Here is an 81190-nt window from a genome sequence, read left to right on the forward strand (position 1 = left end):
TCCTTGTTGTATGAACTGCGTCGTTCCATAGAACGAGGCGCACAATTATTCGTATTCGTGCAGCGGATTGCGCAGGCAGAACCGATGGCAGCCTTGCTGCGCTCGCAGCTTCGACTGGCGGAGGTGGAGGCAACTTCTTCGCAAGACGAGGAACGGGCGATTAAAGTAAAGCAATTCCGTGAAGGGAAGATTCGCGTGCTTGTAACAACGACTATATTAGAGCGTGGAGTTACGATACCTCGAAGCGATGTATACATATTAGACGCAGACGGGCGTTTGTTTGATGAAGCATCGCATGTCCAAATGGCAGGTCGAGCCGGCCGTTCCGCTGATGATCCAGCTGGGCGAGTCTACTTCTGCAGCGGTGAGCATAGTCGTTCGCAGGCAAGGCGGTCAGCCATATTAAGGCGATGAATCGTATGGCGCGCAAGCAAGGTTATTTGCTCCCGAAAAACACCATAAGGGAGGCAGGCCGATGAGCATAACGTCAATGATAGAATGGATGCGAAGAATTCCCAATACAATTGCAGGACAATCAGAATGGTTATCTGTACGAACATATTCCTGCACATTCTGCAAGAAACCTATCCAGCCCAGCAAAGGTCATCTTCCCCCGGAGATGAAACTGCCGATTCAATTGAAACAGCAGCTATGCTACTCTTGCGTGAATGCCATTCCATGGTTGACTCGCTTTCGCATCGTTTGCCTAAGATGTGGCCGCGGCATTTCATGCGAGGATTGCATCCGTCAGCCGCGCAGATCGTTCATATGCAATCGAAGCGCCGTGCAATACGATTCTACGATGAAGAGCTGGCTAGCGCTTTATAAATATAGAGGCAACGAGGAGTTAGGACCACTGCTCGGCACCATGCTGCAGCCGGCTTTTGAGGAGCTAAGCCGCCAGCTCGGAGCGCCAACAAAGCGAGGCAGCTATAGAGCTTGCTGGGATGCCGTGACGTATGTGCCGGTGAGCCCGGTACGGGCTGAGGAACGCGGCTTCAATCAAGCGGAGCAGTTAGCAGCCCAGCTTGCTTCCCATTACAAATTGCCGCTGCTGCCGCTGCTCAGTCGCGAACGCCACACGGGGAAGCAAAGCTTCAAATCGCGTTCGGAACGCATAAGCGATATGAAGAAGCTTTTTCGAGCGGACGAAGCTTCTTTAAGCAAGCTGGAGCAAAGCTTTAATAGCGTTGGCCTTTCTCCCTCGAGATCACGTGCTAGAATTATTTTAATAGATGATATCTATACGACGGGCAGTACGGCAGACGCTTGCGCAGAGGAATTAATTGCGAATAGCGCCTTTCCATTAGAGGTTTTTGTCCTCACATGGGCACGCTCGTAAGCATTTTTTTGAATTTCTAATGAAAACGTTGCCTCTATCCGTTAAACTAGGTATATATAGATTGATAGAGAACGAAAAGGAGGGCTTGTGGCGATGAATTTGGATAACTGTCCTCGTTGCGGAAAGCTTTTTGCCAAAGGAATTAGAGAAGTATGTAATGTTTGCACACGGGACATTGATAAAGAGTACGAGCTATGCGCAAACTACTTGCGTGAATTTAAAGGAGCTATCATTACGGAGTTGTCGGATGAAACCGGCGTTTCCATAAAGCAAATTACGAAGTTCATTCGCGAAGGCCGTATTTCCATGGTCAATGCGCCGAATATGTCTTATCCTTGCGAATCTTGCGGAACGCTTATTAGAGAGGGACATCTTTGCGACAATTGCCGCAACAAGTTGACGAAAGCCGCGCAGGAGATGCAAGGTAATCTGTCCAAGAAAGAGGACCCTAAGGGCTTCTCGCCCACCCAAGGCGCTTATCGCGGACTGGATCGTTACAAGGACAAGGACAAGGACAGATAATTTTAAATATAGTTCAGACTATAAAATATCGTTAGACTGCGGCCGATAATACTTGTAAAGGTAATCGGCTTTTTTATTTTCATCATCACGGAACGACTGCGACAGCCGTTTGCGTTAGTACGGATAAATCAATGAGGTGAACAAATTGAAGATAAATGAACCTAATCGAATCGGCGCGCTTAACCCTTATCAGAAGCAGAACGAATCACGCATAAGCGAAACGAATAAGTCAAAGAAGAAGGACGAGGTCCAAATTTCCGCGGCTGCCAAAGAGCTGGCCACCAGCCAAGCAAGCAGCGCGGAGAGAGCAAAGCAGTTGGAAGAGCTGAAACAAGCTGTTTCAACGGGAACCTATCACGTGGAAGCCGGCAAGATTGCCGAGAAGCTTTTTCCATACTTGAATAATAACCAGTCGGAATAATGACGGAGGCGGACATCCATGTCTACAAGTGCAATTGTTCGTCTGCTGCAGCAGCAGCACGAGCTGTATGAGCGTCTTCTCGAGCTGGAACATAGTAAKAAACCTTTAATTATTGCCAATGATGTCGTTCAACTGAACGTCATCACGCAGAAAGAAAAGCTGCTGACCACGACAGCGGAAGAGCTTGAAACCAAGCGAGTGTTCGAAACAGCACGCTACTATAAGGACATGGGCTTCCGATTCCGCAGCGGCGTAATGACGGAGCTCATCAAGTCGGTCAGCAACGCCGATGAGAAGCAGGAACTTATTAAGCTGCAACAGAAGCTTAGCGAATTGCTTCAAGAGTTGAAACAGGTGAACGATCTGAATCAGCAACTGATTCACCAGTCGCTTACGTTCATTAACTTTTCTATAGATCTCATGCAGGAGAATCCGAACGAGGACGTCACCTATCAGCATCCGATGAGTCAACAATACAATAACAATAAACGCAACACCTGGTTCGATTCCAGAGCTTAACGAGGAGATGACACAATGAGATCAACCTTCCATTCGCTTGAAACGGCGAAGCGCGGCTTGTTCACGCAGCAGGCAGCGATTAATACGGTAGGCCATAACATTTCGAATGCGAATACGGAGGGGTATTCCCGGCAAAAGGTAAATATGGTTGCATCGCGACCGATTGAAGCCTATGGGATGAATCGATCCATTGCTCCAGGACAGCTTGGAACAGGTGTTGAATTTACTTCCATTACGCGTATACGAAATGCATTCTTAGATGAACAATACCGCGAGCAAAGCCAAGGCGTGGGAAGTTTATCGATTCAGACTGACACTTTAAGCAAGCTGGAAGGCTTCGTGAGCGAGCCGTCCGATACCGGAATTAGAACCGTTCTAGAAAATTTCTGGAGCTCATGGTCCGATCTTAGCAAAGACCCCGAGAATGTGACCGGCCGTGAAATATTGAAAGAAAATGCTCAAGCGCTGGCTGAAACCTTCAACGAACTCAGCCGTCAGTTAACCGATTTGGATGCCGACCTCACTTCGAATATCGATGTTAAAGTGAGCGAAGCCAATTCCTTGTCCACGACGATCGCGTCGCTGAATACGGAAATTAGACGGATTGAATCGCTAGGAGACGATGCGAACGATCTACGCGACCAAAGAGATTTGATGACAGACAAGCTGTCCAAGATAATTAATATAAATGTAACGGATTCCGAATTCGGATATCAGATATCGGTCGGCAATACGAATTTGGTGCAAGGCGGAACCGTTACGACGTTGACGTCTCAGGATGTAGAGACCGGCGTCGCGAACGGTACCGTTACCGGTGGCGAAGTGCACGGGATGATTTTTTCCCGCGATAACTATGTAGCGGAATTCCGGCAACAGCTCGATACGCTTGCGAATACGCTCGCGAACGGAGAATTCCAAGTAACCGTTCCGGCGGGCTGGGTGAAACCGGGAACGACGACGCCGACAACCGACCCCGAAGTCGTTACGGTGCGAGGAATTAACGGGCTGCATAAGCTTGGTTACTCGTTAGGATCTCCAGCAACCGCTGGGGAGGATTTCTTCACCTTCAAAGCCGGGGCAACGGGTATTACGGCAGCGAGCATCACGCTTAATCCGACTATTGCTGCTGATTCCAACAAAATCGCTACATCGCTACGCACGGCAACTGACGGCGCTGGCGTTACGACCGTCGTGAGCGGCAATAATGGATTAGCGTTGCTAATGTCTGAACTCAAGGACGTCAAAATCGCGTTTGACGAAACAGCGATTGGCGGTGGCGTTACGAATGCAACTATTAGTGATTTTTACGGCGCTATTATCGGAGCATTAGGCGTGCAAAGCCAGGAAGCGGACCGCATATATACAAATACGCAGACGCAGCTCGATCAAGTGGAGAGCAGCCGTCAGTCCGTCAGCGGCGTTTCGCTGGATGAAGAAATGTCTGACCTTATCAAATATCAATATGCCTATAGCGCTTCAGCGCGTTTTATGACGACATTCGATCAGATGCTCGAGAAACTTATTAACGGAACCGGCGTTGTCGGACGCTAATTAAACAAGGCCAAAGGAGGGTAACTCAATGTCACTTCGCGTTACACAAAGCATGATGCACCTGCAACTAACGAGAAACTTGAACCGCAACATGACTCAAATGGAGCAAATTCAACAGCAAACAACGACTGGCCGCAAGCTGAATAAGCCATCCGACGATCCTGTCGGAATGACCTACTCCTTGCGTTATCGTTCCGAAATAGCAGGCAACGGTCAGTACCAGAAAAACGTGGATGCTGCTTTGTCATGGCTTGATTTCAATGATACGGCTGTTGGTCAGGCGGGAGACGTTTTGCAACGGGCCAAGGAACTGATGACGAATGGTGCAACAGGTACGAATCCGCAAATCGCATTAGACAGTATTAAAAACGAAATTGAACAACTGAAAAGTCAACTAATCGACATCGGCAACAGCAAGTTTAACGGAAAGTACGTATTTAACKGCGAACAATTCGGAACAGCTCCTTACGACAAATCGATTACTGGGTTTGATGCCAAAGGCGCAGAGACAGATGCAGGGATCGTTCAATACGCGGTAGGCGTGAATGCTACTATCGACATTAATTTCACTGGCGAGCAAGTATTCGGAGCAGCCGACCCAGCCGGTACGACCAACAATATATTCTCTGTATTGGATCGTGTCATGAACGCACTTAGCACTGGCGATTACGCTGCGGTGTCAGACGAGCTTCCGAATGTCGAAGCCAACATGGACCGGTTGTTGAATGTACGGTCTGAGATAGGTGCACGTGTCAATCGCGTCGAGCTTATTCAGAACCGATTGGCCGATATGGAGATTAACTTGACCGATATGAAATCGAAAACCGAGGACGCGGATTATGAGAAGCTGTTGATAGACGCGCAAATCAACGAAAACATCTATCAGGCTTCGCTTTCCGTGGGTGCTAAAGTGGTTAGCAAATCGCTCGTCGATTTCTTGAGTTAGTCCGATGAGATTGCCGCAGATTCAAATTCAATCGACACCAGCTCGAATTGGCATACAGTCTGAACGAGGGCAATACGAGATCACGCAAGGTAAAGTGAAACTTAATTCCGAGACAGTGCCTACGGTGATTGACATCAAGACCGAACGTCCTGAATTGATTATTGATCAAACGGCAACTTGGGACGCACTGACAGGCGGCAAAGCGCAGGCGTTTTGGGACCGTATCTATGGATCTTATGGGCAGTACGCAGCTAGATATGTGGAAAATAAAGTGAATGAGTATGATCGGATCGGCGACCTTACGTCGGGAGGCAATCCGATTGCGGATCTTGCTCTGCAGAGCACTGCCCAAGACATGATTCCGCTCAACGTATTCGGACATGCTTCGCCTCGCAACGTCAAGTTCGATGCAATTGTAACAAAACCACAAATAAACGTACAGGTTGGCGGAGTAAACACGTCACCTGAATATATTCCGATAGATGTTAAGTACAATAGAGGCGTGACTAAGGTCTATATGGAACAGTACGCCTCAGTAAAGATAACGCCACCCGTCATTGACTTGGCGGTGTGACGGTGGGATAATGGGTCAGAGCTATAGAATCGTCTAACGATGCTATAGCTTTTTCTTTTACTAACACATAATATGGGGTGGTTTGCGTGAAAATTGAAACAGCTCGATTGGGAGCTATCGAATATGAGGAATCAAGAGTTATTACGTTCTCACAGGGTATTCCGGGATTTAAGGACTGCAAAAAATACATTCTTATCGAGATAGAAGACAGTCCATTCATGTACTTGCAATCGATTGAAGAAGGTAACGTGACCTTTGTTGTCGCTTCGCCATTCGAATTCTATCAGCAGTACGAATTTGAAATTCCATCACACGTGAAGTTGGAGCTGCAATTACTTGACCAGAAAAATGTAAAAGTGTTCAATATCGTAACCGTTAGAAATCAATTGTCAGAAGCAACGATTAATCTTGTTGCGCCAATAATAATCAACGACGATAACAAAGCAGGGGTCCAGCACATTTTAGCGGAAGGCGAATATTCGTTAAGACATCCTCTGTTTTCAGCGGAAGAAAGCGGCGAAGGGGGAAAGTGAATGCTTGTATTATCTAGGAAAAAGGGCGAGTCGTTATTAATCGGAGATCATATCGAATTAAGCATTTTGGAAGTGACGGGAGACGTCGTAAAGATCGGAATCAAAGCGCCTAAAGAAGTACCTATTCTTCGAAAAGAGCTGTTTACCGCAGTAGAGGAAATGAATCGATCAGCTGAGTTATCATCAATCGATAACGAAGCTCTAAAAAATCAATTAAAGATCAAAAAAAGATAGTACAAGCTATAAACAAATAACAAAAACAGCCGATATATATATTATGGCAAGAGTTTAGTGCAAACTACCTACTTGACCTGCCACAAGGATGTGGCAAAAAACCAATTTCAGGGAGGAAATATCAATGCGTATTAATCACAACATCACAGCTTTGAACACTCACCGTAACATGGGTCTTAACAACGMTAACGCTAGCAAATCCATGGAAAAATTGTCTTCCGGTCTTCGCATCAACCGTGCGGCTGACGACGCTGCAGGTCTTGCAGTTTCCGAAAAAATGCGCGGCCAAATTCGTGGTCTGGAAATGGCACAACGTAACGTTCAAGACGGTATCTCGTTCGTACAAACAGCTGAGGGCGCTATGAACGAAGTTAGCTCGATGCTTACTCGTATGAAAGAGCTTAACGTTCAAAAATTGAACGGCACTTACTCTTCGACGGATACAGCTAACATCGATGTAGAGCTTGACGAGTTGGGCAAACAAATCACGAACATCATGAACGATACAACGTTCAACAAAATGGCTATCACTGATGGCGCAACGATTCAATCCGATGATTCGGCTCAAACAATTGCAATCGGCAGCATCGTTACAACTGACTTTATCAGCTTGACTTCCAGCTCTTCGCTTGGCGAAATTGAAACAGCTATCGAGAGCGTTGCTACTGAGCGCGCTAAATTGGGTGCTGTTCAAAACCGTCTTGAGTACACTTCGAACAACTTGGGAACGACTGTAGAGAACCTGACTGCTTCCGAATCCCGTATTCGCGATACAGACATGGCTTCCGAGATGGTCAAACTTACAAAGGACAACATCTTGCTCCAAGCATCGCAAGCTATGCTGGCTCAAGCCAACTCGCAACCACAAGGCGTATTGTCCTTACTTCGTTAATCTACTGCAAAAGGGAAGAGGCCTTGGTTTTACCAAGCGCCTCTTTTTCTTTATTTATAAGGCCATATCTAAAGAATGGGGCTTAATTGTCCGATAATATATTTATAGTTTAATGACGAGGGTGGTTATACGATGAACATTTCATCTGTTAACACTACGGCGGGATATTCCTCAGAGACGAATTCAAGCAACGGGCCGAGAAAAGAAACGGTGAATGAACCGAATGCAAAACCAATAAGTGCTCAGATCGAGCCAGTAGTGACGGAAGAGTACGTAAAGAAGAACCTTGACCGGATCTTGCAAGCGATTCAATCGCCGGAGACGACCGTTGACCGGTCGATTCACGAAGTGACGAAGCAAGTAATTTATAAGGTCAGGGATAAAGCAAGCGGAGAGGTAATCAGACAGTTTCCTGAAGAGAAGCTGGTAGAAGCTGCTGCTAAGCTGATCGAGCTTACGGGGATGATGATCGACAAGAAAGTATAGAAGGAGGCGTTGCGAGCATGAGATTATCTGGTTTGGCTTCCGGCCTTGATGTCGACTCAATGGTTAAGGAATTGATGAAGGCACGTCGTACGTCCTACGACACGATGATCAAGAAGAAAACGCAAGTGGAATGGCAAAGGGACGATTACCGAAACATAAGCACCAAAATCGTTGATTTCAGGTACAATAAGCTCTCCTCATATAATCTTTCGAATGCCATTAACGCTAAAACAGGGGAAATATCGGGAGATAAAAACGCTATTCAATTGAATGCGACGAACTCCACAGCAGCCGGTACATTAAATGTAAACGTTACACAGGTTGCGACTGCCGAGACAAGGGTTTATAATTTCGGCTCAGGAACTGCTGCTGCATCTTTGCAGAGTTTGGGCTTTGCCGCAGATCCGGACAATGCTGCCAATGTTGCCGTAACGATTAACGGCGAGAAAATATCGCTCGCCAGTACGGCGACTTTGAAAGATTTGAGCACGGCTATTAACGCAAAATCGACCAAAGCAAAGGCAACTTCCCTGTATAATGAAACAACAGGCCAGTTATCTATCGCTTCGACGGTTACAGGCGCTAACAAACTGTCAGTGAACGTTCCTGCAATATCGGATACCAAAACGTATACGTTCGCAAGCGGGAAAAATTTAGATCAATTAGGTTTCGAAGAATTTGCATCTGACAACACAAAAGTTACTGTTAACGTCAATGGTAGTACCCTAGTGTTGGACAAAACAGCGACTCTAGCGGACTTAGCTGATGCTATTAATGCTGACCCTGCAATGTACAATGCAAAGGCCGAATACAATAATGCTACTGGTAAGTTTAGTATCCGCTCGTTAGATTCGAATCCGGTTGCTTTAGAGGGGGAGCCATTCGATTCCACTACAGCTGCAACAACATCTGGAGTAACGGTCAGTGCGGGTAAAGACGCCCAAGTAACGATCAACGGAGTTGCTTACGAGCAAGACTCCAATCGTTTCGTCGTCAATGGTGTCGATTTCACCGTCAAGGCAGAGACAACTTCTGCGACATCCATCTCTGTCGTTAAGGATACGAGCAAGATTGTAGATACCGTAAAGTCTTTTATTACTGAATATAATAACTTGATCGGTTTGATTAACGGAGAATTGTCGGAGGATAAAAACCGCAAGTATTTGCCTCTGACAAGCGACGAGAAAGCTGCTCTAACGGAGAAGGAAGTCGAGCTGCTGGAAACGAAAGCGCGCAGCGGTATGTTACGCAACGATACGACGCTATCGAAGTTTGTTTCCGATCTTAGGGTGATTGCCACTTCCTTGGTCGGCGGTGTTGATCTTGGCAACGATACTTATCTTTCCGTAGGAGTATCTACTGGCAGCTATTCGGAAAAAGGCAAGCTTGTCCTTGACGAAGAGAAGCTCCGCAACGCTCTGGATTCCAATCCGGATGAAGTGGTAGAACTGTTCTCGGGAAGCAACGGGATTTTTAAGAAAATGATGGACAGCTCTACGACCGCGTTAAAGGATCTTAATAAGTTGGCAGGTACGTCACTGACTAGCTCCGATTCGGCTTCGCCTTTCATGGCGAGCTCATTAATGGGCGAGCGACTTCGGGATATGGAGTCTAAAGAGGCAATGATGTTGACACGCTTAAACAGGATGGAAGTTCAATATTACAAGCAATTCACGGCAATGGAAACGGCGATTAACAAATTCAATAGTCAGTCTTCTTCCTTATCGAGTTTCTTATAGTCAGTTAAAGGAGTGATACAGTGTGATGAAGTCGCCATATCAAATCTATCAGCAGTCCTCCGTGCAAACCGCAGGTGGCGGACAGCTTATTATTATGCTGTACGAAGGTGCCATTCGTTTCACGAAGGCTGGTGCAGAGGGTATTCAAACTCGCAATTATGAGAAAGCTAACACGAATCTAAAGAAAGCCCAGGCGATTATTCACGAGCTGATTGCTGCTTTAAACTATGACTATGAAATTTCGAAGAGCTTGTTAAATCTCTATGAGTACATGCTGCATCAGTTAATCGACGCGAATGTTAAGAAGAATGTGCGGATGGCTGAGGAAGTCGTCGCGCATTTGACGGATCTCCGGGATGTGTGGAAGCAAGTTGTCAAAGGTCCTAGCGGTTCTTCGGATGTTCGCGTAGAGACCGGTTTGTAAGCAATGAGACCGATGATTAACGAGCTTTATGATAAAACGGAGGATGTCGTACAGCGTATCGGAGATTCGACTATGGACGACCTGCTCGAATTGGTGGCGCTTCGTGATACCGTAATCGAGTCGTTGCAACAGGAAGGCTTGCTTGAGGATGGACAAAAAACGTTGCTTGCTCAGATTGCGTCTAATGATGATATCATTATTGCAAGAATGATCATGCTTAGAGACGAAGCCAATCATGGTTTGGAGAAGATATCTAAATCACGAATGCAAAAACAAGTTTACGAATCCTCCTATTCAAACGAAAGTTATTTCTTTGACAAGCGAGAGTAGATGCCATGAACAACAAAAAACCGCCGATTCCGGCGGTTTTTTGTTGTTCATATTCATTTGAGCAGCTGCTGGAGAAAAGGCAACTTACGATATTGTGGGAAACGGTCAAGCAATTGCTTGCGATATTTCGATTTCGTTTCTTCGTTCGAGCAGTGTGTTAATAAATAGATATATAGTTTGTTATAGTTTGGGGATTCTTCGATTGCTCTCTCCAAGAACGGAATGGCGTCATCATAAAGGCCATCGTTAATATGGAGCATAGCCAGATTGAGATAACTTGGCAACGTCAATTGGTTCGCATCCAGTAGTACCGAATAGTAGGAGACGGCGTCATCATACTTATAGATAGAGTAGAAATAGTTAGCCAAAGCGTTGATAAGAACAGGGTGCGACAACTGCTCAATGTATCGATCGAATGTATCATATTGCCGAATTCGGAGCAGATCAGTTACTAGCCGAAAAATGAAATCATGATATTGTTCAATCCAATCTTCCGAGAATGATTGGGACTTCAAGCCTTTATAAAATTCATAAGCATGCTGCAGGGCTTGATCCTCCTCTTCGATTTGGAACGAATCGACAACATCGATGCCCCAAACCATATAGCTTAAGGACAGGACATGCAGAAGTTCCTTCGTAAGGGGATTGGATTTTTGCAGATTAATATGCTCCAATAAGCCGTTCTGATTATTTGTAATCAATGCGTATTTTACTAAATCTTGAAGGGATAGCTGCCGATTTCCGGAGAGCTGCTCATAATAGGCAGTGACAAGCTTCGAATCTCCAAGAACGTTAAATACTTTGAATAGCAAATACAGCTGGTCGTTATCCGGGTTAGGGAATAACATCGATATAAATTTATGGACTTGTTTATAATCTTTTTCGAAGTGAAGCATGAGCTCGAACAATTGCAAGAGCGATGCATAATCAGACGGATCGCTGTTCACTTTTTTTGTAAGGTAATAAATCGTATCCTTCGTATTGTGCTCGGCCATAGCGATGGCTACCAGCTTTGTTAATGGGGTATCCATTGCGAGCATTGGACTGACTAGCCAAAATATCGTATTAGTGGAGGCCAGTTCGTCGGATTTCCGAAGAGCAGTCTGAAAGGCTGATTTAGCTTGTCCATAAAGTCCAAGATGTTCATAAATAAGTCCTTGCATAGAATGATAGTCAGGGTAGTTTTTTTTGTCCTTGCACTCATGCTCTAGCAATGTCCAGGCTTCATATATGCGATCGTTCCTCATATGGTTCAGGATGAGCTCGAATACTAAGAGATAGTGCCAGGCTGTCGTCGGTTTGGATTTCTTATAAGCTTTCTCATAATAGTAGAGGGCTTGTTTGGAGTTGTTCTCCAATGTGTATTCGTTGCCCAAGGTGAAGTAATCGTATGGAGTGAAGTTACTTTGTTTTTTGTGTTCGCTGAACAACTGCAGGTTTCGCTCCGATTTGTTTTTTGAAGCGAGGACGGAGTCCAAATAGCCTGTGTGATAAATCGAGATAGGCGCTTTTAGGGAACGCAATTGTTGACCGTCTTTGGAAGCAAGTTGCTCGTGAATAGGGCGAACGAATTTGATGCCGAATCCATTAGCGAAAAGTCGGCCGATGGAGCCTTCAAGAAGATTAGCTTTCCGCATCGATTCGCCTTTAAAGCTAAATACCGAAACGGTAAATATATTGATTGCGGATGGTGTTAGATTTTCCAGATAAGTACGGATAGACGAGGTGTCATTCGCATCTATATATTCATCCGCATCCAGTACGAGCACCCACTTGGACGTCGCATGTTTAATGCTTTCATTTCGCGCAGCCGAGAAATCATTAACCCACTCGAAGTCATACACATGGTTCGTATGCTTATGGGCAATTTCTTTACTCTGATCGGTAGAACCCGTATCTACGACGATGATCTCATCGGCCAATTCGCTTATGCTGCTTAAACAACGGTCAAGAACATCCTGTTCGTTTTTTACGATCAAACAGACCGAAAGTAGTTTAGTCATGGTTGTTCCTTTCAATTATATATTATAACGATTTTAGATTGTATCGATAATTAGAGCATATCCATCGCGCATCGTGATTCCTCCAAAATAGCGCATAGAGTAACTATATTGAGGGAATGATTTCATAATAATTGCGGCTTCGCTTGCAAATCTGAAACCTTTCAGAATAATTATTGGCTTATGAGTTGCAATGATTTTAGCGGCACCCTGTAAAGCTTGTATATGCCCCATAGTCATATCTAATATAATAATAGTTGGTTGTAAATCATTTTCCATAAAATCAAGGTATATAGATTCTGCCTGAGATGGCTTATATTCTTCTTGGTCAATGAATCGAGTGAAGAAGATTTTCTCATCAAAGTTTACTACAGTATCATCGCATCCTAGAATATACGGAAAAATAAGTGTATGGTCAGACTTTCGCTCATGAAAATATTCTTTTGTTTTTATTCTTCCCACCCAAGTTGGTTCGAATAAATAGATCTCTTTTGCTCCTGATAGAGTGTTGAGGTAGGTGTCTTGATCATCATTAAATCCGCATCTACAGTGAACAATTATATCGTTAGTGCCAACCTTGATGAGATCATTGCCAACTATTTGACCATCTAGTGATCTATAACTTCCTAGTACATTAGAATAATCAAGTTTGCTAGAGAGGAATGAATAGATAAAATCTTCGAATCGCTGCTTCGATAGTTCATCAGACAACTTTTCATGCATTTCCAGTAACAATGATTTGTTTACTTGCACATCTTCAACCCAGGATTCAGGCAATAATCGGGGGCGAGAGTCACTATCTAAGAAATAAATATGTTTATATCCAATGGAAAGTAATCTGTCTACAAATGGTTTATAAAACGTTGATACAGACCAAATCGCAACAATGCAAACGGCGTTTGTTCCCGCTCTCAAAAGAGCTTCGTCAGGTGATAGTACAGGGATGTGCAGAATAGATGTGTTTGCTTTAGCTGGATCACTATCGGTAATACAACATGGTAAGATATCATTCTCAAACAACTCTTTAATTATGTCGCTACAAGAAGCGCCTGCACCATAAAGTATGATTTTCCCATTAAACTTAGTGAGTAATGCGGGTAATTGCTTTGTTTTGATGATTCGATTTTGAAATGGACTTTCTCCTAAATTGATAAAGTCCTCTAAAGAAGTTGTCATAATATTGGCTCCCTATTGGTAATTATGTTCGTAAGAGTAGCGCAATACTCGCGAATAAATGAACTCTCTTCATCAATGAATTTACTTATAATAGCATCTGAAATACGCTCACTGCTTTTTCCATCTATTGGCCCCAAACAATAGGTGTCAATTTTTGTGATGGGACGAACTAATGATGAATAGTTAGTGAGTAAATTCTCCACAAACGTATAAGTATCATTTATATTTGAAGTTAGATTCATTTGTGACCAGAAAATATAATTACAATCATAGTGTGATACATCAAATAACAATGCAGGACGTTTAGACGGCAAAAATTGAGAGTACAAGGACCCATAATCCCCTATATATGCATCAGCTATAAAAAGTGCCGGATAGCTGTCTGGGTTGCGATCTAATATAACTCGTTTATGTGATTTTCTGAATTTATCTTGCAGTTCACCTAAATAGGTTAATGGGTGGGGTCTAAGTATGATTGTAATTGAATGGTACTGGATACAAATATCATTTATTATCTTAAGTGTGTCTTCTACTTTTTTTCTTGTGTGAATGCTATTTATTGAGTTATCTGTATTGAGAATTGGATTTATGTTCCATAGTATTACCGTGGTATCTTGTACTACCGCTTCCCATTCCTCGGGGATTTTAACGGGCATATTACCTTCATACATTTCGTATGATAAGTCCATAAGAGGGTGCCCGGTAACAATATCTTGTTCTCCCCATTTAACACTATTGTACGAGAATTCTGATGTTCTGAATTGCAACCAAGTATAGGGATTAATAGTATAGTCGCTATTATACACCAAAATATCAGTTGGGGTCAGTGAATACTCAAGGAACATAGTACGATTAATAATAGGTGTAAGAGATGAGTGCTGTAATTGTAAAGGTTTCATATAAATATGATTGTGAAATGAATAAAAAATCAAATCAGGCATTTCCTCGAAAACATCATATTTCTCTTGAGATACATAATTTACATTCTTTGAACTCAAAAAGGTAACCAATTCATTATATTGTCCACTTGATTTATAAATAGTTGCTGGATAGTAGTCAATTGCAATAATACGTACATCAACAAAATCATGTTTGCTTAATTGGTTATAAATATGTAACAAGTATGTTGAAGAGACGGGCCTAGCAAACAAGAGATCAATGCGCAATTTAATTTGTTTACTTTGTTGAAGCAGAACCAATATATGTTGAATAGAATCTATAAGGTCTGAAGCAAGTACAAAAGTGAGATCACGTTTAACTCTCGATAAATAGTCGAGTATGTGCTCTTCCTTGACTCTTTGGATAAGATCAGAAATAATTCCGGATACCCAAAGTCTTCTTGTCAAACTTAATGGTTCGTTTTCAAGCATATTTATAATTGCCTTACAATCTTGAATTGCCATTTTATAAAATCGATAATGCATACCGTATCCCTCATTCATTGACAATTAGGCTTTGTCGTATCCACCGTCTACAGGAATGACAGTTCCGTTTAAGTAACTGTTAGTTAAAATGCTATAGCAGAAATCCGCAATTTCCTCCGGTTCGGCAAAACGCTGCAGTGCAATTTTGTTCTCAATACGACCACGATGCTCTGGCGTCTTGCTGCTTTGCATCGCCGTTTCCACGAAGCCTGGCGCAATGGCGTTAATGCGGATTTGTTTCGGAGCAAAATGCTTGACCATACTTTGACAGAGCATATGAAGCGCAGCCTTAGACACGCCGTAACTTACTGAAATGGCATGAGGCTGAATTCCCATCATAGAGCCGACACCTATAACCGAACCTCCAGCAGTCATATGTCCGTAAAGTTGCTGCATTAGGAAAAACGGTATATTAACATTAGCATTCATTACATGCTGCCATTGATCCGGTGTTACTTCGAGAAAATCTGTTTTGTCGGTAGCATAGCTGTTCAGAACGAGATAATCCAATTTCTCGCAATGTGTTTTGACGTCTTCGCATACTCTATATACACCTTCTAGAGTAGACATATCCGCTTTAATCAGGTTGAAGTTGGGGCTGATATTATTGAATTTATCTTCAGCTATACGAGCATTGTCTTCATTGAGGGCATAGTTAATGAAGACGTAGCAGCCTTCTTCAAGCAGCCGCTTCGCAATGGCAAAGCCGATACCTGAGGTAGATCCCGTCACCAGCGCGTATTTCATGATCCTAGCCCTTCTTCTCTATAATTTTAGTATAATACAGTTGCCATTCTAGCAATTGTTTCTCGCCTTGAGCGGCTGCTTCCGCAAATTTGCGGAAATTGCTTAAAGCGGATTCGTTCATATTGGCCTGTTTGGCGAAATCCTCAAGAACACCAGGTTTCTTCACTACATCTAAAAAAGGCTGCATGCCGAGCTTATCGGTTAGTAACGACGTGAACCGGCAAGCCTCTTCAAGGGATTGATTTCTGACTTTGAAGAAGAAGATCGCGTTGGCAATTAAACGAAGAGACGTAATGGCAAGTAAAGCGTCTCCATCTGGCAGTTCGCTTGCACATGATTTAAATACATCCCAGCGAAGCTGGAAGTCGCGTAGCGTCGTATTCGTGTCAATCGTATACATCATCGAGCCTGGTCGATTGAAATAGACGTAGTTGGCTTGCGTAATGGATCCTGCCGATTGGGCAAGTGAAAAATAGACGGCGTTAAAGACGCCGTCTTCGCTCATTCGGATCGACTCGTCGAAGCGAATCCCATGTTGCTCCAGCAAAGAACGGCGATACAGTTTGTTCCAAATCGAATTCGCTTGAGCGGCAAGAACCCATTTATACATAAAGTCGCGCCGTGTTGTATCCGGTACTCTTGTTATTTCTTCTGGGTATAACATGAACGTCTGTAACGACTCCGAGTCGACATTATCTCTAAGGATGCCGCTAACGACGATGTCGAGTGATTGCGCAGCGGCAAAATTATGCAAGTCTGCAAACATTGAAGGCCTAACATAGTCGTCTGAATCGACAAAACCGATGTACTCGCCTTGGGCTTCGCGTAGTCCTGTATTCCGGACTGCGCTTGCTCCTCGGGCCTCGCCAGTCAGCATCTTCATGCGGCTATCCCGTCGGCAATATTCCTCAACGATGCGATAGCTTTCCAGATTGCTATTCGCATCCATAATGAGTAAAAATTCAATCGACGACAACGTTTGTCCGATAAGGGAATCCAAGCAGCGTGGCAAGTAATCCTCCGTATTGTAAATCGGTACAATTACACTAACTAATGGATTCATGAGAACCATCCTTTATTGAGCGGTATTTGGTCTGTCGTTAGGCATACTTCGATCAGCTCGTGAAACAGCTGCTCTTGCAGCTCGGATATGTGGTGTATCTGACAGTATTTATGAAGATATCCATTGGTCACGCAAAGACTTAAATAGTGTTTGACGTATTCACCGTTCAGGAAGCTGCTTAGGGAGTCATGCAGCCTTGATTCGGGAAGATTGACGAGCTGACCGTAAAAGAAAATGCTTTTGATACGAGTAATAGTATAAATACTCGCAATTGGCTCGACGAATTCGCCATCCTTGACTTCCAAAAATTCACGAACCGAATTAAAAACGGAATAGTAAAGCTCACCATGATTCGACTTCTTTGCATTTTGTCGAACGGTGGAGTCTTCTCTTTGAATATACTGATATAAAGCTTTTCCTACATGGGAGATGCGTGGCATCGAGCAGCTCAACATTAAATTAAACATATGGTCTTCGCTGTATGTGGCATCTGTAAAACGAATGCCGGTTTTTTCGAGAAAAGAGGCCCGATATAATCTGGACCAAACGTAATTGTTAGGTTTAGGGGCTGCGCTATAACGAAAATAATAGTCAGCTAAATTATTGCCCGATAGCACAAAGCTTTCGTCGCTTAATCGCGAGAAAGCTGATATGGTTCGGTCTGGATAGACCATATTAAAATCGCAAACGACAATATCCGCTTCATTACGATTTGCCGCGGCGTGCATCGAAGCCAGCATATCCGGTTCCAAGGCGTCGTCCGCATCGGCGAAGGCAATAAAGGGCGAGCTCGCTTGGATCATGCCGTAGTTTCTGGCAATGCCGGGCAGCACGCGGTCATATTTGTAATAGAAGAAACGATTGTCATGCGCAACGTACGACTGAGCAATCTTAGAGGTATCGTCAGTCGATCCGACGTCGACGATGATGACCTCGTATGAGGCGAATGTTTGCTGCTGGATCGAATCCAGGCAACGCTTCAAGTAGGCTTCTGCATTGCATGCGGGTACAATGATGCTAATCTTCGATTTCGTCATAATACGAGTTGCCTCTCTCTGTATTCCAAAATCCGTTTATAGTCTTCGATAAAGTCGATTTCTGCCCAAAAATGCCCTGCAATATCAGTAGTCCATATATTGCGGCCAGGAATCATGTTATACAAGATTTGTTCCCACCATGCATTATGGCGCTGTGCTTCGACCATATAGATAAGTTCTTTTTTGCATTCTTTTATAAGCTGTCCTTGTATTTTTGCAAGTCCTACATATTCGCAATTCGCCTTATTTTTATCTAATCCTTTACCGAATTCGCGAACAGCGCCATCCTCGACCCGGAATAGGTAGTCTCCTTGTTCGACACGACTGGAGTCGCTTAACATGACGCAATCGCGTTCGTCCTCCAATAGAATGGGCAGTAAGTTCTCCTCCCAGAATACGTCTGCGTTTCCTAGAATAATGGTGTCCCCCTCCAATTGATCTTTCGCGAACCAAAGCGAGGAAAGGCTGTTCGTAACTGAATAAAAGACATTCTCATGAAATGTAACAGGGAGTCCGTGTAGAGCGTCGATAATGAGTTCTTTTTGGTAGCCAACGACGATATGTACTTCAATTTTGTGTTTTAGTAGCATTTGCACGGTGTGTCGAATAAGGGTCGTTCCGCCGATATCCAATGTACATTTACAGTTACCATTGATATCTCTGCTTATTCTAGTTCCTCGTCCGGCTGCCATAAGAATCGCTTTTGTCGTCATAATAGACTACCCCTTATACAAAGTATTCTACGTAATCAAGCAGCTCCGAGTATCCGTAGCTATTCAATTTACTAGTTACTTCATCAAAATGTTTATCCATTGAAATAATAATATAATATTTATTCGAATTATTATTTAGCTTTTCAATTGTTATGTAATGAGAATATTCCTGAATTAATCCTAAATCCTGCATCCGTTGGTCTACTATTCTATAGTTTAGAAATCCTTTTTCTCGAATCGTATATTCCAAGACCTGTCCGTTCCACCCGTATCCCCAAATAACAGGTATCCGATCCTTCAAGTACGTTTCAAACACATCATGTGATTTGCTAGTATCTGGAGGGAGTAGATCGGAAAGTTCATGCCGGCCTAGACGATGTTTGAAAATTTCTAAAGCGTCGCTGTAACTGAAAAGTTGCTCGGGCTTATGGTGAATACGCTTTAACTCATCCTTACTTAGCGATTGATAGAGATTGACTAAGTTTTGCTGTTCTAGTTTGATACTTTGATTGACTGCCAGGCTAAGATGGTTAGAGTCTTTCACTTTAAGATTTTGGTTTGAAAGATTATTTTCTTCACGTCGATACAAGAGGAGGGAGTCTGGTAAATTCGCCGTTTTTAGTTTGTATGCAATTCTTGCGAATAGATCAGTATCTTCCGCCAAAATATTCTCATTGTACCACAGGTTGTTACTAATTAGCTTTTCTCTTCGCCACATAACTGTTGGATGTAGGAAACTGCAGTACTTTAAAGACCGACATTGAATTTCCTCAGTAGTAATCGGATAAAATTTTTCACCCCAGTTGTTTGTTGTACCGAAAGAACGAAACTGTGTTCCGCAAAAATCAATTTCAGGATGCCTATTAAAGAAGTCTATTTGTTTTGAAAAGCGTTCAGGATGAGCAATATCATCTGCATCCATACGTGCGATGAATAAACCGCGTGCATTCTCTATGCCTAAATTAAGAGATCTGCCAAGGCGCGATTGTTCTTGCTTTTGTACGATATAGGTTCGTGGGTCACCGAATACGGAAACAATCTCTTCTAAAGGATCATCATTTTTATATTCATTAACAAGAATGACCTCGAAGTCCTGAAAAGTCTGTTCATAAACGGAACGCAGAGTCTCCCATATATATTGTTGAGCGCGGTAAACAGGAATGATTACACTAATTGAAGGCTTAACTGCAGTGTAACTTGGTAAACGTACCAATTGGTTTACATAAAAAAAACTGAGTTCAATCAAATCTTTAAGTCWTATGGAATCAACTGAAGTAGGAAAAAGATTATTTTCTATAAAATAATTATGCATATTATTTGTCGCACTAACCCACATTTCATGTAGTACTGAGTATGCTTCTGAACTAGACAGTGATTTTATTAAAATAAGAAATTTTTGTTTTAGTAAAAAATCGTAGCATCGATAGGTTTGCAGTACATCGAAGTAAGTAAAAGACTTCCAACGACCACGCATCGCATCAATTTGTGCTAAGATATGCTGCTCATCTTTGGATAAAGCGCACTCATATAAACTGAGCCGGTTCAAGCAAGCCCCTCCTCGTGTAGAAAACTTTGTTCTTATTCATTATATCGAAAAGATGCAAAGAAACTATTAGCTCGACAATGCAAATGTATAATATTAACACGCATAGCGAGTGGGCTTTCATAATCCGATGCATTGATCCGATATATAATATATAATGTGTGCAAAGGATTGAGAAATTTATCGGAATGAGGGTAAATACATGAGTTATTATAATAAACTTCGAAAATTATTCACAAGTGCTTCTATTGATAATGAATTATTTGCAGAGTTGGATGATTCGCAATATATAGTTAATCCTGTTGCTATTTATGGTGGAGGTCAGTTCGGGGAGCTATGGCTCAAATATTTTGTGGAAGATAAGGGGCTCTATCCAAAGTTTTTTATTGATCGTAATGCAGAGAAACAAGGAAAGGACTATTTGGGTATTCCTGTAGTTTCATTAGAAGATCTGGCCGCAATAACGAATGGCAAAGCAAATATCATCATTACACCTTACTCTTTAAATACTCAATCCGAATTGCGAATGGAATTAGAGGAGTATTGCAGTCAGTGGGCATTTAAGCTCTATTTTATACCAGCTCAATATTCTAAAGCATTAGAAATGAGATACGCTATCCATCAAGAAAACTGTCTTAATGTAATTGATATGTTGTATGATGATTTTTCAAAAGCATCATACTACGAATACATTCGTAGCAAAATGTCTGGGGAAACGTATCGCCCTCCATACTTTGATTACGATCAGCAGTATATAGCCAATGATTTATTCCTCCTATCAGATTCTGATTTTATAGCAGATTGTGGAGCGTATGAGGGGGATACTTTAGAAATATTTTGCGAACAATATCCCGATCTTCGGGGAATAGCTTCATTTGAACCGACTCCTGATACCTTTCAAAAGCTTGAGGCTGTGGCAGGGCGTCTAATGAAAGACAATATCCGACTTTTTAACATGGCAACGGGTGATCGTGACACAACTGTTTATTTTTCTCAATCGAATACGACATCCGAAAATCGGGTATCACAGAATGGTGATGTCGAAGTGAAAATGTGTACTTTAGACGAAGTTATTTTTAAAGATCAACCATCATTTATAAAGATGGATGTAGAAGGCAGTGAGTTGGCTACCTTACACGGTGCACGTCAAATCATTTCATCGTATACTCCTATACTTGCTATATGCATTTATCACAAAACAGAAGATTTATTCGAAATTCCGTATTTCATCAGAAAAGAATTTCCGGCATATCGCTTGTATGTGCGAAAGTATTCTAATGATCCTTACGAGTTGGTGTTATTTGCTGTTCCCCCTAGTCGATGCATTGATAATTTGGAGTAATCATAGAACTAGGACAGTCTTGATGTGAAAAATGAAAGGTTGGATATCTCGGTGAGAGTTGAACGCAAAAAGCAGACTTTGGAGCTCGTAGATACATTAAGAGAAGCTCTTCAATTTCTTAATAGTCCGGCAGCGAGCACAGCGCCATACTTGCATGATGATTGTGTAGCCTGTATTGGAGCGATTTGTTCCGTTTTGGATGAAGTCATCAACAAGAAGTACACGATCTATAGTTCGGCTTGCGAAGCAGACATCCAGGCAAGGAACTATGACGGTGCGTATAAATGGGCGGATGTATTATCGATATGGATTCACGAACATGTGCAAGTACATTATGAAATAGTATTTATGCCTTATAAGGCGGAAATGTGGGATGCATTTGACAGTGTATGGCGAGCTGCAAGCGCCGATCCGTCATGTATCGTACGAACAATACCGATACCATATTCAAGCTTAAATCCACAGCGAGGAACATCTATAGAAGTATACGAAGGAGATAAATTTCCTTCATATGTTGAAATAACACATTATAAAAACTATGATCTAAATAATCATCATCCCGATGTTATCTTTATTCATAATCCATATGACGATTTAAATACAGTCACGAAGGTGCACCCTACATACTTTAGCTCGAATCTAATGAAATATACGAATAAACTTGTATATATTCCATATTTCATTTCAATAGGCCAACACCCTCCTCACTTTAAATTGCCGTCCTTAAAAAATGCTTGGAGAACTTTTGTACAGTCCGAATCGACTCGAGATGAGTTTCTGGCATCCAAGCAAGTTAATCCAGATCAAATCGTCGCCATGGGATCGCCAAAGATTGACCATATGCTCGATCGTATGCAACAAAATGTATCAATACCAGCAGAGTGGGAACAGGCTTTACAAGGCAGAACCATATTCTTGTTTAACACCAGTCTAGGCAGATTGTTGTCTGAAAAAGAAGATATTATAAAAAGTATCCAAGAAGTTATTCGTCATTTCCAAATCAATAAAGATATCGCGATTATTTGGCGTCCGCATCCCCTTAGCATAGAAACAATCAAATCAATGAAACCTCAATTGCTCCATGCATACGACACTCTTGTAAAAAATTTTAAGAGGATGTCGAATGCTGTCTATGATGAGTCGGCGGAGATGCATACAGCTATTATCCATTCAGACGCTTATATTGGAGATTTTAGTTCTGTACTTGCTCCTTATGCTCTGACTGGAAAGCCCGTAATGAAATTGATGCCCAATATTAAAGCTAGTATTGATTTTTGGGGAGTAAGTCGCGCTTGGTTGGACTATAAGGATGAATCCATGATCCCACTTCGCTTGAGTTCGGGCTTTGTTTCTAATAATGAATTCATATTCGCGGCAGACAATCGAGGAGGAGTTTATTCGCTGGATTTATCATCGGGAGAGTCAAGACTATCCCATGTTTTCTCGCAAGACGGCTACAGTGAACCTCAACTTTATGCCAAAATAGTTAATTATCAAGATGATATTTGGTTTGTTCCGAAACGCGCCTCACAGGTGATAAGTTATAACCAAAAAACAGGTGTAATGAAATCTTTATCTCTCCCAGCAATTTTTCAATTTGAAGGATATCATCGTTTTTCGAATGCTGTTCAGCATGGTCAATATTTATGGATGCTACCTGCAGAATCTAAGATGGTTGTACAGCTTGACATGACATCAGGAGAAATGAAAAGCTATGAAGTTATCATGAGTGAAAGCTTTTTGACGGAAGAAATGTTATCTTACTCAAATGGCGTCATTACTAATGGTTCACTATGGATCACATGCCAGGGACAACGGTCACTTATCCAAATGGATCTTGTCACCGGGGAGATGAAACATCATGAGCTAAGCTTTCTTCAAGATTCAATTCAAGCAATTGCCTCAGATGGCATGGCATTGTGGATAGTTTCTCCTAATGGACCAACAGTTACAAAATGGAATCCAGTAACTGAAGAATTAAATGTGTATAATCAATGGCCTAAAGGCTTTATGGGTGGACCGCAACCGTTCTCTGAAGTAATTTTTGCAGGTGAGTATATATGGTTAGTGCCACATGATGCAAATTCTATTTTGAAAATCTCATCAGAGACTGGTGTTGTATCAGTCGTTTATTCAAACATAAAAAAATCCCTTTGGTCTAAGATAAACGGATCTTATCCTTTTGATTCTGTGGAGCGTAACCGTTCATTGAAAAACAACGATGCTTTGTATTCAGGAGCCGTTTTACACGAAAACTGGATTTGGTTTTGTCCGATAACTGCTCCATTTATGCTAGGTATTCATTTGAAGACTGGGGAAATGAAAAAAATAAATGTAGAAATGTCGAGAGAGCAGGACGAGAAAAATATTATAGTATATCGCTATCCTCAGCCTCCTAAAGTTGGTATTGATCTTAGGAGTACATTCAATGATCGCAGCTTACCGCTTAAGTCATTTATAGAAATGGTTTGTAGAGGTGAAAATGAGGCTTGGAGTAATAAGCAGAGCCAAGAAGTGTACTCAAGTATCTCAAATGCCGACGGAACAAGCGGCCAGAGAATATGGGATTATATTGTGGAGCGTTTGGCATACTAATAAGTTTAGGCACTTCAAATAGTAGTAGCTGAAGTGATGGGAAAATTTACGCTAACCGTCAGGTTGTTTTCCTGACGGTTTATATTACTTTATGGAGGCAATATACCGATGTAAAAGATATATGATTCAGGGTAAGAGGAGGCAACCATGAACGGATATTTTAAAGATAAAAAGGTGCTCATAGTTGGAGGAACCGGAACGATTGGGAGTTCGTTGTTGCAAACGATTCTTAAAGATGCACCAGAGGTCGTGCGTATATTTAGCAGGGACGAGCATAAACAGTACGATATGCAGCAGCAATATCGTACTGTAACGAATATTCGTTATTTGATTGGTGATGTGAGGGATATTGAACGCTTACGTCGTGCTATGCAGGATATTGATTTTGTGTTCCATGTTGCCGCAATGAAACATGTTCCATCCTGTGAATATAATCCTTTTGAGGCAGTTCAAACGAATATACTGGGCACACAAAATGTGATCCAAGCAGCCATCGACAGTAAGGTTGCAAAGGTTGTATTTACGAGCACGGATAAGGCGATAGCTCCGACAAATACCTATGGTGCCTCAAAGCTTATGGCTGAAAGGCTTGTATCTGCTGCACAATACTATGGCGGAGCCGGAAAAACGGTATTTTCCGCAGTACGTTTCGGTAATGTAATGGGTTCCCGTGGTTCGGTTATTCCTTTGTTTCAAAAGCAAATTAAAGAATGTTCACGCATTACTGTGACGCAAATGAATATGAGTCGGTTTATGATGACATTAAAGCAAGCGACCGAACTAACGGTTAAGTCGCTGCAGATGTCCCAAGGCGGTGAGGTATTTGTTCTCAAGATGCCTGTTATTAAACTTCAAGATCTAGCTGAATGCGTGGTGGAAGAGACCGGGAAACAGCTGTCGATTTATCCTTCGGATATCCAAATAGAAGAAATCGGACTTCGGATCGGTGAGAAGATGTACGAAGAATTGATGACGGAAGAGGAAGCTTCACATGCGTTTGAACTTGAGGATATGTTTATTATACCCAATGGCTTTGTAAGCGGAAAACAATATCCCGGTAGCAAGCCTGCTCAGGTGCGCAGCTACAGTTCGCATAATACGTCGTTTATTACCAAAGAAGAGGTTCGCCAAATACTACTTAATAACAACTTGTTGGACAATCCACAGAAAGATAGTAGTAGAAAGGTTACAGTATGAAGAATGTCGCCATTATTCAAGCAAGAATGGGATCTACTCGACTGCCGGGTAAAGTGATGCTGAAGCTAGGTGAGCACTCGGTTTTAGGTCATGTCATAACTAGATTGCAGCTGAGTAAAGGTATCGATGAGATTTGGGTCGCTACAAGTAACAAAGAGGCTGATCATGCTATTCATGATGAAGCTGCCAAATACGACGCCTTAGTCTATAGAGGAGATGAGAGTGACGTATTGGACCGCTATTATCAAACTGCTATTCTGGCTAAAGCGGACCGTATTATTCGTGTTACGTCCGATTGTCCTTTTATCGATAGTCAAATTGTAGACGAATTAATCGATTTATTTAATGAATCCAATTACGAATATGGAAGCAATACGCTTGAACGGTCATATCCAAGAGGATTAGATTGTGAAATATTTACATTTGAGTCGTTGGAGACGTCTTGGACTAAAGCAGATCAGTATTTTCAGAGAGAACATGTAACACCTTATATGTATCAAAATAGAGAAGTATTTAAAGTGATACAAATGATGAACTCCACAGATTGTTCTGCTCACAGATGGACGCTGGATACTAGGGAGGATTGGACGTTTATCCAGACGGTATATGAAAAGGGTAAGGCGCATAACCTCCAGCTGGACTTTCATAATATATTAAAACTATTGGAGCTATACCCGGAAATCGTGAACATTAATGCTCATATCGAACAGAAAAAGCTAGGGGAATGAGTGGCGGTCATTATGAAGATAGCAATTAGGGCAGATGCTTCCCATACGATCGGGTCAGGCCACTTCATGCGATGCCTAACACTTGCGTCGGAGCTCCAAGATATTGGTGCGGAAATCAAATGGCTGGCCTATGAGCTGGACAATATACATATGCGAATGTTAGATAGTAAACAGATTGAACTGATTCAATTACCAAGCGCAAGTTCCATTGGTTGTGCTAGCATACTACAAGATAAGGGTATTTTTTTTGATTGGTTAATCATTGACCACTATCAATGGGCCCTAGAAGACGAAATACGCATGCTAGCATGTGTATTCAAAATAATGGTAATTGATGATTTGGCGAACCGATCACATTATTGTCATTTGCTTTTGGATCAGAATGAATCCTTTGATATGCACACCCGTTACGATCGATTGTTGAATGCAGAAGCATCAAGACTACTGGGAAGTAAATACGCCTTACTGAGAGAGCAATTTGCATATGCGCGTTTAGAGCGAAAGCTGGCGTATGATGGCATGTTCAACATTCTAGTAAGCTACGGTGGAACTGATCCTACGAATGAGACTTGGAAAGCGTTAGATGCAATCGAAGGTTTACCTGCTTCCTCAAAAGTTAATATAATGGTCATTCTCGGCAATGGTAACAAAATGCAAGAAGAGATTGCGAATCGCTGTGAGACCCACGACAATTGGAATTTGTATATTCAGACAAATAATATGGCTGATTTCATGCAAAGTGCTGATGTTGCTCTATGTGCCGGCGGCACGACAACGTGGGAACGATACTGCTTAGGTCTGCCGGGTATTGTAACAATTGTCGCCGACAATCAAATAGAAATCGTTCAATTCGGCGAAAAAAGTGGTATTGATTATAATATGGGTTATTCTAATAACGTAACAGCAGCGGATATTCAACGTCAATTGCTGGTGCTGCTTCATGATAAACAACGACTGAATAGATCGGCCCATATTGCCATGGGTTTGGTAGATGGCAAAGGGGCAAAGCGTGTAGTGGAGTATATGCGATTTATTGACAATAAACGAGGTGCTGAAGCGTGAATGTACTTTGGCTTGGACCAGAAAGGCAGCATCTTTTTGAATATCTTCACGGATATGGGGATTGCGTGACTCAGACAGAGGAGTGCCTAGTTGGGGACGAAGAAATCCTACAGGGTAAGGATTTTTTGATTAGCTATGGCTATCGGCATAAATTGTCGACAGATGTCCTAGAATTGTTTAAATCGAATCGCGCCTTGAACATGCATATCTCGCTACTTCCATGGAATCGAGGATCAGATCCTAATCTTTGGAGCTTCTTGGAGGACACACCAAAGGGAGTTACCATTCATTTGTTAAATGAAGGATTGGATAAGGGGGATATCGTAATTCAAAAAAACGTTGAAATATTTAATGATGCTACTTTACGTTCATCCTACCAGCAGTTATGTCTTGAGATGGAACGGTTGTTTGTTGAAAACTGGCCGCTTATCAGAGACGAATTGCTGCAAAGCAAGCCTCAGGAGCCCGGCGGCAGCTATCATGCAAGTCGGGATAAAATCCAGTACGAGCATCTGTTGACTCAAGGATGGGATACGCCTGTCAGAGTATTAATTGCAAAAGCTTTTTTAATGAAGGAGAGGCTTATATGGAACAGTTCGAGATCACTATAGGCAATAGAAAGATTGGATCAAATCATCCACCGTTCATTATTGCGGAAATGTCGGGCAATCATAATCAGTCGCTAGAGAGAGCACTCGAAATCGTTGATGCTGCTGCCGAAGCGGGAGCGCATGCATTAAAGCTTCAGACTTATACTGCAGATACGATGACCTTGAATTTGCATAGCGGTGAATTTTATATTAATGATTCTAACAGCCTTTGGAAGGGGAAGTCGTTATACGAGCTTTATCAAGAGGCCTACACACCTTGGGAGTGGCATCAAACTATTTTCAATAGATGTCGTGAGCTTGGAATGTTGTGCTTTTCAACACCATTTGATGCGACGGCTATTGAATTTTTAGAAGGAATGGACGTACCAGCTTACAAAATCGCCTCATTTGAAAATACTGATATTCAATTAATTAAGAAGGCGGCTAGTACCGGTAAGCCTCTTATTATCTCGACCGGCATGGCTGAAATCTCAGAACTAGATGAGACCGTGCGTGCTGCTCGCGATGCGGGATGCACACAGCTCGTCCTACTAAAATGCACAAGTACTTATCCTGCAACGCCTGATAACACGAATATTATAACGATCCCTCATATGAAGCAGTTATTTAACTGCCAAGTTGGCCTCTCAGATCATACGATGGGGATCGGGGCGTCAGTTGCGAGCGTCGCTTTAGGCGCGACGGTGATTGAAAAGCATTTAACTCTGCGAAGATCAGACGGCGGAGTAGATTCCACCTTTTCCTTGGAGCCAAGTGAGTTGAAATCGCTTGTTGTTGAGACTGAAAGAGCTTGGCAATCTTTGGGGCAAGTGAGCTACGGGCCGTCCGAAAAAGAGAAAGCATCAATGATATTCCGAAGATCACTTTATATTGCCAAAGATATTAAGGCTGGAGAGACGATTACCTCGAAACATGTGAAAGCAATAAGACCAGGTTATGGATTGCCTCCTAAGTTCATTGAACTATTGATTGGCAAGAAAGCTAGAATTGATGTCAAGCAGGGTACTCCAATGAGCTGGGATATAATCGGATAACATATTTGGGAGGAAAGAATGTTGAACATTTTATTAACGGGCGGAGCAGGATTTATTGGACGTTGGGTAGCCAAGAGACTTCTGGATGACGGACATTCGGTATGGATTTTGGATAATTTGTCGAACGGCCGGGAAGAGAATATTAGAGAATTTATTGGGCATCCGGGCTTCAAGGCCTTAATTAAATGCTCGATCCTGGATGAGCAAATGCTAGAAKGGTTGTTTGACAACTCTGCGTTTGATATTTGCTACCATCTTGGGGCTTCTATTAACGTGCAAGATTCAATTGATGATCCTCGGACAACGTTTAATAATGATACTGTAGGCACCTTTTACGTTATGGAGCAATGCCGTAAGCATAATGTTAAAGTCGTATTTATGAGCACCTGTATGGTATATGACCGCTGTGCGGAAGATAGCGGTATAACAGAGAATCACCCAATTAAACCGGCTTCTCCGTATGCCGGATCAAAGATTGCAGCAGAGAACATGGTATTGTCCTATTTTTATGCCTACGGCCTGCCAACTGTAGTTATTCGGCCGTTCAACACGTACGGTCCTTTCCAAAAGACGGGCGGTGAAGGCGGTGTAGTTGCAATTTTCATTAAGAATAAGCTGGAGGGCAAAGACGTTAATATTTATKGGCAAGGTACACAGACACGCGATTTGCTCTATGTAGAAGATTGCGCTCGTTTTGTGGTGGAAGCGGGATATTCGGACAAAGTGAACGGTGAGATCGTTAATGCGGGGCTTGGGAGAGATATAACGATTAACGACCTAGCGAAATTAATCGTAGAGGATAGCAGCCGTATCCACCACGTTGAACATATTCACCCACAAAGCGAGATACAAAAGCTTTTGTGTAATTATACCAAGGCCAACGAACTGTTGGGATGGAGACCAATGATTACGTTGGAGGAAGGAATTCATCGTACAGAGCAATGGATTGCATCAACCGATTTAATCTAATATAGGAAGGCGGCAGTACTTATGATGAACAGTTCGCTCCCGATAAGAAGTACGACGTTGCCATACGGTAAGCAATCGATTGACGAGGCTGATATCGCTGCCGTTGTTGAGGTGCTGAAGAGCGACTTTATTACGCAGGGGCCTGCAGTTGTTCAATTTGAACATAAAGTGGCGGAATATGCCGGAGCCAAATACGCAGTAGCATTCAGCAATGGAACAGCTGCGTTGCACGCTGCTTGTTTTGCAGCAGGGATCGGCCCAGGTGATGAGGCAATTACGACTCCGATTACATTTTTGGCGAGCAGTAATTGCGTATTATACAGAGGGGGGGTTCCTATATTTGCGGATATAAAATCAGATACATACAATATTGATCCAGATGAAATTGTCAAAAAAATAACKAGTAAAACAAAGGCGATCATAGCAGTTGATTTTACTGGACAGCCGGTTGAGCTAGACCGCATAGAAGCAATAGCCCGAGAGCATGGGCTCATTTTGATTCATGACGCGGCGCATTCGCTGGGTGCTTCCTATAAAGGAAAGAAAATAGGAAGCTTCGGCAACATGACGATGTTTAGCTTTCATCCCGTTAAGCATGTAACGACAGGAGAGGGCGGAGTGATTGTGACTGATAGCGAGCACTTCTATCGTCAGTTGCTATTGTTTCGCAATCATGGAATGACAAGAGACGAGTCAATAATGTCAAAAAATGATGGTCCTTGGTATTATGAAATGATTGATCTGGGCTTAAACTATCGAATGACAGACATGCAGGCCGCACTAGGGGCTTCCCAAATGGACAAACTGGATCGTTTCGTGGAACGGCGTCGTTATATTGCTCACCGATACACGATGTCGCTAGACGGTATGAAAGGGCTTCAGTTGCCGTATCAGCATCCGGATTCGTTATCCAGTTGGCATATATTTGTAGTTCGGTGGCATAGTGATTTCTTCAAAACGGACCGCAAGCAAATCTTTAACGATTTAAGAGATGAAAATATCGGAGTCAACGTTCACTATATTCCAGTGTACAAGCAACCGTATTATAAAGGTCTAGGATACGAAGATAATCAATGTGAGTGCGCAGAGGAGTACTATAAAACAGCAATCACACTCCCCATCTTTCCGTCAATGACCGATCAAGATATAGAAGATGTAGTTACAGCTGTTAAGAAGATATATTTCAGTTACATAATATGAATTGTTTATAATAATAATATAGAGGCTTACTATATCTCATAATAAGAGGTGTCTTAAAGCATCAAAAATTTATGAAACACAGACTTCTTTTGGCTAAGCGTATGACTTGCTACATAATTTGAGCGATCAACATTAAGTTTCATAAATAGTTGCTGACAGATGGACTAAGGTTATTTATCCTTGTAGGTAATCTTATGACGGGCGGTTGCATATCGACAGCTGATTTATTTACATGATTGAATAAAATGTAAAGTCAATTAAAAGGAAATACTAATTCATAGATTACTTCAATACTTAAAAAAGGTGTAGCAAAGGTAATGAATCCGCTTACAACAAATTGTTTGACAATTCCATTAACGGGGTGTTATAGTCAAATTGTGGGCCAGACCTTAAGACGTCTCACAGTATTTTGAAGATGAAGGGAATGTTTGCGATGCAAGGTAAAGTTAAATGGTTTAATGCTGAGAAGGGTTATGGATTCATCGAAACGGAGCAAGGCGGCGACGTATTTGTTCATTTCTCCGCAATCCAATCCGAAGGCTTCAAAACACTCGAAGAAGGCCAATCGGTTGAATTCGACATTGTAGAAGGCGCACGCGGTCCACAAGCTGCAAACGTAGTCAAACTGTAATCATCCGGCTATCATTGGCCACCTTATAGATGGTTCGATTGACAAGTGCCTAACACGAGCTCCGGGTAACCGGGGCTCTTTTTTTGTTGCTGGCCGAGCTCTATTAATTTCGACACTTTTATCTGAAAATTCTAAATAAACTAAAAACAATTTTGTATTCGCTTCCCGCATATGATATAATAAAAGCATGTAAAGGAGGAGTTCCCCATGATGTACAACATTCGAGGTCAACGCTTTCAAGTTACAGATGCTTTGAGAGACTACGTCGAGAAGAAACTCAGCCGATTGGAAAGGTATTTTGAAACGCCAGTCGCCTCCGAAATCAACGTTACCTTATCGGTGACCAAAGGTCAGCACACGGTAGAGGTGACAATCCCGCTCGTCGGCGTTATGCTTAGAGCCGAAGAGAAGAGCGAGGATATGTATGCATCCATAGACGTTGTAGTGGATAAGCTGGAACGTCAAATTCGAAAACATAAAACAAAGGTGAATCGTAAATTCAGGCAAGGCAGCGGTGTACGTGCATTGTTCCGAGAGGAAGGATCGGCCGTATCCGTATTGGATGAGGAAGATGAACTGGAACTCGTGCGCACGAAGCGCTTTACTCTTAAGCCTATGGACGTGGAAGAAGCCATTTTACAAATGAATATGGTGGGCCATAATTTCTTCGTTTTCGCCAACTCAGATAGTAAGGAAGTTAACGTCGTGTATAAGCGCAGCGACGGCAAATATGGATTAATTGAACAAGGATAATGTAACCATATACGGAAGCGGAAAGCACCTCTTTTCCCTAGTGGGAAAGGGGTGTTTTTCGTTTCGAGGGCATCCGTTGCGGAGGTGTCTACAAACTGTTACAATTTAAGGCAAAGAGTCGTAATTCGAAAGGGGAACAATATGCTCGGATTAGTGAAAAAGATATTCGGCGATGCCAATGAGCGAGAAGTGAAACGGCTCATGCGCACGGTAGATGAAATAAATGCAATGGAATCCAAATTCACTGCGCTGAGCGATGATCAGCTACGCGGAAAGACGGATGAATTCAAGGCGCGTATCGCGAAAGGCGAGGAGCTTGAAGAGCTGCTGCCTGAAGTATTCGCGACAGTAAGGGAAGCGTCCAAGCGCGTGCTGGGCATGCGTCATTTCGACGTTCAGTTGCTAGGCGGCATGGTGCTTCACGAAGGCAAGATCTCGGAGATGAAGACGGGTGAAGGCAAGACGCTCGTCGGTACGCTTCCGGTGTACTTGAATGCGCTGCTCGGCAGAGGCGTTCATGTCGTTACGGTCAATAACTACTTGGCACAGCGCGACAGCGAACTGATGGGTCAGCTGTACAACTTCTTGGGCATGACTGTAGGCTGTAACCTTCACGGCTTGTCTCATGACGAGAAGCAGGAAGCTTATGCTTGCGACATTACGTACGGAACGAACAACGAGTTCGGTTTCGATTATTTGCGCGATAATATGGTGCTCTATAAAGAACAAATGGTTCAACGCCCGCTTTACTTCGCGATCATTGACGAAGTGGACTCCATCTTGGTCGACGAAGCGCGTACGCCGCTTATCATTTCGGGACAAGCTGCCAAGTCGACGGAGCTCTATTACGCGGCTGATCGCTTCGTAAGCCGTCTGAAGCCGGAGGAAGACTTTACGATCGACGTGAAGCTTCGCAACGTGACGCTCACGGAGTCAGGCGTAGAGAAGGCAGAGCGTGCGTTCAGCATTGAGAACTTGTTCGATCATGATAACATTCTTATTAATCATCACGTTCAGCAAGGTCTTAAAGCGAACTTTATTATGAAACGCGATGTTGACTATGTTGTCCAAGAGGACGAAGTCGTAATCGTCGACGAATTCACGGGCCGTCTGATGTCCGGACGCCGTTATAGCGATGGTTTGCACCAAGCGATTGAAGCGAAGGAGCAACTGAAGGTTCAGAACGAGAGTATGACGCTGGCAACGATTACGTTCCAGAACTACTTCCGTATGTATCGCAAGCTGGCAGGCATGACGGGTACGGCTAAGACGGAGGAAGAGGAGTTCAAGCGGATCTACGGCCTGGATGTTATTCAGATTCCAACGAACCGTACGATGGTCAGGAACGACCTTCCGGACGTCGTCTACAAAACCGAGAACGGCAAGTTCAAAGCCGTTGTCGAGCAGATCGTAGAGCGGCATGCGAAGAACCAGCCGGTGCTCGTAGGTACGATCTCGATCGAGAACTCCGAGAAGCTCTCCGAGATGCTCAAGCGCAGAGGCGTTCAGCACAAAGTGCTTAACGCGAAGTTCCATGCGGAGGAAGCAGAGATTATTTCCCGCGCTGGTCAAGCAGGTTCGGTTACGATCGCAACGAACATGGCCGGCCGCGGTACCGATATTTTGCTGGGCGAAACGGTTGGCGAGCTTGGCGGTCTGCACATCATCGGCACGGAGCGTCATGAGAGCCGCCGAATCGATAATCAGCTTCGCGGACGCGCAGGGCGTCAAGGCGACCCTGGCTCGTCGCAGTTCTACCTTTCGCTGCAGGATGAGCTCATGCGCCGCTTCGGTTCCGAGAACATCATGGGCATGATGGATCGTCTTGGTCTGGATGAGGATCAGCCGATCGAGAGCCGCATGATTACGAAGGCGGTTGAATCCGCTCAGAAGCGCGTAGAGGGCAATAACTTCGATACGCGGAAAGTCGTCTTGCAATATGACGATGTCATGAATCAGCAGCGTGAAGTTATCTACAAACAGCGTCGCGATATTCTTGGTTCGGAAGACATCCGCCAAGAGGTTATGGATATGATTAAGCCGGTTATCGATCGGATCGTTGAGGCGCACTGCTCGGAGGATATCCCGGAAGAGTGGGATTTGGAAGCAATCGTGGATTACGTGCAAGCAACTTTCCTGGAGGAAGGCTCGATTACTCGTGACCAGCTTTGGGGCAAGGAGAAGGAAGAGATTGTCGACTTCATCTACGGCAAAGTTGTTGCATACTACGACCAACGCGAGGAAGAGCTTGGTAAAGAGACGATGCGTGAATTCGAGAAAGTTGTCGTGCTACGCGCAGTAGACAGCAAGTGGATGGACCATATCGACGCGATGGATCAGCTTCGCCAAGGTATCCATCTTCGCGCTTACGGCGGTACGGATCCGCTTCGCGAATATCAATTCGAGGGCTTCGAGATGTTCAAGGAAATGATCGAGAACATTCAAGAGGAAGTATCGAAATATATTATGAAAGCTCGCGTCGAGAGCAACCTGGAGCGTCAAGAGGTTGTGAAAGGACAAACGACGAGCACGAGCGGCGGCGGAGAGGCTGCCGAGAAACGTCCGGCGAAGCGTGAAGAGCGCGTTGGACGGAACGATGCATGCCCATGCGGCAGCGGTAAGAAATATAAGCAGTGCCACKGGAAGTAATAGAAGATAGTACGCCAACACACGATATTCGCGACCTGCGAATATCGTGTTCTATTGGCAACAACCATATTATGAGGTGAAGCAGACGCTATGTTAGACATAACGGTGAAACAAGATCTGCGTGAAATGGCGAAACGACTCCAAGAACTTAGGGGGTCTCTTTGACTTAGATCTTAAGCAAGAGATGATCGCGAACTTCGAGGAGAAGATGTCGTCGCCGGATTTTTGGGATGACAATGACCGAGCGCAAGGCATCATATCTGAACTAAACGCGGTGAAGTCGGTGGTCGAGGAATATGACCGCATGAATGCCGATCAAGAAGATCTGCAGATGATGCTGGAGCTTGCAGAGGAAGAGAGCGATGAATCGCTGAAAGCCGATCTCGTTAGCGGCGTCAAGGCGCTGAATAGCAAGCTGAGCGACTTCGAGCTGCAGTTGCTGCTTAATCAGCCGTATGACCGTTTAAATGCAATCGTCGAGCTGCATCCGGGCGCTGGCGGCACCGAGTCGCAGGACTGGGGAATGATGCTGTACCGGATGTATACGCGATGGGCGGAGAAGCGGGGCTTCAAGGTCGAGCTGCTTGATTATTTGCCTGGGGATGAAGCCGGAATTAAGAGTGTAACGATTCTTGTCAAAGGCCACAATGCTTACGGCTATATGAAAGCGGAGAAGGGTGTCCACCGTCTCGTACGTATCTCGCCGTTCGATTCGGCCGGCAGACGGCATACCTCATTCGCATCCTGCGATGTAATGCCGGAAATCGATGACGATATCGAGATCGAGATTCGTTCTGAGGATCTGAAGGTCGACACGTACCGTGCCAGCGGCGCGGGCGGCCAGCACGTCAACAAGACGGAGTCGGCGATTCGGATCACGCATATTCCATCGGGAATCATCGTAGCTTGTCAGCAAGAACGTTCGCAGATAGCGAACCGTGACCGTGCGATGAAGATGCTTCGTTCCAAGCTCTACGAGCGTAAGATCGAGGAGCAGATGAAGCATTTAGCCGAGATTCGCGGCGAGCAATCGGATATTGCATGGGGCAGCCAAATTCGCTCATACGTATTCCATCCGTACAGCATGGTCAAAGATCATCGGACGGGTGTGGAGACAGGTAACATCGGAGCGGTGATGGACGGCGAATTGGACGCTTTTATCGATGGATACTTGCGCAATCAGATTCGCCACGAATAGCGGATGGCTCTTGAGCCAGAAGCTGCAAGCGAGCTTAATTGCATAGGATAGGAGAAGAGTTCCAACACTGATAAGGTGTGGAACTCTTCTTTTTGCCGCTTGCCGCTTACATAGAAAAAAACACGAAACGAACCTTACATACCGTTTGCCGAATAAAGGAGATGACATCATGGCGGAAGAAAGTAGGGTTAAACGAAGAAAAAGCAGGGAGCAGCTTAGTCCGAGATCAATGTTGGTCTGGCAGATCGCACAACTGCTAGTCGGCTCGGCGATCGTAGCCGTAAGCTTCAATATGTTCATGGTGCCTAACGGCATTGCCTCCGGAGGCGTTTCAGGATTGTCGATCTTGGTGCAGAGGTTGGCTGATATTACGCCGGCGATTACGCAATGGGCGATTAATATTCCGTTGTTCTTTGCCGGGTTATGGCTGCTTGGCAGGAAATTCGCCTTGAAGACAGCGCTCGGCTCGGTGCTGCTTCCGTTGTTCGTCCTGCTTACGGATGGCATACATACGCCTACGCATAATCCGCTGCTGGCGGCCATCTACGGCGGCATCGGCGTCGGATTAGGCCTCGGCCTCGTGTTTCGCGGTGGCGGTTCGACGGGCGGCGTCGACTTGGCGGCTCAAATTTTGCATAAGTACACGGGGCTTCCGCTTAGCCTTGCGGTCGTATGCTTCGACGGCTGCGTGATTGCGGCGGCGGGGCTCATCATTTCGCCGGAGATAGCGCTCTACGCGCTTATTGGTTTGTTTGTCACGAGCAAGACGATCGATTTTGTTCAGACGGGTCTCCAACTCTCTAAGGTAGCTTTCGTGATTAGCGATCAGTCGGAGCAAGTCGCGGACGCGATCTTGCATGATTTGGACCGCGGGCTTACGCGGCTGGACGGCCATGGCGGTTATACCGGCGCCGGTCGAACGGTGCTAATGGTTGTCGTGTCGCAGAATGAAGTGCCGAAGCTGAAGCAACTCGTGCGGGCCATTGATCCGAACGCTTTCGTTATCATAAGCAACACGGCCGAGGTGCTTGGCCAGGGCTTCAAGCTAGACGGCTAACAGCGCGATAAAGGTGAGTTTGATGGCATCAAATGTTCATTGTATTTTTATTAATCAAAATGTATAATAATACGAAACGCTGCATGTATTTTCATCAACTGTGGAATGATGTACAATTAAAAGTTGTGGAAGAGGACAACCTTCCGTTCATAAATACAAGAAAGAATAGGGATTCAATAATAGATAGAGCGGCTGTACGAAGCTTTGGCGCAGGTTGCCACGAGATAGCGGCCGGTAACGAGGAGATGTAGATAATGGAAACGAAGTTGAAAGTAGCAATTGTAGGCTCAACCGGCTACGGCGGGGTTGAATTGATTCGGTTGTTGGCCTCTCATCCGCGCGCGGAAGTGACATCGGTCACTTCGTCCTCCAGCGCTGGAACGCCTATCTCGCAAGGCTTTCCGCACCTGACGGGCATTCATGAAGAATTGCTCGACGATGTGACGCCTGAGACGATTAAAGCGAAAGCGGATGTCGTGTTCTTGGCCACGCCTGCTGGCGTAGCTTCGAAGCTTGCTCCGCAGCTGCTGGAGGTCGGGCTTAAAGTTATCGACCTGTCTGGCGACTATCGGTTGAAATCGCCTGAGCTGTATGAAGAGTGGTACAAGAAGCCTGCGGCAGACGCGCGTTACTTGGAGCAAGCCGTATTCGGTCTTGCGGAAGTATATGGCGACAATGTTCGCGATGCGGCATTTATCTCTAATCCGGGCTGTTACCCGACTGCGACGCTGCTTGGGCTAGTTCCTGCCGTTAAAGCAGGCTGGATCGACCCGACAACGATTATTATCGATGCGAAGTCCGGCGTCTCCGGTGCGGGCCGCGGTCTATCGCTTGGCAATCATTATGCCGAAATTAATGAAAACTTCAAAGCTTACAAGCTGAACAAGCATCAGCATATTCCGGAAATCGAGATGGTGCTTTCGGATGCGGCGGGCAAACCTGTCGTGACGACGTTTTCTACTCATTTAGTGCCAATGACGCGCGGCATTATGTCCACGATGTATGCGACGGTGCAAGGTGAGAGAAGCGCAAGCGACTTCATCGAGCTGTACCAACAGTATTATGAAGGACGCCGCTTCGTGCGCATTCGTCCAGAGGGAGAGCTGCCGTCGACGAAGGAAGTATGGGGCTCCAACTATTGCGATATTAGCTTCGCAGTCGATAAACGCACGGGCCGGATTACGATTGTATCGGTCATTGATAACTTGGTCAAGGGCGCTGCCGGTCAAGCGATCCAAAATATGAATATAATGATGGGCTGGGACGAGACGCTCGGTTTGCAATTCGTTCCTGTTTATCCGTAAGGTTATTTTTTGCATGCAATAATAAGAGAGCTGACAACGGACTCATACGCTTGTTACTTTATAATATTCGATCAGATGAAGGAGAAACGATCTTATTATGGGACAGGGTAATCATTCACTGTTCTCGGTCGTCGAAGACGGCTCGATAACGACGCCTATCGGTTTCACGGCAGGCGGATTGCATTGCGGACTGAAAAAATCGACGCGCCATGATCTTGGCGCGATCGTCTGCGAGGTGCCCGCAGCGGCAGCTGGCGTATATACAACGAATGTATTTCAAGCAGCTCCGCTGCAAGTGACGCGCGAGAGCATCGGCTCTGGCGGCACACTTCGCGCCGTGCTCGTGAACAGCGGCAACGCGAACGCGTGCACAGGTAAGCAAGGCGAAGCGGATGCTTATGAGATGCGCGCCCGTTTTGCCGAGGCGATCGGCGTGTCGGCCGATCATGTGGCCGTAGCTTCAACCGGCGTTATCGGCGAACTGCTCAAGATGGACAAAGTAAGAGCCGGTATCGATGGGCTGCCAGGCAAGCTTGCCGGAGACCGTACAGGAGCGGATCATTTCTGCCAAGCGATCTTAACGACTGATCTTGTGCAGAAGATGGTGTGCGTAGAGCTCGAGATTGACGGTAAGCGAGTTAGCGTTGCGGGAGCGGCAAAAGGATCTGGCATGATTCATCCGAACATGGCGACGATGCTTGGCTTCGTTACGACGGATGCGGCAATCGGCAGCGAGGCGCTTCAGCAGTTGCTGCGTCAGGCGACTGACCTTACGTTCAATATGATTACGGTTGATGGAGACACAAGCACGAATGACATGCTCGTAGCGATGGCAAGCGGACTTGCCGACAATAACGAGCTGACACCGCAGCATGAGAGCTGGGCAGCATACGCTGCTGCTGTTCGCTATGTATGCGAAGTGCTTGCTAAGGCGATCGCGCGCGACGGTGAAGGCGCGACGAAGCTCGTTGAGGTTCAAGTGCGAGGCGCGGTGAGCGACGATGCGGCGCAAGCCATTGCCAAGACGGTCATTGGCTCGTCGCTTGTGAAGTCTGCCGTATTCGGCGCTGACGCGAACTGGGGCCGTATTATAGCGGCTGTGGGCCGTGCGGGCCAGCCGGTTAATCCAGAGACGGTCGACATCCGACTAGGCGACATTATTACGCTGGAGCAGTCGCGTCCCGTCGTGTTCGACGAAGCGGCTGCCTTGGAATATTTGAAGGGCGACACGGTCGTTATCCTCGTCGATCTTCATATGGCGGATGGGCAAGCAACGGCTTGGGGCTGCGATCTGACCTATGATTATGTCCGCATTAACGCGGCATATCGGACATAGAGAGTCTAACGTTGGAGGGCATAATACATTGATAGAGCAACGGTTTGTTATGAAATGCGGAGGCAGCACGTTAGCGGCGCTTCCTGATGGTTTCTTCGACGAGCTGCGCGAGCTGCAGCAATCGGGCGTACGTCCGGTTATCGTGCACGGCGGCGGACCGGCTATATCCGAGACGCTGTCGAAGCTGGGCATTGAATCTGAATTCGTGAACGGCTTGCGCAAGACGAGCGACGAAGTGCTGGATGTCGTTGAGATGGTGCTGGCAGGCCGTATTAATAAAGAGATCGTCCGCAAGATTCAGACGCGAGGCGCACAAGCGCTTGGGCTGTCCGGCGTAGACGGCAAGCTGATTCAAGCAAAGCCTGTTGCGAATGCCAGCGAGATCGGCTTTGTGGGCGATGTGACGGACGTGAATGCAGCTGTTATTGAGGGCGTAATGGGAATGGGCTACATTCCGGTTATTGCTCCCGTTGGCATCGATGCGGCTGGACAACGCTATAACATCAATGCGGATACGGCAGCAGGAGCGGTTGCTTCCCATCTCGGGGTTGAACGGATGATCGTCGTAACGGACGTGCCGGGCATACTGAAGACGGTGGACGGCGAGAAGCAGGTATTGCCGACAGTGACGGTCGAAGAGATCGAAGCGATGATCGCAAGCGGAGAAATATACGGCGGCATGATTCCGAAGGTGCGTGCAGCTATTCAGTGCATACAGGGACGAGTGCGCGAGGTCGTCATCGTTAGCGGCGAGCAGCCGGGCGTATTGACGAAGGCTGTCCGCGAGGGCGGCGTAGGCACACGTATCGTACAAACAAGCGAAGGGCGGGTGTAATGACGATGAGCGAGACAAAGACGGTGGTCGATGCCGGCCAATCTTTATTGCCTACATATGCAAGGTATCCGCTGGCTCTGGTGAAGGGCGAAGGAAGCTGGCTGTGGGACGATCAAGGCAACCGCTACCTCGATTTTATGAGCGGCATTGCGGTTACGAATCTGGGTCATGCGCCTAAGCGAGTCAAGGAAGCGCTTGTGAAGCAGCTCGACGAGCTGTGGCATGTGTCCAATCTGTTCCGCATTCCTAACCAGGAGGAAGCGGCGAAGCTCATTACGGACAATAGCAGCGGCGATGCTGTGTTTTTCGGCAACTCGGGTGCTGAGGCCAACGAGGCGGCTATTAAGCTGGCGCGTCGTTACCAGCAGCTCGTACAGAAGAACGGACGTTATGAAATCATTACGTTCGAGCAGTCGTTCCACGGTCGGACGCTTGCGACGCTGACGGCTACCGGCCAAGCGAAAGTAAAAGAAGGTTTTGCGCCGCTGCCCGAAGGCTTCAAGACGATTCCGTTTAATGATCTTGCGGCGCTAGAAGCGGCTATATCGGATACGACTGCAGCGATTATGCTGGAGATGGTGCAGGCCGAAGGCGGCATTTATCCGGTCGATAAGGATTACATCAAGGCGGCTAAGGCGTTATGCGAGAAACATGGCATTCTGCTTATTGTCGATGAGATTCAGACGGGCATCGGACGTACGGGCAAGTTGTTCGCATACGAGCATTTTGGCATTGAGCCGGATATATTCACATTGGCCAAGGGTCTCGGAAGCGGCTTCCCGGTCGGCGCCATGGTCGCCAAGGAGAAGCTTCGCGAAGGGTTCACGGCGGGCAGCCACGGCTCGACGTTCGGCGGTACGCCGATTGCGACGGCTGTCGTGAAAGCGACGCTGGAGGAAATTGTAGGTGACGGTTTGCCGGCACGAGCTGCCGAGCAAGGCGAATACCTAATGGCACAGCTGCGCGAGAAGCTGCAAGGCAATGGATTTGTACGCGATGTGCGCGGACTCGGTCTGCTCGTCGGCATTGAATGCGCAGAGCCGATCGCACCAATCCTGGTAGAGGCGCAGCAGAAGGGCTTGCTCGTCATTTCCGCAGGGCCGAATGTCATCCGCTTGCTGCCGAATCTGCTCGTAACGACAGAGGAGATCGACAGCGCTGTAGCTATTCTGACAGAGCTGCTAGAGACGAAACGTCCGAACTAATTGGATATATAAGCAACCGTAACAACGACGCAGCGAAACGATAGGTTTCGCTTGAAGGAGGGCAAACGCATGCAAGGAACGGTTAACGAGGAGTTGGCGTTAAGCCTGAAAGGGCGCGACTTCCTTATGCTGGTCGACTACACGCCGGAGGAAATCCGGTACTTGATCGATCTCGCTATTGATTTGAAGAAGAAGCAGAAGGCGGGCGAAGCCCATCAACTGTTGAAAAACAAAACACTAGGCATGATTTTTGAGAAATCATCCACGCGTACGCGTGTTTCGTTCGAAGTAGGCATCTACCAATTGGGCGGCCAAGGGCTGTTCCTAAGCGGCAGTGACCTGCAAATCGGACGCGGCGAGCCGATCTGGGATACGGCGCAAGTGCTGTCCCGCTACCTCGACGGCATCATGATCCGCACATTCGAGCATCGTAAAGTGGTTGAGCTTGCTCGCGGAGCAACGGTACCGGTCATTAACGGACTGACAGATTTGTCGCACCCATGCCAAGCGCTTGCTGATTATCAGACTGTGCTTGAGCACAAGGGCCGCCTCGAAGGGCTGAAAGTGGCTTACGTCGGTGACGGTAACAATGTGGTTCATTCGCTGCTGATGGGCGCTGCCAAACTCGGCATGAACATGTCGGTCGCTACGCCTGAAGGCTATGAGCCGGATGCGGACATTATTAAGCAAACGATGAGCACGGCTGCTGAGACAGGTTCGATCATCCAGATCGGCCGTGATCCGAAGGAAGCGATTGCTGATGCCGATGTCATCTACACGGACGTATGGGCAAGCATGGGGCAAGAAGCCGAGCAGAAGGAACGCGAGCTTGCTTTTGCCGCTTTCCAAGTCAATGAAGCGTTGACCAAATATGCGAAAAAAGATTACCTGTTCATGCATTGCTTGCCTGCGCACCGCGGCGAAGAAGTGAGCGAAGGGGTTATTGACGGCGCGAATTCGGTTATTTTCGACCAAGCGGAGAATCGTCTGCACGCCCAGAAAGCCATCATGGCAGCTATTATGTCTTAATAGAAATTTCATTTGAAGGGGAGTAAATATTCATTATGGCAAAAGAAAAAATCGTGCTTGCCTACTCCGGCGGCCTGGACACATCGGTTATCCTAAAATGGTTGAAAGAAACGTACGACGCGGAAATTATCGCATTCACGGCTGATATCGGCCAAAAGGATGAGCTGGACGGCCTCGAAGCGAAAGCTCTTGCTACAGGCGCATCGAAAGTATACATCGACGACCTGCGCGATGAATTCGCGAAGGACTTTATTTACCCGATGTTCCAAGCGGGAACGCTGTACGAAGGCCAATACCTGCTCGGCACATCGATCGCACGTCCGCTTATCGCTAAGCGCATGGTTGACATCGCACGCGCTGAAGGCGCTACGGCGATTGCGCATGGCGCAACGGGCAAAGGCAATGACCAAGTCCGCTTCGAGCTGACGGCTGCAGCGCTTGCTCCTGAGATCGGCGTAATCGCGCCTTGGCGTCTGGAAGCGTTCCGCGAGCAGTTCCCTGGACGCGCCGAGATGATCGCTTATGCCGAGAAACACGGCATTCCGGTTACGGCATCGGCTGCTAAGCCTTATTCGACAGACCGCAACCTGCTGCATATCAGCTTCGAGAGCGGCATGCTCGAAGATCCATGGTTCGACCCAAGCTCGGAGGAGAACGAGAGCATGTACGTGCTGAGCGTATCCCCAGAGAGAGCGCCGGACAAAGCGGAATACGTTGAGCTTACATTCGAGCAAGGCAACTGTACAGCTATTAACGGCCAAGAGCTTAGCCCGCTTGAAGTGATGGAGACGCTGAACGAGCTTGGCGGCAAGCACGGCATCGGCCGTGTCGATATGGTGGAGAACCGCTTCGTCGGCATGAAGAGCCGCGGCGTGTACGAAACCCCGGGCGGCACGATCCTGTTCACGGCTCATCGCAAAATGGAATCACTTACGATGGACCGCGAAGTTATGCACCTTCGCGACTCCCTTATCGCTAAATACAGCCAACTCGTATACAACGGCTTCTGGTTCGCGCCTGAGCGTCTTGCCCTGCAAGCGCTAGTCGAAGAATCGCAGAAGAACGTGAGCGGTGTTGTTCGACTGAAGCTGTACAAAGGCAACGTAATCGGCGCTGGCGTGAAGAGCCCGGTCAGCTTGTACAACCCGGATATCGCGACGATGGAAGCAGACCCGTCCCAAGCATACGACCAAGGCGACGCAACAGGCTTCATCCGCCTGAACGCGCTTCGTCTGAAAGTATCTTCGGCAGTTAACAACAAATAAATCCGGAAGCTTGGCGGAAGCATGAGGCAGAGGACTCGGCGAAGCTGCAGTAACAGCAGCAGCGGCGTTGAGGGGTGCTGCGTCATGCTTTTCGTCCGTTTCTCCGGCAGGGAGTGTATGAGCGAGTGAGCAAACTATGGGGCGGTCGGTTTACGAAGAAGACAGACCAATTGGTAGAAGAATATACAGCATCGATCATGTTCGACAAAGAGCTTGCCGAAGAAGACATTCAAGGCAGCTTGGCGCATGTAACGATGCTTGGCAAGCAAGGCATCTTGCCTGCCGATGACGTGGAGAAAATCAAGGACGGCTTGCACCGCGTTCTTCAGCGCATTAAGCGCGACGATATTGAATTCTCCATCGGCGACGAAGACATTCATATGAATATCGAGAAAACGTTGATCGACGATGTTGGCACGGTAGGCGGTAAGCTGCACACCGGACGCAGCCGCAACGACCAAGTTGCAACGGATATGCATTTGTGGCTTCGCAAACGCGTAGTTGAATTCGTCGATATGCTGCATAAGCTGCAATCCGCGCTTATCGAGCAAGCAAAGGCGAATATCGATACAATCGTTCCGGGATACACACATTTGCAACGGGCTCAGCCGATCTTGTTCGCGCATCATCTGATGGCGTACGTGTCCATGTTCGGACGCGACATCGAGCGCTTGCAAGACAGCTACAAACGGATCAATGTGCTTCCGCTAGGAGCGGGCGCTTTGGCCGGCACGACGTTCCCGATCGACCGCCATTTCGTGGCGAGTCAATTGAAGTTCGACCGTGTGTACGAGAACAGTCTGGACGCGGTAAGCGACCGCGACTTCATTCTTGAGTTTCTGTCGGACGCCTCGATCATCATGATGCATTTGTCGCGCTTAAGCGAAGAGCTGATCCTGTGGTCGAGCACGGAGTTCCATTTCGTTGAACTGGATGACGCATTCTGCACAGGCAGCAGCATTATGCCGCAGAAGAAAAATCCGGACGTGCCGGAGCTTGTTCGCGGCAAAACTGGGCGCGTGTACGGCAATCTCGTTGGCTTGCTGACGGTGTTGAAGTCGCTTCCGCTTGCTTACAACAAGGATATGCAGGAAGACAAGGAAGGCATGTTCGATACCGTGAAGACGCTGCAAGGCGCGCTTCAATTGTTCGCGCCTATGATTGCGACGATGAAGGTCAACAAGGATCGGATGCGCCAAGCGGTCAATCAAGACTTCTCGAACGCAACAGACATCGCCGACTTCCTCGTTGGCAAGGGCTTGCCATTCCGCCAAGCGCATGAGGTCATCGGCAAGACGGTATTGTATTGCATCGAGCAAAACAAATACTTGCTCGACCTTACGCTTGATGAATTCAAGCAGTTCTCGCAATTGTTCGACGACCGCATCTACGCGGTGCTTCAACCGGAGCAAGTCGTCAATGCGCGCAATGTATACGGCGGCACAGCGAAGACGCAAGTCCAAGACGCGATCGGCCGCGCCGATGCCGCGCTTGCGGAGACGGCTGCATGGGTGACGGAGTACGTTGAGCGAAGCCGCTAAGCACTGACGTTATAGGAAGAAGAGGGATCTCCCTCTTCTCTTTTTTGTTTTCAATCCTTATTTTTCTAAAAACCTCGACTCGTTTATCCGATAAATAATATAGATTTTTTTATTTTTATATTTAAATCATCCAGAAGAGAGGTTTCAAGAATGAATAAGGCGTTAAGTTTATGGTTAAGTATTGCAATAATCGCGGTTATGATTCCATTATCAAGCGTACATGCCGCCAGATATTTACCATACATAACGGTCGGCGAATTAAGCGAAGGTTTGGCCTGGTACTTGGATTACGATGAAAGCACGGACGTTGAAACTTTTGGGTTTATTGATACAGCCGGTAAAGCGGTCATTCCTGCCAAGTATGACGGGGTAATGGATTTCCACGACGGTTTGGCGCCGGTCATGCTGAACGAGAAGTGGGGCATGATCGACAAGACAGGCAAAATCGTTATTCAGCCGAGCTATGACTCGATCGGCGAACAATTTGTAGATGGTCTGATGCTAGTCGCTAAGGGCGAGAAGTGGGGCTTTATTAATAAAAAGGGCGAGCTCGTTATTGAGGCGAAGTACGAATCGGCATCCAGCTTCGGCAGCGGCATTGCGCCTGTAGTATTAGACGGCAAGCCGTTCTATATCGATACGACAGGCAAGCAAGTTTTCGAAGCGAATTATGATACGATCTACAATTTCTTGGAAGGTTATGCGATCTATAACGAAGGCGACTATTGGGGTTATATCGACGCGACTGGCAAGGAAATAGTAGCGCCGAAGTATGATTTGGCTTACCCGTTCCAAAATGGACTCGCTCCGGTTCTCAAGGGTGATCTGTGGGGCTTTATCGATACGACGGGCAAGGAAGTCATTAAGCCGCAATACGAAGATGTGTATTCGTTTAATGGAGGATTGGCCGCGTTCATGCAGGACGGTCTATGGGGCTTCATCGATAAAAACGGCAAAGTGGTCGTAAAACCGAAATATGATGAAGTATATTCCGAATATATTGAGGGGCTTGCTTTAGTAGGCAGATACATCAACGAAGAAGACATGGTGCAAGGCTATATCGACGCGACCGGCAAGGAAGTCACGAAGTTCGTCCTCAACTTTTTTGGCGGCGAGTTCGAGAACGGTTATGCCATTGCATCCGACGGCGATTACCAAACCTATTACATTCTAAAGAGCCCTCTGCTTGCGCCCGTTTCCGCGAAGCCAACGGCATCCAAAGTGATGGTGAACGGCAAGGCGGTATCGTTCGAAGCGTACAATATCGGCGGCAGCAATTACTTTAAGCTCCGCGATCTGGCATTAGCGGTTAACGGTACGAACAAAAACTTCGAAGTCAGCTTTGACAAAGCTAAAAACGCGGTCAATCTGCTTGCGAACAAAGCCTATACGCCAGTAGGCGGCGAGCTAGCTGCTGGAACAAGCCAAGCCGTTAAGTCTGCTTCGCCTACCGCATCCACAATTTATGTTGACGGCGTGGAAGCACCGCTTAAAGCTTATAACATTGGCGGCAACAACTACTTTAAGCTAAGAGATATCGCTAAAGTGTTCAACATCGGCGTAACATGGGATGCTTCGACCAGCACGATCGGCATCGATACAAGTCTCGCTTACACCGAATAGAACAGTCGGCAAAGCCCCGCACAGCACAGCTGCGCGGGGCTTTCTCATGCCAAAAACTTTCGTTATCCTGTGAATGCCTGCACTTCCTCGTCCTAGATGCCGTCCTCCACGACCGAATCTTTCGGAGTCGGCGTAGGTGCAGGCGAGTTCTCGCCCTGCTGAGGCCCGCGCTCGATGATCGTCGGCTGCGCGCGATACGTATCATGCGAGACTTTCTCGCGGGACGTTTCTTTGCCGTCTTTATAGAGGATGCGKAACGTGTCAACGACATACCCTTGTTTGCCGCTGTCAACGACGACTTGCTTGCCGGCAGGCAACGAGGCGTTTACCGTCTCCACGATTTTTGGTGACAGGGTGTCCGTAGTAACCGATTCAACATCGTAACGAAGGCTTTCGTCCATTGTGCCGAACAGCTTGATCGTCACCGTGCGATCCTTTACCTCTGTCCGAATGATGAGATGTTTGCCGGTTGTGTTTTTGAAGCGGAAGTTGATGGCGCCGCCGGAGTATGTCGCATCCTGCCCAAGAGGTAGATACGCGACGGGAATCGAGTGATTGCGCCGTTCTACGATTTCAAGTCCTGCTCGCAAAATCGCATTATACAGTGTGCTCGATACTTGGCAGATGCCTCCGCCGATGCCGGGCACAAGCTTGCCGTTCAGAATGACGGGAGCTTCCCGATACGTGTGCTCCTTCTCCGTTGCCGTTATGAGCTTATCGTAATCGAACACTTCGCCAGGAGCGAGATGGGTGTCGTTCAACATTTCCGCCGTAATCGTTACATTATGGGCGCGTCCTTCCGCGCTCGTCTTGAAATCGGTCGAGAACTCGACGATTTTGCGATCAATGCCTTCCTCCTTCAATGCCGCCAGCGTCACCTTCGGGTGAATCGCCGTAATGGGAAGCTCATCGGCGAATGTTCGTTCAATCGGCTTCGCCAGCTCCTGCTCATCAATCCATACCCACCCATTGACTTTCTCGGATAACGATTCAAGCTGGATTCGATAGCCGTCGACATGCGGCACATAAAGCACCTCGTCTTTATCGGTAATCGTACGGGAGGCATCTTTTGGTTCGTTTTTTTCGATCCAGCCCCATTGCTTGCGAACGGCGGAATCGAACGTATCACGCTCCCAGCTCTGCGATAGCGAATAAGACTTCGGAAAGCGGTAACGGTATTCGGCCCGGTCCCATATGCGTCCATCACGCAGCTTAAGCAGCGCCTCTTTCACGCCTTTGAACTCCGCCTTGTATCCTAACTCGCTTACCGCCCATTGCTTGCTGTCGCCGGTCTCGGTATTCGCGTTTATCGTAATGGTCCGTTTTTGGAGGGACTGCTCGTAATCATCCAATAAGCCAAGCGCCTCATTAATCGTCATGCCGCCAATCGGAATGCCCCCCACGACAACGCCTTCGGGCACGGTATCCTGTGTAGCATAGTTCCACAGCAATACCCATCCGACCCCCGCCGCTGCAAGCAATATTACCAACGATATAACCAAGCCGAGATACAGTCGCTTCAAAATGAACAACACCCTTCCCGAATTTGAAAAATAATGAATACTAACCCGTTTACCAACTATATGCATCAGCGGCGCCGTTCTTGTCTTGAGCGGGCTGAAAGCCTTATTGCAGCGCGTCAAACTCTCTATTCGACATAGGACTCCATTATTAGAATTGTGAAAATATGAGGAAACAAAGCCCATTTTGAAGGATTTCGTGGCAACCTGTCGAATTACATAAAGCTGACTATTAACAGGATGTGATGAATGTGATTGAAATGCAGGACATTTGGAAGACGTATGCGGATGGCACACATGCGCTTCGCGGCGTTTCCGTTCGAATAGATCGTAATGAATTTGTATACCTCGTAGGGCCTTCCGGCGCAGGCAAATCGACCTTTATGAAGTTGATTTACCGTGAGGAAGTGCCGTCCAAAGGGCAAATATCGGTGAACGGCTTCAACATTGGCAAGCTTAAGCCTCGCAAGATTCCATACGTGAGACGCAACATCGGCGTTATTTTCCAGGATTTCAGATTGCTTCCGAAGCTTACCGTATTCGAAAATGTCGCTTTCGCCATGGAGGCGATCGAGGCGCCCCGCAGAGTCATTAAGAGACGCACGATGGAGGTGCTGGAGCTTGTCGGGCTTAAGCATAAGCACGCCTCCTTGCCGGCACAGCTATCAGGCGGCGAACAGCAGCGTGTCGCCATTGCCCGCGCAATCGTGAACAATCCGTCGGTTATTGTCGCGGACGAGCCGACAGGCAACCTGGATCCCGAGACGTCGCTGGGCATTATGAACCTGCTTGAAGAGATTAACTTCCGCGGTTCGACAATCGTCATGGCTACGCATAACAAGGACATCGTCAACTCCATGCGCAAGCGCGTCATTGCCATCGAGAACGGCAACATCGTTCGCGATGAAGCGAGAGGAGAGTACGGCTATGAAGCTTAGTACGATTCTCCGGCATATGCGAGAAGGCGCGAAGAACATTATCCGCAACGGCTGGATGTCGTTCGCTTCGATGAGCTCCATGTTCATCTCGCTGTTTATACTAGGAGTTTTCCTGCTGCTTGCATTGAACGTGAACGCAATGGCGGATCAGATAGAAAGCCAGGTTCAGATTCGGGTCTACTTGCAATTGAACGTCGATCAAACCAAGATGACAGAGCTGCAGAACAAGATCGGCAACATAACGGAAGTAAGCAAAGTGAAGTTCGTGTCGAAGGCAGAAGGGCTTGATATATTGCGCGAAAGCCTTGGCAAGGAGAATGAAGATTTGATTGAGGGCTACGAGAATGAGAAGAACCCTCTGCCAGATTCCTTTACCGTCGAGGTCTACGATCCGCTATCGATCGAAACGGCGGTTGCGCAGATCGAAGCCATCAACAAGGCGGACGAGTCGCTGCCGATTGCGAAGGTCAAGTACGGCCAAGGCACAGTCGAGAAGCTGTTCACTATAACGAACGTAGTGCGCAACATCGGTTTCGTAGTCGTTATCGGCCTAGGCATTACCGCGATGTTCCTCATCTCGAACACGATCAAGATGACGATTATCGCCAGACGCCGTGAGATTGGCATTATGAAGCTGGTAGGAGCGACGAACTCGTTCATCCGCTGGCCGTTCTTTATCGAAGGCGCCTTAATCGGATTGATCAGTTCCGTATTGACTACGGCTGTCATCTGGGTTGCATACTCGCAATTTGTTAGCTTTACGGAGACGGATTTGGCTCTAATGATGATTAAGCTCGTCACGTTTAAAGAAGTGGCTGGAATGGTCGCGCTGCTGTTGATCGGACTAGGAACATTGTTAGGCATTTGGGGCAGCACCATTTCGGTACGAAAGTATTTGAAAGTGTAGGTGATGATGGTAATGAGGAGAATAGCTGGTGTTATTGTAGTAACGCTGCTTACCGTATTTATGTTGCACCCGGCAAGCGGAGAAGCGGCATCGCTTAGTCAGATCAAGAAACAGATCGAGGAAGCAAAGAAGGAAATGCGGGACGCTGAGAGACGCGCAGCAGAAGCGCAGAAGCAGGCAGCTAATGCTAATTCTCAGAAGTCGGACATTGAAGTGAAGAAGTCCGACGCGCAAGCCTCGATTCAGAATATACTTGCGGAGATCGACAATGTAACGGTTAACAAAATGAATACGCAGGCAGAGGTTGATGCGAAGGAGGAGGAGTTGCTGCAGACAGGCACTCAGCTGGAGCAAGCCGAGCAACGTGTCGTAGAGCGCGACGAGCTGCTGCAATCGCGTATGCGTCTTATGTATACGAACGGATTCGTGTCGTATATGGATGTCTTGCTAAGCGCAACGAGCTTCACCGATTTCATCGATCGTTTCGATGCGCTGCAGTCGATCCTCAGTCAGGATCACGATATACTCGAAGAGCAGAAGCAAGAGAAGGAGCTTGTCGTTCAGAAAAAAGCCGAGGTCGAGAAGCAGTTCGCCGAGGTTAAGGCCATGTACGATAAGTTGGAGAAGTACGAGAACGCGCTCATCGCCAAGGAGCATGAGAAGGAGCAATTGATTGCCAGCTACAACAGCAATCTCCAAGCGCTCGACTCGGAACTGGAGCAGCTTGAGGATATTGGAGAAGAAGCAGAGAAAGAGTTGATGCAACTTGCATCGAAGGTGTCCAAGCTGAATGCCGAGAAAAACCGTATTTCCAATCCGTATAGCGGCGGCAGACTCGGTATGCCGATCAAGGACAACTACCGGATTAGCTCGAACTTTGGCACGCGGACGCATCCAATCACAGGCAAGAAGCATACGCATACAGGTATCGACTTCGCTGCGCCGCAGGGCACGGATATTTATGCGGCGGAGGGCGGCGTCGTTATTATCTCGCAAACCTGGAGCAGCTACGGCGAGTGTATCGTAATCGACCACGGCAACGGCTTGTGGACGCTGTATGGTCATATTCGCAAAGGCGGCCGATTGGTCAGCAAGGGCGATACGGTCAAGAAAGGCGACAAGATCGCTGAAGTCGGAAGCACAGGCAACTCGACCGGACCGCATCTTCACTTCGAGGTACGTAAGAATGAGGTTGCCGTCAACCCGGGCGGTTACTTGAAATAGTTCGATAGGCATTAGCGATAACTTATAGGTAGACAACCAAGAGGCAGCCATATGGCTGCCCTTGTTTTTAAACGATGCCTTGCAAATAATTGTAAGCCGCTTGTCATATACTAGGACGGTATTAGGAAGAGAGCCAAGCCTGCGACCAGGTTCGGCACAGGCAATACTGGGAAAATATGAAGGTGGTGTAGAAGGGTGCAATTCAAAGGACGCACAGTGTTCGCGTTCGTGATGCTGACGATGTTCGCTTCTGTGCTCGTAACGCTGACGATCGCGGACCAGCTTATTAATCCGAAGGTGGAAGCTGCGCTCACCTCTGCGTCGGCGGAAGGCGGTACAAGCCGCTACAGCTTGAAGGAAGATGAGCTAACGAAGCTGAATGCCGTGCTTGAGCTGATCGAGACGAAGTATTATGAGAAGGTCGATCGTCACGAACTGGTGGATGGTGCGGTAAGCGGCATGATGTCTTCGCTGGAGGATCCGTATTCCGTCTATATGGAGAAGGACGTAGCGCAGCATTTCTCCGAGTCGATCGAAGGCTCGTTCACCGGAATCGGTGCAGAAGTGACGATGGAGAACGGCAAGATTGTCGTTGTCGCGCCGATCAAAGGATCGCCAGCCGAACGTTCCGGCTTACTAGCCAAGGACGTGCTTATTTCTGTGAATGGCGAGAAGCTTGACGGTTTGAGCCTGCAGGATGCAGTTGCTAAGATTCGCGGTCCAAAAGGTACGAAGGCGAAGCTGCAAGTGCTTCGCAGCGGCTTTAACGAGCCGGTGCAGCTCGTACTGATTCGAGACGATATCGACGTCGAAACCGTCTATGCGAATTTGCGAACCGACGGTGTCGGAGTCATTGAGATACGGCAGTTCTCGCTTCATACGGCGGAGCGCTTCAAGGAAGAGCTCGCCAAGCTGGAGCAGCAGGGGATGAAGGGATTAGTTATCGATGTGCGCAACAATCCTGGCGGTATTCTCCCTGTTGTCGTTGACATTGCCGAGTCGTTCCTTGCCAAAGGTCAGACGGTCGTTCAAGTCGAGGACCGCAGCGGCGAACGCGAGAAGACGTTATCGGAAGGCCAAAGCAAGACATACCCGATCACCGTGCTCATGAACAAAGGCAGCGCAAGCGCATCGGAAATATTGGCCGGCGCACTCCAAGAGGGAGCTGGCGCGAAGCTGATCGGCGAGACGTCGTTTGGCAAAGGTACGGTGCAAGTCAGCTACAACAAAGCGCTTGGCGATGGCAGTCTCGTCAAGATGACGATTGCGAAGTGGCTGACGCCTAACGGCAACTGGATCCATGAGAAAGGCATTAAGCCGGATATTGAAGTACAGCCTCCGGATCTCTATACGGTAGCAAGACTAAGTATGTCCGAGACGCTGCAACAGGATATGCTCGGCGAGCAGGTCCGCAGCGTTCAAATTATGCTTCATGGCTTAGGCTACGAGCCGAAGCGCGAGGACGGATATTTCGGTCAGGAGACGACCGAGGCAGTCAAGCGATTCCAGTCGGAGCATAGCATGCCGGCAACAGGCAAGGTTGATGTGAAGACCGCAGAAGCGCTTGAACAAGCGGTAGTTAAGTGGATTCAAGATGAGAACAATGACGTTCAACTGCATGAAGCAATCAAGGTGTCAGGCAGGAAATAACTCATTGGCGTCGAATGAATAAGAGGTTGGCTCTATCGTGGAGCCGGCCTTTTATTTTTTTTGCTAAATCGCGCGTAAGCGGAGGAGTGTGGAGATTGGCAACGTTGATTGATTTGCTGGAAGCGTTCGGACAGGCAGCCATACAACTATTAGCGCAGCCTTTTTATTATATTTCGGTTTTATTTATTATTTTGCAATATACGAGACAGATCCGGATGGAAAGACAGCTGTTTGCGGTTAAGCTTCATAATTGGCCTGCTCTTGTGCTGCGGGCAATGGTGGCTGGCTTGGCGGTAGGGCTCGTCGTGTCGGCGGTCGGCGCCTTTATTGGAACGGCGTTAACGGGAGAAGCGGTGTTATGGCTTTGGGCAATAGCTGTCCTATTGATGCTCATACGCATTCGCTACTTGTGCTTCGCCTACAGTGCTGGTATTATCGCGTTGCTTCAGTGGGGGATTGGCTTCACAACGCTAGCCGAACGTTCCGACTGGGCCGGTTCGTTATCGGCTTCGCTTGCTGAGATTGATACTGCAGGATTGCTGGTAATCGTTGCTCTTCTTCATCTAGCAGAGGCCGCACTCGTCCGCTGGCAGGGAGACAAGCTATCCACTCCGCTGTTCGTGGAAGGGAAGCGGGGCAAGCTTGTTGGCGGTTATATGCTGCAAGGCTTCTGGCCTGTACCGCTGCTTATGATCGTCCCGGCCGCTGGTGGCGGAATGTCGCAGACGGCGCTGCCATGGACGCCGCTCTTCGGCGCCGATTGGACGCAAGGATGGTCAGTCATAGCGCTGCCGATGGTGATCGGCTTCACGGAAATGACGCGCTCGCTGCTGCCTAAGCAGAAGGCGAAGCATGCGGCTAAAGGGCTACTGCTGTACAGCGTTATCGTAACCGCGGCCGCGCTTGCAGCCTGGCAACTGCCGATGTTGCTTCCGCTAGCAGCTGTTGTAACGTTGCTGCTGCATGAGGCGCTTGTATGGCGCAGCACCGCATCGGAAGCGCGGAGATCGCCGCTGTATGTGAATGATGCGCGCGGCTTACGCATATTGGGGATTGTACCGGGTACGCCCGCTGCAACGATGGGGCTTCTGCCCGGTGAAGTAATTCATAAGGTGAACGGCATTCGGATCAAGAACAAGGAAGAGATGTATGAAGCGCTGCGGCATAATCCTGCGTTCTGCAAGCTCGAAGTATTGAACTTCGAAGGTGAGATCAAGTTTGCGCAGCGCGCGCGTTACGCGGGCGAGCATCATCAGCTTGGCGTCATCTTGGCGCCGGATGAGCAAGCCAATTATTATGCGGCTGCAGGTCCGGCATCGTTGCTCGAGCTTTTGCGTTCGAGAACGGCCAATAAGCGCGGCGGCGAAGCGGCGGCAGCCAGCGAAAGCCACGAAGCCTAATAGCAACAAAAAAAGCGGTTGAAAGGGAGTACTTCCCTTCAACCGCTTTTTCTTAATTCGTTTTTCTATTCAATCGGAGCGCAGCGCCGATTAGTACAAGAGATGCTCCGAGCGCCACGAAAGGCAGATTGCTTGAATCGCCCGTCTTAGGCAGCTCGTCGACATCAGGTGCTTGTGCTGTTCCTCCGCCTTGCGGTATTTCCTCCACATCAATTTCGAAGAACAGCTCTTCTTCCTCGCCATTCTCATTCATTACAATGATGGAAAATTTATCCTTGCCGATAAAACCTGGATTCGGCGTATATACCCACTTGCCATCCGGCGTAACGGTTACTTTGCCGTTCTCCGGCAGTTTGCCTGACTTCGCATTTCCTTTCTTCGGAACGTCAACTTTATCCTCGATCGGTTTCTTTTCCTTCGTCACTTCTTTCTCGATTGGAGGAGTAGGCGATGGTTTAATCGTTGGCGCAGGCGTTACGCTTGGCGCAGGAGTAACAGACGGCGTTGGCTCTGGCGTCACAACCGGCGTTGGTTCAGGCGATGTTGCAGGTGTTGGGCTAGGCGTAACTTCCGGATCCGGTTCCGGTGCGGTTACGCGTTTTACATTTTCAACCGTAATGGCTTCGTTGTCTTCGTTAATCGTGATTGGGTATTCGCCATCGCCGTCGATCCTATAACCCGAAGGAGCTCTGTATTCCTTCAAAATATAATCGCCGTAAGGGATGTTGACGAACACTGCTTTCCCTGACGCATCCGTTGTAACCCGTTGCAGCTTCGTTGTCAGCGTGCTGTCATACAGATCGAATATAGCATTCGCCAGCAGTTTGGCGGCGTCGGAGGCCGATACCTTCGTGACGGTCAAGTCACCTGTCAGCTTTGCGTTCGCAATCGTAATTTGCTGTTCACCCTTGGAGTTGATCGTAATTGTGTACTCGCCTGTGCTGACGATGGAATAGTCGGCAGGAGGTGTCACTTCTTTCAGCGTATATTGACCGTATTTCAAGTTGTCGAATAATGCAATGCCATCATTGCCGGTGTACTCGGTATCGCCGACCTTCTGGTTGTTCGAATTACGATAAAGCTCGAATGCCGCGCCTGCAAGGGTAAGCGTATTGTCGCTCGAATCAACCTTCGTGATTTTCAAGCTGCCCTTATATGCACTGCCTGTGCCTGAGCCGCCCGACAATTTGACTTCGACTTCGGAAGGCTCGTCAATGGTAACAAGATCGACGCCGTTACCGCGGAATGCGACGCTGTTCGTTAAGTTGTCGCCGTCCTCCGCGTCAATGATCGTTTTGTATTCCAGAATGTACGGTTTCTTAATGACGGAATGAAAGGTTAGAACGAAAAGGCTGTCTCCTTCGCCGGCAGCCGGATCTGGATTCGCTTCTACCTTAACCTCATATAGGCTGGTATCAGCCGGTCCGGCTTTCGTAACGTTGCCATCCTCGTCCACGGTCGTATCGTAGAGGACGAAGGAATCGTCCACGATAATCTGCTTGCTGCTTGGCGTGTCGATGATGCTCGCGTTCTCAACCGTAGATTGGCCGCGGTTAATGTAGACGGTCCAATCGATCACGTTCGGATCGCTGTCGTTCTGATCGCCGCTCTTCGCTACGTATTCTCCTGCTTTCGGGATTTCTACGGTTTCGGACAGCGTCTTCGGATCATAGCCGTCAGCCGTCAATATCGCGTTGTTGATGATGGATTCGTTCTCGATGAATTCGTCCTCAAGTTCGGTGCGGAACGAAATGAAATAAGGGCTCGTAATATCGCCGAACTCGATAACGAGCTTCTGCCCATCTGCTTCGTCCTCAACGGTGAGCGCGTAGTCAGCCGGATCAACGATCGCGCCGTTGGTAGTCGTTCCGTTAGCAGCTACGGCCATATGGCGAACCTCAATCGAATTGGCCACGTATTTTTGCTCAGACGAGAGCTTGTCCGTAATGACGGCATTTGGCAGCGTTTTACTGTTGTAGTTGATGCCAAGCTCCCATGCGATCTCTTTCGTATCAGCGTAGTAGCGCCCGTTCTTGAAGCCGTTGTCGATCGTTTCTTGATTTGGGCTAGGATTGGATGGAGCTGTCTTGCTGAGATCAGAGCCTGTATCTTCCTCTTTCCACTTCAGGCTGCCTATGTTGTTATAGCTTGTCTTGTTCGTGGCATACGAGCCGTCCGTATAATCGTACTTTGTCGTGTAAGTGATCGTATGCGGCTGGTCTCCATCCCCGAAATCGACGGAGAAGCCTTGAACCGTATCGATTGCCGAATTGTCTGGTTTATAATTTACGGTATAAGTGCTGCTAGCGGCTGCTGCTCCGTCAATCTTCAAGCTGACTGCGATTAGCTGCTGTCCGTCGACTCCGAAGGTGTCGTCGAACCGCAGATCGTACAGCTCATAGCCGTTGCCGTTAATGCGGATTGTCCAATCGATCGTTCTTGTCGCGTAATTGAAACCGGAATTGCTCTTCGAGAAAAAGGTTTGTTTGATGCCTTGCGTGCTGGTCGATGATCCGCCATCTGCCGTTACATCGTTTTTGATCGAAGCGTCCTCGTAGACGTTGGCCGAGGGTTCCGTTTGATACTCGATGATATATGCAGAGTTGATTGCATTGTTGAATGTTAGGATGAAGCCGTTCTTACCGGCGATAGCAGGAGAATCGTCTACGCTGTAATCAGCAGGAGACACTAGACTGCCGGCAATGCCTGTATTCGGGTCAGGTACCTCGAAGACCTTGATCGAGCCGGCAACGAGCTGATGCTTATCGTTGAACAGGTCGGTAATCGACGCGGAATCTATCGCGTTTTCGCCGAAATTGTACTTGATCTGCCAATCGATGAGTTGAGTTGTTTCGCTATATCCTGTCGATGATTTTTTCAAAAGCTCACCGCGCTTATTGTCTACCTTCTTCGTAGCAGAAGTTGGACTGACGTTATCGCCCGTAAAGTTTACAGTGTTCGTAAAGCTTTCCGTAAGAATATGCGTGCTGTCGATGGATGTCGAATAAGTAAGTCGATAAGCGGAAGCGATGTCTCCCAGCTCGATAACTAATTCGTTGTCCGGAGCCACGGGCAGCGTTACATCATAAGCCGCCGGATCAACGAGGACCGGATTGAATGCATTGCCGTCCGTATCGATATCCAACTTCTCCAGCTTCAGTGTGCCGTCGTTCGTGAACGTGAGACCCGAAGGAATGACGTCGCTGATTTTCGCATTCGCGACTTTTTTGAGCGCTTTGTTGACATCGATGCTCCACGAAATATTTTGAGCATTGATCGCCTTGTCGGTTGAACCGTCCTTGGTCGTTGATTTGCTTACATTCGGTTTAATATGAATAATGACCGCATCGCCGATGCCGAAATCTACCGGGACTTCCGTTTTGTTATTGACGCTTGCTTTGGAGAAGAAGGTCCAGAAACTAAGCGAGCCTTCTACGTCACTGCCAACGATATTTTCGTTAAATGTCATTGTGACCTTACCGGTCAAATCCGCGTCGAATGTACCTACAGTTCCACCATCGCCGTCATCCAGGGGTTTAGCGCTAAGCGGCGTGTACATCACTAGTTCAGGCGGAAGCTGAAACTCATAAGTGTCGCCGTCTTGGAATCCTTTTGAAGCATCCAGTTTATACGTATATTCAATGTTAAGCCTCTGTCCGAGCTCAACCTGGATGTCCTCGCTTGCATCGGATACGGCTTCGTCGATTTCTGCKATCACGTCCTGAGACGCGACGTCTGATAACTTAATACTCGTAATGATGTTATCTGCAATAGCTAAGGCGTTTGCTTGCTTCGTTATGCCTCCGACATTCGTATATTGGAAAATAATGAAAAAGGCGACGAGCATCGCTGCGACTTTTTTCTTCATGGTTATTAACCTCCCGTTAAGCTAAAAGTAAAATTTTTATTTGGGCTCTAGATAAAAGCTAGTTTTAACCTCCTTTTTCAATAGAATGCCTGTATGAAATAATGCACGGACCATCGAATTGTGGGCATATAATCAAGGTGTTGCGGTCTATTTATTTATACTGGCTTATTTTACCTTCAAATTATGAGTCTCTCATACTATATCGGCAGAAGTCAATAGGATATTAGATTTGCTGATCGAACGTTATTTGCCAAATAAAGTCTGAACAGCCTGCCCTGTCATTGCAACGGAGGGCATTAGAAGCTATAATAAATAAGAACACATATTCTCATGCGGATGCGAAACGATTGTTTGATGCCCTCATGCAAGGTGTCGGTCGTTTACGCTTGAAACGGATACAATTGACTATACTGATAAATATAGAAATGGACTGCCGGAGGTGGAGATAAGGCGTGAATGAGATCGCGAAGAATACGAAGCTTTTCGAGTTGAAATCGGATTATACGCCGCAGGGCGATCAGCCGAAGGCGATCGCGGAACTGCTCGAAGGGATTGAAGTAGGCAAGCGGCACCAGACATTGCTTGGCGCAACGGGAACGGGAAAGACGTATACGATTGCCAATACGATCGCGCAGCTCAACAGGCCGACGCTCGTTATAGCCCATAACAAGACGTTGGCTGCGCAATTGTGCAGCGAATTTAAGCAGTTTTTTCCCGATAATGCGGTCGAATATTTCGTAAGTTATTACGATTACTATCAGCCGGAGGCCTATATACCTTCAACGGATACGTTTATTGAGAAGGATTCGAGCATCAACGACGAGATCGATAAGCTGCGCCACTCGGCTACGAGCGCCTTGTTCGAACGCCGGGACGTCATTATAGTAGCGAGCGTATCGTGCATATACGGTCTCGGTTCTCCCTCGGAGTACGGCAGTCTCGTGCTGTCCCTCCGGGTGGGAATGGAGAAGCCGCGTGATGCGATTCTTCATAAACTGGTCGATATTCAATACCAGCGGAACGATATTAGCTTTACGCGCGGAACGTTCCGTGTGAGAGGCGATATCGTTGAAATATTCCCTGTTGCCAATAATGAGAGGGCCATTCGAGTAGAGCTGTTCGGCGACGAGATTGAACGTATCTCGGAGATTGACGTCCTCACGGGAGAGATTGTAGGCGAGCGTGAGCATATCTCGATCTTCCCGGCCTCTCACTTTGTTACCCATGAAGAGACAATGAAGCTGGCGATTGTTAATATTGAACGTGAGCTGGAGGAACGGCTTGCTGAGTTGCGGGAGGCAGGCAAGTTGCTGGAGGCGCAAAGGCTGGAGCAGCGAACGCGCTATGACCTTGAGATGATGGCGGAAATGGGCTTCTGCTCCGGCATCGAGAACTATTCCGGTCCGCTAACGTTCAGGGAACGCGGGTCAACGCCTTACACGCTGCTCGACTTCTTCCCGGACGATATGCTCGTCGTCATTGACGAGTCGCATGTATCGTTGCCTCAGATTCGAGCTATGTTCAACGGGGATAAAGCGAGGAAAGAAATGCTCGTCAATCACGGCTTCCGTCTGCCGTCGGCGATGGATAACCGGCCGCTGCGCTTCGAGGAGTTCGAGCAGAAGACGAAGCAGCTTATCTATGTATCTGCGACACCGGGACCATATGAGCTTGAGCATTGCGAGACGATGACGGAGCAGATCATTCGTCCGACCGGGCTTGTCGATCCCATTATCGATATTCGCCCAACGAAAGGCCAGATAGACGTTCTGTTAACGGAGATCAGAGACCGAATTGCCAAAGACGAACGCGTTCTTGTGACGACATTGACGAAGAAGATGTCGGAGGATCTGACCGATTACTTGAAAGAGGTCGGAATCAAGGTCCGTTATCTCCATTCGGATATAAAGACATTAGAGCGGTTGGCTATATTGCGTGACTTGCGGCTTGGTGTATTCCATGTGCTTGTAGGAATTAACTTGCTTCGGGAAGGTCTTGATCTTCCGGAGGTGTCGCTTGTCACAATCCTCGATGCCGACAAGGAAGGTTTCTTGCGTTCCGACCGTGCACTTATTCAGACGATAGGACGTGCGGCAAGGAATAGCGAGGGACGCGTCATTATGTTTGCCGACAAAATAACGGATTCGATGGACCGTGCGATTAAGGAAACGGAACGCCGCCGTGAGATCCAGCTGGCATTCAATGAAAAGCATGGCGTTACGCCGCAGACGATACGCAAGAAGGTGCACGACGTAATCGAAGCGACAAAGGTCGCCGAACAGAAGGCTGATTACTTGACCGGCGTTGGCGCGGAGAAGCTGACGAAGAAGGAACGCCAGGCGTTGCTGCAGAAGCTGGAGGCAGAGATGAAGGAAGCTGCGAAGAGCTTGCAGTTTGAGCGTGCAGCCGAGCTTCGCGATGCGCTTCTAGAGCTTCGGGCAGAATTGGAATAAGTAGGGGGAGAAACGATTGGCAAGCGACAAAATAGTAATTAAGGGAGCTCGTGCCCATAATCTCAAAGGAATTGACGTCACGATCCCGCGCGATAAATTTGTTGTTCTAACCGGGCTTAGCGGCTCGGGTAAATCATCCTTGGCGTTCGATACGATTTATGCCGAAGGGCAACGTCGTTATGTAGAGTCTTTGTCCGCCTATGCGCGCCAGTTTCTCGGCCAAATGGAGAAGCCGGACGTTGATTCCATAGAGGGACTGTCGCCGGCGATATCGATTGACCAGAAGACGACGAGCCGCAATCCGCGCTCGACCGTCGGTACGGTTACCGAAATATACGATTATTTGCGTCTGTTGTTCGCGCGGATCGGCAAGCCTCACTGCCCGGAGCATGGCATAGAAATTGCCTCCCAGACCGTCGAGCAGATGGTCGACAGAATCATGGAATATCCCGAGAGAACGAAGCTTCAGATTCTTGCTCCGATTATTTCGGGACGCAAGGGCGAGCATACGAAGCTGCTTGCTGACATTCAGAAGCAAGGCTTCGTGCGTGTGCGTGTTAATGGCGAGCTCCGTGAGCTTAGCGAGAAAATTGAGCTCGAGAAGAACAAGAAGCATAGCATAGAAGTCGTGGTCGACCGTATCGTCGTTAAGTCGGACGTACACAGCCGATTGGCGGATTCGTTGGAAACAGCTTTGAAGCTGTCTGAGGGACGCGTCCTGGTCGATATTATCGACCAGGAGGAGCTCTTGTTCAGCTCGAATCTGGCATGTCCGGAATGCGGATTCAGCATAGAGGAGCTTGCTCCGCGCATGTTCTCGTTCAACAGTCCCTTCGGCGCATGTCCGGAATGCGACGGTCTCGGAGCGAAGATGATTGTGGATCCCGACCTGCTAACGCCGGATGGCACCAAGTCGATTCGAGAAGGAGCATTCCTTGCTTGGGCAGGAAGCACGTCGAACTACTATCCGCAATTCCTGAGCGCGGTTTGCGAGCATTACCATATTCCGCAGGATGTACCTGTCGAAGAGCTGACGCCGGAGCAACTGAAGAAGCTGTTGTACGGAACGGGCGGCGAGAAGGTTCGCTTCTTATACGAGAACGACTTCGGCCATCGGAAGGAAGCTTATGTACCATTCGAGGGCATCGTCAACAATCTTGAACGGCGGTATCGCGACACGGCGTCGGATATGATGAGAGAACATATCGAAGGTTATATGAGCGCTAAGCCTTGCGGAAGCTGCAAGGGTCAACGTCTGCGCAAGGAAAGCTTAGCCGTTACGGTCGGTTCGCAGAACATTGCGTATGTAACCTCCCTCTCGATTGGCGAAGCGAATCGTTATTTCGACGGCCTATCGCTGTCAGAGAAGGAAATGACGATTGCCAATCTGATCTTGAAGGAAATTAACAGCAGACTGGGCTTCCTGGTTAACGTAGGACTCGAATATTTGTCGCTTAGCCGTGCAGCAGGCACGCTGTCGGGCGGCGAGGCGCAGCGAATTAGGCTTGCCACGCAGATCGGTTCAAGCCTTATGGGCGTCCTCTATATATTGGACGAGCCGAGTATCGGCTTGCATCAGCGCGATAACGACCGCTTAATTCAGACGCTTGAGCATATGCGCAATTTAGGTAATACATTGATCGTCGTCGAGCATGACGAGGATACAATGCTGGCTGCGGACTATATCATCGATATTGGACCGGGCGCCGGCATTCATGGCGGTAACGTAATTGCACAAGGCACGCCGCAGGAAGTCATGGAAGACGAGAACTCGCTTACGGGTCAATACTTGAGCGGACGCAAGTTCATACAAGTGCCGGGAGAGCGTCGTCCAACGAACGATAAGTGGCTTGAGGTTCGCGGTGCGAAGGAGAACAACCTCCGCAATGTGAATGTGAAGATTCCGCTAGGCGTATTCTCCGCTGTAACGGGTGTTTCGGGATCAGGCAAGTCGACCTTCGTCAATGAAATCTTGTATAAGACGCTTGCGCGCGACTTGAACAAAGCGAAGGTTCGCCCCGGACAATACAAGGAAATGCGCGGGCTGGAGCATTTGGAGAAGGTCATCGATATTGACCAATCTCCAATCGGGCGTACGCCACGCTCCAATCCGGCTACGTATACAGGCGTTTTTGATGATATTCGCGATTTGTACGCAAGCACCAACGAGGCTAAGGTGCGCGGCTATAAGAAAGGCCGCTTCAGCTTCAACGTGAAGGGCGGCAGATGTGAGGCTTGCAGAGGCGACGGCATCATCAAGATCGAGATGCACTTCCTGCCGGACGTGTATGTCCCGTGCGAGATTTGCAAAGGCAAGCGTTACAACCGCGAAACGCTTGAAGTGAAGTACAAGGGCAAGAACATTGCTGAAGTGCTGGAGATGACCATCGAAGACGGCTGCATCTTCTTCGAGAACATTCCGCGGATTCACCGCAAAGTACAGACGCTTCTCGATGTAGGCCTCGGATATATGAAGCTTGGCCAGCCGGCGACAACGCTGTCGGGCGGCGAAGCGCAGCGTGTGAAGCTCGCTGCCGAGTTGTATCGCCGGAGCACGGGCAAGACGCTCTATATTCTTGATGAGCCGACAACGGGTCTTCATGTGGATGATATCGATAGACTGTTGACCGTCCTTCACAGACTCGTTGATTCCGGTGAATCGGTACTCGTTATCGAACACAATCTTGACGTTATCAAGACAGCCGACTATTTGATTGATCTCGGCCCAGAAGGCGGCAATGGCGGCGGTACGATCGTAGCGACAGGCACGCCGGAGCAGGTCGTCAAAGTCGAACAGTCGTATACCGGTAAATACTTGAAGCCGATCATGGAACGTGACCGCGAGCGTACGATCGCTCTTCATAAGCGGCTAGAGAATGCCGTCGGCGCTGCAGCAGAGTGATTTTATGGGTGCGCAACGTTCCAAAGCCAACCCAGAAGTGAATTGCTGCATCCCTGTCAAAGATGTAAAGCGTGCGGCTAGCTGGTATGTAAAGTACATGGGCTGCGAGTATGGAGATATAGTCACGGATGGGCTCGCTCAGTTGAAGCTGACAGGCGGACCTGACATTACCCTTATTGGCGTCGATGAGTGCTTCCAGCTGAAGCAGGATGGAACCGTCATTCCGATGATGAACTTCTTGTGTGAAGATGTGCAAGAACTTCATGAATACTTCGAGCAAAGCGGTATTCGTGTCGGTGCAATAGTTGATCATGGGCGTTCCGGTAAGAGCTTTAAGTTGCTTGATCCTGATGGGAACCATTTGATAGTATGGCAGAATGAATAGCCTCTCGTTAGAGTGGTCGACATTGCCTGATGCTGTTAAACATTCAGGTTGTAAATAAACAAAAACAGAACCGTTTCGTGCTTCAGAGCTTGCGCTTTGGCGAAGCGGTTTTGTTTCTTATTTAAGGATGAGCACAATTTCTGTATGCAGTAGGTTATAGATAATGGCAGAGATGGACATTTTATATGTGCAGGGATCATAGAAAAATCGTGACAAACTTGTTACGAATCGCGTTTCAGGCTTGCATCAACGGCCACTTGAAGCTAACATAGAGTAATATTAGGCTACGTGCGAATAAAAGGAGGTCCCCTCATGTTTTTCTTGGCAGCAGAAGAAGCGGCAAAAGAAGCCAGCAAAATTAATACGTTCGACTGGTTCATGCTTGCATTCACCGTTATTATCCTCATCGGGTTTATTCGCTTGCTGAATACACGCCCGAAGAAAAACTATTTTGCAATCGGCTTTACCTTTGTGTCGCTTGCCTTATTCCTGGTAATCGACTACATAATGATTGTGAAAGTCTGGTTCGCCTAACAGGCCATCAGCACATGTGAGATCGTGGTTGCTCGATAAGCGTTAACGCTTACCGGACAACCTCTTTTTTTTATCTGCAATAAAAAACAAAAAGAGGCGCACAAGGACCCATATGATCCTGTGCGCCTCTTCTATTTTAAAGCGTCTAACGGATTAAACCCACCACATCTCGCCAAGCGGCTCGCGGATCAGTACTTGCTGCAGATTTTGGACAGCTTTCGTGAAACCTTCGTCAACCGACATCAAACCGTCCTCGTGCTCGATGCTTACGACATAGTCGTAGCCAACAAGGCGGAGGGCGCTAATAATATCAGCCCATGTTTTCAGATCATGACCGAAGCCGACCGTACGGAACTGCCATGCGCGATCAAGCATGAGGGAGTAAGATTGCATGTCCGTTACGCCGTGGTGATTGACGTTAATCGGATCGATCGTCGTATCCTTCGCATGGAAGTGGTGAATGGCGCCGGCGCGTCCAAGAATATGAACGGCTTGAACCGGATCAATACCTTGCCACCACATATGGCTCGGGTCAAGGTTAGCTCCAATCGCGTTGCCTGCCGCTTCACGAAGACGAAGCAGTGTGGACGGGCTATGTACGGAGAAGCCGCCGTGCAGCTCAAGACCGATTTTGATACCGGCATCTGTTGCCAGCTTGCCGATCTCCGACCAGTATGGAATAACTTTCGCTTCCCATTGCCATTTAAGAATATCTTGATAATCGTTCGGCCAAGGAGCTACCGGCCAGTTCGGATATTTAGCATCCTCATGGTCGCCAGGGCAGCCGGAGAACGTATTAACGACAGATACTTCAAGACGGTTGGCAAGCTCAATCGTTTTGCGGATCACTTCATCATGCTCAGTCGAAATCGCCTTTTGCGGGTGAAGCGGATTCGCGTGGCAGCTTAGTGCGCTGATCATCAGTCCGCGCGATTCTACCGCTTGTTTATACGCTTTCAATTTGCCGCTGTCAGCCAGTAGGCCGTCAAGATCGCAATGCGCGTTGCCTGGGTAGCCGCCGGTTCCGATTTCGATCGCTTGAAGTCCTTTGGAAGCGATATAGTCGAGCGCCTCTTCAAACGACTTCTGTGCAAACAGTACGCTGAATACACCTAATTTCATTTGGAAAATAACCTCCTGAATCCATCGAATGGATTGTATTCTAAGTCTCATTCATTATATCACTTCTAAGCGGACAACACATATGTCAAGGTGTATTTGACAAAATCGCATAACAACTAAGCAAAGGAGAGGAGTAATAACAACTAGGTCGATAGTCTTGTTTTTTTATTGTAAGATTATAGTAAACATGGTACATTTAAATTTGATTACTTATTTTCCCAAGCGGTAATAGATTTAGAGATTGCTAGTTTCATAATTGAATGCAGGAAGCAGAGGGGTGAAAGTATGAATCGCAGAATGCTGCGTATTTGCAGCCTGATTGTACTTGGGGCGCTAGCCGCAGCAGGAACAGTATGGGCAACGGGAAACGGCGCTTCATCGTCGATTGCGTTGAACGCCAAAACGATTAACGGAGAAATATATGTCAAGGCAAGCTCGTTGACGAGTCAACTCGGCGGTACGGGAAATTACGATGCCAAGACAGGTGTTTATTCCTACACGCCCGCGGCTGACGTATCATCGGTCATCAAGAAAGTATCCCCTTCGGTTGTCGCCATTATCGGCAAACCGAATGATATTGGAAACGCGGATCCCCGTTATGCGTTGGCACATGGAACGGGCGTTATAATCCGTGCCGACGGCTGGATCGTAACGAACGCGCATGTCGTGGACGATATGACTAATCTCGTCGTTGTAACGGCAGACGGAAAGCAATTCGATGCGGTGCGTACGCACTATGACGAAGCAAGCGATCTGGCGCTTGTGAAGATCAAAGCAACGAAGCTTCCGATTGCCAAGCTTTCGCCTTCGCCTCTGAAAGTAACGATTGGCGAGCCGGTAATTGCGATCGGAACGCCTGTCGATTTCTCCCTGCGCAACACAGCGACAAGCGGCATTCTTAGCGGCATGAATCGGAGCATATCGTCGGCGTACAATTTGCTGCAGACGGACGCAGCGATTAATCCCGGAAACAGCGGCGGACCGCTCGTTAACATGAAGGGCGAAATTATCGGCATCAATTCGCTGAAGTTTGTGGAATTAGGTATCGAGAGCCTTGGTTTCTCCATTCCCGCGGATACCGTTACTTATGTAACGAATCATTTCTTCAAATACGGTTACGTCAATCGCGCTTCACTGGGTCTGCAACTGGAGGAAAGCTGGTCGGCGATTATCGGCATCCCGAGCTCCGATCCGCTTACAGTCAAGACGGTTGATTCGGATTCGGCGAAAAAAGCGGGCATTCAGAGCGGACAATTGCTTTATAAGGTAGCAGGCAAGCAAGTATCTACTATTGTAGAGATCAACGAGCTATTGAAGTCGTATTTGCCGGGGCAGCAGGTTGAAGTCATGCTGCAAGAAGACGGCGATCTGGTGACGAAGAAGATCACGCTTGTAAAAGGCTAAACAGCCTCATCTGCTTTTTTCCGTCGTACAAATTCACGTTTAGAAGGAGCAATAATAACAATGAATCATTCCTTGACGAAAAAAATGGTCGCCTTGCTAATGGCCGTGCTGCTCGTAATCGCGCTGCTTCCTGCAGCGGCTTTTGCAGCGGATACGGCAAGCAGCGTAGAAGTAAAGCTGACGCCGGGCAAAGAAACCGTAAGCATTAACGGTAAAGCAACCGTTGTACAGGCTCCTTATGTGGCAAGCGGTACGACAATGGTGCCGCTAAAAATTATTACAAACGCCTTTGGCGCAGCGCTTAAGCTGGAGAACGGCAATGGCATTACTCTGACTTACAACGATCGCAAGGTTGAGCTTACGTTCGGAAGCAAGACGGTGAAGGTGAACGGCGTTTCGAAAACCGTCGCCGTGGCCCCTGTCGTTATTAAAGGCTCGACGATGGTGCCGCTTCGCGTAATCGTCGAAGCTTTTGGCGCGAAGATCAGCATCGACAAGAAGACGAGCGAAGTGACGATCAAGGGCGTACGCGCACAATCCACGGGCGGCGGAAGCACGACCATTGATTCCGATTACGGCAAGACGAAGGTCGGCGACAGCTACCAAGGCTGGTCGCTTAATTATCCGGCAGCGCTCGTGCAAGTCGAACAGAGCGACAGCGGAGATTATGTTAGATGGGCGGATGCGAAGGAAGACGCTCAGGTTATTATTTTGACAGAACCTATGGAAAATGAATTGTCATCCAGCGAGCAGCGCGAGGAGCTCTTTCTTTATTTCGATACGGATGAGTACTCGCTGGACGAAAGAACCGTTAAGGTCGGCAACTACAGCTTCGAGAAAATCGTAGCCCGCACGAAGGACAGCAAAATGTTCTATGAGTATCGCGGCATCCAGCAAGGCGAGAAGTTCTATATTATTATCGTCGGTGTGAAAGCAACGGACAAATCGGCTCTGAATGGTTATCAAGCATTGCTTGACAGCTTCCAGCCGTCATTTGAGAAAAACGATAAAGCGTTAAAGGATATTACGAAAGTGAAGGACGGCTTCATTAGCTATGCGGATGAGGACTACGGCTTCGCCGTTAAACTGCCTGCAAGCTGGTACAAGGATAACGAAAGCGATGAGCCTTACTACTTCAGCAAGGACGACGATCTGGAGTTCTCATTCACTTCTCTGGAAGAGGGAGACACGCTTGAGAAATGGGCAGCGCGCAACGAAAGCACGTTGAAGGCCGACTTTGTGAACGGTTATCTTCGCAATGTGTCGTCCGCGCCTATCAAGCTTCAAGATGGCAACGCAATCGTGTTTAGCTATGAATTAACGTTTAACCAAAAGGATTGGTACGCTTATAAAGAAGTAATGTTCGTATCCGGCAGCTACAAATATGTGATCACTTATGGCTATGAAGCAAGCACGGCCCTAAGTAGCTCCCTGTCGTTCAATCAAATCATTGGCAGTATCGATATTGATACGGGTTTCATCGACAACAATTTCGGTTACAAGCAAGACACATCCACTTCGGCTGATAATCGCGACGGAAGGGTAACCAAACGCAGCTCTGCATATGGCTATTCCATTGAGCTTCCAACGTTCTGGTATGGCTACTCGAAGGATTTCAACGCTGAAGAAGTAATGTACAACTATCAAGGCGGATTCATGAATATTTTGTATCTGGATGATATCCAAGCCAGCGATTACCCGCAAGCGGTTCAGCAATATGCGAATTCCGCAGACGGAATCAAAGCGGAAGCGAAAGTTTTGGAAAGCACAAACGTAACGATCAACGGCAAATCTGCCTATAAGATCGCGCTTCATACCAAAGTAGACATTTTGGAGCTTGGCAGAACGGAGTATGCCTATGTCTTCGATACAGTTGGCGGAGTGGTGCTATTCGTCTTCTCCATTAACGATGCTAACGCGACAGAATCCAATTTGAAGCGGATGGAAGAAACGGTGCAGTCGATTCGTTTCAACTAAATTAGCAGCATCGATAAGATCGGTTCCCGGAAACGGAAACCGATCTATTTTTTATCATCTGCGAATCAGGTGAATTTGGTCGAAGCTTGAAGCTGTGAAAAACGACAAGGTATTGACGTTTGATTATGATTTATTCTTGCAGAGCGATGCGGTGGCGGTATCGAAGCAGCTGGATCTGTTAACCGAAGTTCACGAATTCATTCGTGAACTTTTTATAATATGCGGCCGATCTTGGCAATGCCATATATGTACGGTGGATTACTTGCGGTCGGTTTGATAAGATAATAGCAGCAGTTTCAAAGAATGCGAGGGATTGAACGTTAATATGATAGATACAATAGTACGATCGGATATAGAGCTGCTGGCCCCGGCCGGCGATTGGGAATGTATGCGCGCAGCTGTAGCGAACGGCGCGGATGCTATATTTTTTGGCGTAGAGAAGTTTAATGCGCGTGCAAGAGCGAACAATTTCCGCAGCGAAGAGCTTCCGGAAATTATGGCTTTCCTGCATACGTACGGCGTGAAAGGCTTCTTGACGTTCAACATTCTCGTCTTCGAGGACGAGCTGCGGGATGCTCAGAAGCTGATTGAGATGTGTATTGATGCTGGCGTTGATGCCGTTATCGTGCAAGACCTTGGACTCGTTAAGTTTATACGCGAGCTGTCTCCGGATTTCCCGATTCACGGATCTACGCAAATGACGATTACGTCGCCGGAAGCGGTGGAGTTCACGAAGCCGTTCAACATTGAACGAGTCGTGCTTGGCCGCGAGAACAACTTGAAGCAAATTCAGACGATTGGCGATCAGGCGAAGCTTCCGATGGAAGTGTTCGTACACGGCGCTTTATGTGTCTCTTACTCTGGACAGTGTCTGACCTCCGAAATGTGGGGCGGACGATCCGCCAACCGCGGCGAATGCGCGCAAGCGTGCAGACTGCCGTACGATCTGATGGTCGACGGCGAGATTCAGCCGATGGGCGATATCGCGTATTTGTTGTCGCCGAAGGATTTGGCGGCGATCGATATTATTCCGGAGCTGATTCAAGCCGGCGTCACTTCGTTTAAGATTGAAGGACGATTGAAGAGTCCGGAATATGTCGCCAATGTCGTGAGCAAGTATCGGAAGGCGATCGATAAATATTTCGACGGCGATCTATCGAAGCCGTCGAAGGAAGAAGTGCGTGAGCTGCAGCAAAGCTTCTCGCGCGGCTTCACGCATGGTTTCCTTGATGGAACGAACAACAAGCAGTTGGTTGAAGGCACGTTCCCTAAGAGCCGCGGAGTCTACCTCGGCCGGGTGGAGCGCATCATGCGCGATGCCGTAACGCTGCGCCTTGACGCGCCGGTGAAGCGCGGCGACGGCATCGTGTTCGACGCAGGCGACCCGACGAAGAAGGAAGAGGGGGGCCGCGTCTACGATATTCGCCGTCAAGGCGTCAAGATTGAGGGCGAAGCGCAGGAAGGCACGCTGATCGAGCTTGTTTCCGGACGCAACGACGTAGACCTGCGCAAGGTGCATGTTGGCGACCGCGTATGGAAGACGAGCGATCCTGCGCTCGACAAGCGTCTTCGCGCAACGTTCGAGACGGATAAGCCGTATCGTGTATTTCCGCTGCATGTAAGAGTAACGGGAACAGCGGGCGAGCCGCTTCGTACATGGTGGACCGATGTTCAGAAAGGAACGACCGTGGAGGTTGTCTCCGAGCTTATGCTTGAACAAGCAATGAAGCGTCCGATGGACGCCGCGCTGCTGGAAGACCAACTAGGCCGACTCGGCGGAACGGTATATCAGCTCGATAAGCTTGAAGTTGCGCTTAACGGCGATTTGATCGTTCCCGTTCGCGAACTGAACCGCATGCGCCGTGAAGCGGTCGATCAGCTTGCAGGTGAGCGTCCGAAGCCGCCTGTATATGTGAAGCGCGAAGTGAAAGTGAACGACGATGCCTTTAACGGCAAGGATGCGCTTGCTCCGCGCAGCGGCAAGGAAGCTCAGTTGACTGCATTATGCCGCAGCCTCGAGCAGGTTGAAGCGGCGGTTAAGACGGATGTGTCCTACATCTACGCCGACTTCGAATTTATTAAGCAATTCCCGGCAGCCGTTGCCGCGGCCCGTGCCGCAGGCAAGCCGATTGCGCTTGCTACGCCGCGTATTCATATGCCAGGCGAGAACGGCTACCACGCGAACATCCTGCGATTGAAGCCTGATGCTGTACTCGTCCGCAACACCGGTGCGCTTTATTATTATTTGCGCGCTCGCGCGGCTAATCCAGACAAGCCGTTTCCGAAGCTCATCGGCGACTTCTCGCTTAACGTGGCGAATCACAAAGCAGTGAACCTGTTTGCGGAAGCGGGACTTGATCTCATTACGCCTTCGTATGATCTCAATATCCAACAGATGGTTGATTTGCTGGATCATTCGGATACGTCGCTGCTGGAAGTCGTTATTCACCAGCATTTGCCGATGTTCCATACGGAGCATTGCGTTTATTGCACCTTCATGAGCGAAGGAACGAACTTTACGAACTGCGGACGTCCATGCGAGGAACAGCGCGCGTCGCTGCAGGATCGGATCGGCATGTCGCATCCCGTCCGCGTCGATGAGGGTTGCCGCAATACGGTTTACAACGCCGTCGAGCAGTCGGGAGCGGAGTATATCCGCAACTTCGTAGGACTTGGCGTATCGAACTTCCGCGTCGAGTTTCTAGAAGAGACGCCGGATAAGGTGCTGGAAGTGCTGTCGCTGTACCGCGACGCGCTGGATGGCAAGATTAGCGGCACGCAAGTATGGCGCAGCTTGAAGGCAACGAATCAGCTCGGCGTCACGCGCGGCCAGCTTGTAAATAAATAAAGTCAAATGCTTACCGTCTTCTCCGCAATGGGAAGGCGGTATTTTTGTATGGTCTATGATGCAACCGATTGATGGACTTCATGCATCTTTATAGGTAAGAGGGCAGGTGAAGAGATGAGCGCGGAGCGACAGGCGATCGAGCGGCTCCAAAGCGGAGATGAAACTGCGCTGCGGTGGTTGATGGAGCAATACGGCAACGACATCTTGCGGACTGCCGCATTGCTGCTTAAGGATCGGCATTTGGCTGAGGATGTCAGCCAGGACGTTTTTTTGGCCGCCTATCAGAAGATCAGTCAGTTTCGGGGCGAAGGAAGCCTTCGCGGCTGGCTGCTGCAAATTACAATAAATCGTTGCCGCGGCAAAATGCGCCTTGCATCATGGAGCAGACTTTTCGTGCGGTCATGGGGCGGCAGCGATTCGGAGATCGAGGATGTGCCTGAGTGGCCGGCCTCAAGCACAGGCATGATGATGGATACCGTACCCGGTTCGGAGAAATGGGCAGAGAAGCTGTCGCTGCGAGCTGCGATTGCCAGCTTGCCGCTGCATTACCGCGAAGCCATCGTTTTGTACTATTATCAGGAATTATCCATTAAGCAGCTGTCGGAAGTGCTGAAAGAGCCGGAGGGCACAGTGAAAAGCAAACTGCTTCGAGGCCGCAGGCTTTTAAGGATGAAACTGGAGGAGGGAGGCTGGTCCGATGAACGGGAAGCGGGAACAATCGAGGTTATGGCGAGACAAACTGGAAAGTGAACTAAAGGATTTTCAGTTTAATGAAAACATGATGCAAGCCGTTATGGAAAAGAAAGAGCCGATTTCATTCTGGAACCGCGAGCTGCGTATTCCTTGGCAAGCGGCAGCGCTTGTTGTGCTCCTGTTAGTCGGATTGCCGATCTTTGGCTGGATGAAGCTGACGGCAGAACCGGAAATGCACAAAGCGGCAGAGGAACAAATCGGTCAAGATCGCGAGGATCGGCTGATCGTCATGTCGGGCGGCGCGTATTATGAATCGGAGCTGCGCGAGGGCTGGGGGGGAGCGCAATGATTCGCATCAAAATAAAAACGCTTATGCTGATACTCGCTTCTATGATACTTGCGCTGGTTATCGCTTATAACGGGCTTCCGTCCTTGTTGTTTAATGCCGGCAAATACGAAGCTGTTTTAAAACTGTTTCCTAATGATGACAAAGCGGGTATGTCGTTATATTATGCTTCCGGCGAAGCACTGCAAATGAATGACTTTGGAGAAGGCGAACGACTTTATATTTTTCCTTCCTTCACATCATCAAGCGGCCGCGGAACGATGCAGGAAGCGAGAGCGGATGCCGCCGCTCGTTTAGAGCAATTGCTGCATAAATATTCAACTTCGAAATATATAAACGGCATTAAATTCAATTTAGCCAGGCTCTATATGTGGGACGGCCAATGGGATAAGGCTGAAGCGTTATTCCGGCAACTATCGCAAGGGTCAAATGCTTTTTATGACGTAAACGAGCTGCAATCGTTTTTAAAGACGCTTGAATCGCGCCATTCGGATCCTGACAACCATCAGAAGCTGTCTATTAGCGGGACCGTAACGCTTGGTGGCGAGCCGGCACCAGACGTGTACGTCATTTTGCATAGGAAGAGCGATAACGGTTGGAGTACGTCGGTGAACGGCCAATACCCGACGGCTATTACAGATGAACGGGGGCAATATCGCTTTTACGATATAGCGCCTGACGACTATGAGTTGGGCGTTGGCATGACACCCGAGCAGGTAGATGGTTATTATTTGACTCAGTCTGAGCAAAGTTATGCAACGATTGCGGACGACGCACAAGCTGCGCCACGGTACGATATCGCATTTGTTCCGCAACTTAAGGTTGTCTCGCCTGTAAATAAAGAACGTATTGACGGAGATAGATTAAGGTTTGAATGGGAGGCTTATCCTGGCGCTGATTATTATCAGATTTCTATAACCACAATTGCACGGGATAAACAAGGCAACGCCACGGGCTCGACCTCATCTCCGCTGCTTGATGATCGCCACCGGACAACGTTCGCCGAGTATAGGATGGAAGAGCTGCGAGGCAGTATTAACAGCTATGGCAAATCGATCGATGCGAATGGGTTTGTCCGGCTATGGCATTCAAGTATATTAGGCATCGTTTACCCTGGGGGCGACTTTATTTGGTCGGTCGATGCTTATACGGCTGACGGCCGAAAGCTGTCCAGCTCCAGCGGCTATTACACGATGCTTACCTATGCCGCACCTTTTTTCACCGTATCGGAGGAAGGAATGCTGGAGGGCGATAAGCTTGTCATGGAGGACCGGTATGAGGAAGCGATCGAAGCTTATAAGCAAGACGAGGACAAAGATTCGGCTCTACGCGCGCTCGCGCGGCTAATTGGTTACGGCTTTGATGATAGAGAAGGAGATTTGGACGAAGCGCTCCGATATGTGGACAAAATCGTCGACCCGAGCGATAGCGATCGCCAGCTGCAGGCAGATTTTCGCGAAAGGCTGCAGAAGGAATAGGCAGGCGCCGCTTTGCCGAGAGTAATGTTTGACACGTTAATCGCCCTGACTTAGCATAGAAGCATACGGGTTTAAGGGATAGGGCGATTTTACAATAAAGCGAGGCGTAATTATTGATGAACGGTGCTTGGTATTCCGGTTGGAGGCATGTATTTAAGCTTGATCCAGAACGCGAGCTGTCGGACGAGGCGCTTGAAGCGATCTGTATGTCCGGAACGGATGCGATCATTGTTGGCGGATCAAGCGGTGTAACATTCGAAAATACGGTGGACCTCATGTCGCGCATTCGCCGTTTTGAAGTCGATTGCGCGCTTGAGGTTTCGACGATGGAAGGCGCGGTTCCCGGATTTGACGGTTACTTCGTGCCTATCGTATTAAACACGGATCGGGCGGAATGGATTAATGGCCGGCAGACCGAGGGATTGAAGGAGTATGGCACTTTCGTGCCTTGGGAGTCTACGGCGGCTCAAGGCTATATTATATTGAACGCGGAAGCAACGGCGGCGAAGCTGACCGGAGCGGATGCCGAGCTTGATGAGGATGGACTCATTGCTCATGTGAGGATGGCAGATCGACTTATGCGCCTGCCGGTCGTCTATCTCGAGTATAGCGGAACGTATGGCGATATGCGGCTAGTGAAACGGGCGAAATCGGTTATCGAAGGCGCTCAATTGTTCTACGGAGGCGGCATCGACAATGAGGACAAAGCCCGTGAGGCGGCGGTTGCCGCTCATACGATAGTCGTCGGAAATGTCGTGTACAGCGATCTGGCAGCGGCCTTGTCTACGGTCGAGGCTGTACGGGAAGTCGACCTGGCAGCGAATGTTGAAAAGTAAATAGAACAGCTAACAGATGAGGTTGCTTGCGTGTCGCTTACGACACTGGAGCAGCCTTTTTTTGCGGGTACAACCGATGGAACTATTTTGCTAAAATAGTTGAGGGTTCAAATTGACACGCGGCAGGTCGTTGTCTACACTGAGGATAGGCGAACAAATGCGAACAAAGGAGCAAAAGCATGTTGAATCATATCGGCATCGAGCAAGCGGTGCAGAAGCTTAATCCGCCGCAACGGGAAGCCGTTCAAGCGACGGATGGACCGCTGCTGATTATGGCCGGCGCGGGAAGCGGCAAGACGCGCGTCCTCACGCATCGTATAGCATACTTAATCGAGAAGAAGCGGGTAGCTCCGTGGAGCATCCTCGCTATTACATTTACGAATAAAGCATCGCGCGAAATGCAGGATCGGGTGAGCGCGCTCGTTGGACCGACAGGACGGGACATTTGGGTATCGACGTTCCACTCCATGTGTGTCCGTATACTGCGCAGAGATATTCATCGGATCGGCTTTACGACCAATTTCTCGATCCTGGATTCGTCCGATCAGCTGTCCGTTATACGCGGCTGCATGAAGGATATGAATTTAGATACGAAGAAGTTTGAACCGAAGGCCGTTCAAGCGGCGATCAGCGGCGCGAAGAATGAGCTCATTACACCGGAACGTTTTGGAGAAAAGGTTGGCGATTTCTTCGATGACATCGTAGCCAAAGTGTTCGATAAATACCAGAAGCGGCTTAGAAACAACAACTCGCTCGACTTTGACGATCTCATTATGATGACGATCCAGCTGTTCAAGGATGAGCCAGAGGTGCTTGATTTTTATCAGAACAAGTTCCGCTACATTCATGTCGACGAATATCAGGATACGAACAGAGCCCAGTACATGCTGTGCCGCATGCTGGCTGATAAGCATCATAATATTTGCGTCGTCGGCGACAGTGACCAGTCGATCTATCGCTGGAGGGGCGCGGACATAACGAACATCTTGAACTTCGAGGGCGATTATCCCGAAGCTCGCACGATCATGCTGGAGCAAAACTATCGCTCGACAGCGAACATTCTTGATGCGGCCAATGCGGTCATTAAGCTGAATACGGGCCGTAAGCCGAAGAAGCTGTGGACGGATCAAGGAGCAGGGGATCTTATTTCGCTGTACCAGGCCGACTCCGAGCATGAAGAGGGGTACTACGTTACGGGCGAAATTCGCAAGAACGTGAACAAAGGGCGGAAGTTTTCTCATCATGCGATTTTGTATCGAACGAATGCCCAGTCCCGGGTCATAGAGGAAATTTTGATCAAGTCGGATATCCCGTATCAGATCGTCGGTGGAGTGAAGTTCTACGATCGCAAAGAGATTAAGGATATACTCGCGTATTTGCGGCTGATTTCGAACCCGGACGACGATATTAGCTTGGTGCGGATTATTAATGTGCCGAAGCGGGGCATTGGCGATACGACGGTATCGAAGCTGGAAGAGGAAGCGGCGCGGCGCGGAACTTCCGTATTCCGAGTGCTTGCCGATCTCGGCGATGTCGAAGTGAACGGACGTACGCGCACGCTGCTGAACGAATTTTATGGCATTATTGATAACTTAACGCGTATGGTTGAGTATTTATCTGTGACTGAGCTCACGGAGAAAATATTGGAGCTATCGCAATACCGGATGGAGCTGCAGCGCGAGAATACGCTGGAGTCGAAAGCCCGCCTCGAGAATATCGACGAGTTTCTCTCGGTGACGATGGATTTCGAGAAGCGCAACGAGGATCGTACGCTTATCGCTTTCTTGACGGATCTTGCGCTTATCGCCGATATCGATTCGCTTGGCAAAGACGAGGAAGAGAAGGAGAAGCTGAGCGATGCGGTGACGCTAATGACGATGCATAGCGCGAAGGGGTTAGAGTTTCCGTTCGTCTTCATTATCGGCATGGAGGAATCCGTATTCCCTCATAGCCGTGCTCTTGCCGATAATGAGGAGCTGGAAGAGGAACGCCGCCTCGCTTATGTCGGCATTACGCGCGCCGAAGAGCGTCTGTACTTGACCTGCGCTCGCATGCGCACCCTGTTCGGGCGCACGGCATCGAACATGCCCTCACGCTTCCTGCAGGAAATCCCGGACAGCGTAAGGGAAAGCGCGTCCGCCGCGGGCAGCTTCGCCCGCGCGGCGATCCGCCCTGTCGCAGGGCGCGCGCCGTCTTATGGCGCGCCCGGCGCAGGAGGCCGCTCCCCCGGCATGGCGGGGAGYGGGCCGGCCGCAGCAGGCGGCAGAGCTGGCGGCGTGCGCGTAAGCACGCCGCTGGATGCCGCCAAGGTGGCCAAAGGCGGAGCGGCGGCAGGCGGAAGCCCAGCCGCCTCAGGCAGCTTTGCCGCTGGCGACCGCGTCGCGCACGGCAAGTGGGGCGAAGGCGTCATTGTATCCGTGAAGGGTACGGGCAATGACATGGAACTGCAGATCGCTTTTCCGGCACCGACCGGTATTAAGCGCCTGCTGGCAGGTTTCGCGCCGATTACAAAGGTGTAGACTAAAGTTTATAGATTCGAAGTTGCCAATTAGGAGAGGAGACCGCCTGTATGAGCGCTCAATTAGAAAGAATGCAGGAGCTCATCGCGATCATTACGGAGCACAACTACAAGTATTACACCTTGGATGAACCGTCGATTGCCGATGCGGATTACGACAAATTGTATGATGAGCTCGTTGCGCTGGAAGCATCGACGGGAGTTGTACAGCCGGAATCGCCGACGCAGCGCGTTGGCGGAGAATTGCTCACCGGCTTCGAGCCGTATCGTCACCGCGCAAGATTGTGGAGTCTGGACAAGGCGCAAAATGTAGAGGACTTGCTCGCATGGAATGCCCGTGTCGTGAAGGCTATCACCGATTACAATGCCAAAAATCCAGAATCGGAGCCTCTCCCAGATCCAAGCTACGTTGTCGAGCTGAAGTTCGACGGCTTGACGCTTAATTTGACTTATGAGGACGGACAGCTTACGCAGGCATCGACGCGCGGCAACGGAACAGTCGGCGAAGGTATTCTGGCGCAGGTGCGAACGATTCGTTCTGTTCCGCTGACGATTCCTTTCACGAACGGCATTGTTGAGGTTCAGGGTGAAGGCATTATGCAGCTGTCTGTACTTGCTAAGTACAACGAAACGGCAGTTGAACCGCTTAAGAATGCCCGAAATGCGGCAGCAGGAGCGCTTCGCAACTTGAATCCAAAGGTTACGGCGGAGAGGAAGCTTAACGCATTCTTCTATAATGTGGGCTACACGGACGGCGTGTCATTCGAGAATCATCGAGAGATGCAGCAGTTTCTGCGTGAAAACAAATTCAAAGTGAACCCTTATGTGACTTATATGGGGACTATTGAAGAGGTACAGGAGGAGCTTGGCCGCATTACGGAGCAGCGTGACAAGCTGGACTTCCTGATCGACGGGGCGGTCGTTAAGCTTGTTGACATGCGCACAAGAGAGGCGCTTGGCTACACAGACAAGTTCCCGCGCTGGGCAGTTGCCTTCAAGTTCGAGGCGGAAGAAACAACGACCGTGCTGGAGTCTGTCTCCTGGGAGGTAGGCCGCACGGGTAAAATAACACCGGTAGCACGAGTAGAAGCGGTTGAGCTGGCAGGTGTGACGGTTCAGAACTGTACGCTTAACAATATTGGCGACATTGAACGCAAGAACTTGAAGCATGCGCTGGGCGCACAGGTTATCATTCGTCGCTCCAATGATGTCATTCCTGAAATCCTAGGCAAAGCCGACGATGAGCCGGGCTCGGAGATCGTCTTCCCGACGGTTTGCCCATCCTGCGGTACGGAGCTTGAGCAGCGCGGAGCGCATCTGTTCTGCAACAACAAGCTGGGCTGTCAGCCGCAGATTATCGGACGTATTACGCATTTTGCATCGCGCGACGCGATGGACATCGAGACGTTCAGCGTGATGACGGCTGATCAACTCTACACCGATTGCGAAGTTCGCGATCCTGCGGACTTGTATGCTTTGCAATATGACGATCTCATCAAGCTCGACCGCTTCGGCGAGAAGAAAGCCCGCAAGCTGCTGGATGCGTTCGAGAAGTCGAAGTCCCGGGAACTGGCATCGTTCTTATTCGCGCTCGGCATTCCGAATACGGGCAAAGCAACGACCAAGATGCTCGCCGATCACTACGGCAGCCTCGATGCAATTATGGCGGCTACCGCGGATGAGCTAGTTACCCTCCCCGACATCGGAGGGATCGTGGCGGAGAGCATTGTCGGCTTCTTCGCGGATCCGGTCATCGCAGCGAGCATTGCGCGCATGCGCGAGCTAGGCGTGAAGGCGGAAGCCGAGCAGGCAGTCGTCGTTCGCGAGGACAGTATCTTTAGCGGCAAGACCGTAGTACTGACGGGAACGCTCCCGACGATGTCGAGAGACGAAGCGGCTAAGTTGCTTGAAGCCTGCGGCGCTAAGATTTCGGGAAGCGTATCGAAAAAAACCGATTTCGTCGTAGCGGGCGACAGCGCCGGTAGCAAGCTGACCAAAGCGCGCGAGTTGGGTATTACCGTTATTGATGATGAAGCGGAGCTTCTTCGATTGTTGGGAGAAGAGTAAGCAAGAAGGGTGCATGGCTATGAAGCGTTAGCAGAGACTGGTAGTGAACCAGTCCTTCGGCTTCTAGGCCTTGCACCCTTTTTGTTTGCGGAGGGAAAAGCAACTTTTGTTATGCAATGAAGGACACTCCCAACTGACAAGCTGATCATAGTTGCTGCAAGCACTATCCATTATGATAAGTATAATGAAAATGGCTTTCAGTTAGTGGGTGCGGATCATGACGGATACATACCATATCGAATAACAACGAATGTAAAAAATTACAAGTTGTATTTCGTTTGTGGATGTGTTAAATTATTTCTTGTCGCTTCGGAGGCATTGCGGAAAACGGATTGAAACACTTTTTAAAAAAGTAAAACAAGCTGTTGACACGATGGACGAAAGCTGATATCATGAATTCTTGTCACGACAAAATGTGACAGCAAGTTCTTTGAAAACTGAACAAATGGATCACGTCAAAATCCAAACAAAAATTTGAAGATTTTCTTCTTGGCTTCAGCCAAAAGAAAACTTCTAGCTAGTTAAGTAATGAGCAAGTCGAACTACCTTTATGGAGAGTTTGATCCTGGCTCAGGACGAACGCTGGCGGCGTGCCTAATACATGCAAGTCGAGCGGAGTTATTCCTTCGGGAATAACTTAGCGGCGGACGGGTGAGTAACACGTAGGTAACCTGCCTATAAGACTGGGATAACATTCGGAAACGAATGCTAATACCGGATACGCGATTTGGTCGCATGAC

Annotated in this window: 66 protein-coding genes and 1 rRNA gene (1 of these 67 running past the window's edge); 56 read left to right on the top strand and 11 right to left on the bottom strand. The window is 48.0% G+C overall.

The window, feature by feature from the left end:
• From AC1DF0_RS06585 to AC1DF0_RS06655, 15 genes are all read left to right on the top strand, one after another.
• Positions 1 to 414: the end of a helicase-related protein gene (locus AC1DF0_RS06585; RefSeq protein ID WP_477573421.1), read on the top strand. Its footprint begins 1503 nt before the window's first position; 414 of the gene's 1917 nt are visible here — the last part of the coding sequence; the start codon falls outside the window, past its left edge; the stop codon is at positions 412 to 414.
• A 61-nt stretch (positions 415 to 475) separates the two neighbouring features.
• Positions 476 to 1342, top strand: coding sequence for a ComF family protein (locus tag AC1DF0_RS06590; RefSeq protein WP_477573422.1), 867 nt, complete (start codon positions 476 to 478; stop codon positions 1340 to 1342).
• A 93-nt stretch (positions 1343 to 1435) separates the two neighbouring features.
• Positions 1436 to 1864 carry a TIGR03826 family flagellar region protein gene (locus tag AC1DF0_RS06595; RefSeq protein ID WP_475822594.1) on the top strand — a complete coding sequence of 143 codons (429 nt, stop codon included), beginning with the start codon at positions 1436 to 1438 and terminating at the stop codon, positions 1862 to 1864.
• 127 nt (positions 1865 to 1991) lie between these two features.
• Positions 1992 to 2285: a flagellar biosynthesis anti-sigma factor FlgM gene (flgM, locus tag AC1DF0_RS06600; protein ID WP_477573475.1), complete on the top strand. Its 294-nt coding sequence runs from the start codon at positions 1992 to 1994 to the stop codon at positions 2283 to 2285.
• Positions 2286 to 2303: 18 nt separating this feature from the next.
• Complete coding sequence (locus tag AC1DF0_RS06605; protein ID WP_477573423.1) at positions 2304 to 2804, top strand: flagellar protein FlgN; 501 nt, start codon at positions 2304 to 2306, stop codon at positions 2802 to 2804.
• Positions 2805 to 2819: 15 nt separating this feature from the next.
• Positions 2820 to 4355, top strand: coding sequence for a flagellar hook-associated protein FlgK (flgK, locus tag AC1DF0_RS06610; protein ID WP_477573424.1), 1536 nt, complete (start codon positions 2820 to 2822; stop codon positions 4353 to 4355).
• A 28-nt stretch (positions 4356 to 4383) separates the two neighbouring features.
• Positions 4384 to 5301, top strand: coding sequence for a flagellar hook-associated protein FlgL (gene flgL, locus AC1DF0_RS06615; RefSeq protein ID WP_477573425.1), 918 nt, complete (start codon positions 4384 to 4386; stop codon positions 5299 to 5301).
• Positions 5302 to 5305: 4 nt separating this feature from the next.
• Positions 5306 to 5875, top strand: a complete 570-nt coding sequence (locus AC1DF0_RS06620; RefSeq protein ID WP_477573426.1) for a DUF6470 family protein — start codon at positions 5306 to 5308, stop codon at positions 5873 to 5875.
• Positions 5876 to 5961: 86 nt separating this feature from the next.
• Positions 5962 to 6408, top strand: coding sequence for a flagellar assembly protein FliW (fliW, locus tag AC1DF0_RS06625; protein WP_477573427.1), 447 nt, complete (start codon positions 5962 to 5964; stop codon positions 6406 to 6408).
• Complete coding sequence (gene csrA / locus AC1DF0_RS06630; RefSeq protein WP_477573428.1) at positions 6409 to 6642, top strand: carbon storage regulator CsrA; 234 nt, start codon at positions 6409 to 6411, stop codon at positions 6640 to 6642.
• Positions 6643 to 6766: 124 nt separating this feature from the next.
• Positions 6767 to 7534 (top strand): flagellin N-terminal helical domain-containing protein, encoded by a 768-nt coding sequence (locus AC1DF0_RS06635; protein WP_477573429.1) that lies wholly within the window; start codon positions 6767 to 6769, stop codon positions 7532 to 7534.
• Between the two features lie 132 nt (positions 7535 to 7666).
• Complete coding sequence (locus tag AC1DF0_RS06640; protein WP_477573430.1) at positions 7667 to 8020, top strand: flagellar protein FlaG; 354 nt, start codon at positions 7667 to 7669, stop codon at positions 8018 to 8020.
• A 17-nt stretch (positions 8021 to 8037) separates the two neighbouring features.
• A complete protein-coding gene (gene fliD, locus AC1DF0_RS06645; protein WP_477573431.1) occupies positions 8038 to 9759 on the top strand; it encodes a flagellar filament capping protein FliD in 1722 nt (573 codons plus the stop codon).
• Between the two features lie 22 nt (positions 9760 to 9781).
• The gene (gene fliS, locus AC1DF0_RS06650; protein ID WP_477573432.1) at positions 9782 to 10183 is read left to right on the top strand and encodes a flagellar export chaperone FliS; all 402 of its coding nucleotides are present in this window, start codon (positions 9782 to 9784) and stop codon (positions 10181 to 10183) included.
• Between the two features lie 12 nt (positions 10184 to 10195).
• Positions 10196 to 10513 (top strand): hypothetical protein, encoded by a 318-nt coding sequence (locus AC1DF0_RS06655; protein ID WP_477573433.1) that lies wholly within the window; start codon positions 10196 to 10198, stop codon positions 10511 to 10513.
• Positions 10514 to 10566: 53 nt separating this feature from the next.
• Here the strand turns inward: AC1DF0_RS06655 and AC1DF0_RS06660 are convergent, their stop codons facing one another.
• The 8 genes from AC1DF0_RS06660 to AC1DF0_RS06695 are packed head-to-tail and all read right to left on the bottom strand — an operon-like array spanning position 10567 to position 20219.
• Complete coding sequence (locus AC1DF0_RS06660; protein WP_477573434.1) at positions 10567 to 12516, bottom strand: glycosyltransferase; 1950 nt, start codon at positions 12514 to 12516, stop codon at positions 10567 to 10569.
• 33 nt (positions 12517 to 12549) lie between these two features.
• Positions 12550 to 13689, bottom strand: coding sequence for a hypothetical protein (locus tag AC1DF0_RS06665; RefSeq protein WP_477573435.1), 1140 nt, complete (start codon positions 13687 to 13689; stop codon positions 12550 to 12552).
• On the bottom strand, positions 13686 to 15113 hold the full coding sequence (locus AC1DF0_RS06670) for a CDP-glycerol glycerophosphotransferase family protein (RefSeq protein ID WP_477573436.1): 1428 nt from the start codon (positions 15111 to 15113) through the stop codon (positions 13686 to 13688). The genes AC1DF0_RS06665 and AC1DF0_RS06670 overlap by 4 nt, the downstream gene beginning before the upstream one ends.
• A gap of 24 nt (positions 15114 to 15137) precedes the next feature.
• Entirely contained in the window at positions 15138 to 15860 is a 723-nt protein-coding gene (locus AC1DF0_RS06675; RefSeq protein WP_477573437.1) for an SDR family NAD(P)-dependent oxidoreductase, read from the bottom strand.
• A 4-nt stretch (positions 15861 to 15864) separates the two neighbouring features.
• A complete protein-coding gene (locus AC1DF0_RS06680) occupies positions 15865 to 16923 on the bottom strand; it encodes a glycosyltransferase family 2 protein (protein WP_477573438.1) in 1059 nt (352 codons plus the stop codon).
• Positions 16920 to 17960, bottom strand: coding sequence for a glycosyltransferase family 2 protein (locus AC1DF0_RS06685; protein ID WP_477573439.1), 1041 nt, complete (start codon positions 17958 to 17960; stop codon positions 16920 to 16922). The genes AC1DF0_RS06680 and AC1DF0_RS06685 overlap by 4 nt, the downstream gene beginning before the upstream one ends.
• On the bottom strand, positions 17957 to 18673 hold the full coding sequence (locus tag AC1DF0_RS06690) for a phosphocholine cytidylyltransferase family protein (RefSeq protein WP_477573440.1): 717 nt from the start codon (positions 18671 to 18673) through the stop codon (positions 17957 to 17959). Before AC1DF0_RS06690 ends, AC1DF0_RS06685 begins: the two co-directional genes overlap by 4 nt.
• 13 nt (positions 18674 to 18686) lie before the next feature.
• On the bottom strand, positions 18687 to 20219 hold the full coding sequence (locus AC1DF0_RS06695) for a glycosyltransferase (protein ID WP_477573441.1): 1533 nt from the start codon (positions 20217 to 20219) through the stop codon (positions 18687 to 18689).
• Positions 20220 to 20418: 199 nt separating this feature from the next.
• Here AC1DF0_RS06695 and AC1DF0_RS06700 point away from each other — a divergent pair, with 199 nt between their 5' ends.
• The 22 genes from AC1DF0_RS06700 to AC1DF0_RS06805 all read left to right on the top strand — a co-directional run bounded on the left by AC1DF0_RS06700 (position 20419) and on the right by AC1DF0_RS06805 (position 47380).
• The gene (locus AC1DF0_RS06700) at positions 20419 to 21558 is read left to right on the top strand and encodes an FkbM family methyltransferase (protein ID WP_477573442.1); all 1140 of its coding nucleotides are present in this window, start codon (positions 20419 to 20421) and stop codon (positions 21556 to 21558) included.
• A gap of 24 nt (positions 21559 to 21582) precedes the next feature.
• Positions 21583 to 24153, top strand: a complete 2571-nt coding sequence (locus AC1DF0_RS06705; RefSeq protein ID WP_477573443.1) for a CDP-glycerol glycerophosphotransferase family protein — start codon at positions 21583 to 21585, stop codon at positions 24151 to 24153.
• Between the two features lie 147 nt (positions 24154 to 24300).
• Positions 24301 to 25350, top strand: coding sequence for a UDP-N-acetylglucosamine 4,6-dehydratase family protein (locus AC1DF0_RS06710; protein WP_477573444.1), 1050 nt, complete (start codon positions 24301 to 24303; stop codon positions 25348 to 25350).
• Positions 25347 to 26078 (top strand): cytidylyltransferase domain-containing protein, encoded by a 732-nt coding sequence (locus AC1DF0_RS06715; RefSeq protein ID WP_477573445.1) that lies wholly within the window; start codon positions 25347 to 25349, stop codon positions 26076 to 26078. Before AC1DF0_RS06710 ends, AC1DF0_RS06715 begins: the two co-directional genes overlap by 4 nt.
• Positions 26079 to 26090: 12 nt before the next feature.
• Entirely contained in the window at positions 26091 to 27140 is a 1050-nt protein-coding gene (gene pseG, locus AC1DF0_RS06720) for a UDP-2,4-diacetamido-2,4,6-trideoxy-beta-L-altropyranose hydrolase (RefSeq protein ID WP_477573446.1), read from the top strand.
• A complete protein-coding gene (locus AC1DF0_RS06725) occupies positions 27137 to 27751 on the top strand; it encodes a formyltransferase family protein (RefSeq protein WP_477573447.1) in 615 nt (204 codons plus the stop codon). Before pseG ends, AC1DF0_RS06725 begins: the two co-directional genes overlap by 4 nt.
• Entirely contained in the window at positions 27727 to 28785 is a 1059-nt protein-coding gene (pseI, locus tag AC1DF0_RS06730; protein ID WP_477573448.1) for a pseudaminic acid synthase, read from the top strand. The genes AC1DF0_RS06725 and pseI overlap by 25 nt, the downstream gene beginning before the upstream one ends.
• 21 nt (positions 28786 to 28806) lie before the next feature.
• On the top strand, positions 28807 to 29754 hold the full coding sequence (locus AC1DF0_RS06735; RefSeq protein ID WP_477573476.1) for a dTDP-glucose 4,6-dehydratase: 948 nt from the start codon (positions 28807 to 28809) through the stop codon (positions 29752 to 29754).
• Between the two features lie 21 nt (positions 29755 to 29775).
• The gene (pseC, locus tag AC1DF0_RS06740; RefSeq protein WP_477573449.1) at positions 29776 to 30954 is read left to right on the top strand and encodes a UDP-4-amino-4,6-dideoxy-N-acetyl-beta-L-altrosamine transaminase; all 1179 of its coding nucleotides are present in this window, start codon (positions 29776 to 29778) and stop codon (positions 30952 to 30954) included.
• 433 nt (positions 30955 to 31387) lie between these two features.
• Positions 31388 to 31585, top strand: coding sequence for a cold-shock protein (locus AC1DF0_RS06745; RefSeq protein ID WP_028599014.1), 198 nt, complete (start codon positions 31388 to 31390; stop codon positions 31583 to 31585).
• Between the two features lie 207 nt (positions 31586 to 31792).
• Positions 31793 to 32338 carry a ribosome hibernation-promoting factor, HPF/YfiA family gene (gene hpf / locus AC1DF0_RS06750; protein WP_477573450.1) on the top strand — a complete coding sequence of 182 codons (546 nt, stop codon included), beginning with the start codon at positions 31793 to 31795 and terminating at the stop codon, positions 32336 to 32338.
• 141 nt (positions 32339 to 32479) lie between these two features.
• Positions 32480 to 34987 carry a preprotein translocase subunit SecA gene (gene secA, locus AC1DF0_RS06755; RefSeq protein WP_477573451.1) on the top strand — a complete coding sequence of 836 codons (2508 nt, stop codon included), beginning with the start codon at positions 32480 to 32482 and terminating at the stop codon, positions 34985 to 34987.
• Between the two features lie 90 nt (positions 34988 to 35077).
• A protein-coding gene (gene prfB / locus AC1DF0_RS06760) for a peptide chain release factor 2 (protein WP_477573452.1) occupies positions 35078 to 36185 on the top strand; the annotation gives its coding sequence in 2 pieces (ribosomal slippage) (positions 35078 to 35149 and positions 35151 to 36185; 1107 coding nt in all).
• 169 nt (positions 36186 to 36354) lie between these two features.
• Positions 36355 to 37242 carry a YitT family protein gene (locus tag AC1DF0_RS06765; RefSeq protein ID WP_477573453.1) on the top strand — a complete coding sequence of 296 codons (888 nt, stop codon included), beginning with the start codon at positions 36355 to 36357 and terminating at the stop codon, positions 37240 to 37242.
• Positions 37243 to 37496: 254 nt separating this feature from the next.
• Positions 37497 to 38546 carry an N-acetyl-gamma-glutamyl-phosphate reductase gene (gene argC / locus AC1DF0_RS06770; RefSeq protein WP_477573454.1) on the top strand — a complete coding sequence of 350 codons (1050 nt, stop codon included), beginning with the start codon at positions 37497 to 37499 and terminating at the stop codon, positions 38544 to 38546.
• 97 nt (positions 38547 to 38643) lie between these two features.
• Positions 38644 to 39882 carry a bifunctional ornithine acetyltransferase/N-acetylglutamate synthase gene (argJ, locus tag AC1DF0_RS06775; RefSeq protein WP_477573455.1) on the top strand — a complete coding sequence of 413 codons (1239 nt, stop codon included), beginning with the start codon at positions 38644 to 38646 and terminating at the stop codon, positions 39880 to 39882.
• Between the two features lie 31 nt (positions 39883 to 39913).
• Positions 39914 to 40717, top strand: coding sequence for an acetylglutamate kinase (argB, locus tag AC1DF0_RS06780; RefSeq protein ID WP_477573477.1), 804 nt, complete (start codon positions 39914 to 39916; stop codon positions 40715 to 40717).
• Between the two features lie 5 nt (positions 40718 to 40722).
• Positions 40723 to 41922, top strand: coding sequence for an acetylornithine transaminase (locus AC1DF0_RS06785; protein ID WP_477573456.1), 1200 nt, complete (start codon positions 40723 to 40725; stop codon positions 41920 to 41922).
• Positions 41923 to 41991: 69 nt separating this feature from the next.
• A complete protein-coding gene (argF, locus tag AC1DF0_RS06790; RefSeq protein ID WP_475822555.1) occupies positions 41992 to 42951 on the top strand; it encodes an ornithine carbamoyltransferase in 960 nt (319 codons plus the stop codon).
• Between the two features lie 35 nt (positions 42952 to 42986).
• On the top strand, positions 42987 to 44216 hold the full coding sequence (locus AC1DF0_RS06795) for an argininosuccinate synthase (RefSeq protein WP_442052482.1): 1230 nt from the start codon (positions 42987 to 42989) through the stop codon (positions 44214 to 44216).
• A gap of 125 nt (positions 44217 to 44341) precedes the next feature.
• Complete coding sequence (gene argH / locus AC1DF0_RS06800; protein ID WP_337104011.1) at positions 44342 to 45757, top strand: argininosuccinate lyase; 1416 nt, start codon at positions 44342 to 44344, stop codon at positions 45755 to 45757.
• A 150-nt stretch (positions 45758 to 45907) separates the two neighbouring features.
• Positions 45908 to 47380: a WG repeat-containing protein gene (locus AC1DF0_RS06805; RefSeq protein WP_477573457.1), complete on the top strand. Its 1473-nt coding sequence runs from the start codon at positions 45908 to 45910 to the stop codon at positions 47378 to 47380.
• A gap of 92 nt (positions 47381 to 47472) precedes the next feature.
• Here AC1DF0_RS06805 and AC1DF0_RS06810 read toward each other — a convergent pair whose 3' ends face one another.
• On the bottom strand, positions 47473 to 48903 hold the full coding sequence (locus tag AC1DF0_RS06810) for a VanW family protein (protein ID WP_477573458.1): 1431 nt from the start codon (positions 48901 to 48903) through the stop codon (positions 47473 to 47475).
• A gap of 248 nt (positions 48904 to 49151) precedes the next feature.
• Between AC1DF0_RS06810 and ftsE the strand changes: the two genes are divergently transcribed.
• From ftsE to AC1DF0_RS06835, 5 genes are all read left to right on the top strand, one after another.
• Entirely contained in the window at positions 49152 to 49838 is a 687-nt protein-coding gene (gene ftsE, locus AC1DF0_RS06815) for a cell division ATP-binding protein FtsE (RefSeq protein ID WP_307208650.1), read from the top strand.
• Positions 49828 to 50745, top strand: coding sequence for a permease-like cell division protein FtsX (gene ftsX, locus AC1DF0_RS06820; RefSeq protein ID WP_442052485.1), 918 nt, complete (start codon positions 49828 to 49830; stop codon positions 50743 to 50745). The genes ftsE and ftsX overlap by 11 nt, the downstream gene beginning before the upstream one ends.
• Positions 50746 to 50757: 12 nt before the next feature.
• Entirely contained in the window at positions 50758 to 51969 is a 1212-nt protein-coding gene (locus AC1DF0_RS06825) for a murein hydrolase activator EnvC family protein (RefSeq protein ID WP_477573459.1), read from the top strand.
• A gap of 195 nt (positions 51970 to 52164) precedes the next feature.
• Entirely contained in the window at positions 52165 to 53619 is a 1455-nt protein-coding gene (locus AC1DF0_RS06830) for a S41 family peptidase (protein ID WP_442052487.1), read from the top strand.
• 95 nt (positions 53620 to 53714) lie between these two features.
• Positions 53715 to 55019 (top strand): PDZ domain-containing protein, encoded by a 1305-nt coding sequence (locus AC1DF0_RS06835; RefSeq protein WP_442052488.1) that lies wholly within the window; start codon positions 53715 to 53717, stop codon positions 55017 to 55019.
• Between the two features lie 52 nt (positions 55020 to 55071).
• Here the strand turns inward: AC1DF0_RS06835 and AC1DF0_RS06840 are convergent, their stop codons facing one another.
• Positions 55072 to 58887: a collagen binding domain-containing protein gene (locus AC1DF0_RS06840; protein WP_442052489.1), complete on the bottom strand. Its 3816-nt coding sequence runs from the start codon at positions 58885 to 58887 to the stop codon at positions 55072 to 55074.
• 452 nt (positions 58888 to 59339) lie between these two features.
• Here AC1DF0_RS06840 and uvrB point away from each other — a divergent pair, with 452 nt between their 5' ends.
• The 4 genes from uvrB (at position 59340) to AC1DF0_RS06860 (ending at position 65161) form a co-directional block, all read left to right on the top strand.
• Positions 59340 to 61340 carry an excinuclease ABC subunit UvrB gene (gene uvrB, locus AC1DF0_RS06845; protein ID WP_442052852.1) on the top strand — a complete coding sequence of 667 codons (2001 nt, stop codon included), beginning with the start codon at positions 59340 to 59342 and terminating at the stop codon, positions 61338 to 61340.
• Between the two features lie 16 nt (positions 61341 to 61356).
• Entirely contained in the window at positions 61357 to 64242 is a 2886-nt protein-coding gene (gene uvrA / locus AC1DF0_RS06850) for an excinuclease ABC subunit UvrA (protein WP_442052851.1), read from the top strand.
• Positions 64243 to 64246: 4 nt separating this feature from the next.
• Complete coding sequence (locus tag AC1DF0_RS06855) at positions 64247 to 64627, top strand: VOC family protein (protein ID WP_442052850.1); 381 nt, start codon at positions 64247 to 64249, stop codon at positions 64625 to 64627.
• 312 nt (positions 64628 to 64939) lie between these two features.
• Entirely contained in the window at positions 64940 to 65161 is a 222-nt protein-coding gene (locus AC1DF0_RS06860) for a hypothetical protein (protein WP_337103999.1), read from the top strand.
• 153 nt (positions 65162 to 65314) lie between these two features.
• Here AC1DF0_RS06860 and AC1DF0_RS06865 read toward each other — a convergent pair whose 3' ends face one another.
• Positions 65315 to 66283 carry a sugar phosphate isomerase/epimerase family protein gene (locus AC1DF0_RS06865; RefSeq protein ID WP_337103998.1) on the bottom strand — a complete coding sequence of 323 codons (969 nt, stop codon included), beginning with the start codon at positions 66281 to 66283 and terminating at the stop codon, positions 65315 to 65317.
• A 285-nt stretch (positions 66284 to 66568) separates the two neighbouring features.
• Between AC1DF0_RS06865 and AC1DF0_RS06870 the strand changes: the two genes are divergently transcribed.
• The 10 genes from AC1DF0_RS06870 to AC1DF0_RS06915 form a co-directional block, all read left to right on the top strand.
• Complete coding sequence (locus AC1DF0_RS06870) at positions 66569 to 67687, top strand: S1C family serine protease (RefSeq protein ID WP_442052849.1); 1119 nt, start codon at positions 66569 to 66571, stop codon at positions 67685 to 67687.
• A 60-nt stretch (positions 67688 to 67747) separates the two neighbouring features.
• The gene (locus AC1DF0_RS06875) at positions 67748 to 69664 is read left to right on the top strand and encodes a stalk domain-containing protein (protein WP_442052848.1); all 1917 of its coding nucleotides are present in this window, start codon (positions 67748 to 67750) and stop codon (positions 69662 to 69664) included.
• A 325-nt stretch (positions 69665 to 69989) separates the two neighbouring features.
• On the top strand, positions 69990 to 72512 hold the full coding sequence (locus AC1DF0_RS06880) for a U32 family peptidase (RefSeq protein ID WP_477573460.1): 2523 nt from the start codon (positions 69990 to 69992) through the stop codon (positions 72510 to 72512).
• Positions 72513 to 72626: 114 nt separating this feature from the next.
• On the top strand, positions 72627 to 73262 hold the full coding sequence (locus tag AC1DF0_RS06885; protein ID WP_442052846.1) for an RNA polymerase sigma factor: 636 nt from the start codon (positions 72627 to 72629) through the stop codon (positions 73260 to 73262).
• Between the two features lie 43 nt (positions 73263 to 73305).
• Positions 73306 to 73554: a hypothetical protein gene (locus AC1DF0_RS06890; RefSeq protein WP_337103993.1), complete on the top strand. Its 249-nt coding sequence runs from the start codon at positions 73306 to 73308 to the stop codon at positions 73552 to 73554.
• Positions 73551 to 75029 carry a hypothetical protein gene (locus AC1DF0_RS06895; protein ID WP_477573461.1) on the top strand — a complete coding sequence of 493 codons (1479 nt, stop codon included), beginning with the start codon at positions 73551 to 73553 and terminating at the stop codon, positions 75027 to 75029. The genes AC1DF0_RS06890 and AC1DF0_RS06895 overlap by 4 nt, the downstream gene beginning before the upstream one ends.
• Before the next feature lie 116 nt (positions 75030 to 75145).
• Positions 75146 to 75865 (top strand): heptaprenylglyceryl phosphate synthase, encoded by a 720-nt coding sequence (pcrB, locus tag AC1DF0_RS06900; protein WP_442052844.1) that lies wholly within the window; start codon positions 75146 to 75148, stop codon positions 75863 to 75865.
• A 179-nt stretch (positions 75866 to 76044) separates the two neighbouring features.
• Positions 76045 to 78384 carry a DNA helicase PcrA gene (gene pcrA, locus AC1DF0_RS06905; protein WP_477573462.1) on the top strand — a complete coding sequence of 780 codons (2340 nt, stop codon included), beginning with the start codon at positions 76045 to 76047 and terminating at the stop codon, positions 78382 to 78384.
• A gap of 50 nt (positions 78385 to 78434) precedes the next feature.
• Positions 78435 to 80450: an NAD-dependent DNA ligase LigA gene (gene ligA / locus AC1DF0_RS06910; protein ID WP_477573463.1), complete on the top strand. Its 2016-nt coding sequence runs from the start codon at positions 78435 to 78437 to the stop codon at positions 80448 to 80450.
• A 547-nt stretch (positions 80451 to 80997) separates the two neighbouring features.
• Positions 80998 to 81190 (top strand): 16S ribosomal RNA (locus tag AC1DF0_RS06915); the annotation flags it as partial.

The organism is Paenibacillus sp. 05T425, from assembly GCF_056396205.1.

Excerpts from the sequence above, each read along its gene's own strand:
- AC1DF0_RS06825 (WP_477573459.1), top strand. The coding sequence starts at position 50,758 with ATGAGGAGAATAGCTGGTGTTATTGTAGTAACGCTGCTTACCGTATTT.
- AC1DF0_RS06680 (WP_477573438.1), bottom strand. The coding sequence starts at position 16,923 with ATGAATCCATTAGTTAGTGTAATTGTACCGATTTACAATACGGAGGAT.
- AC1DF0_RS06665 (WP_477573435.1), bottom strand. The coding sequence starts at position 13,689 with ATGACAACTTCTTTAGAGGACTTTATCAATTTAGGAGAAAGTCCATTT.
- AC1DF0_RS06690 (WP_477573440.1), bottom strand. The coding sequence starts at position 18,673 with ATGACGACAAAAGCGATTCTTATGGCAGCCGGACGAGGAACTAGAATA.
- AC1DF0_RS06620 (WP_477573426.1), top strand. The coding sequence starts at position 5,306 with ATGAGATTGCCGCAGATTCAAATTCAATCGACACCAGCTCGAATTGGC.
- pseG (WP_477573446.1), top strand. The coding sequence starts at position 26,091 with ATGAAGATAGCAATTAGGGCAGATGCTTCCCATACGATCGGGTCAGGC.
- hpf (WP_477573450.1), top strand. The coding sequence starts at position 31,793 with ATGATGTACAACATTCGAGGTCAACGCTTTCAAGTTACAGATGCTTTG.
- AC1DF0_RS06765 (WP_477573453.1), top strand. The coding sequence starts at position 36,355 with ATGGCGGAAGAAAGTAGGGTTAAACGAAGAAAAAGCAGGGAGCAGCTT.
- AC1DF0_RS06700 (WP_477573442.1), top strand. The coding sequence starts at position 20,419 with ATGAGTTATTATAATAAACTTCGAAAATTATTCACAAGTGCTTCTATT.
- AC1DF0_RS06710 (WP_477573444.1), top strand. The coding sequence starts at position 24,301 with ATGAACGGATATTTTAAAGATAAAAAGGTGCTCATAGTTGGAGGAACC.
- AC1DF0_RS06590 (WP_477573422.1), top strand. The coding sequence starts at position 476 with ATGAGCATAACGTCAATGATAGAATGGATGCGAAGAATTCCCAATACA.
- AC1DF0_RS06805 (WP_477573457.1), top strand. The coding sequence starts at position 45,908 with ATGAATAAGGCGTTAAGTTTATGGTTAAGTATTGCAATAATCGCGGTT.
- csrA (WP_477573428.1), top strand. The coding sequence starts at position 6,409 with ATGCTTGTATTATCTAGGAAAAAGGGCGAGTCGTTATTAATCGGAGAT.
- argF (WP_475822555.1), top strand. The coding sequence starts at position 41,992 with ATGCAAGGAACGGTTAACGAGGAGTTGGCGTTAAGCCTGAAAGGGCGC.
- AC1DF0_RS06885 (WP_442052846.1), top strand. The coding sequence starts at position 72,627 with ATGAGCGCGGAGCGACAGGCGATCGAGCGGCTCCAAAGCGGAGATGAA.
- pseI (WP_477573448.1), top strand. The coding sequence starts at position 27,727 with ATGGAACAGTTCGAGATCACTATAGGCAATAGAAAGATTGGATCAAAT.
- AC1DF0_RS06860 (WP_337103999.1), top strand. The coding sequence starts at position 64,940 with ATGTTTTTCTTGGCAGCAGAAGAAGCGGCAAAAGAAGCCAGCAAAATT.
- AC1DF0_RS06640 (WP_477573430.1), top strand. The coding sequence starts at position 7,667 with ATGAACATTTCATCTGTTAACACTACGGCGGGATATTCCTCAGAGACG.
- AC1DF0_RS06685 (WP_477573439.1), bottom strand. The coding sequence starts at position 17,960 with ATGACGAAATCGAAGATTAGCATCATTGTACCCGCATGCAATGCAGAA.
- AC1DF0_RS06870 (WP_442052849.1), top strand. The coding sequence starts at position 66,569 with ATGAATCGCAGAATGCTGCGTATTTGCAGCCTGATTGTACTTGGGGCG.
- AC1DF0_RS06670 (WP_477573436.1), bottom strand. The coding sequence starts at position 15,113 with ATGCATTATCGATTTTATAAAATGGCAATTCAAGATTGTAAGGCAATT.
- AC1DF0_RS06715 (WP_477573445.1), top strand. The coding sequence starts at position 25,347 with ATGAAGAATGTCGCCATTATTCAAGCAAGAATGGGATCTACTCGACTG.
- AC1DF0_RS06855 (WP_442052850.1), top strand. The coding sequence starts at position 64,247 with ATGGGTGCGCAACGTTCCAAAGCCAACCCAGAAGTGAATTGCTGCATC.
- pcrB (WP_442052844.1), top strand. The coding sequence starts at position 75,146 with ATGAACGGTGCTTGGTATTCCGGTTGGAGGCATGTATTTAAGCTTGAT.
- AC1DF0_RS06880 (WP_477573460.1), top strand. The coding sequence starts at position 69,990 with ATGATAGATACAATAGTACGATCGGATATAGAGCTGCTGGCCCCGGCC.
- AC1DF0_RS06675 (WP_477573437.1), bottom strand. The coding sequence starts at position 15,860 with ATGAAATACGCGCTGGTGACGGGATCTACCTCAGGTATCGGCTTTGCC.
- AC1DF0_RS06875 (WP_442052848.1), top strand. The coding sequence starts at position 67,748 with ATGAATCATTCCTTGACGAAAAAAATGGTCGCCTTGCTAATGGCCGTG.
- AC1DF0_RS06660 (WP_477573434.1), bottom strand. The coding sequence starts at position 12,516 with ATGACTAAACTACTTTCGGTCTGTTTGATCGTAAAAAACGAACAGGAT.
- AC1DF0_RS06745 (WP_028599014.1), top strand. The coding sequence starts at position 31,388 with ATGCAAGGTAAAGTTAAATGGTTTAATGCTGAGAAGGGTTATGGATTC.
- AC1DF0_RS06895 (WP_477573461.1), top strand. The coding sequence starts at position 73,551 with ATGATTCGCATCAAAATAAAAACGCTTATGCTGATACTCGCTTCTATG.
- AC1DF0_RS06865 (WP_337103998.1), bottom strand. The coding sequence starts at position 66,283 with ATGAAATTAGGTGTATTCAGCGTACTGTTTGCACAGAAGTCGTTTGAA.
- AC1DF0_RS06595 (WP_475822594.1), top strand. The coding sequence starts at position 1,436 with ATGAATTTGGATAACTGTCCTCGTTGCGGAAAGCTTTTTGCCAAAGGA.
- flgK (WP_477573424.1), top strand. The coding sequence starts at position 2,820 with ATGAGATCAACCTTCCATTCGCTTGAAACGGCGAAGCGCGGCTTGTTC.
- argJ (WP_477573455.1), top strand. The coding sequence starts at position 38,644 with ATGGGACAGGGTAATCATTCACTGTTCTCGGTCGTCGAAGACGGCTCG.
- AC1DF0_RS06795 (WP_442052482.1), top strand. The coding sequence starts at position 42,987 with ATGGCAAAAGAAAAAATCGTGCTTGCCTACTCCGGCGGCCTGGACACA.
- fliD (WP_477573431.1), top strand. The coding sequence starts at position 8,038 with ATGAGATTATCTGGTTTGGCTTCCGGCCTTGATGTCGACTCAATGGTT.
- ligA (WP_477573463.1), top strand. The coding sequence starts at position 78,435 with ATGAGCGCTCAATTAGAAAGAATGCAGGAGCTCATCGCGATCATTACG.
- AC1DF0_RS06655 (WP_477573433.1), top strand. The coding sequence starts at position 10,196 with ATGATTAACGAGCTTTATGATAAAACGGAGGATGTCGTACAGCGTATC.
- ftsX (WP_442052485.1), top strand. The coding sequence starts at position 49,828 with ATGAAGCTTAGTACGATTCTCCGGCATATGCGAGAAGGCGCGAAGAAC.
- AC1DF0_RS06890 (WP_337103993.1), top strand. The coding sequence starts at position 73,306 with ATGGAAAAGAAAGAGCCGATTTCATTCTGGAACCGCGAGCTGCGTATT.
- argC (WP_477573454.1), top strand. The coding sequence starts at position 37,497 with ATGGAAACGAAGTTGAAAGTAGCAATTGTAGGCTCAACCGGCTACGGC.
- AC1DF0_RS06785 (WP_477573456.1), top strand. The coding sequence starts at position 40,723 with ATGAGCGAGACAAAGACGGTGGTCGATGCCGGCCAATCTTTATTGCCT.